103 protein-coding genes, 5 tRNA genes and 2 pseudogenes (2 of these 110 cut by a window edge) are annotated in these 112,135 nt (G+C 72.9%); 59 read left to right on the top strand and 51 right to left on the bottom strand.

What is annotated here, in order from left to right; translation table 11 throughout:
- The 4 genes from ACZ3UD_RS18205 to ACZ3UD_RS18190 form a co-directional block, all read left to right on the top strand.
- Positions 1-1,614, top strand: the 3' portion of a protein-coding gene (locus ACZ3UD_RS18205; protein WP_465588036.1) for a carboxyl transferase domain-containing protein. Its footprint begins 99 nt before the window's first position; 1,614 of the gene's 1,713 nt are visible here — the last part of the coding sequence; its start codon lies off the left edge, out of view; it ends in the stop codon at positions 1,612-1,614.
- Between the two features lie 183 nt (positions 1,615-1,797).
- A complete protein-coding gene (locus ACZ3UD_RS18200) occupies positions 1,798-4,065 on the top strand; it encodes an ATP-binding protein (protein ID WP_465588032.1) in 2,268 nt (755 codons plus the stop codon).
- On the top strand, positions 4,062-5,057 hold the full coding sequence (locus tag ACZ3UD_RS18195; RefSeq protein ID WP_465588029.1) for a hydroxymethylglutaryl-CoA lyase: 996 nt from the start codon (positions 4,062-4,064) through the stop codon (positions 5,055-5,057). The genes ACZ3UD_RS18200 and ACZ3UD_RS18195 overlap by 4 nt, the downstream gene beginning before the upstream one ends.
- Positions 5,058-5,226: 169 nt before the next feature.
- On the top strand, positions 5,227-6,417 hold the full coding sequence (locus ACZ3UD_RS18190; RefSeq protein ID WP_387627108.1) for an acyl-CoA dehydrogenase family protein: 1,191 nt from the start codon (positions 5,227-5,229) through the stop codon (positions 6,415-6,417).
- Between the two features lie 199 nt (positions 6,418-6,616).
- On the opposite strand, the gene ACZ3UD_RS18185 is transcribed toward ACZ3UD_RS18190, so the two are convergent.
- Entirely contained in the window at positions 6,617-7,147 is a 531-nt protein-coding gene (locus tag ACZ3UD_RS18185) for a universal stress protein (RefSeq protein ID WP_465588024.1), read from the bottom strand.
- Positions 7,148-7,390: 243 nt separating this feature from the next.
- Between ACZ3UD_RS18185 and ACZ3UD_RS18180 the strand changes: the two genes are divergently transcribed.
- Positions 7,391-7,687, top strand: coding sequence for a hypothetical protein (locus tag ACZ3UD_RS18180; RefSeq protein ID WP_465588021.1), 297 nt, complete (start codon positions 7,391-7,393; stop codon positions 7,685-7,687).
- A 434-nt stretch (positions 7,688-8,121) separates the two neighbouring features.
- The gene (locus ACZ3UD_RS18175) at positions 8,122-9,300 is read left to right on the top strand and encodes an HAD family hydrolase (protein WP_465588018.1); all 1,179 of its coding nucleotides are present in this window, start codon (positions 8,122-8,124) and stop codon (positions 9,298-9,300) included.
- Positions 9,301-9,388: 88 nt separating this feature from the next.
- Here ACZ3UD_RS18175 and ACZ3UD_RS18170 read toward each other — a convergent pair whose 3' ends face one another.
- On the bottom strand, positions 9,389-10,189 hold the full coding sequence (locus ACZ3UD_RS18170) for a GNAT family N-acetyltransferase (RefSeq protein ID WP_465588015.1): 801 nt from the start codon (positions 10,187-10,189) through the stop codon (positions 9,389-9,391).
- Positions 10,190-11,232: 1,043 nt separating this feature from the next.
- Between ACZ3UD_RS18170 and ACZ3UD_RS18165 the strand changes: the two are divergent.
- The 5 genes and pseudogenes from ACZ3UD_RS18165 to ACZ3UD_RS18145 form a co-directional block, all read left to right on the top strand.
- Positions 11,233-12,250, top strand: a pseudogene (locus ACZ3UD_RS18165) (helix-turn-helix domain-containing protein); the annotation flags it as partial.
- An 868-nt stretch (positions 12,251-13,118) separates the two neighbouring features.
- The gene (orn, locus tag ACZ3UD_RS18160) at positions 13,119-13,721 is read left to right on the top strand and encodes an oligoribonuclease (protein WP_465588013.1); all 603 of its coding nucleotides are present in this window, start codon (positions 13,119-13,121) and stop codon (positions 13,719-13,721) included.
- Between the two features lie 176 nt (positions 13,722-13,897).
- Positions 13,898-13,973, top strand: a tRNA-His gene (locus tag ACZ3UD_RS18155).
- Positions 13,974-14,118: 145 nt separating this feature from the next.
- Positions 14,119-14,565 carry a DUF4442 domain-containing protein gene (locus ACZ3UD_RS18150; RefSeq protein ID WP_465588010.1) on the top strand — a complete coding sequence of 149 codons (447 nt, stop codon included), beginning with the start codon at positions 14,119-14,121 and terminating at the stop codon, positions 14,563-14,565.
- A gap of 107 nt (positions 14,566-14,672) precedes the next feature.
- A complete protein-coding gene (locus ACZ3UD_RS18145) occupies positions 14,673-15,533 on the top strand; it encodes a hypothetical protein (RefSeq protein ID WP_465588007.1) in 861 nt (286 codons plus the stop codon).
- A gap of 101 nt (positions 15,534-15,634) precedes the next feature.
- Here the strand turns inward: ACZ3UD_RS18145 and ACZ3UD_RS18140 are convergent, their stop codons facing one another.
- From ACZ3UD_RS18140 to ACZ3UD_RS18130, 3 genes are all read right to left on the bottom strand, one after another.
- Positions 15,635-16,102, bottom strand: a complete 468-nt coding sequence (locus ACZ3UD_RS18140) for a GNAT family N-acetyltransferase (protein ID WP_465588004.1) — start codon at positions 16,100-16,102, stop codon at positions 15,635-15,637.
- Positions 16,103-16,226: 124 nt separating this feature from the next.
- A complete protein-coding gene (locus ACZ3UD_RS18135; RefSeq protein ID WP_465588001.1) occupies positions 16,227-17,141 on the bottom strand; it encodes a spermidine synthase in 915 nt (304 codons plus the stop codon).
- Between the two features lie 96 nt (positions 17,142-17,237).
- The gene (locus tag ACZ3UD_RS18130) at positions 17,238-17,753 is read right to left on the bottom strand and encodes a hypothetical protein (protein WP_465587998.1); all 516 of its coding nucleotides are present in this window, start codon (positions 17,751-17,753) and stop codon (positions 17,238-17,240) included.
- 261 nt (positions 17,754-18,014) lie between these two features.
- On the opposite strand from ACZ3UD_RS18130, the gene ACZ3UD_RS18125 reads away from it, so the two are divergent.
- On the top strand, positions 18,015-19,625 hold the full coding sequence (locus ACZ3UD_RS18125) for a tetratricopeptide repeat protein (protein ID WP_465587995.1): 1,611 nt from the start codon (positions 18,015-18,017) through the stop codon (positions 19,623-19,625).
- Between the two features lie 30 nt (positions 19,626-19,655).
- On the opposite strand, the gene ACZ3UD_RS18120 is transcribed toward ACZ3UD_RS18125, so the two are convergent.
- A complete protein-coding gene (locus ACZ3UD_RS18120; RefSeq protein ID WP_380612745.1) occupies positions 19,656-20,312 on the bottom strand; it encodes a histidine phosphatase family protein in 657 nt (218 codons plus the stop codon).
- 175 nt (positions 20,313-20,487) lie between these two features.
- Here ACZ3UD_RS18120 and ACZ3UD_RS18115 point away from each other — a divergent pair, with 175 nt between their 5' ends.
- From ACZ3UD_RS18115 to ACZ3UD_RS18105, 3 genes are all read left to right on the top strand, one after another.
- Positions 20,488-21,717, top strand: a complete 1,230-nt coding sequence (locus tag ACZ3UD_RS18115; protein ID WP_465587991.1) for a hypothetical protein — start codon at positions 20,488-20,490, stop codon at positions 21,715-21,717.
- A gap of 73 nt (positions 21,718-21,790) precedes the next feature.
- The gene (locus tag ACZ3UD_RS18110) at positions 21,791-23,389 is read left to right on the top strand and encodes a hypothetical protein (RefSeq protein WP_465587988.1); all 1,599 of its coding nucleotides are present in this window, start codon (positions 21,791-21,793) and stop codon (positions 23,387-23,389) included.
- The gene (locus tag ACZ3UD_RS18105) at positions 23,389-24,798 is read left to right on the top strand and encodes an AAA family ATPase (RefSeq protein ID WP_465587985.1); all 1,410 of its coding nucleotides are present in this window, start codon (positions 23,389-23,391) and stop codon (positions 24,796-24,798) included. The genes ACZ3UD_RS18110 and ACZ3UD_RS18105 overlap by 1 nt, the downstream gene beginning before the upstream one ends.
- A gap of 4 nt (positions 24,799-24,802) precedes the next feature.
- Here the strand turns inward: ACZ3UD_RS18105 and ACZ3UD_RS18100 are convergent, their stop codons facing one another.
- Entirely contained in the window at positions 24,803-25,120 is a 318-nt protein-coding gene (locus ACZ3UD_RS18100) for a hypothetical protein (RefSeq protein ID WP_465587982.1), read from the bottom strand.
- A 245-nt stretch (positions 25,121-25,365) separates the two neighbouring features.
- Between ACZ3UD_RS18100 and ACZ3UD_RS18095 the strand changes: the two genes are divergently transcribed.
- From ACZ3UD_RS18095 to ACZ3UD_RS18085, 3 genes are all read left to right on the top strand, one after another.
- Positions 25,366-25,722, top strand: a complete 357-nt coding sequence (locus ACZ3UD_RS18095) for a hypothetical protein (RefSeq protein ID WP_465587979.1) — start codon at positions 25,366-25,368, stop codon at positions 25,720-25,722.
- A gap of 115 nt (positions 25,723-25,837) precedes the next feature.
- Entirely contained in the window at positions 25,838-26,395 is a 558-nt protein-coding gene (locus tag ACZ3UD_RS18090) for a bifunctional DNA primase/polymerase (protein ID WP_465587976.1), read from the top strand.
- A 68-nt stretch (positions 26,396-26,463) separates the two neighbouring features.
- A tRNA-Lys gene (locus ACZ3UD_RS18085) sits at positions 26,464-26,537 on the top strand.
- Between the two features lie 139 nt (positions 26,538-26,676).
- Here the strand turns inward: ACZ3UD_RS18085 and pgi are convergent.
- Entirely contained in the window at positions 26,677-28,338 is a 1,662-nt protein-coding gene (pgi, locus tag ACZ3UD_RS18080) for a glucose-6-phosphate isomerase (protein ID WP_465587973.1), read from the bottom strand.
- 236 nt (positions 28,339-28,574) lie between these two features.
- Positions 28,575-30,158 (bottom strand): Na+/H+ antiporter, encoded by a 1,584-nt coding sequence (locus ACZ3UD_RS18075; RefSeq protein WP_465587971.1) that lies wholly within the window; start codon positions 30,156-30,158, stop codon positions 28,575-28,577.
- A gap of 162 nt (positions 30,159-30,320) precedes the next feature.
- Between ACZ3UD_RS18075 and ACZ3UD_RS18070 the strand changes: the two genes are divergently transcribed.
- The 5 genes from ACZ3UD_RS18070 to ACZ3UD_RS18050 all read left to right on the top strand — a co-directional run bounded on the left by ACZ3UD_RS18070 (position 30,321) and on the right by ACZ3UD_RS18050 (position 36,480).
- Positions 30,321-31,229 carry an NADP-dependent oxidoreductase gene (locus tag ACZ3UD_RS18070; protein WP_465587969.1) on the top strand — a complete coding sequence of 303 codons (909 nt, stop codon included), beginning with the start codon at positions 30,321-30,323 and terminating at the stop codon, positions 31,227-31,229.
- A 70-nt stretch (positions 31,230-31,299) separates the two neighbouring features.
- Positions 31,300-31,373, top strand: a tRNA-Lys gene (locus ACZ3UD_RS18065).
- Between the two features lie 147 nt (positions 31,374-31,520).
- Entirely contained in the window at positions 31,521-32,507 is a 987-nt protein-coding gene (locus ACZ3UD_RS18060) for a GlxA family transcriptional regulator (RefSeq protein ID WP_465587967.1), read from the top strand.
- Positions 32,507-33,142, top strand: coding sequence for a DJ-1/PfpI family protein (locus ACZ3UD_RS18055; protein ID WP_465587964.1), 636 nt, complete (start codon positions 32,507-32,509; stop codon positions 33,140-33,142). Before ACZ3UD_RS18060 ends, ACZ3UD_RS18055 begins: the two co-directional genes overlap by 1 nt.
- A 98-nt stretch (positions 33,143-33,240) precedes the next feature.
- The gene (locus tag ACZ3UD_RS18050) at positions 33,241-36,480 is read left to right on the top strand and encodes a S41 family peptidase (RefSeq protein ID WP_465587961.1); all 3,240 of its coding nucleotides are present in this window, start codon (positions 33,241-33,243) and stop codon (positions 36,478-36,480) included.
- A 44-nt stretch (positions 36,481-36,524) separates the two neighbouring features.
- Here the strand turns inward: ACZ3UD_RS18050 and ACZ3UD_RS18045 are convergent, their stop codons facing one another.
- Positions 36,525-36,734: a hypothetical protein gene (locus ACZ3UD_RS18045; protein ID WP_465587958.1), complete on the bottom strand. Its 210-nt coding sequence runs from the start codon at positions 36,732-36,734 to the stop codon at positions 36,525-36,527.
- Between the two features lie 146 nt (positions 36,735-36,880).
- On the opposite strand from ACZ3UD_RS18045, the gene ACZ3UD_RS18040 reads away from it, so the two are divergent.
- On the top strand, positions 36,881-37,180 hold the full coding sequence (locus ACZ3UD_RS18040; protein WP_465587955.1) for a hypothetical protein: 300 nt from the start codon (positions 36,881-36,883) through the stop codon (positions 37,178-37,180).
- Complete coding sequence (locus tag ACZ3UD_RS18035) at positions 37,120-37,338, top strand: phosphoribosyl-dephospho-CoA transferase MdcG domain-containing protein (protein WP_465587952.1); 219 nt, start codon at positions 37,120-37,122, stop codon at positions 37,336-37,338. Before ACZ3UD_RS18040 ends, ACZ3UD_RS18035 begins: the two co-directional genes overlap by 61 nt.
- 9 nt (positions 37,339-37,347) lie before the next feature.
- Here ACZ3UD_RS18035 and ACZ3UD_RS18030 read toward each other — a convergent pair whose 3' ends face one another.
- The 4 genes from ACZ3UD_RS18030 to ACZ3UD_RS18015 form a co-directional block, all read right to left on the bottom strand.
- A complete protein-coding gene (locus ACZ3UD_RS18030) occupies positions 37,348-39,417 on the bottom strand; it encodes a phosphocholine-specific phospholipase C (RefSeq protein WP_465588093.1) in 2,070 nt (689 codons plus the stop codon).
- A 193-nt stretch (positions 39,418-39,610) separates the two neighbouring features.
- On the bottom strand, positions 39,611-40,270 hold the full coding sequence (locus ACZ3UD_RS18025) for a pentapeptide repeat-containing protein (protein ID WP_465587950.1): 660 nt from the start codon (positions 40,268-40,270) through the stop codon (positions 39,611-39,613).
- 119 nt (positions 40,271-40,389) lie between these two features.
- The gene (gene snpA / locus ACZ3UD_RS18020) at positions 40,390-41,013 is read right to left on the bottom strand and encodes a snapalysin (protein WP_465587947.1); all 624 of its coding nucleotides are present in this window, start codon (positions 41,011-41,013) and stop codon (positions 40,390-40,392) included.
- A gap of 313 nt (positions 41,014-41,326) precedes the next feature.
- On the bottom strand, positions 41,327-41,953 hold the full coding sequence (locus ACZ3UD_RS18015) for a snapalysin family zinc-dependent metalloprotease (protein ID WP_465587945.1): 627 nt from the start codon (positions 41,951-41,953) through the stop codon (positions 41,327-41,329).
- 225 nt (positions 41,954-42,178) lie between these two features.
- Between ACZ3UD_RS18015 and ACZ3UD_RS18010 the strand changes: the two genes are divergently transcribed.
- Entirely contained in the window at positions 42,179-43,195 is a 1,017-nt protein-coding gene (locus ACZ3UD_RS18010) for a LysR family transcriptional regulator (protein ID WP_465587943.1), read from the top strand.
- Here the strand turns inward: ACZ3UD_RS18010 and ACZ3UD_RS18005 are convergent.
- Together ACZ3UD_RS18005 and ACZ3UD_RS18000 are read right to left on the bottom strand one after the other, a co-directional pair.
- On the bottom strand, positions 43,192-44,406 hold the full coding sequence (locus tag ACZ3UD_RS18005) for a low temperature requirement protein A (RefSeq protein WP_465587940.1): 1,215 nt from the start codon (positions 44,404-44,406) through the stop codon (positions 43,192-43,194). The genes ACZ3UD_RS18010 and ACZ3UD_RS18005 overlap by 4 nt on opposite strands.
- A gap of 533 nt (positions 44,407-44,939) precedes the next feature.
- A complete protein-coding gene (locus ACZ3UD_RS18000; RefSeq protein WP_465587937.1) occupies positions 44,940-46,643 on the bottom strand; it encodes an ABC transporter family substrate-binding protein in 1,704 nt (567 codons plus the stop codon).
- A 346-nt stretch (positions 46,644-46,989) separates the two neighbouring features.
- Here ACZ3UD_RS18000 and ACZ3UD_RS17995 point away from each other — a divergent pair, with 346 nt between their 5' ends.
- From ACZ3UD_RS17995 to ACZ3UD_RS17975, 5 genes are all read left to right on the top strand, one after another.
- Positions 46,990-47,970: an ABC transporter permease gene (locus tag ACZ3UD_RS17995; RefSeq protein ID WP_465587934.1), complete on the top strand. Its 981-nt coding sequence runs from the start codon at positions 46,990-46,992 to the stop codon at positions 47,968-47,970.
- Between the two features lie 18 nt (positions 47,971-47,988).
- Positions 47,989-49,047 (top strand): ABC transporter permease, encoded by a 1,059-nt coding sequence (locus ACZ3UD_RS17990; protein ID WP_465587932.1) that lies wholly within the window; start codon positions 47,989-47,991, stop codon positions 49,045-49,047.
- Positions 49,044-51,110: an ABC transporter ATP-binding protein gene (locus tag ACZ3UD_RS17985; RefSeq protein WP_465587929.1), complete on the top strand. Its 2,067-nt coding sequence runs from the start codon at positions 49,044-49,046 to the stop codon at positions 51,108-51,110. Before ACZ3UD_RS17990 ends, ACZ3UD_RS17985 begins: the two co-directional genes overlap by 4 nt.
- A gap of 98 nt (positions 51,111-51,208) precedes the next feature.
- A tRNA-Lys gene (locus ACZ3UD_RS17980) sits at positions 51,209-51,282 on the top strand.
- A 73-nt stretch (positions 51,283-51,355) separates the two neighbouring features.
- On the top strand, positions 51,356-52,006 hold the full coding sequence (locus ACZ3UD_RS17975; protein ID WP_465587926.1) for a GOLPH3/VPS74 family protein: 651 nt from the start codon (positions 51,356-51,358) through the stop codon (positions 52,004-52,006).
- 24 nt (positions 52,007-52,030) lie between these two features.
- On the opposite strand, the gene ACZ3UD_RS17970 is transcribed toward ACZ3UD_RS17975, so the two are convergent.
- Complete coding sequence (locus ACZ3UD_RS17970; protein ID WP_465587923.1) at positions 52,031-52,915, bottom strand: alpha/beta fold hydrolase; 885 nt, start codon at positions 52,913-52,915, stop codon at positions 52,031-52,033.
- 125 nt (positions 52,916-53,040) lie between these two features.
- Here ACZ3UD_RS17970 and ACZ3UD_RS17965 point away from each other — a divergent pair.
- From ACZ3UD_RS17965 to ACZ3UD_RS17955, 3 genes are all read left to right on the top strand, one after another.
- Positions 53,041-53,114, top strand: a tRNA-Lys gene (locus tag ACZ3UD_RS17965).
- Between the two features lie 222 nt (positions 53,115-53,336).
- Complete coding sequence (locus ACZ3UD_RS17960) at positions 53,337-55,694, top strand: transglycosylase domain-containing protein (RefSeq protein ID WP_465587920.1); 2,358 nt, start codon at positions 53,337-53,339, stop codon at positions 55,692-55,694.
- A 126-nt stretch (positions 55,695-55,820) separates the two neighbouring features.
- Positions 55,821-56,960 carry an EamA family transporter gene (locus ACZ3UD_RS17955; protein WP_465587917.1) on the top strand — a complete coding sequence of 380 codons (1,140 nt, stop codon included), beginning with the start codon at positions 55,821-55,823 and terminating at the stop codon, positions 56,958-56,960.
- Here the strand turns inward: ACZ3UD_RS17955 and lepB are convergent.
- Entirely contained in the window at positions 56,923-57,774 is an 852-nt protein-coding gene (gene lepB, locus ACZ3UD_RS17950) for a signal peptidase I (RefSeq protein WP_465587914.1), read from the bottom strand. The genes ACZ3UD_RS17955 and lepB overlap by 38 nt on opposite strands.
- Positions 57,775-57,922: 148 nt before the next feature.
- Positions 57,923-58,258, bottom strand: a complete 336-nt coding sequence (locus tag ACZ3UD_RS17945; protein ID WP_402820015.1) for a chorismate mutase — start codon at positions 58,256-58,258, stop codon at positions 57,923-57,925.
- Positions 58,259-58,562: 304 nt separating this feature from the next.
- Here ACZ3UD_RS17945 and ACZ3UD_RS17940 point away from each other — a divergent pair, with 304 nt between their 5' ends.
- Positions 58,563-58,988 carry an OsmC family protein gene (locus tag ACZ3UD_RS17940; RefSeq protein ID WP_380612787.1) on the top strand — a complete coding sequence of 142 codons (426 nt, stop codon included), beginning with the start codon at positions 58,563-58,565 and terminating at the stop codon, positions 58,986-58,988.
- Positions 58,989-59,518: 530 nt separating this feature from the next.
- Positions 59,519-61,417 (top strand): putative bifunctional diguanylate cyclase/phosphodiesterase, encoded by a 1,899-nt coding sequence (locus ACZ3UD_RS17935; RefSeq protein ID WP_465588090.1) that lies wholly within the window; start codon positions 59,519-59,521, stop codon positions 61,415-61,417.
- Between the two features lie 57 nt (positions 61,418-61,474).
- Here the strand turns inward: ACZ3UD_RS17935 and ACZ3UD_RS17930 are convergent, their stop codons facing one another.
- Complete coding sequence (locus ACZ3UD_RS17930) at positions 61,475-62,566, bottom strand: LLM class flavin-dependent oxidoreductase (protein ID WP_465587909.1); 1,092 nt, start codon at positions 62,564-62,566, stop codon at positions 61,475-61,477.
- A gap of 584 nt (positions 62,567-63,150) precedes the next feature.
- Here ACZ3UD_RS17930 and ACZ3UD_RS17925 point away from each other — a divergent pair.
- The 4 genes from ACZ3UD_RS17925 to glxA all read left to right on the top strand — a co-directional run bounded on the left by ACZ3UD_RS17925 (position 63,151) and on the right by glxA (position 70,169).
- On the top strand, positions 63,151-63,738 hold the full coding sequence (locus ACZ3UD_RS17925; RefSeq protein WP_465588088.1) for a DedA family protein: 588 nt from the start codon (positions 63,151-63,153) through the stop codon (positions 63,736-63,738).
- Positions 63,739-64,096: 358 nt separating this feature from the next.
- Positions 64,097-65,377, top strand: a complete 1,281-nt coding sequence (locus ACZ3UD_RS17920) for a polysaccharide deacetylase family protein (protein WP_465587906.1) — start codon at positions 64,097-64,099, stop codon at positions 65,375-65,377.
- 603 nt (positions 65,378-65,980) lie between these two features.
- Complete coding sequence (locus ACZ3UD_RS17915) at positions 65,981-68,203, top strand: glycosyltransferase family 2 protein (RefSeq protein WP_465587903.1); 2,223 nt, start codon at positions 65,981-65,983, stop codon at positions 68,201-68,203.
- A 34-nt stretch (positions 68,204-68,237) separates the two neighbouring features.
- A complete protein-coding gene (gene glxA / locus ACZ3UD_RS17910) occupies positions 68,238-70,169 on the top strand; it encodes a radical copper oxidase GlxA (protein ID WP_465587900.1) in 1,932 nt (643 codons plus the stop codon).
- Between the two features lie 44 nt (positions 70,170-70,213).
- On the opposite strand, the gene ACZ3UD_RS17905 is transcribed toward glxA, so the two are convergent.
- The 4 genes from ACZ3UD_RS17905 to ACZ3UD_RS17890 form a co-directional block, all read right to left on the bottom strand.
- Positions 70,214-71,275, bottom strand: a complete 1,062-nt coding sequence (locus tag ACZ3UD_RS17905; RefSeq protein WP_465587897.1) for a glycoside hydrolase family 6 protein — start codon at positions 71,273-71,275, stop codon at positions 70,214-70,216.
- 192 nt (positions 71,276-71,467) lie between these two features.
- A complete protein-coding gene (locus tag ACZ3UD_RS17900; RefSeq protein ID WP_465588085.1) occupies positions 71,468-72,145 on the bottom strand; it encodes a uracil-DNA glycosylase in 678 nt (225 codons plus the stop codon).
- A 129-nt stretch (positions 72,146-72,274) separates the two neighbouring features.
- Complete coding sequence (locus tag ACZ3UD_RS17895; protein ID WP_465587894.1) at positions 72,275-73,435, bottom strand: low temperature requirement protein A; 1,161 nt, start codon at positions 73,433-73,435, stop codon at positions 72,275-72,277.
- 158 nt (positions 73,436-73,593) lie between these two features.
- Positions 73,594-74,373, bottom strand: a complete 780-nt coding sequence (locus ACZ3UD_RS17890; RefSeq protein WP_396533123.1) for an HAD-IIA family hydrolase — start codon at positions 74,371-74,373, stop codon at positions 73,594-73,596.
- Positions 74,374-74,535: 162 nt separating this feature from the next.
- On the opposite strand from ACZ3UD_RS17890, the gene ACZ3UD_RS17885 reads away from it, so the two are divergent.
- Positions 74,536-75,627, top strand: coding sequence for a Gfo/Idh/MocA family oxidoreductase (locus ACZ3UD_RS17885; protein WP_465587890.1), 1,092 nt, complete (start codon positions 74,536-74,538; stop codon positions 75,625-75,627).
- A gap of 73 nt (positions 75,628-75,700) precedes the next feature.
- On the opposite strand, the gene ACZ3UD_RS17880 is transcribed toward ACZ3UD_RS17885, so the two are convergent.
- Together ACZ3UD_RS17880 and ACZ3UD_RS17875 are read right to left on the bottom strand one after the other, a co-directional pair.
- Positions 75,701-76,123 (bottom strand): type II toxin-antitoxin system VapC family toxin, encoded by a 423-nt coding sequence (locus ACZ3UD_RS17880; protein ID WP_387614014.1) that lies wholly within the window; start codon positions 76,121-76,123, stop codon positions 75,701-75,703.
- On the bottom strand, positions 76,116-76,400 hold the full coding sequence (locus ACZ3UD_RS17875) for a type II toxin-antitoxin system Phd/YefM family antitoxin (RefSeq protein WP_380611409.1): 285 nt from the start codon (positions 76,398-76,400) through the stop codon (positions 76,116-76,118). Before ACZ3UD_RS17875 ends, ACZ3UD_RS17880 begins: the two co-directional genes overlap by 8 nt.
- A gap of 125 nt (positions 76,401-76,525) precedes the next feature.
- Here ACZ3UD_RS17875 and ACZ3UD_RS17870 point away from each other — a divergent pair, with 125 nt between their 5' ends.
- A complete protein-coding gene (locus tag ACZ3UD_RS17870) occupies positions 76,526-76,819 on the top strand; it encodes a DUF6412 domain-containing protein (protein WP_465587887.1) in 294 nt (97 codons plus the stop codon).
- Between the two features lie 94 nt (positions 76,820-76,913).
- Positions 76,914-77,606, top strand: coding sequence for a YidC/Oxa1 family membrane protein insertase (locus tag ACZ3UD_RS17865; protein ID WP_465587884.1), 693 nt, complete (start codon positions 76,914-76,916; stop codon positions 77,604-77,606).
- 37 nt (positions 77,607-77,643) lie between these two features.
- Here the strand turns inward: ACZ3UD_RS17865 and ACZ3UD_RS17860 are convergent, their stop codons facing one another.
- Together ACZ3UD_RS17860 and ACZ3UD_RS17855 are read right to left on the bottom strand one after the other, a co-directional pair.
- A complete protein-coding gene (locus tag ACZ3UD_RS17860) occupies positions 77,644-78,333 on the bottom strand; it encodes an HAD family hydrolase (protein WP_465587881.1) in 690 nt (229 codons plus the stop codon).
- 94 nt (positions 78,334-78,427) lie between these two features.
- Positions 78,428-78,994 carry an NUDIX hydrolase gene (locus tag ACZ3UD_RS17855; protein WP_465587879.1) on the bottom strand — a complete coding sequence of 189 codons (567 nt, stop codon included), beginning with the start codon at positions 78,992-78,994 and terminating at the stop codon, positions 78,428-78,430.
- 328 nt (positions 78,995-79,322) lie between these two features.
- Here ACZ3UD_RS17855 and ACZ3UD_RS17850 point away from each other — a divergent pair, with 328 nt between their 5' ends.
- The 6 genes and pseudogenes from ACZ3UD_RS17850 to ACZ3UD_RS17825 form a co-directional block, all read left to right on the top strand.
- Positions 79,323-80,090: a CDP-alcohol phosphatidyltransferase family protein gene (locus tag ACZ3UD_RS17850; RefSeq protein WP_465587876.1), complete on the top strand. Its 768-nt coding sequence runs from the start codon at positions 79,323-79,325 to the stop codon at positions 80,088-80,090.
- A gap of 62 nt (positions 80,091-80,152) precedes the next feature.
- Complete coding sequence (locus ACZ3UD_RS17845; RefSeq protein WP_465587873.1) at positions 80,153-80,500, top strand: hypothetical protein; 348 nt, start codon at positions 80,153-80,155, stop codon at positions 80,498-80,500.
- A 220-nt stretch (positions 80,501-80,720) separates the two neighbouring features.
- Positions 80,721-81,719, top strand: coding sequence for an ArsR/SmtB family transcription factor (locus ACZ3UD_RS17840; RefSeq protein WP_465587870.1), 999 nt, complete (start codon positions 80,721-80,723; stop codon positions 81,717-81,719).
- A 124-nt stretch (positions 81,720-81,843) separates the two neighbouring features.
- A complete protein-coding gene (locus ACZ3UD_RS17835) occupies positions 81,844-82,047 on the top strand; it encodes a hypothetical protein (protein WP_465587867.1) in 204 nt (67 codons plus the stop codon).
- Between the two features lie 37 nt (positions 82,048-82,084).
- Positions 82,085-83,152 (top strand): radical SAM protein, encoded by a 1,068-nt coding sequence (locus ACZ3UD_RS17830; protein ID WP_465587864.1) that lies wholly within the window; start codon positions 82,085-82,087, stop codon positions 83,150-83,152.
- A 45-nt stretch (positions 83,153-83,197) separates the two neighbouring features.
- A pseudogene (locus tag ACZ3UD_RS17825) lies at positions 83,198-83,605 on the top strand (IS701 family transposase); the annotation flags it as partial.
- Positions 83,606-83,778: 173 nt separating this feature from the next.
- Here the strand turns inward: ACZ3UD_RS17825 and ACZ3UD_RS17820 are convergent.
- On the bottom strand, positions 83,779-84,129 hold the full coding sequence (locus ACZ3UD_RS17820) for an ArsR/SmtB family transcription factor (RefSeq protein WP_465587861.1): 351 nt from the start codon (positions 84,127-84,129) through the stop codon (positions 83,779-83,781).
- A 109-nt stretch (positions 84,130-84,238) separates the two neighbouring features.
- Between ACZ3UD_RS17820 and ACZ3UD_RS17815 the strand changes: the two genes are divergently transcribed.
- Both ACZ3UD_RS17815 and ACZ3UD_RS17810 read left to right on the top strand, forming a co-directional pair.
- Positions 84,239-85,228, top strand: coding sequence for a quinone oxidoreductase family protein (locus ACZ3UD_RS17815; protein WP_465587857.1), 990 nt, complete (start codon positions 84,239-84,241; stop codon positions 85,226-85,228).
- Between the two features lie 91 nt (positions 85,229-85,319).
- A complete protein-coding gene (locus ACZ3UD_RS17810) occupies positions 85,320-86,156 on the top strand; it encodes an NmrA family NAD(P)-binding protein (protein WP_465587854.1) in 837 nt (278 codons plus the stop codon).
- 122 nt (positions 86,157-86,278) lie between these two features.
- On the opposite strand, the gene ACZ3UD_RS17805 is transcribed toward ACZ3UD_RS17810, so the two are convergent.
- Complete coding sequence (locus ACZ3UD_RS17805) at positions 86,279-87,454, bottom strand: alpha/beta hydrolase family protein (protein WP_465587851.1); 1,176 nt, start codon at positions 87,452-87,454, stop codon at positions 86,279-86,281.
- Between the two features lie 95 nt (positions 87,455-87,549).
- Between ACZ3UD_RS17805 and ACZ3UD_RS17800 the strand changes: the two genes are divergently transcribed.
- On the top strand, positions 87,550-88,515 hold the full coding sequence (locus tag ACZ3UD_RS17800) for a helix-turn-helix domain-containing protein (RefSeq protein ID WP_465587848.1): 966 nt from the start codon (positions 87,550-87,552) through the stop codon (positions 88,513-88,515).
- 14 nt (positions 88,516-88,529) lie between these two features.
- Here ACZ3UD_RS17800 and ACZ3UD_RS17795 read toward each other — a convergent pair whose 3' ends face one another.
- From ACZ3UD_RS17795 to ACZ3UD_RS17775, 5 genes are all read right to left on the bottom strand, one after another.
- Positions 88,530-88,799 (bottom strand): hypothetical protein, encoded by a 270-nt coding sequence (locus ACZ3UD_RS17795; protein WP_465587845.1) that lies wholly within the window; start codon positions 88,797-88,799, stop codon positions 88,530-88,532.
- Between the two features lie 65 nt (positions 88,800-88,864).
- Positions 88,865-89,419, bottom strand: coding sequence for a GNAT family N-acetyltransferase (locus ACZ3UD_RS17790; protein ID WP_465587842.1), 555 nt, complete (start codon positions 89,417-89,419; stop codon positions 88,865-88,867).
- Between the two features lie 288 nt (positions 89,420-89,707).
- On the bottom strand, positions 89,708-89,959 hold the full coding sequence (locus ACZ3UD_RS17785; RefSeq protein ID WP_465587839.1) for a hypothetical protein: 252 nt from the start codon (positions 89,957-89,959) through the stop codon (positions 89,708-89,710).
- Between the two features lie 375 nt (positions 89,960-90,334).
- On the bottom strand, positions 90,335-90,595 hold the full coding sequence (locus ACZ3UD_RS17780) for a hypothetical protein (RefSeq protein WP_465587836.1): 261 nt from the start codon (positions 90,593-90,595) through the stop codon (positions 90,335-90,337).
- Positions 90,592-90,960, bottom strand: coding sequence for an ATP-binding protein (locus ACZ3UD_RS17775; RefSeq protein WP_465587833.1), 369 nt, complete (start codon positions 90,958-90,960; stop codon positions 90,592-90,594). The genes ACZ3UD_RS17780 and ACZ3UD_RS17775 overlap by 4 nt, the downstream gene beginning before the upstream one ends.
- A 216-nt stretch (positions 90,961-91,176) precedes the next feature.
- Between ACZ3UD_RS17775 and ACZ3UD_RS17770 the strand changes: the two genes are divergently transcribed.
- Both ACZ3UD_RS17770 and ACZ3UD_RS17765 read left to right on the top strand, forming a co-directional pair.
- On the top strand, positions 91,177-92,043 hold the full coding sequence (locus ACZ3UD_RS17770; RefSeq protein ID WP_465588082.1) for a helix-turn-helix domain-containing protein: 867 nt from the start codon (positions 91,177-91,179) through the stop codon (positions 92,041-92,043).
- Positions 92,012-92,233, top strand: coding sequence for a DUF397 domain-containing protein (locus ACZ3UD_RS17765; protein WP_465587830.1), 222 nt, complete (start codon positions 92,012-92,014; stop codon positions 92,231-92,233). Before ACZ3UD_RS17770 ends, ACZ3UD_RS17765 begins: the two co-directional genes overlap by 32 nt.
- 47 nt (positions 92,234-92,280) lie before the next feature.
- Here ACZ3UD_RS17765 and ACZ3UD_RS17760 read toward each other — a convergent pair whose 3' ends face one another.
- Positions 92,281-93,783 carry a serine hydrolase domain-containing protein gene (locus tag ACZ3UD_RS17760; RefSeq protein ID WP_465587827.1) on the bottom strand — a complete coding sequence of 501 codons (1,503 nt, stop codon included), beginning with the start codon at positions 93,781-93,783 and terminating at the stop codon, positions 92,281-92,283.
- Positions 93,784-94,870: 1,087 nt separating this feature from the next.
- Between ACZ3UD_RS17760 and ACZ3UD_RS17755 the strand changes: the two genes are divergently transcribed.
- Positions 94,871-95,056: a hypothetical protein gene (locus ACZ3UD_RS17755; RefSeq protein ID WP_465587824.1), complete on the top strand. Its 186-nt coding sequence runs from the start codon at positions 94,871-94,873 to the stop codon at positions 95,054-95,056.
- Between the two features lie 64 nt (positions 95,057-95,120).
- On the opposite strand, the gene ACZ3UD_RS17750 is transcribed toward ACZ3UD_RS17755, so the two are convergent.
- Positions 95,121-95,615 (bottom strand): GNAT family N-acetyltransferase, encoded by a 495-nt coding sequence (locus tag ACZ3UD_RS17750; protein WP_465587821.1) that lies wholly within the window; start codon positions 95,613-95,615, stop codon positions 95,121-95,123.
- A gap of 245 nt (positions 95,616-95,860) precedes the next feature.
- On the opposite strand from ACZ3UD_RS17750, the gene ACZ3UD_RS17745 reads away from it, so the two are divergent.
- A complete protein-coding gene (locus tag ACZ3UD_RS17745) occupies positions 95,861-96,271 on the top strand; it encodes a VOC family protein (protein WP_465587818.1) in 411 nt (136 codons plus the stop codon).
- Between the two features lie 4 nt (positions 96,272-96,275).
- On the opposite strand, the gene ACZ3UD_RS17740 is transcribed toward ACZ3UD_RS17745, so the two are convergent.
- Positions 96,276-96,548: a hypothetical protein gene (locus ACZ3UD_RS17740; protein WP_465587815.1), complete on the bottom strand. Its 273-nt coding sequence runs from the start codon at positions 96,546-96,548 to the stop codon at positions 96,276-96,278.
- A gap of 183 nt (positions 96,549-96,731) precedes the next feature.
- Here ACZ3UD_RS17740 and ACZ3UD_RS17735 point away from each other — a divergent pair, with 183 nt between their 5' ends.
- Together ACZ3UD_RS17735 and ACZ3UD_RS17730 are read left to right on the top strand one after the other, a co-directional pair.
- A complete protein-coding gene (locus ACZ3UD_RS17735; RefSeq protein ID WP_465587812.1) occupies positions 96,732-97,130 on the top strand; it encodes a hypothetical protein in 399 nt (132 codons plus the stop codon).
- A gap of 127 nt (positions 97,131-97,257) precedes the next feature.
- Positions 97,258-98,457, top strand: coding sequence for a serine hydrolase domain-containing protein (locus tag ACZ3UD_RS17730; protein WP_465587809.1), 1,200 nt, complete (start codon positions 97,258-97,260; stop codon positions 98,455-98,457).
- Positions 98,458-98,487: 30 nt separating this feature from the next.
- Here the strand turns inward: ACZ3UD_RS17730 and ACZ3UD_RS17725 are convergent, their stop codons facing one another.
- The 12 genes from ACZ3UD_RS17725 to ACZ3UD_RS17670 all read right to left on the bottom strand — a co-directional run bounded on the left by ACZ3UD_RS17725 (position 98,488) and on the right by ACZ3UD_RS17670 (position 109,496).
- Positions 98,488-98,973, bottom strand: coding sequence for a hypothetical protein (locus ACZ3UD_RS17725; RefSeq protein ID WP_465587806.1), 486 nt, complete (start codon positions 98,971-98,973; stop codon positions 98,488-98,490).
- 48 nt (positions 98,974-99,021) lie between these two features.
- A complete protein-coding gene (locus ACZ3UD_RS17720) occupies positions 99,022-99,564 on the bottom strand; it encodes a hypothetical protein (RefSeq protein WP_465587803.1) in 543 nt (180 codons plus the stop codon).
- Between the two features lie 171 nt (positions 99,565-99,735).
- Positions 99,736-100,503: an ABC transporter permease gene (locus tag ACZ3UD_RS17715; protein WP_465587800.1), complete on the bottom strand. Its 768-nt coding sequence runs from the start codon at positions 100,501-100,503 to the stop codon at positions 99,736-99,738.
- Positions 100,500-101,426 (bottom strand): ATP-binding cassette domain-containing protein, encoded by a 927-nt coding sequence (locus ACZ3UD_RS17710; RefSeq protein WP_465587797.1) that lies wholly within the window; start codon positions 101,424-101,426, stop codon positions 100,500-100,502. The genes ACZ3UD_RS17715 and ACZ3UD_RS17710 overlap by 4 nt, the downstream gene beginning before the upstream one ends.
- Entirely contained in the window at positions 101,426-102,265 is an 840-nt protein-coding gene (locus tag ACZ3UD_RS17705; RefSeq protein WP_465587795.1) for a DUF4097 family beta strand repeat-containing protein, read from the bottom strand. Before ACZ3UD_RS17705 ends, ACZ3UD_RS17710 begins: the two co-directional genes overlap by 1 nt.
- A gap of 103 nt (positions 102,266-102,368) precedes the next feature.
- Positions 102,369-102,938, bottom strand: coding sequence for a toxin-antitoxin system HicB family antitoxin (locus ACZ3UD_RS17700; protein WP_465587792.1), 570 nt, complete (start codon positions 102,936-102,938; stop codon positions 102,369-102,371).
- A 170-nt stretch (positions 102,939-103,108) separates the two neighbouring features.
- The gene (locus tag ACZ3UD_RS17695; RefSeq protein WP_465587789.1) at positions 103,109-104,185 is read right to left on the bottom strand and encodes an adenosine deaminase; all 1,077 of its coding nucleotides are present in this window, start codon (positions 104,183-104,185) and stop codon (positions 103,109-103,111) included.
- Positions 104,186-104,286: 101 nt separating this feature from the next.
- Positions 104,287-105,582: a DUF445 domain-containing protein gene (locus tag ACZ3UD_RS17690; protein ID WP_465587786.1), complete on the bottom strand. Its 1,296-nt coding sequence runs from the start codon at positions 105,580-105,582 to the stop codon at positions 104,287-104,289.
- A 402-nt stretch (positions 105,583-105,984) separates the two neighbouring features.
- Complete coding sequence (locus ACZ3UD_RS17685) at positions 105,985-106,683, bottom strand: hypothetical protein (RefSeq protein WP_465587783.1); 699 nt, start codon at positions 106,681-106,683, stop codon at positions 105,985-105,987.
- A 101-nt stretch (positions 106,684-106,784) separates the two neighbouring features.
- Positions 106,785-107,744 carry an ABC transporter ATP-binding protein gene (locus ACZ3UD_RS17680; RefSeq protein ID WP_465587780.1) on the bottom strand — a complete coding sequence of 320 codons (960 nt, stop codon included), beginning with the start codon at positions 107,742-107,744 and terminating at the stop codon, positions 106,785-106,787.
- A gap of 74 nt (positions 107,745-107,818) precedes the next feature.
- Positions 107,819-108,646, bottom strand: coding sequence for an ABC transporter permease (locus ACZ3UD_RS17675; protein WP_465587777.1), 828 nt, complete (start codon positions 108,644-108,646; stop codon positions 107,819-107,821).
- On the bottom strand, positions 108,639-109,496 hold the full coding sequence (locus ACZ3UD_RS17670; RefSeq protein ID WP_465587774.1) for an ABC transporter permease: 858 nt from the start codon (positions 109,494-109,496) through the stop codon (positions 108,639-108,641). The genes ACZ3UD_RS17675 and ACZ3UD_RS17670 overlap by 8 nt, the downstream gene beginning before the upstream one ends.
- Positions 109,497-109,779: 283 nt before the next feature.
- Here ACZ3UD_RS17670 and ACZ3UD_RS17665 point away from each other — a divergent pair, with 283 nt between their 5' ends.
- Positions 109,780-112,113, top strand: a complete 2,334-nt coding sequence (locus ACZ3UD_RS17665; protein ID WP_465587771.1) for a transglycosylase domain-containing protein — start codon at positions 109,780-109,782, stop codon at positions 112,111-112,113.
- 1 nt (position 112,114) lies between these two features.
- Here ACZ3UD_RS17665 and ACZ3UD_RS17660 read toward each other — a convergent pair whose 3' ends face one another.
- A protein-coding gene (locus ACZ3UD_RS17660) for a winged helix DNA-binding domain-containing protein (RefSeq protein ID WP_465587769.1) crosses the window boundary here: on the bottom strand, positions 112,115-112,135 show its 3' end. 1,161 nt of this gene lie beyond the right edge of the window; 21 of the gene's 1,182 nt are visible here — the last part of the coding sequence; its start codon lies off the right edge, out of view — the gene reads right to left on this strand; its stop codon occupies positions 112,115-112,117.

Genomic DNA, 112,135 nt, shown 5'->3' with positions numbered 1-112,135 from the left:
CCGGCTCCCCGGCTCGGCACCTCCGTCGACCCGGGCTCCGCGGCCTACCGGGCCAACACCGAGGCGCACCAGGCACTGGTCACCGAACTGCGCGCCAAGCTCGACGCGGCGGCCCTGGGCGGCGGCGCCAAGGCCCGCGCCCGGCACACGGCACGCGGCAAGCTCCTCCCGCGCGACCGGGTGGACACCCTGCTCGACCCGGCCTCGCCCTTCCTGGAGCTGGCCCCGCTGGCCGCCGACGGGATGTACGACGGGGCCGCGCCCGCGGCCGGGGTGATCGCCGGCATCGGCCGGGTCGCCGGACGCGAGGTGGTGGTGGTCGCCAACGACGCCACCGTCAAGGGCGGCACCTACTACCCGATGACGGTGAAGAAGCACCTGCGCGCCCAGGAGGTCGCGCTGGAGAACCGGCTCCCCTGCGTCTACCTGGTGGACTCCGGCGGCGCCTTCCTCCCGATGCAGGACGAGGTCTTCCCGGACCGCGACCACTTCGGCCGGATCTTCTACAACCAGGCCCGGCTCTCCGCCGCGGGCATCCCGCAGATCGCCGCCGTGCTCGGCTCCTGCACGGCCGGCGGCGCGTACGTCCCAGCGATGAGCGACCAGGCCGTGATCGTCCGCAACCAGGGCACGATCTTCCTGGGCGGGCCGCCGCTGGTGAAGGCCGCCACCGGCGAGGTGGTCACCGCCGAGGAACTGGGCGGCGGCGACCTCCACTCCCGCACCTCGGGCGTGACGGACCACCTGGCCGAGGACGACGCCCACGCCCTCTCCATCGTCCGCACCATCGTGTCCGGGCTCGGCCCACGCGCGGCCAAGCCGTGGCCGCTCACTCCGGTCGAGCCGCCGGCCGTCGACCCGGCGGGCCTGTACGGGGCTGTCCCGGTCGACCCGCGCACGCCCTACGACGTGCGCGAGGTGATCGCCCGGCTGGTCGACGGCAGTCGCTTCGCCGAGTTCAAGGCCGAGTACGGCGCGACCCTGGTCACCGGCTTCGCCCGGATTCACGGCCACCCCGTCGGCATCGTCGCCAACAACGGCGTGCTGTTCTCCGAGTCGGCACTCAAGGGCGCCCACTTCATCGAGTTGTGCGACCAGCGCGGCATCCCCCTCCTCTTCCTGCAGAACATCACCGGCTTCATGGTCGGCCGGCAGTACGAGGCGGGCGGCATCGCCAAGCACGGCGCCAAGATGGTCAACGCCGTCGCCTGCACCCGCGTCCCGAAGCTGACCGTGGTGATCGGCGGCTCGTACGGAGCCGGCAACTACTCGATGTGCGGCCGGGCCTACTCACCTCGCTTCCTGTGGATGTGGCCGGGCGCCAAGATCTCCGTGATGGGCGGCGAGCAGGCAGCCTCCGTCCTCGCCACCGTCCGCCGCGACCAGCTGGAGGCGCACGGCGAGGAGTGGCCGGTCGAGGCGGAGGAGGAGTTCAAGCGCCCCGTCCGCGAGCAGTACGAGCGTCAGGGCAACGCCTACTACGCCACCGCCCGGCTCTGGGACGACGGTGTGATCGACCCGATGGACACCCGCACCGCCGTCGGCCTCGCCCTCACCGCCTGCGCCAACGCCCCGCTGGCACCGCCCGCGCCGTACGGCGTCTTCCGCATGTGACACCTCATGTGACACCTCGCACCGCGCCCCTTCGTGGTGTGACCCTCGTGATGCACCTCCTGATGTGACCCCGCTCTTCCGGGTGTGACGCCCACGGCGCCGGCCCACCCTCCGGGCCGGCGCCCCAACCGCCCACCGCCACCTCCTTCGTACGGCTCCCCTCGACCCGGAGGATCGCCTCCCATGTTCGACACAGTTCTGGTCGCCAACCGCGGCGAGATCGCCCTGCGGGTGATCCGCACCCTGCGACGGCTCGGTGTCCGCTCGGTCGCCGTGTTCAGCGACGCGGACGCCGACGCCCCGCACGTCCGCGAGGCCGACGTCGCGGTCCGCCTCGGCCCGGTCGACCGCAGCGACAGCTCGGCCGCCGAGACCTACCTGCGGACCGACCAGATCCTCGCCGCCGCCCGCCGCACCGGCGCCCAGGCCGTCCACCCCGGTTACGGCTTCCTCGCCGAGAACCCCGGCTTCGCCCGCGCCTGCGCCGACGCGGGCCTCGTCTTCATCGGACCGCCTCCCGGCGCGGTCGAGCTGATGGGTGACAAGATCAACGCCAAGGAGGCCGTGCGGGCCGCCGGCGTCCCCGTGGTCCCCGGCAGCCAGGCCACCGCGCCCACCGACGATGAACTCGTCGCCGCCGCCGACGAGATCGGCTACCCCGTGCTGCTCAAGCCCTCCGCCGGTGGCGGCGGCAAGGGCATGCGCCTGGTGCGGGACCGCGCCGACCTGCCCACCGAGATCGCCGCTGCCCGCCGCGTCGCCCGCACCGCCTTCGGCGACGACACCCTGCTGCTGGAGCGCTGGATCGACCGGCCGCGCCACATCGAGGTGCAGGTGCTGGCCGACGCCCGCGGCACCACCGTCCACCTCGGCGAGCGCGAGTGCAGCCTGCAGCGCCGCCACCAGAAGCTGATCGAAGAGGCTCCCTCCGTTCTCCTCAATGCCGAGACCCGCGCCGCGATGGGCGCCGCGGCCGTCCGTGCCGCAGAGTCCTGCGGCTACACCGGGGCCGGCACCGTGGAGTTCATCGTCCCCGGCATCGACCCTGACGCCCCCGCCGCCGCCGAGGGGGTGCGGGACTTCTTCTTCATGGAGATGAACACCCGTCTCCAGGTGGAACACCCCGTCACCGAACTCGCCGTCGCCGTCGGCCCGGACTCAGCCCGACTGGACCTGGTCGAGTGGCAGCTGCGCGTCGCCGCCGGCGAACCGCTCACTTTCACCCAGTCCGACATCTCCTTCCTGGGCCACGCCATCGAGGCCCGGATCTGCGCCGAGGATCCGGAGCGCGACTTCCTGCCCACCGGCGGCCGCATCCTCACCCTGGACGAGCCCCGGGGCGAGGGCATTCGCGTCGACTCCGGGGTCACCCCCGGAACCGTCGTCACCAGCGCCTACGACCCCATGCTCGCCAAGGTCATCGCGTACGGGCCCGACCGCCCGACCGCGCTGCGCCGGCTCCGCGCCGCGCTGGCCGACACCCGCATCCTGGGTGTCACCACCAACACCGGCTTCCTGCGCCGACTGCTCGCCCACCCCGACGTCGTCGCCGGCCGACTGGACACCGGTCTGGTGGAACAGACGGCCCAGCAGCAGCCGGCCCTGCTAGCCGCGCCGTACTCCCCGTCCAACGCGGCCCTGTCGAACGCGACCGCCACGGCCGGGGGCACGGACGCCGCCCGCCCCGCGGACGGAACCGACACGCCGGCGACCGAACCGCCGTCACCGGCCCACCTCCTCTACTACGCGGCCGCGCTGGCACGGCACCTGGAACTCACCCCGGCCGCCGACCCCGGCGGCTGGACCGACCCGTTCTCCCTTCCCTCCGGCTGGCGCCTGGGCGGCGCCCCCGCCTGGACCACCCACCGACTCCGTGCCTCCGGCCAGGATCCGGTGTCGGTGCGCATCCGTTCGATCACTGCGGGCAACGTAGCCGACGCCACTGACAATTCCGCCGGGCTCACCCGCGAGGTGGAGCTCCGGCTCGACGCCGGGCCGGTCCACCGCGCCCGCGCCACCCTGGCCGGCGACCGGCTGCACCTGACCGTCGACGGCCTCCAGACCGCCTTCGCGCTGGCCACCGACACCACCCCCGGCCTGGCGGCCGGACCGGTGACCTGGCTCGGCATCGAGGGCGACGCCTGGCCGCTGCACGCCTACGACCCGGCCGTCGAGAGCGCCGCCGGGGCCGGCGCGCACCACGGCGCCCTGACCGCCCCGATGCCCGGCACCGTCACCGTCGTGAAGACCACGGCGGGCGAGACCGTCCGCAAGGGCCAGCCCCTGCTCGTGCTGGAGGCCATGAAGATGGAACACGTGATCGCCGCCCCGCACGACGGCGTGGTGGCCGAGCTGCGGGCCGCCGCCGGAGCCACCGTCGCGATGGAGGACCTGCTGGTCGTCGTCACCCCGGCCGAGGAGGCCGCCGAGCCCGCGGAGGTGCGGTCGTGACCACCCAGGAGCCCATCGCCCACGACCCCGACGCCCTCGACCTGGGTCTGCCCGACCCGGTCCGAGCCCCCGGCCTGCCCGAGGAGGTCCGGATCCACGAGGTCGGCCCGCGCGACGGCCTGCAGAACGAGAGCTCGCTGGTGCCCGTCGAGGTCAAGGCGGAGTTCATCGCCCGGCTCGCGGCCGCGGGGCTGCAGACCGTCGAGGCCACCAGCTTCGTTCACCCGAAATGGGTACCCCAGCTCGCCGACGCCGAGGAGCTGATGCCCCGGCTCGCCGACCTGCCGGAGCGTCACCCCGGCCTGCGGCTGCCGGTGCTGGTGCCCAACGAGCGCGGCCTCGACCGAGCGCTCGCCCACCACGCCACCGACATCGCGGTCTTCGCCAGCGCCACCGAGACCTTCGCCCGGCGCAACCTCAACCGCTCGGCGGACGAGGCCATGGCGATGTTCCGCCCGGTCGTGACCGGGGCCGCCGAGGCCGGGGTCGCGGTCCGCGGCTACCTCTCGATGTGCTTCGGGGACCCCTGGGAGGGGCCCGTCCCGGTCGCACAGGTGGTCCGGTACGGCGTGCAGCTGCTGGAGATCGGCTGCGCGGAGCTGAGCCTCGGCGACACCATCGGCGTGGCCACTCCCGGCCAGGTCAGCGCCCTGCTGACCGGCTTCGCGAAGGCCGGCGTGACGGCCGACCGGCTCGCCGTGCACTTCCACGACACCTACGGCCAGGCGCTCAGCAACACCCTGGCGGCGCTGCGCGAGGGCGTCACCACGGTGGACGCCTCGGCCGGCGGCCTGGGCGGCTGCCCGTACGCGAAGAGCGCCACCGGCAACCTGGCCACCGAGGACCTGGTGTGGATGCTGCACGGGCTCGGCATCCGAACCGGCGTCGACCTGCGCGCGCTGGTCGCGACCAGCGGCTGGATGGCCGAGCGCCTCGGCCGCCCGAGCCCCTCCCGCACCGTCCAGGCGCTGCTCGGCGCCACCCGGGGCTGACCCCGCCTCGGCCCGATCGACGGGCGCCGGCCGACCGTTCGGCCCGGTCGGCGCCCCCACGCACCACGTTCATCCTTCAACCACACCGTGCGACCGTCACACCATCAGACGGGCGGCGGCCATCCCGTTCACGCCCGCGGCCACCCCGGCCGGGCACCAGGAGGATCAGATGCTCGACCACCGGCTCAGCAGCGAGTACGAGGAACTGCGGCGCACCGTCGCCGAGTTCGCCCAGGACGTGGTGGCGCCGAAGATCGGCGAGTTCTACGAGCGAGAGGAGTTCCCCTACGAGATCGTCCGGGAGATGGGGCGAATGGGCCTGTTCGGCCTGCCCTTCCCGGAGGAGTACGGCGGCATGGGCGGCGACTACTTCGCGCTCGGCCTCGCGCTGGAGGAACTCGCCCGCGTCGACTCCTCAGTCGCGATCACCCTGGAGGCCGCCGTCTCGCTCGGCGCGATGCCGATCTACCGGTTCGGCACCGAGGAGCAGAAGCGCGAGTGGCTGCCCCGGCTGACCTCCGGCGAACTCCTCGGTGCCTTCGGCCTCACCGAGCCGGAGGGCGGGTCGGACGCCGGCGCCACCCGCACGACCGCGCGGTACGACGAGACCACCGACGAGTGGGTCATCAACGGGACCAAGTGCTTCATCACCAACTCCGGCACCGACATCACCGGACTGGTCACCGTCACCGCACTCACCGAACCGATCGCTCGTTCGAGTGAAGAGGGCGAATTCCGCTCGCCTGTGCGGGAGATCTCCTCCATCATCGTGCCCACCGGGACCCCGGGGTTCCAGGTCTCGAAGAAGTACTCGAAGGTCGGGTGGAACGCATCCGACACCCGCGAATTGTCCTTTACCGACTGCCGCGTCCCCGCGGCCAACCTGCTGGGCGAGCGTGGCCGAGGCTACGCCCAGTTCCTGCGGATCCTCGACGAGGGCCGCATCGCGATCGCGGCCCTGGCCACCGGCCTGGCCCAGGGGTGCGTGGACGAGTCCGTCAAGTACGCCGGCGAGCGCCGGGCCTTCGGCCGGCCGATCGGCGCCAACCAGGCCATCCAGTTCAAGCTTGCCGACATGGAGCTGCGCGCCCACACGTCCCGCCTGGCCTGGCGGGACGCCGCCTCCCGGCTACTGCACGGCGAACCGTTCAAGAAGGAGGCCGCGATCGCAAAGCTGTACTCGTCCGAGGCCGCCGTCGACAACGCCCGCGAGGCGACCCAGATCCACGGCGGGTACGGCTTCATGAACGAATTCCCGGTCGCCCGCTTCTGGCGCGACTGCAAGATTCTGGAAATCGGGGAGGGCACGTCTGAGGTTCAGCGCATGCTCATCGCCCGGGAGCTCGGCGTCACGTCGTGACGATCACTTCCTGATGGTCACCTCCTGAGCCGAGTCCACCGGGCCAACGCACCGCTCCACAACTGGTGTTGAGGAGCGGCCGACGGCGGAGGAGGCATCAGGGGTATCAGGCGACGACCCGCAAAGGCGATCAGGGGAGGACGTCCGCGAGAGTCCGCGCGGGGGTCCGTAGGGGCTCCGCAGGCCCCTCGGGAAGTCCTCAAGGGATCACGATCACCGGGCGGTTGGCCCGCCGCGCCAGCCGTCCGGAGACCGAGCCGAAGAGCTTGCCGAGCAGGCCGTGCGTCGTGCCGACGACGATCGCGTCGGCGGCGTACTCGCGGCCGACCTCCTCGATCTCGTGGCAGATGTCGCCGCCCCGCTCGATCAGGATCCACGGCACCCCGGTGAGGAAGTCCGCGCAGGCGAGCTCCAGGCCGAGGACCTCGGTCCGGTGGTCGGGGAGGTCGACGAAGACGGGCGGCTCGCAGCCCGCCCAGACCGTGGCCGGCAGGCGGTTGGCGACATGCACGATCACCAGGCCGCACTGCGATCGGCGGGCCATGCCGACCGCGTAGGCAAGGGCCCGCTCGCTCGACAGCGAGCCGTCGAAACCGACCACGACACCGTGCTGGAACACCGGATCCAGGGAGCGTCCGGGCGCTTCCTGCGCCGACGGCTCGGTGTGCCCGCCGGTGGCGCCGGGAACCGTCTCCGGACGCTCGGCGCCCGGGCCGGGGCGGCCCGTCACCGGGGGCTCCGCAGGACCGGGCCGGGGCTCGCCACGGCGCTGGCGGGGCCCTGGGCGGTCGCGCCGGGCGAGGCTGCCACGGCGGGTGAGGCTGCGCAGAGCGCGCGCGAGGCCTCGGGGTTCACCCCGCTCAGGGCTCGTGGCTGCGAGCCTGACTTCGTCGCCGGGCGCATCGGCCGGAACGCGGTCCGGGGCGACCAGGGCGACCGGGGCGTCGCTCGGCGGGTGGCCAGCGGGCTCGGCATGCTCAGCGCGCTCGGCCTGCTCGGCGCGCTCGGCGTAAGGGTCGCCAGGCCCCTCGGCACGGTCGCCGGCGCCGTCATCGCCATGGACTTCGGCGCGCTCGTCTCGGTGCCCGTCGGCCGGGTCGAGGTTCGTGCGGGCGCCGTCTCCCCCGGGCCCTGCGCCCGCACTGCGGGGCGCGTCGGGTTCGACCGGTCGGGAAGGCTCAGAAACAGCCATGGCTCACGGCTCTTCAAGGGAGAGGGGCCGACAGGAGAGGACAACGCTGCCCGGGCGGCAGGCCCGCCAACGGGATGACGTCGGTCTACGCCGAGCAGCACCGTATGTGACCTGTTCCTTTCAGAGTACGACGGGCATGGGGCCCAGCCCAGCGGCGAAGCCCTGGAACGATGTTGTTCCCGCGAAAGGGGGATGCGCACGCCGAAACAGTGCGCCCTGCCCGCAGGCGATCGCGCCCCTCCGGAAAGGAGGTTCCCTGGAGCTTGACTGAGCGGACCGGAAGGCGCAACAGGCCCGCCGGACACCGTGACCGGACTGTCATGGATTGGCGACGATCCGTTGCGGGACGTCGCGAACCGTTACACCCCGGGAGGCCGAACCGGCCCCGTCGGCCCGTCCGGACGCCCACCGTCCATCACGTGCCAGGCCCGTTTCGGCCACTTCGTGCGGCTTCACGACGCGGTCTGGCATTTGCCAGGTGCATAGGCGCGGGCGCTGGCACCATGCTCGACATGGCCCTGCTCCTGTTCGACCTCGACAACACGCTGCTACCCCGGGACGCCGCCTTCCGGGCCTGGGCGCAGGACTTCCTGTCCGAACACCACCTGCCGCCCGGCGACCTCGACTGGTTCGTCACCCTCGACGGGAGCGGCTACGTGCCGCGCAGCACCGTACTGTCCGCCGTCCGGCGCCGCTACGGCTTGGACGCCTCCGTCGAGTTCCTGCTCGCGCACTTCCGACGCGGCATCAACTCGCACATCCACTGTCCGCCCCGGCACATCGAGGCGCTGCGGGCGGCACGGGCGGCGGGGTGGAGGCTCGGGATCGTCTCCAACGGCGGCACCCGGCCACAGTTGGAGAAGATCCGGCGGACCGGGCTGGGGCTGCTGGTCGACGGCTGGGTGATCTCGGAGGAGGCCGACTGCGTCAAGCCGGATCCGCTGATCTTCGAGATAGCCGCCCAGCGGTGCGGCGTCCGGCCGACCGGGGACTGGACGGCGCACACCTGGATGGTCGGGGACCACGCGCCCGCCGACATCGCCGGCGCCGAACTGGCCGGGCTGCGCAGCGTCTGGCTGCACCACGACCGGCCGTGGGCGGAGAGCGGCTACCGGCCGACGCTGAAGGCGGCCGGCCTGCCGGAGGCCGTCGGCCTCGTGCTGGCGGCGCGCAACGCGCCCTCGGCCCGAGCGGACGCCCGGCCGAACGTCCGCTCGGAGGCTCGGTCGGGCGTCCAGGTCGGCGGGCCGGTGCGTAGGCAGGCCGTCGGGGCCGCTGCGCGGGGCCCGGAGCGCGCGACGGCGCTGCTCGGCGCGCGGTCCGGCGCACGCCCGACGGGGACCGCCCCGGAGGGTCCGAGTGCGCCCGTTGCCGTGGACGCCGGGACCGTCGACGCCTCGGGCTCCGGGGCAGGGTCCGGTGTCCGAAACCGATCAGGTGAGTTTGCCGTGATCGCCGACGGCCGCCCGGGCACGGGAGTGCAGGCGGAGTCGAGGATCGGGGTGGGCGCAGGACCGGGCGCCGGGGTGGAACCGGGCACGGAGGGCGGTCGGGCCGTTCCGATGGTGCGCCCAAAGCCCTTTCGCACGGCGGTCGATGGCACTCGCGCGGCGGTCGACGGCGTCGCACCCGTCCAAGCCGTCTTCGCCTCGGCGCCGGTCACGGCCACGGCCGCGGCGGCCGCCCAGTAGCGCCGAGACCGGGTTCCGGTCGCGCGAAGGGCCCCGCTCGAAACCGGACACCGCACCGCACCGCCGCCCCCCGCGTCGAAGGCCCTGGTCAGCCGCCCGGCGAGGTGCGGGTCCACCAGCAGGTCCGAGCCAGTTCGGTGAACCCGAGGGTGCGATAGAGCGGTTCGCCGACCGAGGTGGCCACCAGGGTGGCCGGACGGTCCGGGTACGCGTGGGCCAGGACGGTCCGCAGCAGGGCGCGGGCCACCCCCTGGCCGCGCTGGTCAGGCAGGGTGGCGACCCAGTACACCCCGGTGGCCCGGCCGTCGTCGTAGCTGAGGCAGGCACCCGCCGGGGCGCCGTCAACCCGGCCCAGCCAGGCCCGGCAGCCGGGTTGGCGCAGCAACTGCTCCGGGAGCGCTTCGCTGCGGGTCCAGGGCTGACGGGCGGGCAGCGGGAAGCCGTCCACGATGACCCGCTCGACCTGCGCGAAGGTGTCACCGTCCAGCGCCTCATCCACCGTCAGGGAGCCGCCGCCGTGCGCCGGGGAGACGGCGGGCAGCTCGGTCGGCGCGCCCTCCACCGGGCCTGGCTCACGCGCCATCACCGGCATGATCGGCATCCGGGTGGCCCCGAAGCGGGACAGGTCGAGCCCGCCGTACGGGTCCTCCAGGGTGAAGCGGATGCTCTCCCACTCGTCCAGGATCTCCGCCAACTCCTTTTCCACGACGCTTGGTTCGGCGTACGGACGGGTGACCACGAAACGCTGTGAGTCATCCGGGGTGCGCGCACAGCGGACCGCTGTCAGCCCCGGCTGGACTCGGGACTGCCAGCCGTGCGCGCGGGCTTGGGCAAGCCAGAAGGCGGCTGCGTTGTCGTTGGCCTGTTCGAGCCGGCTGTTGGTGTTCACGGCAGGACCGTAGCCCGGCCGCCCCGGCCCCGGTTCAGCCGCCCCGACACTGGCCGGATGAAGCCTCGGAGGCACACGACCTGCGCACGTGCGCCCTCACGTGCACCGCCGATTTTCGGTCAATTTCGCGCCACTCCCTCCCGCTTGGGCAAATCCGCAGCCCAGACCCGCCGGCCGGGTGCCCGGAAGCCGGACGCCCCAGGAACCGTCCCGCGACAACCAGCCACCGTTGCACCGGCCCTCTTCCCAGAAGGGTCGACGGGTGCCACGCTTCGTGATCGAATGCATCACGCCAAATTGCCATGTCGACATAGCGTCGGATGGTGAACTTGTCACAACGGCAATGGTCCACCCGATAGATTTCGATCTTGGCCAGCAGTGCCGCACCACCCACACCACACCACCGAGGGGGCTTGAGCGCCTTGAGCAGGGTGAGCAGGAGCGACGCGGGTCCTGACAGCGGCCAGGCGCCGACCGGTACCGCGGGTCGGCCCGCGAGAAGCACCGGCACCTCCGCGACCGCCGCCACCACCCGTACCTCCGGCATCCCGAGCACCTCGGGCCCCGCCTCGCACACCCCCTGTCCCCCGGTACCGTCCGCCGCCACCGGCCCCGCCGCGGCCGAGCACGGCGGACCGGCGTACGGCGGGCCGGCGTACGGCGGACCGGCGTACAGCGGCCAAGTCCACGGCAGCCAAGTCCACGGCGGCCACACCAACGGCAGCCAGTCCCACGGCGGACCGGCCCCCTACGGGGCCCAGTCTCCCCAGGGCGGGAACCCGAGCCACGGCGGACAGCCCGTCAGCCGAGGCCCCGTCAACCCACCCCAGTCCTACGGCAGCCCCGCCCAGCCCTACGGAAGCCCCGCCCAGCCCTTCGCCGGCGAGTACTCCGGCTACAACGGCCACCCGGCCTACCCCGCCGGCGGCTCGGCCCCGGGAGTGAACGGCGCCGGCGGCCCGCTCGGCGGCCTGGCCCTGGGCACCGCCCCCGGCCACGGCCCGCTGGGCCACGGTGGCGGACCGGGCGCCAACGGCTCCCCGGTGGGCCCGCTGACGGCCGGCGCCCCGCGCAAGCTGTCCGGCCGGCGCCGCCGGGAGACCGTCGCGGTGCTGATCTTCGGCGGCGCCCCGATCTTCGAGAGCTCCATCCCGCTCTCCGTCTTCGGCGTGGACCGCCAGGACGCCGGGGTCCCCCGCTACCGGCTGCTGGTCTGCGCCGGGGAGGAGGGCCCGCTGGCGACCACCGGCGGCCTGACCCTCTCCGCGCCGTACGGTCTGGAGGCCCTCGCCCGGGCCGGCACGATCGTCGTACCGGCCTGGCGCTCGATCTCCCAGCCCCCGCCGGTCGAGGCGATCACCGCCCTGCGCAAGGCCCACCACGAGGGCGCGCGGATCATCGGCCTGTGCACCGGCGCCTTCGTGCTCGCCGCCGCCGGCCTGCTGGACGGCCGCCCGGCGACCACCCACTGGATGTACGCGCCGACCCTGGCCAAGCGCTACCCCCGGGTGCACGTCGACCCGCGCGAGCTCTTCGTGGATGACGGCGACGTGCTCACCTCGGCCGGCACCGCCGCCGGGATCGACCTGTGCCTGCACGTGGTGCGCAGCGACCACGGCGCCGAGGCGGCCAACGCGCTGGCCCGCCGACTGGTGGTGCCCAGCCGCCGCAGCGGCGGAGGACAGGCCCAGTACATCGATCAGTCTTTACCGGAAGAGATCGGCAACGACCCGCTGGCCGAGGTGGTCACCTGGGCGCTGGAGAACCTCAACCAGCAGTTCGACGTCGAGGTGCTGGCAGCCCGCGCATACATGAGCCGCCGCACCTTCGACCGCCGTTTCCGCACGCTCACCGGCAGTGCGCCGCTGCAGTGGCTGATCACCCAGCGGGTACTCCAGGCCCAGCGGCTGCTGGAGACCTCGGAGCTGTCGGTGGACGACGTCGCGCGCCGGTGCGGGTTCCGTTCGCCGGTGGCGCTGCGCGGGCACTTCCGCCGTCAGCTCGGGGTCTCGCCGGCCGCGTACCGGACCAGCTACCGGGCCCGGCGGCCCGGGCAGCAGTCGCCCGCCCCGGCCGGGGCGCTCGGCGGCGACCTGCGGCTGCCCGGCGCACTGGCGCACCCGGCGGCCACCGCGGCCGCCTCGGCGGGCGGGGCGCTGTTCGGCGGGGCGGCGCACGGCGCGCAGCCGGCCCATCCGTTCCCGGCGGGGCCCGGGGCGCAGGTGCCGGTCGGCCAGGCGGGGGCGCACGGCCAGCCGGTCGGCCCCGGTCAGCCGGTGCCGCACGGCCACGCCGGTCCGTACGGTCCGGGGCAGGCCGGGACGTCGGCCGCCCAGGGCTTCCACGCCCGCGCGGGCCAGCCGTACCCGCACCAGCAGGCCGCGCAGCAGCCGCACCCCGGGCAGCAGGGTGTGGCGCGCGGTCCGGTGCGGCCGCCGCTGGTGCCGCCGCAGGCCGGGCCGGGTGCGGGGCGTCCGTCGCGCACCGCCGAGCACGCGGCGGCCGAGGACGGCCACCCCCAGCCGGGGGCGCGCGGCCAGGGCCAGGGTCACCGAAGCGCGGTGGAGCGACCCGGCGACGAGCCGGGGGCGGGCGGTCGCGCGCACGGTGCGCCGGGAGGCCGGGTGCCGACCACCGCCGCCGGGCAGCCGGCGGCCGGGGCGGGCGAGCTCCGGGGCCGGCAGGCCCGGGCGCCACAGGTCCGCACCCAGGCGGGCCGGGCCGCGACGGCGGACGGCGGACGGGCGGCGCGCGAGGCCCGTCCCGGACGGGACGGGCATGCGGTCCGCACCGGCCGGGAGGGCGAGCACCCGGAGGGCCGCGGGCCGCACAGCGGGGCGGAGGACCACCAGGCCGAGGGCAGCGCTCCGGCACCCCTCTCGGCTCCACCGGTGCCCGCGGCGCGTGATCGCGCCGTAGGGTGAGTTGTGTGAATGACCGTTTGGTATGGATCGACTGTGAAATGACCGGCCTCGACCTCGACCGGGACGCCCTGGTCGAGGTCGCGGTGTTGGTGACGGACTCCGAGCTGAACATCCTCGGCGAGGGCGTGGACGTCATCATCCGCCCGCCGGCGGAGGCGCTGGCGAACATGCCCGAGGTGGTGCGCGAGATGCACACCTCCTCCGGCCTGTTGGAGGAGCTGGAGCAGGGAGTGACCCTGGCCGAGGCCGAGGAGCTCGTCCTCGCGTACGTGCGCCAGCACGTGCCGGAGGCCGGGAGGACGCCGCTGTGCGGCAACTCGGTGGCCACCGACCGCGGCTTCCTGGCCCGGGACATGCCGACTCTGGAGAAGCACCTGCACTACCGGATCGTGGACGTCTCCTCGATCAAGGAGCTGGCCCGCCGCTGGTACCCGAAGGCGTACTACAACAGCCCGCAGAAGGGCGGGAACCACCGGGCGCTCGCCGACATCCACGAGAGCATCGACGAACTGCGGTACTACCGCGAGGCGGTGTTCGTGCCGCAGCCCGGTCCGGACGCCGAGACCGCGCGCGCCATCGCCGAGAAGTACCAGGCCCCGGCCGGCTGACCCGGCGAGCCCCCGGCGCGACCGGCGCGGCGGGGGCGCCCGGACGGCCCCCGGAGGGGCGGAGGGGGGTGCCCGCGTCCGCCGGAACGAAACCCTGGCGCGAGCACCCTCTCGGATCCTGTAGAGTTCTTCCTGTCGGAACGGGAACGCGAGAGCGGGAACGGACCGGACAGATGGTGGGTGTAGCTCAGTTGGTAGAGCACCTGGTTGTGGTCCAGGTGGTCGCGGGTTCGAGTCCCGTCACTCACCCCAGAGCCCGAGGGGCCGATCTCTTCAAGAGGTCGGCCCCTCGGGCGTTTTCGCGTTGCCTCAGTTGTGCACGGCGGTCCCGCTTTTCCGGTCGGCTTTTCCGATCGGCCCCTGCCACAAGAAGCTACCGACTAGTAACATCGTCGTCATGACCACTCCTTCGATCGGCCAGATGCTCGACGCCACCGTGCCGATGGCGCACACCCTGAAGCTCGAGTACCTGGAGACCACCCCGGAGCGCGCTGTGCTCCGGCTGCCCGACCAGCCCGCGTACCACAACCACGTCGGCGGCCCGCACGCCGGCGCGATGTTCACGCTCGCCGAGTCCGCCAGCGGCTGCATCGTGCTCGCCGCCTTCGGGGACCAGCTGTCCCGGGCCGTGCCGCTCGCCGTGAACGCCGAGATCGCGTACAAGAAGCTCGCCATGGGCGAGGTCACCGCCACCGCCGCGCTCGGCCGCCCGGCCGCCGAGGTCGTCGCCGAGCTGGATGCCGGCGGCCGCCCCGAGTTCCCGGTCACCGTCGAGATCACCCGCGCCGACGGCGCTGTCACCGGTGTGATGACGGTCACCTGGACCCTGCGTCCCAACTCCTGACCGCCGCGCGGTCGGTGGCCCCGGGCGGAACCCCGGGGCCACGTGCGCGATGACTGTCCGTGACGGCGGGCGTGACCTCACCGCCCGTCCGCTCGTTCTCAACTCACGTGCGAGCCAATCACGCGACCGAGCCCCAGGAACCCGCCCCGCGCGGGGTGGCCGGAGCGCGGCGTGCGCTCGCCCGATGGCTGCCCCACCCGCGCGCCGTCGCCGCCGGAGGGGCCCTGCTCGCACAGCTCTGGGGCGTCGGCGCACCCGGCGCGTACACGGCCTCCGCCGAGCCGCTGCCCGGGCAGGCCCGGCCCGCCGTCCACCGAGCCGTACACGGCGTCCCCGCACTCGACGGGCAGTCAGCCGCCCGCCCCGCGGAACCGGAGCAGCCCGCGGCCTGGGAACCCGCCCACTCCCCCGGGCTCGTCGGGGAACTGACCGGCGACGCGCCGCTGTACGCGACCACCAGCGGGGTCGGCGGCGTTCTCCAGGAGCGCATCCGGGCCGGCGGGCTCCCCCTGCCCGGGCAGCGCGCCGCCGTCCCCGACGCCTTCGCGCTCGCCTCCGGACTGCTCGACGCCGCCCCCGCCCGGGCCCGCCCGGCCGAGACCCGCGCCTCCCGCGAGGACGAGCCCGCCGAACCGCACACCGTTCCCCGGCCGCGCACTCCCCGGCAGGCGACCCGGCCCCGGCCCGAGACGGCGGAGACTCCCGCGGTGCGGGAGGCGACGGTCCGCGAGGGGCGGAGCGAGGTGGAACCCGTCGGTGCGGCAGGCGTCGCGGCCCCCTCCGCGCCGCCCGCCGCACCGACGGACAGCGGGACGCCCGAGGCGCTCGCCCTCGCCGACACGGCGGCCGTCACGGCCGTGGCCGACGGCTCCGCGACGGCCACCGCGGTGCTCGCCCCCATCGCCGCCGGACTGCTGCTCACCGGCGCGGCCATGTGCAAGCACCGCGGACTACCGCGCGGGCACTGAACGGCTCAAGACGCGGCCCCCGACACGATCCACGACACGATCCAGGGCGCGGCTCGGGACGCGACCCAGGACACAGCTCAAGACACAGCCCACGACGCGGCCTAAACCCCGGGGGCCAGCTCCAGTTCCATCAGCGGGAGTTCACGCCCCGGGATCGAGAGGGACGGCGTGCTGCCGATGCGGGTGGCGCCCATCGCCAGGTAGAACGGCTCGGCGTGCGGGTCGGAGTCGATGGTGAGGCGGCGCAGGCCGAGCGCCCGGGCAACGCCTCGGACGTGCCGGAACAGCGCCCGGCCGATGCCGCGGCCGATCCGGTCGGGCTCGACGAAGAGCATGGCCAGCTCCCCGGACGGCGGGGCGGCGACCAGTACGGCGAACCCCCGCACCCGGTCGCCGTCCTCGGCCACCACCGTGAACGTCGACGCCCGCTCGATCACGGCGGCGTCCACGGTCAGCTCCTCCCGGCAGGCGGCCATGAACGCCTCGTCGTAGCCCCAGTACGCCTTGGCCCGCAGGGCGATGCCGGTGAGCAGCTCGGCCTCGTCCGGGCGGGCGGGTCGGATGGGCATGGCACCCCCCTCGGGTCGGCGGCAGGGCAACAGGGCGGTCGGGCGGCAGGGCCATTGTTCGGCGCAACTCGGTCGTCATCAAACGGATTTACCGCGCCGAGGGGGGGCCGCGGCGAGCGCGGCGTCAGCTGAAGACGCCCGGCGGCGGGGCCGGGGACGGCGCGGCGGTGGCGTCGGTGGCGGGAACGGCCCCTGCGGTGAAGTCGCTGAGGGCGCGGCCGTGTTCGACGCGGCCGTGGGAGGAGTCGGAGGCGACGCGGCGGGTGAGGTCGGGGACGGGAAGGGGGGTGTGGGCGGCGGCGAGGATGAGGTTGCCGAAGCGCTTGCCGCGCAGGACGGCGGGGTCGGCGACCAGGCAGAGTTCGGGGAAGACCGCGGCGAGGGTGGCGACCTGGGAGCGGGCGAAGGACAGGGCGGCGCCGTCGGCGATGTTGGCGGTGTACCAGCCGCCGGGGGCGAGGGCGCGGGCGGCGAGCGTGGTGAACTCGACGGTGGTGCAATGGGCCGGGGTGCGGGCGCCGGAGAAGACGTCGGCGATGACCAGGTCGACGCTGGCCTCGGGGGTACGCTCCAGCACGCTGCGGGCGTCCGCTCCGCGCACCTTGATCTGCCAGCCGCGCTCCAACGGGAGCTCGGCGCGGACGAGTTCGGTGAGCTCGGTGTCGATCTCGGCGACCTGCTGGCGGGAGCGCGGCCGGGTGGCTGCCACGTAGCGGGCCAGGGTGAGGGCGCCGCCGCCCAGGTGCAGGACGGTCAGCGGGCGGCCGGGCGGGGCGGCCAGGTCGATCAGGTGGCCGAGCCGGCGCTGATACTCGAAGCCGAGGTGGGTCGGGTCGGCGAGGTCGACCAGGGACTGCGGGGCGCCGTCGATCAGCAGGGTCCAGGCAGCGGGGCGGTCGCGGTCGGGGCGCAGTTCCGCCAGGCCGGAGCCGACGGGACGGCTGAGCGGGCCCTGGGCGCGGGTGCGCCCGCCCGGCCCGGTGGCGGCTTCCGGCTCCGGGTTGCGCGCGGCTCTGCTGCTTCGTCCCATGGCGGCCATTATCGCCGCCGAGGGGGGACACCCACAGGTCAGGGGCGTGCCGTGGGGATCCGGCCGGAGGGTTTCGGGCCCGGCGGAATCCTCGCGGCACGCCCGCTAGAACGGGCCGAGGCCGCCCGCGGTGAGCGTGCAGGCGGCCTCGCAGAGGGCGGAGCGGAGCACCCAGGCGTCGGTGGGGCGGGCGGCGCGACTGGCGCCGGAGGGCGGGATCACCCAGCGCGGGTCGGTGGCGCCGGGCACCAGGGCACCGGCCGTACAGGAGCTGCCGGGCAGGTGCCAGGTCTCCCAGGTGCCGGCCGGGACGAGGAAGGAGACGGTGCTGCCGTTGCGGCTCTGGAGGACGGCTCCGCAGGCGCGGCGCAGCCGCAGGATGTCGACGGCCTCCAGGCCGTGCCGCAGGGCGACCGTCACGGTGTCGCAACCGGTGACCAGGGTGCCCTCCTCGGGGACGGCGGCGTCCCGGCGCAGGCCGCCGCAGGAGCCGCGGCCGCCGTCGACCGGGCCCCGGCCGGGGAAACGGTCGTCGGCGGGGTCGGGGAGCAGGGCGGGGGCGGCGCCGGCGAGCACACCCCCGGCGACGGGTCGGTACTGCGGCAGTCCGGTGGCCATCATGGGCCCTCCTGTACCTCGTCGGGTCGGAAGCACAGTCGCCCGGGGTGGGACGCCGGGGCGGGGACGGGCCGGGGGGACGGCCTGGGCTTCCACGTAACAGGACAACGCCGCGGTGGCACCCGAGGCCACGGGGCGCATTACAGCAAGGCATGGCATTTCATGGCGGATATCCCGCAAGAACGCCCGCTTTGCACCGCATTGATGGCATATGTTCTGCAAACCGACTGTGGCCGGTCGGTGACTCCGAGTACTCTCGGCGCCATGGCAGCCACCCCACCGGCCGAGCCGAACCGACCGTCCCCCAACACCACGATGCGCGCACTGCGCGGCGACCTCTCACCCGGCGAGTTCGCCATGGCAGTCCGCCGGGCCGCCCGCGAGATCGGCGAGCACGTCTCCTGCGACGCCCGCTACGTCGGACGGGTCGAGTCCGGTGAGATCCGCTGCCCCAACTACGCCTACGAGCGGGTCTTCCGGCACATGTGGCCGGACCGCACGCTCACCGACCTCGGCTTCGCCCCCCGCACCGCCGTCCGCCGCCGCCCGGCGGGGAGCGGCGGAACGGCCGGGGCGCCCCCGCTCCACCCACCGTTCCCACCCCTGCCCGCCCCGCGCTCACCACTCTCCACCCAACTCCCGTACGCTGCCTCGCCGTACGCGGATCCAGTCGCTCCGGACGGGCCCCCGTGGCCGAGGGCCGGCGCGGTGCCCGGGGGGCCCGATGGATCGCCCTATCTCGACGAGGAGAACGACGACGTGCGTCGCCGTACGTTCCTGGCCGGCGGCTCGACCGCGCTGGCCACCGTGATCGGCATCGACCGGCCGGCCGCGGCCGGTCCCGCCGCTGGTGCCGGCTTCGGCCCGGCTGCCGGCCAAGGTGCCCTCCCCGGTGCGGAGTTCACCGCACCGTCACTGCTCGGCCTGGACCCGGTGGTGCCCGGCCGCCCCGGGCCGGTACCGCCGCCGCGCAAGGTCGGCGCCGCCGAGGTGCTCAGCGTCGAACAGGCCGTCCGGGAGTTCAGACTGGCCGACGACGCGCACGGCGCCGACGCCCTGTACGACCTCGCCGGACAGTCGCTGCGCACCGCCTACGTGCTGCTCAACGAGGGTGAGTACACCGCCGAGACGGAACGCAGGCTCCAGGCCGGGGCGGGCGAACTCGCCATCTCCGTGGGCTGGTTGGCACACGACTCGAACCGGCTCGCGGACGCCCGCTCGTTCTACGCCGAGGCGCTCGCCACCGCCCGGATGGCCGGGGACCCCGCCCTGGAGGCGCACGTCTTCTGCAACAGCGCTTTCCTCGCCCGGGACGCCGGACGCCCCCGCGAGGCACTGCGCGCCGCGCAGGCCGGGCAGTCCGCCGCCCGGCAGTTGGAATCCGACCGGCTGCTCGCCCTGCTGGTCATGCGCGAGGCCGGCGCCTGGGCCGTGCTGCGGGACCGCTCCTCCTGCGAACGCGCGATCAGCCGGGCGTACACGCTGTTCGACCGGGGGCCGTCCGAGGGCGACCCGGAGTGGATGTCCTTCTTCGGCGAGGCGGAGTTCGTCGGCCTGCAGTCGCAGTGCTGGTCCGCGCTCGGCGACTGGGACCGCGCCAGCGAGCAGGCCGCGCTGGCCATAGCGCTGCAGGAGCCGCAGTTCGTCCGCAACCGGGTGCTGTACACCGCCGAGCTGGCCCACGACCGGCTCGGCCGGGGGGACTTGGCGGGGGCGGCGCACCACGGCTCGGCCGCCGTCGCGCTGTTCGGCGAGGTCCGCTCGGCCCGGATCCGCAGCATGCTGGCGGACACCGCCGGCCGGCTGCGCCGACACGCCTCGGTGCCCGAGGTCCGCCGCTTCCTCGCCGGGTACGACCAGGCTGCGGCGGCCTGAGCAGCCGTGGACGGGCCGCCGACCGGAGGATCAGTGGCCGGAGTTCAGCCCCTCCAGGTGGGACAGGTCGTTCCAGACCTCCACCGCCGGGGCGCCGTACTCCCAGGACAGCACGCACAGCGCCGCCGTACCGAGCTTGAACCGCTGGGCGAACTCGGGCGGCAGGCCCAGCCAGCGGGCGGTCAGGATGCGCAGCACGTGGCCGTGCGCGAACAGGATGACGTCCTGATCGGCGCAGTGCATGACGGTGGTGTCCGAATCCGGGACGCCGTGCTCCTCGTGGAGGCCGGCGAGGAAGGCGTCCACCCTGGCGGCCACCTCGGAGAGCTTCTCGCCGCCGGGCACCCCGTCGCGCCAGATCAGCCAGCCGGGGTGGTCGGTGGCCCGGATGTCCGCGCCGGTGCGGCCCTCGTACTGGCCGTAGTCCCACTCCATGAGCTCCGGGCGCTCCACCGCGCGGTCGCCGAAGCCGGCCAGTTCGCAGGTCTCCTTGGCGCGGCCGAGCGGGCTGGTGTAGACGAGCGCGTCCGGCAGTCCGTTCCAGGGGGCCTTGGCGAGCCGGGCGCCGAGCGCCCGGGCCATCGCGCGGCCCTCCTCGGTCAGCGGGATGTCGGTGCGGCCGGTGTGTTGGCCGGTGGCCGACCACTCGGTCTCACCGTGGCGGACCAGCACGATTCGGGCGGGCATGGGAGGCTCCTCGCAGCGGGGCGGTCAACGGTCGGTCTCACCCTTGAGCACCGGGCTCCATGATCCCCCACCCGGACGGCGACCACGATCGCGGGCCGCGGTTCCCGCCGGTTCCGGCCGGAACAGGCCGGTCCGCACCGCGTTGTCGGACCCGGATGCGACACTGGGCCGCACAATGAACGTCTCGACGAACGTCCCGCTCAGCGGGCCCGCTGAGCCGCTCGCCCTGCGGCTCGCCGAGCTGCGCGGACCGGCCCCGCAGCGCAGTCTGAACGCCCGCGCCCTCGCCGCGCTCGCCGCCAATCCGGGCTGTCACCGCCGCGCCGTGCTGGACGCGGCCGGGGTGGACAAGTCCGCGCTGGCCGCCCGGCTCGGCCGCCCCGCCCCCTTCGGCCAGTCCCCGTTCGCGATCGCCCGCGGCGTGATCTTCGAGTCCCGGCTGAAGGCGGACGACTACTCCGCGCTGCTCGAGCCGCTGCGCGCCCACCTCGGCGTCCCGGCCGACGACCGCGCCCCGCTGCTGGTGCCCGACCTGCTGCACCGCTCCGGCCCGGCCGTCCGCGCCGACCGGACGGCCGAGGCACTGGCCCAGGCCGCCGCCGAGCCGGAGGCCTGGACACTGCTGGACCACCCGATGCTGCGCCTGGAGGTGGCGGGCAGCACCGCCTACCTGGAGCCGGACGCGCTGGTGGTGCACGGCGGGCGGTGCACGGTGGTCGAGATCAAGTCCTTCCCGGTGCTGGACGGCAGCGCGGACCCGGCCAAGGTCGGCGCCGCCGCGCGCCAGGCCGCCGTGTACGTGCTGGCGCTCCAGCGGACCGCCGCCGCGGCCGCCGGGCAGGCGCCGACCGACGACCCGTACACCGAGCAGCGGCTGCCGGGCAGCCCCCGCACCAGCGTGCTGCTGGTCTGCCCGAAGGACTTCGGCAACCGGCCGACCGCGGTCGCCGTCGACGTCCGCCGCGAGCTGGCCGTCACCCGCCGCCAGCTGAGCCGGATGACCGGCATCGACCGGTTGCTGGACACCCTGCCGCCGGGCACCGACTTCGACCTGGCCGCCGACCGGGACGGCGCCCCGGCCCGCACCTCCGAGCAGCTGACCGCCGCGGTCGAGTCGGTGCCCGCCGCGTACAGCCCGGACTGCCTCTCCTCCTGCGAACTCGGCTTCCACTGCCGCGCCCGGGCCCGCTGCGGCGACCGGGTCGAGCAGCTCGGCCGGGGCGTGCGCGGCGAGCTGGGCAGCATCCGTACGGTCACCGAGGCACTGGCCGCCGCCTCCGGCTCGAACGGCGGCGGCACGGACCTCGGCGGCACGGACGACGGCGACGACACCGCGGACGACGCGGCCGAGCGCCTGGCCTACGCGGCCGCCCTGCGCGCGGAAGCGCTGGGTGTGGGCGCATGAGCGAGCGCAGCGAGCTCATCGTCAAGAGGTGCGCGTGGGCGAATGCCCCTGCCGAGCGAAGCGAGGCGGGTGCATGAGCTTGTTGACCACCCTCGCCCGGCTGGAGGCCGTCCGCAGCGGGCGGGCCGAACGGCTGGCCACCGTCCGGCACCGGCACCTGTCCGAGCGTCCGATGGTGCTGATCCCGCTGACCGCCGCCGGTGAGGCCGGCGCGCCGCTGGCCGTGATGCTGGGCACCGACCGGGACGCGCCCCGGCTGCACCTGGTGCCGCAGCCACTCAACCGCACCCTGCGCTTCGACTTCCTGGCCGAGCTGGCCGCCGACCTGCTGCCGTACCTGGAGTCCTTCGCCGACGACGTCGAGCAGATCGAGGGCTCCGAGAAGGATCCGGAGACCGGCGAGAAGACCCAGGTTTTCCGCGAGCTGTGCTCCGACGCGCCGCAGCTGATCGTGCCCAACGGAGCGGGCGTGCACCACCTCGCCCTGATCGGCCGCTCCACCCGGTTCCGCCGAACCGTCGAGGACGCCGAGCCCGGCCCCTACCCGGCGCCGCTGCGGGTGCCGCTGCTCGGCCGCTGGCTGACCCATCTCACCGACCGCGCCCAGGTGCCCGGCTCCAGCCTGCTGCTGCCGATGACCGGCCTGCTCGCCCGGCACTGGGCCACCGGACAGAGCCACCTGGAGGACCAGCACCTGGCCGCCCGGCTGGCCTGGCACGACCCGCCGCCGGGCCTGAGCGGCGCGCGGGCTGCCGAGCTGGCCGAGAGCGGCCGGGACGAGCACGGCCAGCTGCTGCACCCGCCGGCCGGTCCGGCCACCGACCCGCGCTTCGACGAGTTCGTGCTCGCCCCGGCGATCGCCCGCTACGACACAGCCGCCACTGCCCTACGACACAGCGCCGAGCAGCGGGACGAGGCCGCCGCTGAGCGCGCCCGGGCGGCCGTCCGCTCGGCGGTCGACCAGCTGACGGAGGTGCTGACCGCCGTCCTGCTGCCCACCTGGCGGGACGTCTGGCGGGGCCTGGACCTGCTGCGCGCCCTGCCGCCGGCCGGCCACCTGGAGGAGCGCTGGACCGGCGACCGCTGGTCCTACACCGGCCACCGGGACCGCCTCGCGGCCGGCGAGCCCCCGCAGCCCCGGCAGGACGACGCCGTCACCGCCGCCCGCAAGCTCGCCCAGCGCGAGCGCGAGCAGGCCCGCCTCGACGTCCAGGAAGCGCTGGACGACCCGCTGGCGATGGCCGAACACCGGCTGTCCGGCGAGGCGTTCAGCGGGGTGGTGACCGAGGTGGTGCCGGACTGGGACACCACCGGCCGCTCCCCCAAGCCCCGCCCGCTGCTCACCCTGCGCACCGCCGACCGCCCGCACGCGGACCTCGGCCGGGAGGTGCACCGGGTGCACGGCCCGTCGGCGCAGAAGGCAGAGATCGTCGCGGTCGAGCCCGCCGAGGGCACCATCACCCTGCGGGTGCTGTCCGGCATGGGCCGCAAGAAGGAACCGGAGCCGGGCAGCCTGCCCGAGCCCGGCGAACCGGTCACCTTCACCCTGTTCGAGTTGACGGTCCGCCAATCCGCGCCGCTGCCCGAGCCGGACGACACCCCGTGGACCCACGGCGGCCCGCCCGGCGCCGCGCCCGTAGCCGCCCCGTCCGCCTCCGAGGAGTGGGAGTGATGGCCGAACCGGCCCCCGAGTCGACCCCCGGAGCCGAGTCGAGCCCCGGAGCCGAGTCGAGCCCCGAGCAGTCCCCGGGCGCGGCCGCCGACGCCGCCGTGGCCCGCATCCTGACGGCCACCGTCCGCCCGTCGGCCGGCGCCCCGCGCGGTGTGGTGGTGGACTCCCCGCCCGGCGCCGGGAAGTCCACCCTGGTGGTGCGGGCCGCCCGGGAGCTGGTGGCGGCCGGCGAGCGGTTGATGATCGTCGCCCAGACCAACGGGCAGGTGGACGACCTGGTCGGCCGACTGGCCGAGAAAGCCCCGGAGTTGACGATCGGCCGGTTGCACGCGGCGGACTCCAGGCCCGGCCCGGAGGTGCTCAAGCACGCCAACGTCACGCCCTCCGACAAGGTCGCCGACCTGGTCGAGCAGGACGTGGTGATCTCCACGTCCGCCAAGTGGCAGTGGGTCCGGGCCGAGGCGCCGTGGCGCCACGCGATCGTCGACGAGGCGTACCAGATGCGCTCGGACGCCCTGCTCGCGGTGGCCCGGCTGTTCGAGCGGGCGCTGTTCGTCGGCGATCCGGGCCAGCTGGACCCGTTCACGGTGGTCGGCACCGAGCAGTGGGCGGGCCTGTCCTACGACCCGTCCAGCAGCGCCGTGGTCACCATGCTGGCGCACAACCCGCAGATCGAGCCGCACCGGCTGCCGGTCTCCTGGCGGCTGCCCGCAAGCGCGGCGCCGCTGATCTCGCGGGCGTTCTACCCGTACACGCCGTTCCGCTCCGGCACCGGCCCGGACGACCGCCGGCTGACCGCCGCGGTCCGCCCCGACGGCTCGGCGCTGGACGCCGCGATCGACCGGGCGGCCGAGCACGGCTGGGCACTGCTGGAACTGCCCGCCCGGCACACCGTACGGACCGACCCGCAGGCGGTGGCGGCCGTGGCGGCCACCGTCCGGCGGCTGCTGGAGCGCGGACTGACCGCCCACTCCGAGCAGGGCGAGGCCCCGCTCACCGCGGACCGGATCGCCGTCGGCACCGCCCACCGGGACCAGGCGGCGGCGGTGCGGGCGGCCCTGCTCAGGGCGGGCGTGCCGGTGGACGACGCGGCCGGTCCGGCCGTCACCGTGGACACCGCCAACCGGCTCCAGGGCCGGGAGTACGACGTCACGGTGGTGCTGCACCCGCTCTCCGGACGCCCGGACGCGACCGCCTTCCACCTGGAGACCGGCCGGCTCTGCGTGCTCGCCTCCCGGCACCGGCACGCCTGCATCGTGGTGGCCCGGGCCGGGATCGCCGAGCTGTTGGACGAACACCCGTCCACCGAGCCGGTCCAGTTGGGCGTCCCGGCGGCCTTCCCGGACGGCTGGGAGGCCAACCACCAGGTCCTCCAGCACCTCAGCGGCCACCGGGTCCACCTGCGCTAGCTCGTCAGTCCTCGGTCTCGCACACCGCGAAGGCCACCACCGAGCCGCGCTCCGCCTGGGCGCTCCAGCCGGTCGCGTCGGTGGTCGGCCCGTTGGCGCGCACCGGGCCGTCGGCATCGGGCTGGAGCCGGTAGCCGCCGCCGGTCAGGTGGGTGCCGGTCGGGCACGTCGCGGTCGAGACGCCGCCGGGGGCACTGGGCGGACCGGTGACCACTTTCGCCGTCTCGGCGGCGAAGGCGGACGCCACCGGGACCCCCGGTAGGGCCGGGGCGAGGACGGCCGCGAACAGGACGGCGGCGGACAAGGCCTTCGGCACGAGCATGGGGTACTCCCGATTCAGTGGGCGACTCTGTGCCGGGAACAACCGGTTCGCGCGCGATCCGGATACCCGGCGGATGCGCGGCACCCGAGGCGCGCCCCCGGCGCGCGCCGGGGAATAGCGCCCGCACGCGCACCGTTCCGTTACCGGCCGCCGCCGCGAGACAATGGACGACGGCCACAACCGGGCGGTGCGGCCCGGAGCAGACCGCCCGCCCCCTCCCACCGAGACCCCGGAGGTGTCCGTCCATGCCCGACTCCCCCGCCGAGGCGCCCGAGCCCACCCGGCGCAAGCGCCCTGCGCAGCTGCTGTTCGAGCCGCAGTCCGCCGAGCCGGAGCCGGAACGATTCTTCGACCTGGAGTCCATCGACGACCCCGCGGAGCTGCTGCGCCGCTCCACCGAACTGGCCCTGGCCTTCCGGGCGGCTGCCGAGCGGGCCACCGACTTCCAGGCGGTCGCCGCCGCACAGCTGGCCGACCCGCGCCGGTTCGACGCGCTGTCGAACACCGAGATCGCCGAGCGGGCGGACTGGACCCCCGACTACGCCGACAAGATGATCGAGTACGGCCGCGGTCTGCTCCAGCCGCGACGCCACGAGGACTGACCGGCCGGCCCCTGGCATATGCCAGAAGCGGAAGGGTACGCGGCGCCCCCCGCCCCTGTCCGGCGAACGGCTCTTTCCGCCACACCCGGGCCGCGCACGGCGCAGGCTGCTGGGCGTGGACATCTGGACGTATGAGTCGGTGGAGTACGTCACCGTGGCCGGGGAAGCCTGGCTCGCCTCCGCCAGCGAGTACCCGCGCAGCATGCGCGCCCTCTGGGAGTCCCGTCCGTGGGCGCCCTCGGTGCTGCCCTGCGGACGGGCCTTCGACGTGATCAGCATGCCGTCGCTGTTCGGCCGCCGGGTGCTGGACGAGCTGCGGGCCTCCGGCCCGGGCTGCGGACCGGTCGCGAGCTACCGGGGGCGCACCCTGCTGTTCGTCCAGCCCGGCGCGGCGCCCCGGCTGCGCCGGCTGCTGGCCTGGGAGGAGTGGGCCCGGGACGTGCCGCCGCTGCTGTGCCACGGCAGGGGCGACGCGGTGACCGTGCCGCCGCTCCAGCGGATGCTGCACGGCCCGGAGTCCCCCGGCCGGGGCTCCGGCCGCTGGATCGTCGCCCCGGAGGAGCGGGAGCCCTGGCTGCCCGGCGCCTCGGTGGCGCTCTGGGCCTGTGTACGGGCGGCGCGCGAGCCCGGCGCGTCCGCCCCGGCGGAGCCCGCCGTCGTGACCGGAGGGTGAACGGAGGGCGACCGGTATTCGATTTTGGCTCGGACGCCGGCCGCTGCTAGAGTCTTCTCTGTCAGCAGGCGCCGCTAGCTCAGTTGGTTAGAGCAGCTGACTCTTAATCAGCGGGTCCGGGGTTCGAGTCCCTGGCGGCGCACAGACAGCCGGAAGGCCCCTTGCGTAGGCAAGGGGCCTTCCGGCGTTTCCCGTCGCAAGACGTTTCCGGTGCGTCCGGTGCGAGAACCGACGAGCCAACGAGCCGGGCCGCCCGCCGGAGCGGACGGCCCGGCCGGGGCTCAGCGGCCGCGCAGCGCGCGGTAGCGGGCGACCAGCGCCGCGGTGGAGCTGTCCAGCTGCTCGCCGCCCTCGCCGGTGAGCAGCACCGGCTCGATCCGCTTGGCGAGCACCTTGCCCAGCTCGACGCCCCACTGGTCGAAGGAGTCGATGTTCCAGATCGCGCCCTGGACGAACACCTTGTGCTCGTACAGCGCGACCAGCTGGCCGAGCACGGACGGGGTCAGCTCGCCGGCCAGGATCGTGGTGGTCGGGTGGTTGCCCCGGAAGGTCTTGTGCGGGACCAGCTCGGCCGGCACGCCCTCGGCGGCGACCTCCTCCGGGGTCTTGCCGAAGGCCAGCGCCTGGGTCTGGGCGAAGAAGTTGGCCAGCAGCAGGTCGTGCTGGGCGACCAGGCCCGGCAGCAGGTCGGCGACCGGCCGGGCGACGCCGATGAAGTCGGCCGGGATCACCTTGGTGCCCTGGTGGAGCAGCTGGTAGTAGGCGTGCTGGCCGTTGGTGCCGGGGGTGCCCCAGACCACCGGGCCGGTCTGCCAGTTGACCGGGGTGCCGTCGCGGGTCACCGACTTGCCGTTGGACTCCATGTCCAGTTGCTGCAGGTAGGCGGTGAACTTGGACAGGTAGTGCGAGTACGGCAGCACCGCGTGCGCCTGGGCGTCGAAGAACGCGCCGTACCAGACCCCGAGCAGGCCGAGCAGCAGCGGGACGTTCTGCTCCGCCGGGGCGGTGCGGAAGTGCTCGTCGACCAGGTGGAAGCCGTCCAGCATCTCGCGGAAGGCGTCCGGGCCGATGGCGATCATCAGCGAGAGGCCGATCGCCGAGTCGTAGGAGTAGCGGCCGCCGACCCAGTCCCAGAACTCGAACATGTTGGCGGTGTCGATGCCGAAGTCCTGCACGCCCTGGGCGTTGGTGGACAGCGCCACGAAGTGCTTGGCCACCGCCTCGGTGCCGGCGCCCAGGCCGGTGAGCAGCCAGTCGCGGGCGGAGATCGCGTTGGTGATGGTCTCGATGGTGGTGAAGGTCTTCGAGGCCACGATGAACAGCGTCTCGGCCGGGTCGAGGTCGCGGACCGCCTCGTGCAGGTCGGCGCCGTCCACGTTGGAGACGAAGCGGACGTCCAGGTCGCGCTTGGCGTACGAGCGGAGCACCTCGTAGGCCATCGCGGGGCCGAGGTCGGAGCCGCCGATGCCGATGTTGACGACGGTGCGGATCGGCTTGCCGGTGTGGCCCTTCCACTCGCCGCTGCGGACCCGGTCGGCGAAGGCGGCCATCTTGTCCAGGACGGCGTGCACGCCGGGGACGACGTTGACGCCGTCGACCTCGACGACGGCGTCCCGCGGGGCGCGCAGCGCGGTGTGCAGGACGGCGCGCTGCTCGGTGTTGTTGATCTTCTCGCCGCGGAACATGGCGTCCCGCAGCTCGGCGACGCCGGTGGCGGCGGCGAGCTCGCGCAGCAGCTCCAGCGTCTCGTCGGTGACCAGCTGCTTGGCGTAGTCCACGTGCAGGTCGCCGACCTGCAGGGTGTAGCGGCTGCCGCGCTCCGGGTCGGCGGCGAACAGCTCGCGCAGGTGGGTCTCGCCGAACTCGTCCCGGTGCTTGGCCAGGGCGGCCCACTGCGGGGTGCGGTCGAGCGGGGTGCGGGCGTCGGCGCGGGTCTCCGACATCGGTGGGTCCTCGATTCATCTGGGTGCAGAAACCGGCAGGGCCAGGCGTGAAGGTTCTTCGCGAGGTCGTGCGGGTACTGGTGGTGCGCCGACTCCGTTGACGGCCTGCCCGGGATCAGCCTATGCAACCCCGGAGGCGGTCGCGCACATTCCGCCCGGCGCGCGCTGTTGACTCGTCACTCGCCTCCGGGCCGCTCCTGACCCGGTGCCCTTCGGCTCGCGACGCGGACTGCCCGTCACTTCCGTTCCGTCCTCAGGTCCAGCCCGCGCAGCACCTGGTCGACCAGCTCCGGGTCGGCGCCGGGTTCGCTGCGGGCGACGAGCATCTCGCGCCGGGAGGCGGCGATCATCTCCTGTTCGACGTCCCGGGCGGCCCGCCACTGGGCGAGGCGCAGCTTGGCCTCGGCGGCGTCCTCCTCGGCGTACTTCTCCGGGCAGAGCCGGGCCAGCCGGTCGTGCTGACGGTCCCGCAGCCGGTCGGCGACCTCGGCGGGCAGCTTGTCCTGCTCCTCCAGTTCGCCGAGCCGGCTGAGTCCGGCCTTGGCGGCCCGCCACCAGAGCTGACGCACGGCCTGTTCGTGCTTGTCCTGGTCGATGTCCAGCTCCAGCCGCTTGGCCAGCCAGGGCAGGCTCAGGCCCTGGACCAGCAGGGTGAACAGCACCACGCTGAAGGCGATGAAGACCAGTCGGCCGCGCTCGGGGAAGTCCGCGCCGGAGTGCAGGGTGAGCGGGATGGCGAGGGCCAGGGCGACGGTGGCCACGCCGCGCATGCCGGACCACCAGAGGATCACGCTCTCCTTCCAGCTGAACGGGGTGTCCTCGTCGTCGCCGCGGCGCAGCTTCCGGGACACCCAGCCGGCCGGCAGCAGCCAGAGCAGCCGGACCACCACGACCACCGCGATGACCACGGCGGCGTCGCCGGTGAAGCCGGTCCAGCCGCTGCCGGCCTCCTTGAGCACGGTGGCCAGCTCCAGGCCGATCAGGCCGAAGGCGACGCCGGTGATCAGGATCTCGACGACCTCCCAGAAGGCGTTGCCGACCAGCCGGTAGGAGACGGCGTCGGCGTCGGCGGCCCGTTCGGCGAGGTAGAGCGCGCAGACCACGACGGCGAGCACGCCGGAGCCGTGGATCTCCTCGGCGAGGGTGTAGGCGGCGAAGGGCACCAGCAGGTTGAGCGCGACCTGCTGGGTCGGGTCGTCCAGGCGTTCGGCGAGCCTGGCGTTCATCCAGCCGAGGGCGGCGCCGACGACCACGGCGAGCACGGCGGACAGGACGAAGCGCAGCACCGCGTTGCCGACCGAGAAGTCGCCGCTGACCATGGCCTCGATGGCCAGCGAGTAGATGACGATCGCGGTGACGTCGTTGAACAGGCCCTCGCTCTCCAGGATCGCCACCAGCCGCCGGGGCAGGCCGACGCTGCCGGCCACCGCGACGGCGGCGACCGGGTCGGGCGGGGAGACCAGCGCACCGACCGCGATGGCGGCGGCCAGCGGCAGCGCGGGCAGCAGCCAGTGCACCGTGCCGGCGACCGCGATCGTGGTGACCACGACAAGGGCGACGGCCAGCAGCAGGATCGAGCGGATGTTGGCCTTGAAGTAGCGGACCGAGGAGCGCCGGGCGACGGCGAAGATCAGCGGCGGCAGGACCAGCGGGAGGATCAGCTCGGGTTCGAGCGAGACGTCCGGGATCTGCGGGACGAGCGCCATCGCGATGCCGAGCAGGGTCATCAGGACCGGTTGCGGCACCCCTGTCTTGCGGGCGAGTGGCATGGTCACCACGGAGGCGAGCAGCACCAGGAAGAACAGGGGCAGCTGGCCCACGGGGCGGTTCCTCTCGACGGCGGACGGCTGAGCGCCGCTCAGGATAAATCTGACAATGCACCCATACGTGAAGAAACGCCGAACGGTGGCTTGACCTCAAGCGGACTTCACGTTCGAAGATCGGGGACGTTCGAACAGCGAGCCGGCGAGAGGAGTGTCCCCATGAAGGCGGTCACCGTGGTGCGGTCCGGCGGTCCCGAGGTCCTGCGGGTCACCCGGGTGCCCGACCCGGAGCCCGGACCGGGCGAGGTCCGGGTGCGGGTCTACGCCGCCGGGGTACAGCCGGTGGACCTCGCGATCCGGGAGGGGTGGCGGCCGCCGGGGCTGGCGGTCGAGCCGCCGTTCACGCTCGGCAACGAGTTCGCCGGAGTGGTGGACCGGCTGGGCCCGGGCACCGAGGGGCGGCGGGTCGGCGACGAGGTGCTGGGCTTCCGGGTGCTGGACTGCCAGGCCGAGCTGGTCACGGTGGACGCCGCCCAGCTGGTGGCCAAGCCCGCCGCGATGCCCTGGGAGCAGGCCGGCTCGCTCTCCGCCTCCGGCCAGACCGCGCACATGGCGCTGGCCCAGCTCCGGGTCGGCCCCGGCGACACCCTGCTGGTGCACGGCGCCTCCGGCGGGGTCGGCACCGTCGCCGTCCAGCTCGCCCGGGCCTGGGGCGCCACCGTCATCGGCACCGCGAGCGAGCGCAACCACGAGTACCTGCGCGAGCTGGGCGCGATCCCGGTCGCGTACGGCGAGGGGCTGGCCGAGCGGGTCCGGGCGGCGGCGCCGCAGGGGGTGACCGCGGCCTTCGACGCGGCCGGGCGGGGCGCCCTGGCGGTCTCGGTCGAGCTGGTCGCCGACAAGGACCGGATCGGCACCGTGGTCGACTACCCGGAGGCCGAGCGGCTGGGCGTGCGGGGGCTGCGGGCACCGCGGACGGCCGAGCGGCTGGCCGAGCTGGTGCGGCTGTGGGAGGCGGGCGGGCTGCGGCTGGAGGTCGCCGAGGCGCTGCCGCTGGAGAAGGCCGCGGAGGCCCACCGGCTGGTCGCCACCGGGCACGTCCGGGGCAAGGTGGTGCTGACCGCCTGAGCGGGCGGGGGCCGTCCGGGCCGATTGTGTGTTTCGGCCGCTGACCAGGTAATGTTCTCCACGTCAGCAAGCGCCGCTAGCTCAGTTGGTTAGAGCAGCTGACTCTTAATCAGCGGGTCCGGGGTTCGAGTCCCTGGCGGCGCACAGACAGCCGGAAGGCCCTTCGCGAGAGCGGAGGGCCTTCCGGCGTTTCCGGTTACTCGCCCGCTCGCCTCCGGGGCGGCGCACGGTGGCAGGAAAGGTGGGAAGCAGGTCATTGCTGCCCTCTCGGCCCACTGACAGGCTGGCCCCATGAGAGCGCGCAGCGTGCTCGTCGTCCTCTACGACGGCGTGCAGAGCCTGGACGTCACCGGCCCCGTGGAGGTGTTCGCGGGGGCGGGCGCGGCCGCCGGGCAGCCGGGCGCGTACCGGGTGACCACCGCCTCCCTCGGCGGCGGACCGGTGCGCAGCTGCAGCGGGCTGCGGCTGCTGCCGGACGCCGACCTGGCCGCCGTCGGACCGGTGCACACCCTCGTGGTTCCGGGCGGGGTGGTTCCGGGCGGGGTGGGTCCGGAGGGGCCGGACGGCGCGCTGGTGGCGCGGATCCGGGAGCTGGCCGGTCAGGCCGAGCGGGTGGTGTCGGTGTGCACCGGCGCCTTCCTGCTCGCCGAGGCCGGACTGCTGGCCGGCCGCCGGGCGACCACGCACTGGGCGTACTGCGAGGCACTGGCCCGGCGGTTCCCGGACGTCGAGGTGGATCCGGACCCGATCCACGTCCGGGACGGGCACATCGCCACCTCGGCCGGGGTCACCGCCGGGATCGACCTGGCACTGGCCCTGGTCGAGGAGGACCTCGGCCGGGACGCCGCGCTGCTGATCGCCCGTCACCTGGTGGTCTTCCTGCGCCGGCCGGGCAACCAGGCCCAGTTCAGCACCCAGCTGGCCGCCCAGGTGGCGGCCCGGCAGCCGCTGCGCGAGGTGCAGCGGTGGATCGTCGAACACCCGGAGGCCGACCTCTCGGTCGAGGCGCTGGCCGGCCGTTCGGCGCTGTCGCCACGGCACTTCGCCCGGGCGTTCGCCGCCGAGGTGGGGGTGACCCCGGGCCGGTACGTGGAGGGCGTCCGGCTGGAGGCTGCCCGGCGGCTGCTGGAGGACACCGACGACGGCATCGAGGAGATCGCCCGCTCCTGCGGTTACGGCACCCCGGAGGCGATGCGGCGCGCCTTCGTCCGGACCCTGGCCGCCCCGCCCACGGAATACCGACGCCGCTTCCGACCCAGTCCCGCTGGAGGACACTGATGCGCATCGCCTTCCTGCTCTACGACGACTTCACCGCCCTGGACGCCGTCGGCCCGTACGAGGTGCTGTCCCGCATCCCCGGCGCCGAGGTGGTGTTCACCGCCGCCCGGCCCGGCCCGGTCCGCACCGACATGAGGAGCCTGGCGCTCACCGCGGACGCCGCCCTGGACGAGGTGGACTCCGCCGACGTGCTGCTGGTGCCCGGCGGGCCCGGAACGGAGGCCCAGCTGACCGACCCGGCCGTGGTGGAGTGGGTGCGCGCGATCGACGCCACCACCACCTGGACCACCTCGGTCTGCTCCGGCTCACTGCTGCTGGGCGCCGCCGGACTGCTCCAGGGCCGCCGGGCCACCTCGCACTGGGTCTGCCTGGACCAGCTGCCGCGGTTCGGGGCCGAGCCGACCGGGACCGACCGGATCGTGGTCGACGGCAAGTACGCCACCGCGGCCGGCGTCTCGGCCGGGATCGACCTCGCGCTCACGCTGACCGGACTGATCGCCGGGGACCGGACCGCGGAGGCGATCCAGCTGCTCATCGAGTACGACCCGCAGCCCCCGTACTCGGCGGGCCACGTCGCGACCGCCCCGGCCGGGCTGGCCGACGAGCTGCGGGCGAACCGGCTGCTGCTGCGCTAGCCGCCGCGTCGCGGTGTCGATGCTCCGGCGCGATTCGGGACGCCCCCGGCGGGACCGCCCCGGTTGCCGGGGGTGACACCCGGTCGAAGGATGGAGGGGTGACCCCGCCCGGCTACCTCCGCCACCCCCACCTGTACGGCGACCTGCTCACCTTCACCGCCGAGGACGACGTCTGGATCGCCCCGCTGGACGCCGACGGCGGCGAACCCGGACGGGCCTGGCGGGTCGGCTGCGACCGCACCCGGGTCAGCAACCCCCGCTTCTCCCCCGACGGCACCACCCTCGCCTGGACCAGCTGGCTCAGCCTGACCCCCGAGGTGTGGACCGCCCCGGTCGAGGGCGGCGAGACCCGGCGGCTCAGCTTCTGGGGCAGCCAGGACACCCGGGTGCGCGGCTGGCTGCCGGACGGCGAGGTGCTGGCCGTCACCTCCTTCCACGAGCCCTTCAGCCACTACACCTGGGCGCACGCCCTCCCGCCGGACGGCTCCCCCGGCCACCGGATGCCCTGGGGCCCGGTCGGCGACGCCCAGATGGGCCGCCGACGGACCGTGCTGCTCACCGGCTCCGCCCCGCACGAACCCGCCTCCTGGAAGCGCTACCGGGGCGGCGCGACCGGCCGGCTCTGGGTGGACGGCGAGCTGATCCTGCCCGGGCACACCGGCCACCTCGCCTCCCCGATGACGGTCGGCGAGCCCCCCGACGACCGGATCGCCTTCCTCTCCGACCACGAGGGCATCGGCAACCTCTACTCCTGCCGCCCCGACGGCAGCGACCTGCGCCGGCACACCGACCACGCCTCCTACTACGCCCGCGAGGCCGCCACCGACGGCACCCGGATCGTCTACCAGCACGCCGGCGACCTCTGGCTGCTCGACGGCCTGGACTCCCCCGCCCCGCGCCGGCTGCACGTCCCGCTCGGCGGCGCCCGGGCCGGCCGCCGCCCGTACCAGGTCAGCGCCGCCTCCCAGGTCAAGGACCTCGCCTGCGACCAGACCGGGCGGGCCGGGGTGATCACCGTGCGCGGCAGCCAGTACTGGCTCACCCACAAGGACGGCCCGGCCCGCGCGCTCGCCGACACCCCGGGGGTGCGGACCCGGCTGCCGGTGGTGCTCGGGCACACCGGCGAGGCGGCCTGGATCACCGACGCGCAGGGCGCCGACGCGATCGAGGTGATGCCGCTGCCCGGCCATGAGGGCCCCTCCGGATTCACCAGCGGGGAGAGGCACCGACACCGGGTGCTGGCGGCGGGCCGACTCGGCCGGGTCCTGGAGCTCACCGCCTCCCCCGACGGCGCCCACCTCGCCGCCGCCGCCTCGGACGGGCGGCTGCTGCTGGTCTCGGCCGCCGACGGCGAAGTGCGCGAGCTGGCCGCCTCCGACTACGGGCCGGTCTCCAGCGCCCGGTTCTCCCCCGACTCGCACTGGATCGCCTGGTCCCAGCCGGCTGCCGGGCGCTCGCTGCGCCGGATCCGGCTCACCCGCACCGACGCGCCCGCGCCGGTCGTCGACGTCACCGACGGGCGGTTCGAGGACGAGCATCCGGTGTTCACCCGGGACGGCCGCTACCTGGCCTTCCTCTCCTGGCGCGGCTTCGACCCCGTCCACGACGTGCACACCGGCGACCTCTCCTTCCCGGTCGGCTGCCGCCCGTACCTCGTCCCGCTCGCCGCCGACACGCCCTCCCCGTTCGCCGCGCCCGCCGAGGACGGCGCCCCGCGCGGGGACGGCGGCGGGGACGGCACCGTCCGGGTGGACCCCCAGGACATCGGCGAGCGGCTGCTGCAGTTCCCGGTGATCGCCTCCAAGTACTCGGCCACCGACGCGGTGCGCGGCGGCCTGGTCTGGCTGCGCTGGCCGATCTCCGGCACCCTCGGGCAGACCTTCGCCAGCCCCGAGGACACCTCCGGCCGCCCCTCGCTGGAGCACTACGACCTGGCCCGGGGCAGCCGCAGCACGCTGGTCGACAAGCTGGACGGCTACGCGGTCTCCGGCGACGGCGGGTCGATCGCGGTCTACTCGGCCGGGACGCTGCGGGTGATCCCGGTCGGCGCCCCCTCCGCCGGGACCACCGTCGACCTGCGCCGGATCACCCACACCGTGCACCCGGCCGCCGAGTGGCGCCAGGCGTACCACGAGGCGGCCCGGATCGTCCGGGACCAGTTCTGGGACGAACGGATGTCCGGCCTGGACTGGCCCGCGCTGGTCGCCCAGTACGAACCGCTGCTGGAACGGGTCTGCTCACCCGACGACTTCGCCGACCTGCTGCGCGAACTCCTCGGCGAACTCGGCACCTCCCACGCCTACGTCACCCCCTCCCGGCGCGCCGAAGGCCCCTCGCTCGCCCAGCAGCCGCTCGGCCTGCTCGGCGCCAACGCCCACCGCTCCCCCGACGGCCGCTGGCTGGTCGACCGGGTGCTGCCCGGCGAGTCCTCCGACCCGCGCGCCCGCGCCCCGCTGGCCGCCCAGGGCGTCCGGGACGGCGACGAGCTGCTGGAGGTCGGCGGCCGCCCGGTGGACCCGCTGCGCGGCCCGCTGCCGCAGCTGGCCGGCACCGGCGGCACCACCGTGGAACTCACCCTGCGCAGCGGCCCGGACGGCCCGGTGCGGCGGATCGCAGTCACCCCGCTGACCGACGAACGGGCCATCCGCTACCAGAACTGGGTGGTCAAACGCCGCTCCCTGGTGCGGGAGTTCAGTGACGGACGGTGCGGCTACCTGCACATCCCGGACCTGGGCGGCTCCGGCTGGGCGCAGTTCAACCGGGACCTGCGGCGGGAGCTGGACAAGCCCGCGCTGGTGCTGGACGTCCGCGGCAACGCCGGCGGCAACGTCTCCGAACTGGTGCTGGAGAAGCTCACCCGGCAGGTCCTCGCCTGGGACTTCACCCGGGACCGCCAACCGGTCCGCTGGCCCCGCCACGCCCTGCGCGGCCCGCTGGTGGCACTCGCCGACGAGGCGACCAGCTCGGACGGAGACGTGATCATCGCGGCGATCAAGCTGCTCGGCCTCGGCCCGGTGATCGGCAACCGCACCTGGGGCGGGGTGGTCGGGATGACCGGACGGCACACCCTGGGCGACGGCACCCAGATCTCGGTGCCGAAGAACGCCTCCTGGTTCAACGGCGGGCTCGGCTGGTCGGTGGAGAACCGGGGCGTCGAGCCGGACGTGCACGTGCTGCGCACCCCGCAGGACTGGGCGCGCGGGCGCCACCCGGAGCTGATGACGGCCGTCCAGCTGGCCCTGGAGCTGCTGGAGGACGCCCCGGCCGCGGCGCCCCCACCGGAGTCCACGCCCCGGCCGGACCTGCGGCGGCCGCCGCTGCCGCCGCGGACGGCGTGAGGGGCGGCGTCACCCGGGGCTCATCCCCAGGCGTCACCCGGGGCTCATCCCCAGGGGTCGCCCTCGGCGGTCATGTCGGCGGCAGCGCGCCGGTCGGCCTCCTCCTGGGCGAGCTTCTCCTGCGTCTCCCGGGTGCGCTCGACGTCGTTGCTGAACGCGTCGGCGGCCTCGTCGTGCGCGAGCGCGGCCCGCTGGGCGGCAGCCTGCCCGGTGGCCTCGTGCGCCTTGTGTCGGAACATGTCGAAAATGCCCATGGCTCCTCCTCCGGAGGGAATATCGGAATACCGGGCTGCCCCCACTCTCACACCGGGTCCGCGCGGACGCACCTTGAGCCTTCGGTCCCGGCGGAACGCGCCGAACGGCCGTAGCCGGGGACGTTCAGCGGGCGGAGGGTGGCGGTGTGAGGAACTCGACCGAGGAACTGCACAACGGACCGCGCCGACGGGTCGGTCCGCTGGCCGCGCTGGACGGGCGGCTGCCCGACACCCACGACCTGCTGCTGATGCAGTGCCCCGGCTCGCTGCGCCCGCTGGCGGGCGGCGAGCTGCCGCAGTGGGCGCGGGCGGTGCTGCGCGCGCACCCGTGGGTGACGGTCGGCCGGGCGCCCTCGGTGGTCGGCGCCTCAGCCCGCTGCGGCTGGTGCTGCGCACCCCGCACCCGATCAGCCGGAGGGACGCGCTGCAGCTGCGCCGGGCGCTGAGCAAGCTGCCGGTGCCGGTGCAGGCCGAGCTGGAGACCCGCTACGGCGCGGTGCAGCTGACCGAGTACGCGGCGGGGGTGCGCACCTTCACCCTGCTGACGCCGTACGGACCCCGGGAGGTCCACGACCCGTGGTTCCCCCGGGGACCGTACGTCTGAGCTGTCAGATCAGCCGCTGACGCTGGGCGTGCCCGTCTCCAGGTGGCCGGTGAACCGCTGCGACCAGCTGGTGTCGGCGTCCACCGTGACGGTGAAGTCGTACCAACCGTTGTTGTACGCCACCGCGTTGAAGAAGTCGCTGACGTTGCCGCCGGCCGGCACCTGGTACGTCCAGGGGCCGTCCGTCCGGTAGTTGTTGGACGTGATGGTGAAGGTCATCGGCGCGCTGCCGGAGTTGGCCAGCTTGAAGTAGACCGCCAGCTTGCCGGTGCCCGGCTCGACCGCGTACGAGGCGGTGACGGCGGCGTTCTTGCCCGGCTGGGTGAGGTCGCCGGTGAAGCGGCGCAGGAACCGGTTCGGACCGACCACGGTCAGGTCGTACTTGCCGTTGCCGAAGCCGTTGGTGCCGCAGTTGAAGAAGTCGGTGACCGGGCTGCCGGAACCGACGGTGTACTGCCAGGGACCGCCGCTGCGGTAGGCGTTGGCGTAGGCGGCGAAATGCGCGGCGCGGGCGGCTCCGTCGTTGGACATCTTCAGCCAGACGTGCATGACGCCGCTGGTGTTGGTGTCCCAGTGGTCCAGGTTGGCGTTGGGCTGGTACGGCAGGGCGCGGGCCGGGCGGGTGCCGGGCTCCTGCGCGGGCAGCGCGTTGTCGGCGGGCGAGGGGTTGGGCAGCGGGCCGCAGGTGGACAGGCCGATGGTCTGCGAGGTGTCGGGCAGCGTGGGCATGCCGTACACCGGGTTGGCGAAGTCGAAGATCGAGGTGAGGTCGCCGCAGACCTGGCGGCGCCAGGCGCTGATGTTGGGGCTGGTGGCGGGCTTGCCGATGGCGGCGGTCCACACCTCCAGGAAGCGCAGCACCGAGGTGTGGTCGAAGGTCTCGGAGTTGACCCAGCCGCCGCGGCTCCACGGAGAGACGGCGATCAGCGGGACGCGGAAGCCGAGGCCGATGTTGGTGGAGTTGTAGAACTCCCCTGCGGTGCCCGCGGGCGCCGCCGGCGGCGGGACGTGGTCGAAGAAACCGTCGTTCTCGTCGTAGTTGATCAGCAGAACGGTGGAGTTGAACACGTTGGCGTCCGCGTTCAGGGCGTCCATCACCATGTGGACGAAGTGCGCGCCGTCCTCGGGGGTGGCGTAGGGGTGCTCGGAGGACTGCTGGTCGGCGACGATCCAGGAGACCTGCGGCAGGGTGCCGTTCAGCACGTCGGCCCTGATCGCGGCGGCGATGTCGTCCGGGGTCCGGCCGGTGACCTTGGGCACCGAGCCCATGCCCTTGACGGCGAGCGGGCTGCCTGCCGGGGCGCCGGTGAACTGGCTGAAGTAGGCGAGGGCGTTGTCGCCGAAGTTGTCGCTGGCGTTCTGGTAGACCTTCCAGCTGACGCCGGCGTTCTCCAGCGCCTCGGCGTAGGTCTGCCAGCGCAGGTTGGACTCGGAGCCGCCGTCGTAGGCGGGGCCGCCCGCGGTGCCGGCGGGGTCGATCATCCCGCTCCAGTGGTAGGTGCGGTTGGGGCCGGTCGCGCTCAGCACCGAGCAGTGGTAGGCGTCGCAGATGGTCCAGTTGTCGGCCAGCGCGTAGTGGAACGGGATGTCGGCGCGCTGCAGGTAGCCGAGGGTTCGGACGGTGCCCTTGGCGGACACCCAGGAGTCCATCTTGCCGCCGTTCCAGGCCTTGTGCTGGTCGGACCAGGCGTGCGAGAGGTCACCGTTGCACTGCGCCGTGGTCTCCGGGGAGCCGCTGTTGCCCGAGGGGTTGAAGGCCCACGGGTACTGGCGGGCGAACAGGCCGTTCGGCTGGTTGAAGACGCTGTAGCCGCCGGAGAGCTGGATGGTGGCCTTGTCGGCGAAGCCGCGGACGCCCTTGAGGGTGCCGAAGTAGTGGTCGAAGCTCCGGTTCTCCTGCATCAGGATCACCACGTGCTGCACGTCGGCGATGGTGCCTGTCGTGGTGAGCGCGGTGGTGGAGGCGGTCGCGGCGGCGGCGCTCGGGGCGGCCCCCGCGGCGCCGGTGCCGACCGCCGTGAACCCGGCCGCGGCCGCTCCGGACAGCGTCACGAACTTCCTACGACTCAACTCGGCCATCAGCCCGGTCCGTCCCTTCACTGGCGATGTTGTGTGCACAACTCGCGGCCCATCGATCGCGGAGCAGTCTCCACCGCGGCCGGAGCGGCCCACCAGATGCGTGCGCCAGGTTTGTCGGACTGTTCGTCCGGGTGTCACCGAGCGACGCCGGGCTGAACGCCCGGCTGATCCGTCGAGGAGGAACTGGGCTCGGTCAGCGATCCTTGACCTCGATGCCCAGTGCGTGGGCGAACTGCGGTGCCAGCTCCAGCAGTTGGGCCGAGCTGATGACCGCCCCGCGCAGTCCTTGGTGGCCGTCCGCCAGCCCGAGTCGGGCGGCCCCGCGCAGGTCGGTCTTGCTCAGCGCGGCCCCGCGCAGCCGGACCTCCTCCAGCGTCGAGCCGGGGAAGGACACCCCGGTCAGCTTGGACTCGCCGAAGTCCACGTCGCGCAGCAGACAGTCCTCGAACACCACGTCCCGCAGCACGGCGGCCCGCAGGTTGACCGCCTCCAGCTTGCATCCGCGGAACACCACCCGGCGCAGCGCCGCACCGTACCCGGCGATCCCGGCCAGCACGCCGCCGACGAAGGCGCTGTCCTGCCACTCGGTGTCGCTCAGGTCGCAGGCCACCCAGCGACCGGCCTGCACCCAGACCTCGTTGAACCGGGCCTGGCGCAGCTTGACCCCGCTGAGCGAGACCCCGGTGAAGGCGCACTCCAGGAAGGCCGCCCCGGCGCCCGACTCGTCGGTGCGCTCACCGCCGTCGAAGTGCGTGGTGTCGTACCGAGCGTCGCTGCGCAGCGGCCCGGTGTGCGGGCGCAGCAGCTCAGCGTACGGGAGGTCGGCGAGGCGGTCGGGGACGGAACGGGGCATGGCGGCGGCACCTTGCGATCGGGGGCGAACGGGTCTCGTCCGCATGCTCGCACGCGGCGCCGACAAGGCCCCGGACCGACCGCAGCGGCGTGCGGCCGGTCCGAGGGGTGCTCAGCGGATCAGCCACGCGCCCAGAGCGAGTTGACCCGGCTGCGCTCGGTGCCGTTCGGGTACGGGTTGGTGCAGGACGGACCAGGGCCGCCGCCCGACATCAGCTCGCTGCACGGGCCGGAGTAGTGGTCCGGCAGGCCGAGCACGTGCCCGGTCTCGTGAGCCGTCACCCGGACCGGGTTGTACTGCCGGTTCTGCGCGTAGTCCAGGAAGATGTAGCCGCGCCCGTGCCCGTCGGTGCTGGCGTAGGAGCCCCGGCTGTCGTTGCCTTCGTAGTAACGGAAGTCGGCGGCCGATCCTGACCGCAACTGCACGTTGCTGACTGAACTGTTCCAGATCTGCGCGGCGTTGGCGATCTGGGTGCGGAAGGACGGGGCCGAGCTGGCGTCGTAGGTGACCACGACGGTGGCCAGGCCCGGGTTGGCCGCCTGCTTGGCCTTGGCGGAGGCCATCACGGCCTGGAAGAACGCCTGGTTGTCCGCGGCCTCGGCGGTCGAACCGGCGTACGTCGAGGCGGTGTAGCCCTGTACCGCCGGGGCGGCCGGGGCGGCGGCGGCCGCGGTCGCGGGCAGCACGGCGAGGCCTGCCGCGAGGGCCAGGCCGAGGGTGGCGGACAGCAGTGATCGCTTCACGTGGGGGCTCCGATTCCTGCGGTGCCGTGGCCGGTTGGGGGCCGGCCCTGGGGGACACCTGGTGAACGGGTGATGTCCCCAGAGCTTCGGGCAGCCCGGCAGGCGGGCGGATGATGTCAACCCGCGATAGCCCGGCCCAATACCCCGGCCGCCCCATGGATTTGAGTCGACTTTTCCTCTTCTTGACTTACCCATGCCCCTGGCATTCCGTTCCTCCGACGGCTAGGCTCCGAGGCGGGGAAGTACCCACTGCGGCGGGCCGCCCGTTTCCGGCCGGGCGGCCCGCCGCGCCATGATTCGCTTGGCAGTACGGTCAGTTCGCGGGCGCCACGCCGTTCGCCCAGAGCGCGTCGACCTGGGCGCTCTCGTTGGCGTCGGGGTGCGCGTTGGTGCAGGACGGGCCGGGGCCATGGCCCGACATCAGCTCACTGCACGGGCCGGAGTAGTCGTCGGGCAGGCCGAGCACGTGCCCGGTCTCGTGGGCGACGATCCGGAGCGAGTAGTACTCCTGGGCCTGCTGGTGGTCAATGAAGATGTAGCCGTGCCCGTGCCCGTCGGTGCTGGCGTACGAGCCACTGCCGTCGCCCTCGGTGTACGAGAAGTCGCCGGTGCCGCTGGTCTCCTGGAGCTGGACGTTGTGCACCGAGCTGTTCCAGATCTGCGCGGCGTTGGCGATGTCGCCGGTGAAGGAGGGCGCATCGGTGGTGTCGTAGGTGATGGTGACGGTCTGCAGCCACGGGTCGGCGGCCCGCCTGGCCTCGGCGGAGGCCATCACGGCCTGGAAGAACGCCTGGTTGTTCGCGGTTTCCTCGGCCGAACCGGCGTACGTCGAGGCGGTGTTGCCATGACCCGCCGGCGCGGCGACGGCAGTGGCAGGCAGGGTCGCGAGGCCGGCGGCGAGGGCCAGGCCGAGGGTTGCGGACAGCGCGGATCGCTTCATGCGGGGGCTCCGAGTTCGCGGTACGCCGGCTCGCCGGACCGGTGGGGGCCGGGCCCGACGGCGGCGGCGCACGGTGGGGGCCGCCCCGGCCGGACCGGGGCGGTGCGGTGCCCCGAGCTTCGACCCGCCCGGGCCGGTCGCGGATGATGTCAACCGGCGATAGCCCGGCCGCATGCCGGCGGGGGTCCGCCGTGCGGTCCGTCGACCTGCCCTTGATTTCCTGTCATGTCCTTGGCGAGGCGGCGCGACGACGTCTATGCTCCCGTCGTGGAGCTCGACGTGAGACACCTCCGGGTGCTGTGCGCGATCGCCGACACCGGCAGCCTCCGCAAGGCCGCGCTCCAACTCGGCATGACCCAGCCCTCCCTCACCACCCAGCTGCACCGCATCGAACGGGCCATCGGCGGAACCCTGTTCACCCGCGAGCAGACCGGCAGCCGGCCCACCGCGCTCGGCCACTCGGTGCTGTCCCGGGCCCGGCCGGTGATCAGCGAGATGGCCGCGCTGGTGGCCACCGCCCGGCAGGAGGCCCGGGACGCCGCCGGGCCCGGCCGACAGCGGCGACTGCGCATCGGCAGCGTCGGCAGCCGGGCGGTCGCGGCCTGGCTGCGCCGGGTGCACGAGCGGCTGCCGGAGACCGACACCACCATCCACGTCGACATCTCCGCCAGCGCGCTGCTGCGGATGGTCGCCGCCGACCAGCTGGACGTGGCCTTCGTCCACGAGAGCGAGGGCTTCCCGCTGCGGGTTCCACCGGACGCCGAGCACCGGGTGCTAATGGCCCGGGAGCCGCAGTTCGTCGCCCTCGCCGCCGGCCACCCGGCCGCCGCCCGTCCGGTCGTCCACCTGGCCGACCTCGCCGAGGACACCTGGATGGTGGACCCGACCGCCGACCACGAGTACGCGGCGATGCGCCGGGTGTTCAGCGAGGCCGGGCTCAACCCGCGGGTGGTGCAGGTGCGGGACAACGCCACCGCCGCCGAGCTGGTCGCCTCCGGCGAGGGGGTCCGCCCCTGCCAGCCGACCTCGCTGCCCGGGCCCGGCACCGTGGTCCGCCCGGTGCACGGGGACCCGCTGGCCGTCCGGCTGCTGTTCACCTGGCGCCCGCGCGCGCTCAGCCCGCCCGCCCTGGACGCGCTGTACGGCGAACTGCGCGCCGCCTACCTGGATCTGGCCAAGGTCAACCCGGCCTACCTGTCCTGGTTGGCGCGACACGAACCGGTGCTGTTGGGGCGCCTCTAGAGCCCCGCCGAGGCCCGGCTCTCCCGGCTGTGGATCAGCACGCCCACCGCGACCATCAGCACGCAGACCAGGCCCGCCGCCAGCACCCCGGAGTCGCCGAACGCGGTGCAGGCCAGCACCAGCACCGCCCCGGCCGGCGCCACCGTCTGCGCGACCAGACCGCGCTTGGTGTGCCGGGAGTGCAGGTACCAGACCGTGACCAGGTAGACCGCGGTGGGCACGGTGACCGTCGCGGTGGCGGCCGTGTCGGAGATCTCCGCCTTGTGCACGGCCGATTCCACCGCCACCTCCAGCCCGGTGCCGATCGCCGCCGCCGAGCCGAACACCAGGTAGTGCCCGTATCCCCAGGCGAAGGCCTGCCGGTTGGAGCGCAGGTGCTCGTGGACGGGCCGGGCGAAGTAGATCCACCAGGCGGCGAAGCAGATCAGCAGGCCGCCGACCGCCACCGGCACCAGCCGGCTCAGCTCCTCGTGCTCGTCCACCGCCGACTGCACCGCCACCGTCGCCGCGGCCACCGTCTCGCCGAGCACGATCAGGGTGAACAGCCCGTACCGCTCGGCGATGTGGTGCGGGTGCCAGGCCGTCTGCATCCGCAGCTCGGCGACCACCGGCACGGCCAGCTCGCACAGCACGCCGAGCGGGATGACCACCGGTCGGACGGCGTCCGGCAGCAACAGCACCACCACCCAGCCGACCTGGCAGAGCGCGATCCCCAGCGCGTACCGCTGCGCGACCCGCCGCGCCAGGCCCTGCTCGCTGCCGGCCGCCCGCAGCCACTGGGTGACCATCGCCAGCCGCATCACCACGTACCCGGCGATCGCCAGCGTCAGGTCCTGGGTGGCGAACAGCCGCGGCACCCCGGCGGCCAGGATCAGCACCCCGGCGATCTGCACCAGCGTGGTGATCCGGTACGGCACGTCGTCGCAGTCGTACGCGGAGGCGAACCAGGTGAAGTTCATCCAGGCCCACCAGATGGCGAAGAAAGCGATCGCGTAGCCGCGAAGGCCCTCGCCGTAGTGCCCGGCCGCCAGGCAGTGGGCGAGCTCGCGCCCGGCCTGGCCGACCGCGACCACGAAGCAGAGGTCGAAGAAGAGTTCCAACGGGGTGGCGACCCGGTGCGGCTCGTCGCGGTCGCGCGGGACCATCCGGCGCACCGGCGGCGGGTCGACGTGGTGCGGGCGGGGTGCCGCGGCGGCGGGATCACTGGCCATCGGTGCTGCTCCGGGGATCGGTACAGGGACGGGAGCGGACCGGGAGGGCCCGTCGTCCCCGCGCATCCTGGCAGCGGCCCGGGTCCGGCGCACGCACCGGCGCGGTGCGCACGCCGGTATGCGCGCCGGTATGCGCGCCGGGTCGTACATCGGTACGTGCGCCGTACGGCAACCCCGTTCGAACCCGGGCGCGATGCCCTCATATGCCCCTTTTCTCCTTGCCGTCAGCCGTAGTTGACGCTTCGGTGCGCGAACCGGGTGACAGCGCGACGGGTTTCCGGGCGCGCCCCGCGCGCTGTACCGCGACCGGCCCCGGCGCCCGGCTAGATTCGTCCCCGGTTGGAAGCGAGCGCGGGCCTTGCGGGGCCCCACGACACGGGCGGCCTGCGGGCAACGCGGAAGGTCAAGGCCGGTGGCAGGACAGCGGGGGCGGCAGCGCCGACCTACCCGTGTCCGCACCACCGGCCTCGTGATCACCGCGCTGCTCGCCAGCGCCTGCCGTGCGGTCGCCCTCGCCGCCTCGGCGGCCCCGGCTACTTCTCCCAGCCGACCTTGCTGTAGTCCTCACTGCCGAGGCCGAAGGCGCCGTAGTTGGCGAGTCCCTTGCGCACCGCCGCCACGACCGGCCGCTGGTAGAGCTCGACGGTGTGGCCGAGCTCCCAGATCTTCGCGTCCGCCTGGTTGTAGAGCTTCGCGGCCTCCACCGGGTCGACCGTTCCGGCCGCCTTCTTCAGCAGGTCGTCGATCTCCTGGCTGCCCAGGCGCGACGGGTTCTGGAAGGAGTTGTCGCCCACCGGCAGGCGGAAGTTGGCCAGGCTCTTGGAGTTCGGGAAGGAGTCGGTGTTGCGCCAGCTCGCGAGGTCGAACTTGCCCGGGGTCACGTACTTGGCGAAGAAGTCGTTGGCGGGCACCTTGTCCAGGTCGACCTTGACCCCGGCCGCCTGCCACATCGCCGCCGCCGCGGTGGCGAGGTCGAGCTGCGCCTGCGGGGTGCCGTCGCTGAGCACCCAGTGGAGCTCCAGCGACTGGCCGTCCTTGGTACGCGGCCCGCTGCCGGACTCCCGCCAACCCGCCTCGTCCAGCAGCTTCTTGGCGGCGGCGAGGTCGAACTTGGCCCAGTCCCCCGAGTTGTCCTGGTAGCCGGCCTGGTTGGGCATGATGATGTGGTTGCCGAGCGGCTTGAACTCCACCGGCACCCCGTTGTTGGCGATCTTGATCAGCGCCGAGCGGTCGAGCGCCTTGCCGAGCGCCTGGCGGACCTTCTGATCCGCCAGCGCGCCGTTGCCGCCGAAGGAGATGTGCACCTCGTCCCACGGGCTGGCGGCCCGGATCACGGTGTCCTTGGCGTTCTTGAGCTGCCCGTACGCGGTGGCGGTGCCGGCCGAGGCGAGGTCGATCTCGTTGTTGAGGTAGGCCTGGATGCTCGCCGACTTGTCCATCACCCGGAAGGTGATCTTGTCGAGTTTGGCCTTGGTCCCCCACCAGGCGGGGTCCGGCACCAGGCTGAGGGTCTGGGCGGTCTTGTCCGCCACGCCGACCTTGAACGGGCCGGCGGTGATCGGGATCTTCTCCAGCCAGCCCTTGTTGAAGTCGTCCGGCGTGGATATGCCCGCCGCCGGGATCAGCGGGCGGAACAGGTTCTGCCAGTCCGCGTACGGCTGCGCGAAGGTGACCTTCACCTCGGTCGGGTCGGCGCCCTGCTCGACCGCGGAGATCAGCTCGTAGCCGGAGGGGTCGTTGATGTTGTACGCCGGGTCCTTGCCGTTGCTGGTCTGCCAGTCCGCCTTGAAGTCCAGGTAGCTGAGCGGCTTGCCGTCCGACCACTTGGCCTTGGGGTTCAGCTTGTACGTGATCACCTGCGGAGAGGTCGAGGTGACCTTGGCCTCCACCAGGTAGTCCGGGTTCGGCTGGAAGGTGCCGGAGGCGTCGGTGCCGAACAGCGACGGCTCCACGGCTCGGATCAGGTCCACCGTGTCGGTGTAGGTGCCGCCGTCCACCTGGAGCGGATTCCACTGGGTGATCCACTGGTCCAGCGCGAAGCGCACCTCGCCGCCGTCCTTGACCTGGTCCAGCGGCTTGGCGTTGATGTCCTGGGAGTCCTGTCTCGGCGGCTCGCTCTTGGCCACGTTGTCGGCCGAGCCGCTCCCGCCCGAGGTGCACGCGGTGACGGCGAGCGCGACGGCGACGGCGAGAACGGCCGCCCGGCCGAGGCGGCGGGTCGGGGTGGAAGCGTCCATGAGGGTCCCCCTGGGATTCGTGGCAGGAGTCGGTTCGTGGCAGGAGTAGGGCCGCACGAGGCATGACCGGGCTTGAGCGTGGGCACTCAATCCGGCATCGAGCCAGAGGAACGTAACAGCGGATCAGATCCGCCACCAGGGGGAGGAGCGCACACCTGATCCAAAAGTCACGGGGGGCAATCCCGCCGCAACACCCCCGCCGTCCCCGGGTGCTTCACTCTGACCTGCGCTTTCTCCAACTTCCCTGCCGAACCCGCCACCTGACGCCCTGACCGGGCCCGACCGAAGGCCACCACCCGATGCCCACCAGACGCGTCGGCCCCGCCCCCACCCCGGGCGGCCGTTGATGCTCCGCTACCTGGCGAAGCGGCTGAGCTACTACGCCGCGCTGCTGCTCGCCGCCGTCTTCCTGGCGTACGCGATCTCCGCGAGCGCCCTGCAGCCGCGCACCTACTTCGACGCCAAAGTCCCCCGCCCGTCCGCCGAGTCGGTCGAGCGCCAGCTCACCGCGCTCAACCTGAACGACCACACCCCGGTGGTCGAGCGCTTCGGGCATTGGGCCGACGGCCTGCTCCACGGCGACCTCGGCCGCACCATCCACGACACCCCGGTCAACGACGACTTCGGCCGCCGGGTCTGGGTCTCGCTGCGGCTGCTGCTGCTCGGCAGTCTGCTCGGCGCCGTCCTCGGCGTCGCCGCCGGGGCCTGGAGCGCCGTGCGCCAGTACCGGATCTCCGACCGGCTGCTCACCGTGCTGTCCTTCGTGCTGCTCTCCACCCCGGTCTTCCTGGTCGCGCTGTTCCTCAAGAACGGCGCGATCGCCGCCAAGGACGCGGCCGGCCACGAGGTCATCCCGTTCACCGGCTACGAGACCCCCGGGCTGGCCGGCGGCCTCGGCGCCCACCTCGCCGACTGGGCGCTGCACCTGCTGCTGCCCACCGTCTCGCTCGCCCTCGGCGGCCTGGCCACCTACAGCCGCTACCAGCGCGGCACCATGCTCGACGTGCTCGGCTCCGACTACCTGCGCACCGCCGAGGCCAAGGGCCTCACCCGTCGCCGGGCCCTGCTCAAGCACGGGCTGCGCACCGCCGTGATCCCGATGTCGACCATGTTCGCCTACAGCTTCCTGGGCATCTTCACCGGCGCGATCTTCACCGAGACCATCTTCGGCTGGCACGGCATGGGCGAATGGCTGATCCAGTCGATCAACGAACAGGACGTCAACTCGGTGGTGGCGATCAACCTGTTCACCGCCGTCGTCGTGCTCGCCTCCGGCTTCCTGGCCGACACCCTGCACGCCGCCCTCGACCCGCGCGTGCGGTCCTGACCGGAGGTGATCCTCAAGATGACCGTCGTCACTGCCGAGTCGGCCGACCCCGGTTCCCCGGCCGGGCCTTCCGGCTCCTCGGGCGATGCCGGGCGCCCCCCGGCCACCGGGCGGGGTCGGCTCGTCCTCACCCGGCTGCTCGCCGCCCGCGGCGCCGTGGTCGGAGCCGTCCTGATCCTGCTGCTGTTCGTGCTCGCCTTCGGCGGACCGTTCCTGACGCCCTGGGACTACGCCACCCCCGACTTCACCGCACTGCACCAACCCCCCTCCGGCCAACACTGGTTCGGCACCAACGGGGTGGGCCAGGACGTGTTCGCGCAGACCGTCCGCGGACTGCAGAAGTCGCTGATCATCGGGCTGCTGGTGGCCCTCTTCTCCACCGTGCTGGCCTCGCTGGTCGGCGCCTGCGCCGGCTACTTCGGCGGCTGGACCGACCGGGTGCTGATGTTCCTGGTGGACCTGCTGCTGGTCTTCCCCAGCTTCCTGATCATCACCATCGTCTCGCCCCGGCTGCGCGGCAGCGGCTGGATCGCCTTCGTGCTGCTGCTCGCCCTGTTCAACTGGATGATCACCGCCCGGGTGGTCCGCTCGATGACCCTCTCCCTGCGCGAGCGCGAATTCGTGCGCGCCGCGCGGTTCATGGGCGTCCGGCCGCTGCGGATCATCAGCCGGCACATCCTGCCGAACGTCGCCTCCTTCCTCATCATCGACGCCACCATCGCGGTCGGCGGCGCGGTGATGAGCGAGACCGCGCTCTCCTACTTCGGCTTCGGCGTCCGCCCGCCGGACGTCTCGCTCGGCACCCTGCTCGCCGCCGGGACCACCGAGGCCCCGGTGTTCCCCTGGATGTTCTACTTCGCGGCCGGACTGCTGGTGCTGTTCGTGCTCGCCGTCAACCTGGTCGGGGACGGGCTGCGCGACGCCCTCGACCCCACCGCCGGGACGGCCGGCCAGAGGTCCGGTCGGTCAGGTCGTTTCGGCCGTTCCGGCCGCTCGGGCCGTTCGGGCCGTTCGGGCCGTTCACGTCGTTTCGGAAGTTCCAGCCGTTCGGGTCGTTCACAGAGGAAGAGCTCGTGACCACTGTTGTCGAGACCCCGCTGCTCGCCGTCCGGGACCTGCGGGTGGACTTCACCGGGCCGCGCGGCCCGGTGCCCGCCGTCCGCGGGGTAGACCTCACCCTGCGTCGCGGCGAGACGCTCGGCATCGTCGGCGAGTCCGGTTCCGGAAAGTCCGTCACCGCGCTGTCCGTGCTGGGTCTGCTGCCGGGCACGGCCCGGGTCGGCGGCTCGGTGCGGCTGGACGGCCGGGAACTGGTCGGGCTGCCCGGGCGGGAGCTCGCCGCGATCCGCGGCCGGCGGGTCGCCATGGTGTTCCAGGACCCGCTGTCCGCCTTCACCCCGGTCTACCGGATCGGCGACCAGATCGCCGAGGCGGTCCGCGTCCACCAGAAGGTCGACAAGGCCACCGCCCGCCGCCGGGCCGCCGAACTCCTCGACCTGGTCGGCATCCCGGCGCCCGACCGGGCCCTGGACAGCTTCCCGCACGAGTTCTCCGGCGGCATGCGCCAGCGCGCGATGATCGCCATGGCCGTCGCCAACCAGCCCGACATCCTGCTCGCCGACGAGCCCACCACCGCGCTGGACGTCACCATCCAGGCCCAGGTGCTGGACGTGCTGCGCACCGCGCAGCGGGAGACCGGCGCGGCGCTGGTCCTGGTCAGCCACGACCTCGGGGTGATCGCCGGGACGGCCGACCGGGTCGCGGTGATGTACGCGGGCCGGGTGGTCGAAACCGCGACGGTGGACGAGCTGTTCGCGGCGCCGCGCCACCCGTACACGCTCGGCCTGATCGGCGCGCTGCCCCGACTGGACGGGCCCGGCGGCCCGCTGGTGCCGATCCCGGGCGCCCCCGCACCGATGGCCGAACTTCCGCCGGGCTGCCCGTTCGCCGCGCGCTGCCCGCTGGCGGAGGAGCGCTGCTCGGCGGCGGAGCCCGTCCTGGAGGGCGCCGAGGGGCACCTGGCCGCGTGCGTGCGGTCGGCGGAGCTGGCCGAGCGGCGGCCCGCGCCGAGCGAGGTGTACCCGGTGCCGGAGCTGCCGGCCGCGACCACGGCCGGGGACCGCTCCTCGCGGGCGCCGGTGCTGTCGGTGAGCGGGCTCGGCAAAACGTTTCCGCTCCTCAAGGGCACGGTGTTCAAGCGCAAGGTCGGCGAGGTCTACGCGGTGGACGGGGTCGACCTGGACCTGCGGGAGGGCGAGACCCTCGGCCTGGTCGGGGAGTCCGGCTCCGGCAAGTCCACCACCCTGTTCGAACTGCTGAAGCTGGGCGCCCCGGACACCGGCCGGATCGAACTGCTCGGCCGCGACACCGCCCGGCTCACCCGGGCCGAGGCCCACCGGCTCCGGGCCGAGCTGCAGATCGTCTTCCAGGACCCGATGGCCAGCCTCGACCCCCGGATGCCGATCGGCGACATCGTCGCCGAACCGCTGCGCGCCCAGCATGCCCCGCGCGCGGAGATCGCCCGCCGGGTGCCCGAACTGCTGCGCCAGGTCGGCCTCGCCCCGGACCACGCCGTGCGCTACCCGCACGAGTTCTCCGGCGGGCAGCGCCAGCGTGTCTCGATCGCCCGGGCGCTCGCCGTCCGGCCGAAGCTGCTGGTGCTCGACGAACCGGTCTCCGCCCTGGACGTCTCCATCCAGGCCGGGGTGCTCAACCTGCTGCAGGCGCTCAAGGCCGAGCTCGGGCTCTCCTACCTGTTCGTGTCGCACGACCTCTCGGTGATCCGGCACCTCGCCGACCGGGTCAGCGTGATGTACCTCGGACGGACGGTCGAGCAGGGCGAGGTCTCCGCCGTCTTCGACCGCCCCCGCCACCCGTACACCCGGGCGCTGCTCTCCGCCGTCCCGCTGCCCGACCCCGCCGCCGAGCGCGCCCGCGACCGCATCCTGCTCGCCGGGGACCCGCCCTCCCCCACCGAGCGCCGCACCGGCTGCCCCTTCCGCACCCGCTGCCCGCTCCACGCCCGGCTCCCGGAGACGGCCCGGGCCCGGTGCGAACGGGAACGGCCCTCGCTCGACGCCGACCGGGCGGAGGCGGACCACCAGGCGGCCTGCCACTATCCGGAGGAACCCATGAGCTGATCACCGAATCCGACCACCAAGCCGATCACCCTCCGTCACCGCTCGAACGCGATTCGGCGGATCGGGTCGGCGGCGTGTACTGTCTTCCACGTCAGCAAGCGCCGCTAGCTCAGTTGGTTAGAGCAGCTGACTCTTAATCAGCGGGTCCGGGGTTCGAGTCCCTGGCGGCGCACATGGCAAGGTCTCGGGCCGTCCACTCCGGTGGGCGGCCTGAGGCGTTTCCGGGCTGGGTAGAGCTGGACTCCGTGACCCCTTTCGAAGCCCGCCCCCTCCCCGAGGAACTCCTGCTGCTCTGCGCCGACCCGGCGCGCGGCCGGTTCCGCAACCCATCCGCCTACCTCAACCAGGTGATCGCCGGCGCCGTCCTCGCCGAACTGCTGGTGACCGGCGCCATCACGGTCGAGAAGCAGCACATCACCGGCTACCAGCCCTTCGGCGCGCGGGACGAGGTCGCGGCCGGGATCCTGGCCCGCTTGGAGGCGAAGGGCAAGAGCCGGTTCCGGCCCTGGATCTCCCACGCGGTCCGCTGGGTGCCGGAGCGGCCCGGCTACCGGTTCTACCTCGACCGGCTGGTGACGCAGGGCTTCTACGCCGTCGAGGAGACGCGGTTCCTAGGCCTGCCGAGGCGGCGCTACCTCACGACCCGACCCGACGTCGCCCAGCAGATCCGCGCACGCGTGGCGGCCACCCTGCTGGCGCCCGACGGCGGGGTGGGTCGGCCGACGGCGGAGCGGGACCGGCAGCTGGCCGGCCTGATCGACGTGGCCGGGCTGGAACGCCGCCTCTACCCCGGCCGGGACGGCGCGCCGATCAGACGCGTCGCCGGGCGGCTGGCCTGGGACCTGCCCATCCCCCGGGCGGTGCGGGGGGTCATCCGGGAGATGACCAGCGACTGAACGCGCCGGCCGCCGACGGCGGCCTCAGTGGGTGTCCAGCACGGCGAAGGCCACCGCGTCCGGGCGGTCGAACATCACCAGGTGCCCGGCCGGGGCGGTCGTGCGGTAGTCGGCGCCGAGCAGGGCCGCGAGTTCCCGCTGCTCGGCGAGCCAGTTCGCGGTGCGGCGGTTGCGGCAGCCGTCGTCCGAGGCCAGCACGGTGATCGGAAGGTCCTCCGGCAGCGGCCGGGTGCGCCGCAGTTCGTCCAGCTCGGCGGCCATGTCGAGGTAGCGCCCGTGCTCCCGGAGCAGGGCGCGCAGGGCCCGGCCGGTGCGGTAGCAGTGCCGGGCCAGCGGCGCCGGGGCGAGGTCCTCGTGGCGGACGGTGGACCGCCGGGCCATCACCCGGCGGGCGGTCGGGCCGAACAGGTACGGCACCGCCAGCGTCCTTGCGGCGCCCGCCACCGCCCGGGCCGCCAGGTCGCGCGCGACGGGTGCCGGGTAGGGGCGGGCCGCCGGTTCGACGCTGCCGTCGACCAGCACCAGCCCGGCGGCCCGCTCGGGGTGCAGCCGGGCGAAGGCCTCCACGTGGAAGCCCGCGAGCGAGTGGCCGACCAGGGTGCAGGGGCCGCCCAGCCCGAGGCCGTCCAGCACCGCCAGGATCCGCCCGGCCTCGCCGGCCGCCGTCGGGGCGGGCCGCCCGGTGGCGGGCTCGGCGGCGCTCAGCCCGTAGCCGGGCCGGTCGAAGCGGACCACGGTGCGGTAAGGGGTGAGGAACGGGACGACGAGGTCCCAGTCGAACCAGCTGCTGCCGAGGCCGCCGGTGAGCAGGCAGACCGGGCCGTCACCCTCGGTGCGGACGTGTAGCGCAACGCCGTCGACGCGCAGGAAGCGAGCCTGCGGGTCGGAGGCGGTCGGGCCGGTGCGCACGGTTCCACCCTAACCAGCGGCGAACTCCGTCCCAACCAGGAGGAAACGGACGCCCGGAGCACCGGGCGGAGCGGGGGTGGTTCGGGGCACCCCTCGGGACCGTGTATTGTTTTCCGGGTCAGCAAGCGCCGCTAGCTCAGTTGGTTAGAGCAGCTGACTCTTAATCAGCGGGTCCGGGGTTCGAGTCCCTGGCGGCGCACAGACATTGGGGAGCCTCTCGCAGCAGCGAGGGGCTCCCCGATTTTTTGGCCCTCGACGTCCGTTTTGCGTGTGATGTCGGTCTCGATTGCCGTTCCGGCGGAGCCATTCGGCCCGCGCGGCTCGTCCTGGGCAGTAAACCGGAATCGGGACAAAGGTCCCCAACCTCCGATGTCCCCGTCTGTGCAGGCTGGCCTGGTCCGCCCGCAGGAAAGGCCGCGCTTTGTCCTCGAACGCCCAGGGCGGCGGCCGCACGCCGTCGATCAGTCTCCGGCCGGTCAAGCGGTTCAAGCGCTCCACCGGTCCGACCGGCGGAGCGGCAGGCGGCAGGAAGCCGCGTAGGCCCAAGCGCACCGGCTGGCGCCGACTCCTACCCACCTGGCGGCTGACCCTGCTCGGTCTCGCCGCCGCCCTGCTGCTCGGCGTCGGCCTGTTCGCGCTGGGCGTCGCGCTGGTGAAGGTCCCGGACGCGCACGCCGCCGCGACCGCGCAGAGCAACACCTGGCTCTACTCGGACGGCTCGGTGATCACCCGCACCGGCCAGACCAACCGGCAGAACGTCGGCCTGGACAAGGTCTCCCCCGCCGCCCAGCACGCCGCGCTGGCCGCCGAGGACCGCAACTTCTACAACGAGGGCGCGGTCAACGTGCAGGGCCTGGTCCGGGCCGCCCTCAACACCGCCAGCGGCGAGGGCACCCAGGGCGGCTCCACCATCACCCAGCAGTACGTGAAGAACACGTACCTGAGCCAGCAGCAGTCGATCACCCGCAAGGTGAAGGAACTCTTCATAGCGATCAAGGTGGACGCCACCGAGAGCAAGGACGAGATCCTCTCCGGTTACCTGAACACCTCCTACTACGGCCGCGGCGCGTACGGCATCCAGGCCGCCGCCCAGGCGTACTTCGGCATCGACGCCTCCGCGCTCAACCCGGCCCAGGGCGCCTACCTGGCCACCCTGCTGAACGCCCCGAGCGCCTACGACGTGGCCACCGCGACCCCGGCGGGCAAGCAGAACGCCGTCAACCGCTGGAACTACGTGATGGACGGCATGGTCAAGGAGGGCTGGCTCTCCGCCGACGAGCGGGCCAAGACCACCTTCCCCGACGTCAAGGACCCGCAGCCCAACCCGGGCCTGTCCGGCCAGTCCGGCTACCTGGTGGACGCGGCCACCCAGTACCTCACCTCGAACGGGGTCATCAGCGAGACCGAGCTGGCCAAGGGCGGCTACACGATCAAGCTGAGCATCGACCCGGCCCGCCAGCAGGCCCTGCAGGACTCCGTCCAGGCACAGCTGCACGACACCCTGAACCCGGACAAGCGGAAGAAGGACGCGGCCGCCCAGGCCGGTGCCGTCTCCGTGGACCCGAAGACCGGCGCGGTCGTCGCCCTGTACGGCGGCGTCGACTACGTGAAGCACTACGTGGACAACGCGACCCGGCGCGACTACCAGGCCGGTTCGACCTTCAAGGCGATCGCCCTGGCCGCCGCCTTCGAGAACAACGCCAAGACCCAGGACGGCCGGACCATCACCCCGTACACCGTCTACGACGGCACCAGCGGCCGCAAGGTCCGCGGCGGCAAGGGCACCCCGTACGCGCCGCCGAACGAGGGCGACAAGAGCTACGGCCAGATCAGCCTGCAGCAGGCCACCGACTGGTCGGTCAACTCGGCCTTCGCCCAGCTCGCGCAGGACACCGGACTGCAGAAGGTCAAGGACACCGGCGTCGCGCTGGGCCTGCCCGGCAACACCCCGGGGCTGGACCCGGTCCCGTCCATCCCGCTGGGCGCGGCCACCCCGAGCGTGCTCGACATGGCCGGCGTGTACGCCACGCTGGACAACGGCGGCAAGCAGATCACCCCGTGGCTGGTGCAGTCGGTGGACCGCGGCGGCGAGGCCGTGGCGCTGCCCGCGCACAAGACCACCCAGGCGATCAGCGCGGACACCGCCGACAAGGTCACCTCGATGCTCCAGGGCGTGGTGAGCGACCCGGGCGGCACCGGCTGGCGAGCGAAGGCGCTGGGCCGTCCGGCGGCGGGCAAGACCGGTACCACCGATGACCAGAAGTCCGTCTGGTTCGTCGGCTACACCCCCGAGCTGGTCACCTCGGTGGCGCTGTTCGGCCAGGACCCGGGCACCGGCGCCCAGGTCAGCCTGAGCGGCGTCGGCGGGATCGACGGCGCGGCGGGCGGGCAGTACCCGGCGCAGATCTGGACCAGCTACATGAAGGCCGCGCTCAAGGGCCAGCCGGTGAGCGACTTCGCGACCCCGGCGAACGGCGACGACTCCGCGGGCGCGACCGATCTGCCGACCGCCCCGAGCACGCCGACCACCACCCCGTCAACCGGCGCCGCCACCCCGGGCACCGGCACGGGCACGGGCACGGGCTCCGCCGGGGCGACCACCGGGCCGACCGCTCCCCCGACCAGCCAGCCGACCACCCAGCCCACCTCGCGGCCCACCGGTCGGCCGACCCCCCAGCCGACGCCGACCACCGGTCCGACCACGGGGCCGACCACCGGTCCGACCCCCCAGCCGACCGGCGGGACGGGCGCGCTCTCGGGAGCGGGAGCGGGCGGCTGACGTTCGGGGTCCTCGGACTCCGGGGACCCCGGGTGGGTGAGTGCGCCGTTGCGGACAGTGGGCAGCAGGACCGAATGACGAAATGGCGCCTTACCGAAGCGCCGGTCCGACTGTCACAATGCGTCGGTGCAAAGCTCAACGGCCTCGCCCACCCACCCTTCGGGCAGAACCCTCGGCCTCAGCCTCGCGCTGGTCTCCGCGTTCGCCTTCGGCGGCTCCGGCACCGCCGCCAAGCCGCTGATCGAGGCCGGGCTCTCACCACTGCACGTGGTGTGGCTCCGGGTCACCGGCGCCGCCGTGGCCCTGCTGCCGATCGCCTACCGGCACCGGGACGCCGTCCTGCGCCGCCCCGGCCTGCTGCTCGGCTTCGGCCTGCTCGCCGTGGCCGGCGTCCAGGCCTGCTACTTCGCGGCGATCTCCCGCATCCCGGTCGGCGTCGCGCTGCTCATCGAGTACCTCGGGCCGCCGCTGCTCATCGGCTACGTCAAGTTCGTGCAGCGCAAGCCGATCACCCGGGGCGCGGCCATCGGCGCCGGCGTCGCCGTGGCCGGACTGGCCTGCGTGGTCGAGGTCTGGAACGGCCTGAGCTTCGACGCCCTGGGCGTGCTGTTCGCCCTCGGCGCGGCCTGCTGCCAGGTCGGCTACTTCGTGCTCGCCGACGCCGGCCGCCGGGGCGAGCGCCCGGTCGACCCGATGGCCGTCAGCGCGTACGGACTGCTCATCGGCGCCGTCCTGCTCACCGTCCTCACCCGGCCCTGGCAGGCCGACTGGAGCCCGCTCGGCCGATCCGTGGTGATGAACGGGCACACCCTGCCCGCGCTGATCCCGGCCGCCTGGATGGTGCTGGTCGCGACCGTGCTCGCCTACCTGACCGGCGTGATCTCCGTCGGGTACCTCTCGCCGCCGATCGCCGGGGTGGTGGCCAACCTGGAGGCCGTGGTCGCCACCGTGCTGGCCTGGGTCCTGCTCGGCGAGCACCTGGGGCTGCCGCAGGTCGCGGGCGGTCTGCTGGTCCTGGCGGGCGCCTTCGCCGCGCAGATCAGCAAGCCGGCGGGGGCGGCGGGCCGGAGTGACGGTGCGAGCGAGGTGGTCGCCGGTGCCACCGCCTCGGGTCCGGCTGCTTCCGGCGCTGCTCCGTCGGGTGCCGCTGCGTCCGGTTCCACTGCCTCCCGGGCCCTCGGAACCGCTCAGGAGGGCCGGGAGCGGGTGGCCGCCGCCGATCGCGGGGTCAGCGGCCGGTCCAACCGAACCAGTCGAAGTGATTGAGCGGCCACACGACGGCCGACACCGGACCGACCACGTTGTCCACCGGCACGGCGCCGCCGCCCGGGCCCTGCCGGTGGTAGCGGGAGTCCGCCGAGTCGCTGCGGTGGTCGCCCTCGACCCAGATGTAGCCCGCGGGCACCTTCACCGGGCCGAAGTCCAGGCCCGCACAGGAGTCGTCACCCGGGTGCAGGTACGGCTCGTCGACCTTCTTCCCGTCGACGGTCAGCGTGGTGCCCGTGCACTGCACGGTCTCGCCGCCGGTCGCTATGACCCGCTTGACCAGGTAGTTGTCGTCCTTCGGAGGCACCAGTCCGACGAAACTGAGCACCGAGCTCACGGCGTCGGTGAACGGGTTCGAGTCGACGGGCTGCGGCGGCAGCCAGTTCCCCGGGTCCTTGAACACCACCGGCTGCCCCGGCTCCGGCTTCCAGCCGGTGAGCGGCGCGAGCTTGTTCACGCCGACCCGGTCGTCGACCCGCAGGGTGTTCTCCATCGAGCCGGACGGGATGGTGAAGACCTGGAACAGACAGGTCTTGATCAGCAGCGCGACCACCAGCCCGACGACCACCATCGCCGGCAGCTCGATCCACCACGGCCGGGGGCGACGCGCCGAGCGGCGGGCCGAGCCACGCGCTTTGCGACCGCGCGAACCGCCGGCCCGGCGACGGGCCTCGGCGCGGCCGCCGGGGGCGTCGGGTACGCCCGGGGCATCGGAGGCGCCGGCTGCGCCGCTGGTGTGCCGGGTGTCCTCGACGTCCCGCACGCCGGGATCGCTGGGGGCTCCGCTGGGCGTTTCGGGCAGGTTCACCGCCATCGTCGCTGCTCCACCTCTCCGGCTGGGGAAACCTGCACGCTACGCCAACCGGGGAGCCTCACGAAATCCGGCATTTAGCCGCCCCCGACATCACCGGACGGGGAGCGCCCGCTCGGGCGGCGTCCAGGGGGGCGCCTTCAGGGCGCCTTCAGGCGCGGGCGATGGCCTCGTGGTGGCGGATGACCTCGGCGATGATGAAGTTGAGGAACTTCTCCGCGAAGACCGGGTCGAGCTTGGCCCCGGCGGCCAGCTCCCGCAGCCGCTTGATCTGGTCCCGCTCCCTGGCCGGGTCGGCCGGCGGCAGCTTGTGCTCGGCCTTGAGGCGGCCGACCCGCTGGGTCGCCTTGAAGCGCTCGGCCAGCATGTGGACCACCGCGGCGTCGATGTTGTCGATGCTCTCGCGCAGGCTGGTCAGCTCCGCCCGCACCGCGTCGTCGATCCCCTCCGGCACGCCGGCGTCGGGGGTCGTGGGCTGGTCCGTCATCGGGTCGGCTCCCGGTGTCTGGGGTGGGCGCCCGGCCGTACGGCGGCCGGGCTCGGGCCCCGGCAAATCTAACAGGGCGCCCGCTCCGGACCCGCACCGTTCGGCGGAACCGTCCGGCATCCGGACAGCCCGGTGGGAGCGTCCCATCGGGCCACCGGTCTGTCCGTCAGCCGACGGGCCGTCCGACGCCCGGCCCCGACGCCCGGCCCCGGCGCCCGCTCCCGGGGCGGGGCTGCCCGTAGGCTGGTGCGTGCATGACCGGAAGTGACGACTCAGCAGTCCCTCAGTAGTGGAGGAACCGATCGTGGCAACCACCCGCACCGCCCGTACCGCCTGGGAGGGCAACCTCCTCAACGGCAAGGGTCAGGTGACCTTCGCCTCCTCCGGGATCGGCGAGTACCCCGTCTCCTGGGCGGCCCGCGCCGAGGAACCCAACGGCAAGACCAGCCCCGAGGAACTCATCGCGGCCGCCCACTCGGCCTGCTTCTCGATGGCCCTCTCGAACGGCCTGACCAAGGCCGGCAACCCGCCCGCCAAGCTCGACACCCAGGCCGACGTCACCTTCCAGCCCGGCACCGGCATCACCGGCATCCACCTGACCGTCACCGGCGACGTACCCGGCCTGGACGAGGCCGGCTTCGTGAAGGCCGCCGAGGATGCCAAGGTCAACTGCCCGGTCAGCCAGGCCCTGACCGGCACCACCATCACCCTCACGGCCAAGCTGGCCTGACCCCCTCCCCCGGCTCGTCCGGGGCGCACCCGGCCACGCCCTCGGCGCGCAACCCGCGCCCGGGGCGTGGCCTCGGCGCACGCGCTCCCGGCGCACCTCACGTGCTGCGCACCAAGGGCGTCTGAACGTTCCGCCATACATGATCACAAAAGGGGACGAATCACCCTGGCGGCGGTCACCGCGCGTTGTCGCCGCGACCTATGATCGGCCGAAGCGCCCTGTTCTTCGCGTGGATCCCCGCGCGACAGCGCCCCACGGCGGTCGCCCGCAGCGGACCGGCTCCGAGGACCGTGACAGAGCGCGGAGCCGGCCGCCGGAGTCCCGACCGGCCCGGCGGACCATCGTCAAGCGTCAGCAGCGGACGGGAGCATGCCGTGCCGGGCCAGAACGAGGGGGCCGACGCACACCACCCAGGCGTGCGACACGAGGAATCGTCACACCACCGCCACCTCACCGCGCCGGTCCTCGATCCGGCTTCTGCTCCCTCGGCTGCGTCGGCTACCGCCTGCCGCACCCTGGAGGGCCCCGAGGTGCTGCTCTGCCCCACCTGCTCGGCCCCGTTGACCGGCGGCCCCCATCTGGGCGCCGCCGACGCCTCCGGCCGGGAGAGCGGCGGCAGCGACCGGCTGCTGGCGGCCCTGCGGGCCAGCGAGTCCCGGTTCCGGGCCGCCTTCTGCGACGCCGTCATCGGCATGGCCCTGATCGACCCCGAGGACCGGATCATCGAGGTCAACCCGGCCTTCGCAACGCTGATCGGACGGGGCGTCGGCGAACTGGTCCGCACCCACCTGCACGAGATCATCGACCCGGAGGGCATGCCGCCTCGGCTCTTCACCGAACTCGTCCACGGTGAGCGGGAACGGTTCCGCGTCGAGAAACAGCTCAAGCACCGCGAGGGCCATACGGTCTGGAGCAAGGTGACCGTCTCCCTGATCCGGGACGGCGCCGGGCAGCCGCTCTACACCCTCGCGCTGGTGGAGGACATCACCGAACAACGCAGGCTCGGTGACCGCCTGGAGTACCAAGCCCTGCACGACCCGCTGACCCGGCTGCCCAACCGGACCTTCTTCTTCGAACGGCTCGACGCGGCCTGCCTCACCGGCACCGAGGTCCCCGGATGCGGCGGGGGCCCCGACCGTCCCGTGGCGGCGGCGGACGGACGCCGGGTGGGCGTCTGCTACCTGGACCTCGACGGCTTCGCGGCGATCAACGAGACCCTCGGCCACCACATCGGCGACCAGCTGCTGATCGCCGTCGCTGGCCGGCTGCGGGGCGGACTCGCCGAACGCGACGCCCACCTGGTGGCCCGGATGGGAGGCGACGAGTTCGCCGTCCTGGTCACCGACAGCATCGGCAGCGAGCAGCTGACCGCGCTCGCCGGGCGGATCCTGGAGGTGCTGGAACGTCCCTTCGACGTCGCCGGGCACCGGCTGGTGATCACCGCCAGCGTGGGCGTCGTCGAACGCTCGGTGCACGAGACCACCCCGACCGACCTGGTCAAGGACGCCGACGCCACCCTCTACTGGTCCAAGGCCGACGGCCGCGCCCGCTGGACCCTCTACGACCCGGACCGCGGCGCCCACCAGCTCACCCGCCAACTGCTCGCCACCGCGCTGCGGCCGGCCCTGGAGCGCGGCGAGTTCAGCGTCGAGTACCAGCCCCTGGTCGGCCTGGCCGACGGCGCGGTGCACGGCGCCGAGGCCCTGGTCCGCTGGCGCCACCCCCGCTACGGGACGATCTCCCCGGACCGCTTCATCCCGCTCGCCGAGGAGTCCGGCGCGATCGTGCCGCTCGGCACCTGGGTGCTGGAGGAGTCCTGCCGCCAGGCCAAGCAGTGGCTCACCGAATTCCCCGACACCGAGACCTTCGTGAGCGTCAACCTGGCGGCCCGGCAGATCTGGGACTCCGACGTGGTGGCCGACGTCGCCCGGGTCCTCGAACGCACCGGCCTGCCGGCCCGGCTGCTCCAGCTGGAGATCACCGAGAGCGCCCTGCTCGGCCCCGGTGGGCGCCCGCTGCAGGCCCTGCAGGCGCTGGCCGACATGGGGGTGCGGATCGCGATCGACGACTTCGGCACCGGCTACTCCAACCTGGCCTACCTCTCCCGGCTGCCGGTGCACGTCCTGAAGCTCGACGGCACCTTCATCGAGGGCTTCCGCGACCCGGCCCCGACGGACCGCCCGCCCAGGCCGGAGCTCCGCTCCCGCCGCAGCGACGCCGACGAGCAGATCGTCGGCGCGATGGTGCAGCTGGCCCACACCCTCGGCCTGACCGTCACCGCCGAGGGCATCGAGAGCGCCGCCCAGGCCGAGCGGCTGCGACTGACCGGCTGCGACACCGCCCAGGGCTGGTACTTCGCCCGGCCCGGCGAGGCCGAGCTGGTCGCGGCGATACTCCGGGAGGGCCGCCCCACCCCGCACGGCCGTTAGGGCACGGGCGGGGCGGGGCGGTTTCCGCCGGGGCGGGGTGCGGCAAGGCGGTTGCCGTCAGGCGGTTGCCGTCAGACCGTACGCCTCGGCGATCAGGCCGTAGGAGCGGAGCCGGGCCTCGTGGCCGTGGATGTGCGAGGTGACCATCAACTCGTTCACCCCGGTCCGCTTGCGCAGGGCCTCCAGGCCGTCCGCGACCTGACCCGGGTCGCCCAGCACCACGTTGTCGAGCCAGCTGTCGATGAAGTCCTCCTCGACCGGGCTGTACGGGTACTCCTCGGCCTCCTCCGGGGTCGGGATCGGGCCGGGGTTGCCGCGCCGGAGCCGGAGCATGCCGAGCGCAGCGGAGCGGGCGAGACGGCGGGCGGTGGGCTCGTCGTCGGCGGCGACGGCACTCACGCCGATCAGCGCGTACGGCTCGGTGAGCACGTCGGAGGGGCGGAAGGACGTCTGGTACAGGTCCAGGGCCGGGATGGTGTTGGCGCTGCTGAAGTGGTGGGCGAAGGCGAACGGGAGGCCGAGCCGGCCCGCCAGCTGGGCACTGAAGCCGGAGGAGCCGAGCAGCCAGACCGGCGGGCGACCCTCGCCCTTGGGGACGGCGGTCAGCCGCGCGTACGGGTGGCCGGCCGGGAAGTCACCGTCGAGGAAGTGGGTCAGCTCGGCGAGCTGCTGCGGGAAGTCGTCCGCGCCCTCGGCGAGGCCGCGGCGCAGCGCCCGGGCGGTGGCCGGGTCGGTGCCGGGGGCGCGGCCGAGCCCGAGGTCGATCCGGCCGGGGTGCAGGGCCTCCAGCAGGCCGAACTGCTCGGCGACGGTCAGCGGGGCGTGGTTGGGGAGCATGACCCCGCCCGAGCCGAGCCGCAGCGTGGTGGTGTTGGCACCGAGGTGGGCGAGCAGGACGGCCGGGGTCGAGCTGGCCACCCCGGGCATGCCGTGGTGCTCGGCCACCCAGAAGCGGTGGTACCCCCACTGCTCGGCCCGGCGGGCCAACTCGGTGGTGGCGGCCAGGGCTTCGGCGGGCGTGTAGCCGACGCCGACGGTGGCCAGGTCGAGGATCGAGAGCGGGGCGGGTGCCGTGCCGCGGGCGCTGCCGCGGATCGCCGCGCCGATCGGCGGCTCGGTTCCGTGCTCCTGCTGGTCCTCGGTGGTCATGCCGTCCGCCCTCCTGGCTGTTCTTGATCCGGCTGTACTCCGAGCCGGCCGTCCTGGGCGGCCGCACGGGTCGCGGACGGCCCGGCGGTCGCTACTGCCGACCGGGGTCAACCACGCTTCCGGGCTCGCTGTTCCCAGCGGGCCCGCCCGATCCGGGTACGGTTCGACCGTTCCGCCCGGTACCACCCGCACGGCCGACCGGCCGCTCGATCGACAGAGAGCCAGCGGCCGGACACGGATGGCGACTTCACGCCAGGAACGGAAGTCGCCAGCTCCGGGGCTCGCGATCCGCGACCGGCATCCGGCAGGCTGGTGATCAGGAGCGGGTCACCCAACGGGATCCGCGTTCCGCCAGCAAGATCGCCGGGCTGGACCAGCGCCGAACGATCCCTGCGAGCCCTCGGCGCGGCACCCCGCCCCGGGGGCTCGTGCCATTTCCGGCCCTTCCGCCCGACCGCCTCCCCCGGCGTGATCCTCCGCATACCGGGGCGCTTCATGACATGAAAAGTCGAGGCGCTAGCGTTGGTCGGAAGCAGCCACCTGCTCCCCCGGGCGGCGTGGAGGGAGTATGGGCCTTGAACTTCGTGGCGGCGATCGGATCCTCGTGGATCTGCGCCCTGGCGCTGTTCGCCGTGCTCGGCGACGCCCTCCTCCCCTTCATTCCGAGCGGGACGCTGGTCATCCTGGCCGTGCTCAAGACGGAGCAGATCAGCGGCGCCCCGGTGCTGCTCGCCCTCGGCGTGGCGTTGGCCTCGTTCCTGGGCGACCTCCTGCTGCTCCACCTCGCCCGACGCGGCGCCCCGGTGCTTCAGCGCCGGCTCGCCCGGCGCCCGAAGCTGGCGGCCAGCGTGGCCCGGGTCCAGCAGTCCCTGATCGAGCGCCCGCGCGGCGGGGCGGCCACGATGGTGGTGGTCGCCCGCTTCGTTCCGGCCGGGCGGACCGTCCTGGACCTGGCCATCGGCCACTCCCCCGCCCATCCGCACCGTTTCCTGCACTGGTCGGCGCTGGCCGCACTGGTCTGGGCCGCCTACATCGTGACGCTGGGTTGGCTGAACAGCCACTGGTTCAACACGGCCTGGCTGAGTCTGGCGGTCTCCTGCGCGGCGGCCACCGCCATCAGCACCGCGATCGCGCGAATAATTCGCCGCAACCGACGGCTGGCCGCGCTCTGACCGGCCCCGCACCGACCGGCGTCTTCCGGCCGCCGGGTCCCACCAGGAGCACAATTTTCCCTTGCGGGCGAAGCACCGCACCGACCGCTGACGAACTCTGACCGGGCCGGGCGGAGCGGCGGTACCGTACTCCCCTGACACCGCGCAGTGCGAAGCGTCACAGGACCGCAACAGACGACCGATCCCTGCAGCCCAGCCGGGTGCGCCCGGCGTGTTGACTGTCGTCGGGAGCTCGGCGACCCTTGGTGGCCGCTGCGGCGACATGACATGCCAACGGCGGAACATTCATCAACTGCCCGATTTGACCGGTGCGGCACACGGCCGCCCTCACCACCGGCATCGGCACCCAGGGGAGACCATGACCAGCATCTCGCGCAGGACAGTGCTCAGTGCTACCGCCGCGACCGCAGCCCTCGGCGCGGTCGCGGCCTGTTCCAGCGGCGGATCCGGGTCAGGGCAGAACTCCTCCTCCCCCTCCTCCGGCGGCAACAACGGCGACGCCAAGACCGGCACCTCCGACCCGACCCAGGCAGTGGTCCCCAAGGGCACCCCGATCGGTGACGGGTCCAACGCGGACACCGGCCCGCAGCCGAACCAGCCCAAGCCCGAGAAGCTCAAGCCGGGCGAGCGGCCGCCGCAGTTCGTGGTGTTCTCCTGGGACGGCGCGGGCGGCACCGACGACGGCCAGTTCCCCCGCTTCCTGAAGCTGGCGGAGCAGTACAAGGCCACGATGACCTTCTTCCTCTCCGGGATATACGCCCTGCCCAAGGGCAAGTCCCAGCTGTACCACCCGCCGAAGCACTCGGTCGGCGCCTCCGACATCCCGTACCTGTCGGACGGCGCGGTGAAGAGCACCCTCAAGCTCGTCAGCCAGGCCTGGCTGGCCGGGCACGAGATCGGCACCCACTTCAACGGGCACTTCTGCTCCAGCCGTCCGGACAAGAACGGGGTCAACATGTGGACCCCGGACGACTGGCAGAGCGAGATCGACCAGGCGATCGCCTTCGTCACCCAGTGGCGGACCAACACCGGCTTCACCGACGTCGACCCGCTCCCCTTCGACTACAAGAAGGAGCTCATCGGAGGCCGCACCCCCTGCCTGGAGGGTCAGAAGGCGCTGCTGCCGACCATCGCCAAGCTGGGCTGGAAGTACGACGCCAGCTCCGCGGGCGGTCTGCAGATATGGCCGCAGAAGGTGCAGGACGGAAAGGTCTGGGACTTCCCCCTGCAGTCCATCCCCTTCCCCGGGCACACCTTCCAGGTCCTGTCGATGGACTACAACATCCTGGCCAACCAGTCCGCCGGCAGCACCAAGGGCGACCCCGGCAAGTACGACGAGTGGCGCACCCAGGCCGCCAACTCCTACCTGGCCGGCTTCGAGCGCGCGTACAACAGCAACCGCGCGCCGTTCTTCATCGGCAACCACTTCGAGCAGTGGAACGGCGGCATCTACATGGACGCCGTCGAAGAGACCCTCAAGACCATCGCGGGCAAGCCCGAGGTCCGGCTGGTCTCCTTCAAGCAGCTGGTCGAGTGGCTGGAGGCGCAGGACCAGTCCACTCTGCGCAAGTTGCGCACCCTCAACGTCGGCCAGGCTCCGGCCGGCGGCTGGGACGGTTTCCTGGGCGCGGCGGGCTGACGCGCCGGGGCGCGGGGCAGTCGGTGCCGGGCTGGGGCCGGTACGGCCGGCGGGGTGTTCGCACCCCGCCGGCCGTCGTCGTTGGTGTCCAGCCAGGCCGCCGGGGAGCAGGGGGACCACGGCGACGAACAAGGCGCCCGGCCGGATCGCCTTCAGGGAACAACTCCCGGGGCGGTACGGCCGTTCACGTAATACCTCCGATGGCATCGCCGGGGCCGCCCCGGTGCCGGATTCGCTGCACTAGCACCATCGCAAGCCGCAGTGGCCGGGAACCGTAGTATCTTCACGCTTGCGCGGTGATCATTCCTCCGATCGGTTGCGATCACCGTTGCCCTCCGGGAGAGTTGAGCATGCCAAGGATCCCGCATACCCGGAGGGGAAGCCGGGTAGTGCACCGGGGTCCGGCATTCGAAGCCGCCACGCCGACCCACAACTCAACCGGTCGCACACACTCCAGGTACTGGAGGCCACGTGCTGGACGGCCCGGAAACCGCCGGATCGACGGCGGTTCGCCGGGCCGTGTTCTGCCCGGGCGACTTCGGGGCGAGGCGCAGCAACGCCAAGCAAAGCGAAGCAAGGCGCAACACTCCGGGGGGAGCAGCTATGACCACGCCGTTCTCACGACGAAAGGGCGACGGAACAGCCCGCCACGGGCGCAGTCGGGACGCAAGCAGTCGGGGCGCCGGCGATCGAGGCGCCGACGATCGAAGCGCCGGCGGTCCGAACGGTTACGACCGGGCCGCCGAGCAGCTGGACGAGGTGGTCCTGCGCGCCGTACCGGTGCCCGAAGCCCCGTACGACTACGGCCACTTCAGCCGCCTCGCCGGCCCGGCGGTCGATCCGGGCGAGGACCGGGAGCTCGGCGGCGGTGTCTACCGGCCGGAACCGGGCAGCACCGGGCGACCCGCGGGAACGGCCACCCCCTACCGCGTCCAGTACCGCAGCCTGTTGCGCCACGAGCCGCACCGGATCCGGGCCGCCCTGCTGCTGGTGGCCGCCCCACTGTTGGAGGCGATCCTGCTGGTCTGGCTGCTGCTGCCGGAGCACTGGCCGGAGCGCCCGGACGAGACCAACACCCTGGTGCTGCTCGGCGACAAGGTGATGATCGGGATCATCGCCGTGGTCGAGGTGTTCCGGCTGGTCAACGTCGTCTCCAACACCCACGCGACCCTGGTCGCCCGTGACCCGATACCCGTGACGCCGGAGTCCGGCACCCGGGTCGCCTTCCTCACCACCTGCGTGCCGGGCAAGGAGCCGCCGGAGATGGTCCGGGCCACGCTGGCCGCGGCCCGCGCCGTGCGGCACGAAGGCCCGTACGACGTCTGGCTGCTGGACGAGGGAAACGATCCTGCAATGCGCGCCCTCTGCACGGAGCTGGGCGTGCGCCACTTCAGCCGCGCCGGCCGGCCGCACTGGAACCGGCCGAAGGGCCGCTTCCGCGCCAAGACCAAGCACGGCAACTACAACGCCTGGCTCCAGGCGCACGGCGACGACTACGACTTCTGGGTGTCCGTCGACACCGACCACGTTCCGCTGCCCGACTTCTGCGAGCGCATGCTCGGCTACTTCCGCGATCCCGACGTGGCATTCGTGGTCGGTCCCCAGGTGTACGGGAACTACCGGAGCTCGGGTTCGGCCGTCACCAGACTCAGCGAGAGCCAGCAGTACTTCTTCCACGCCCTCATCCAGCGCGCCGGAAACCGTTACGGCGCACCGATGTTCGTCGGCACCAACAACGCCGTCAGAATCCGCGCGCTCCAGTCGATCGGCGGGTTGTACGACTCCATCACCGAGGACATGGCGACCGGTCTGGAGTTCCACCGGAGCCGGAACCCGGAGACCGGGGACCGCTGGAAGTCCGTGTACACCCCGGACGTGCTCGCGGTGGGCGAAGGCCCGTCCTCCTGGACCGACTTCTTCTCCCAGCAACTGCGCTGGAGCCGCGGCACCTACGAGACCCTGCTCACCCAGTACTGGCGGGTCATGTGGCGGCTGTCGCCCGGCCGGCTGCTCAACTACTCGCTGATGGTGGGCTTCTACCCGATGGCGGCGCTCACCTGGCTGCTCGGCGGGGTGTCCAGCGTGCTCTACCTGGGCTTCGGCGCCTCCGGCGTCCACGTCTCCTCGGAGATCTGGATGATGCTCTACAGCGACGCAGCCGCGCTCCAACTCCTGCTCTACACCTGGAACCGCAAGCACAACGTGAGCCCGCACGAGCCGGCCGGCTCCTCCGGGGTCGCGGGCATGCTGATGTCGGCGCTCTGCGGCCCGATCTACGCGGCCTCGCTGCTGCAGGCGCTGGTGCGCCGCCGCAGCCGCTTCGTGGTGACGCCCAAGGGCCGTGAGGCCAGCGCCGACCGACTCGGCACCTTCCGCTTCCACCTGTTCTGGACGCTGGTCTTCGGAGGCGCCGTCGCCGCCTCCTACCACACCGGCTACGACCACGTCGCGATGCGGACCTGGGCCTGCATCGCCCTGGCCCTGACCCTGCTGCCGCTCCTGATCCTGGTCGGCGACGCCGTCCGCCGACGCCGGACCCGGCCCACCGCCACCCTCACCGTGACCGGGGACCCGGCGGCGACCCCCGAGGTCGTCCTGGAGAAACGCCGCCCGCGCCACGCCCACGGCCCCCACCCGGCCCCGCTCGCGACACCCGCGCAGACCGCACCCGCTCAGGCAGTACCCGCTCAGGCGACGACGGCGCTCGACAGCCCGACGCTCACGCTCCGCCTGGCCGCGCCCGACTCCCCGACGCTCACGCTCCGCCTCGTCCCGCCGGACGACCTGGCGCCCGACCACGCCGAGAGCGGCACCCCCGCCCACTGAGCCACCCCGCCCGCCTCCCGAGGGGAGCACCACCTTGAGGATCCACAAGACCGGCCGCGCCAAGCGCTTCGCCCTCGGCAGCACCGTCGCGCTGACCGTCGCCGGGATGAACGCCCCGGCCGTCCTCGGCTTCGTCGGCGACCAGTACCACAGCTACGTGATCAACCGCCCCGAGTACAAGGCGCAGTACGGCCACTGGCAGACCCTGACGCTGCCCGCCGAGTTCCGGGTCAACGCCGTCCACGCCACCCTGCTGCGCACCGGCAAGGTGCTGATCGTGGCCGGTTCCGGCAACGACGAGAAGCAGTTCAACGCGGGCAGCTTCAAGAGCCTGCTCTGGGACCCGGCCAAGAACACCTACAAGCTGATACCCACCCCGGCCGACATGTTCTGCGGCGGCCACACCTCCCTCCCGGACGGCCGGGTGCTGGTGGCCGGCGGCACCCAGCGGTACGAGAAGCTGGACGGCGCGGTGAGGAAGGCGGCCGGGGTGATGCGGGTGCGCAACGAGAGCCCGGAGCGCGACCGCACCTTCCCCAAGGGCACCGTCTTCGTCGCCCCGAACGGCCGCGAGTACGCCAGCACCGTCCCGGTGACCGTCCCCGCCGCGACCAAGACCGGCTCCGGCAAGCAGACCGTGGTCACCGCGGGCGAGCAGCACGTGTTCGTCGAGGCGGTCGGAGAGGGTCCGGACTACGTGGCCGACTCGCCGGCCCAGTACCGGATCAAGGGCCTGACCGGCACCGACGCGCACAACCTGTACGGGCAGAACGAGAAGATGACCCTGGACAAGCAGGAGTACCAGGGCATCCGCTCCGCCTTCGAGTTCAACCCGGACACCGAGCTCTACGAGCAGGTCACGGACATGGCGCACGCCCGCTGGTACCCGACGCTGACCGGGCTGGGCGACGGCCGGGTGGTCACCGTCTCCGGGCTGGACGACACCGGGGAGATCCTCAACGGCAACGACAACGAGGTCTACGACCCGAAGACCAAGACCTGGGCCAAGGCCCCCGACCGCTACTTCCCGACCTACCCGTCGCTCTTCCTGACGGCCTCCGGCAAGCTCTTCTACTCGGGCTCCAACGCCGGTTACGGCCCCGCCGAGAAGGGTCGCGAGCCCGGTGTGTGGGACCTGTCGAACAACAGCTTCCAGCCCGTCCCCGGCCTGCGCGACCCGGGTCTGACCGAGACCTCCTCCTCGGTGCTGCTGCCGCCCGCGCAGGCGCAGAAGGTCATGGTGCTGGGCGGCGGCGGGGTGGGCGAGTCCCCGCTGTCCACGGCCCGCACCGACATCGCCGACCTCTCGGCCGCCAAGCCCTCCTTCACCCCGGGCCCGGACCTGCCGGCCGGCGGCACCCGCTACCTCAACAGCGTGATCCTCCCCGACGACACCGTGTTCACCACCGGCGGCTCCAGCGGCTACCGCGGCCGGGGCGAGAGCGACCTGCTCAAGGCACAGGTGTACCACCCGGATTCCAACAGCTTCACGACCGCCGCCGAGCCCACCGTCGGCCGCGACTACCACTCCGAGGCGCTGCTGCTGCCGGACGGCCGGATCGCGGTGCTGGGCTCCAACCCGCTCTTCGCGGACAAGGCCGAGACCCAGCCGGGCGGCTTCGAGCAGCGGATCGAGGTCTACACCCCGCCGTACCTGTACCACGGCGACCGCCCGGAGGTGACGGCCGCGCCGGGGGCGGCGAAGCTCGGCGGCACCCTCAAGGTCGGCGCCTCCCGGCCGGACGCGGTGACCACCGCCAAGCTGATCCGGCCGAGTTCGGTGACCCACGTGACCGACGTCGAACAGCGCTCGGTGGCCCTGGACATCACCGGGCGCACCGCCGATGGGGTCTCGCTCACCCTCCCGGGCAACCCCGGCCTGCTGCCGCCCGGCTGGTACATGCTGTTCCTGACGGACGCCGCCGGCACCCCGTCGGTCGCCCGCTGGGTCCAGGTCACCGGATAGCGGCTCACCGCGCACGAAGCCACCCGGGCGGTCGGCGCAGCGGCTCAGCGCGCCGCCCGGGCCAGCCCCAGCGCGTACGGCAGCCAGAACTCGCCCGCCCGGGGCTCGCCGCGGCCGCACTCGCCGTCGGACTCCCCCGGGTTCTTGATCCACAGGTAGGCGTCGACGTTCGGCCGCCCGGTCCCGGTGGTCGGCGGCTCGCCGAGCGCCCGGCCGGGCGGGTTGCACCAGGCGTCGGAGCCCAGCGAGCCGTTGCCGCTGCGGCTGGTGTCGATGACGAAGTGCTTCCCGCCCAGGGCGGCGGAGAGCCGGTTGCCGTACGCCTCGTTCCGGTCGGTGGGGTAGAAGTTGGCGACGTTCACCGCGAAGCCGTCCGCCGCGGCGATGCCCGACTTGCGCAGGGCGGCGACCAGGTCGTCCGGGTCCTGCGCCCAGCCCGGGTTGCCCGCGTCCAGGTAGACCCGGACGTTCGGACGCTTCTTCAACTCCTGGACGGCGAAGGCCAGCAGGCCGTACCGCTCGGCGGCCAGGTCGCCCTTGATCCCGCAGGTGTCCAGGGTGTGCGCGACGGCGTCCGGCTCCAGTACGACCCAGGCCTTGCGGTCGCCGAGGGCCTGGGCGACGCCGGTGATCCAGGAGCGGTAGGTGGCCGCGTCGGCGGCACCGCCGGCCGAGTACTGACCGCAGTCGCGGTGCGGGATGTCGTACGCGACGAAGACGGCCGTCCGGCCCGCCTTGGCGGCCCGGCGGCTGACCTGCTCGGCGATCCGCTGGGCGCCCTGTTCGCCCAGCCATTGCGAGGAGGGCTGGCCGGCGATCCGCAGCAGGGTGTCGGCCTCCGCCGTGCGGCCCTGGCTGCGCAGCGTGGCGACCTGCCGGGCGGCGTTGGTCTGGTCGGAGACGTAGAAGACCTGTCCGGGGAGCTGGTCCGGGCCGCCGGGTTCAGCCGTCGTGCTGGGGACCGCGGCGCTCGGGGCCACGACACCGGGGGCGGCCTTCGCGCCGCCGCCGTCCGGGCCACCACCGCAGCCGGAGACCATGAGCGCCGTCAGGCCCGCGACCAGCGCGGCCCACCGGATCGTTCCCGCCCGTCCCACCCCGTGCACGTACCGCCCCTTTGAGCCGGCCCCGCCCCCTGGACCGGTCCGGCGACCGGTCGGCACCAGCTAAGCACACCCGGCCCGGGCCGACGGCCGACAGCGGTGAACGGCAAGTAGCCGTGGGTGAACGGGAATCCGATCCCGTCCACCCACGGCCACCAGGCCTGGGCCCTGCGTCGATCCAGCCCCGGCCGGACGTCAGCCCTGCTTCAGGTCCGGCACCCGCCAGTCGATCGGCTCGCTGCCGAAGCCGTCCAGCGCCGCGTCGATCTGCGAGAACGGACGGCTGCCGAAGAACAGCTTGGCGGACAGCGGCGACGGGTGCGCGCCCTGCACCACCACGTGCTTCTCGGTGTCGATCAGCGGCAGCTTCTTCTTGGCGTAGTTGCCCCACAGCACGAAGACCACCGGCTCCTCGCGCGCGCTCACCGCCTTGATCACCGCGTCGGTGAACTTCTCCCAGCCCTTCGCCTTGTGCGAGTTGGCCTCGTGGGCGCGGACCGTGAGCACCGCGTTGAGCAGCAGCACGCCCTGCTCGGCCCAGTGCATCAGGTAGCCGTTGTCGGGGGCGGGGACGCCCAGGTCGGCGTCCAGCTCCTTGAAGATGTTGCGCAGCGAGGGCGGCGTCTTCGTCCCGGGCAGCACCGAGAAGCTCATGCCGTGGGCCTGGCCGTCGTCGTGGTACGGGTCCTGGCCGAGGACGAGCACCCGGACCTTGTCGTACGGAGTGGCCTCCAGCGCGGCGAACTCCTGGCCGCTCGGCGGGAACACCTGGTGCTGCGCGCGCTCGGCCGCCACGAAGGCCGCCAGCTCCGCGAAGTACGGCTTCTCCGTCTCGGCGCCGAGCACCTCGCGCCAGGACTCGGGCAGTTCCAGCCCGCCGCCCTCGCCGGCCTCGACCACGCCCGCCTCGACCGTGTCCGTCACGACATCTACCTCCCACACCGCGGCTGCCGCGCCGCCTGCCCTCTTACACCCCGAACGCTACACAGCCCCACCGACAGCTCACTCCACAGGAGCCGCCCCGGCGGCCGAGGCAGCAGCCGAGGCGGCGGCCGTCGCCCGCACCACGCGCAGGTGCTCCAGCGCGTTGAGCACCACCAGCAGCCCGGCCAGGGCCACCAGCACCACCAGCGCCGGCAGCCGCACCATCACGGGCAGCAGGCCCAGCACCACCACCGCGGCGGCGATCCGGGTGGTCGAGACCTGACGGAACATCATCCAGCGGGTGTAGCCGAAGGTCAGCAGGTACAGCCCGCATCCGCCGTACAGCAGCGCCACCGACCCGGCGCCGAGCGCCTGCCGGGGGTCCGCGACGGTCTCCTCGAAGCCGACCGCGACTCCGATCACCCCCGCGGCCAGCGCCAGGTGCCCGTACTGGAAGATCCGCCGGACCACGTCCCGCCGCGAGTCGGCGACCTCCACGGCGTGCCGCATCGCGTCCGCCGCGAACACGAAGTACTGCCACCACAGGCCCGCCGAGATGGTGAACGCGGCGGCCACGGCGGTGAGCTCGGCCGCGTCCAGCCGGGCCCCGGCCGCCGAGGCGCCGATCCCGACGATCGACTCACCGAGCGCCACCAGCAGGAACAGCCCGAACCGCTCCGGCATGTGCGCCGGGTGGTACGCCACCGCCGCGAGCCGCCGCCGGAACACCAGCGGCGCGGCCAGGTCGCAGAGCGCGGCCGCCGCCCACAACGCGAGCCGCGGCCCGTCCGACAGCAGCCCGCCGGCCAGCAGCAGCGGCCCGCTGACCAGCACGCCGGCGCCGTACGGGCCGCGCCAGACGCCCGGGATGCGGACCAGCAGGAGCAGCAGCACCACCCGGGCCAGCCAGTACGCGGCGCCGAGCAGCAGGCCCCGCCGGCCGTACGCACCGGGGATGGCGAGCGCCATGAACAACCCGGCCAGGCCGACCAGCAGGATGCCCAGGCGGTCCCGCAGGTTGTCCACGTCCCGGATGTTGGCCTGCACGGTGGTGCCGACCCAGCACCAGTACACCGGCACGAACACCACCAGCGCCCGGATCAGGCCGGTGGCGTCGTGCTGGTGGTGCAGCAGCCCGGAGACCTGGGTGATCGCGAAGACGAAGACCAGGTCGAAGTAGAGCTCCGCCCAGGTGACCCGCTTCTCGCCCGGCTCCTCCGGATCCCCCGTCGTACTCATGCGCCCACCTCTCCCCCAGCCTCCGGCCGGGGGTACCCCCATCGCTCGCTCATCCGCGCCCTGCCTCCCCAACCCCACGAACCCGACCGCCCCCGCAGAACGAGGCGGCCCCGCCCCGGCGCTCGGCCGGAACGGGGCTCGCGACAGCACCGCAGAGGCTAGACCAGCTCGACCAGGTCCGCGATCGACTTGACCACCCGGGTCGGCCGGTACGGGAAGCGCTCCACGTCGGAGGCGGAGGTCAGCCCGGTGAGCACCAGGATGGTCTCCATGCCCGCCTCCATGCCCGCGACGATGTCGGTGTCCATCCGGTCGCCGATCATCACCGCCGTCTCCGAGTGGGCCCCGGCGGTGTTCAGCGCCTCGCGCATCATCAGCGGGTTGGGCTTGCCGACGAAGTACGGCTCGACGCCGGTCGCCTTGGTGATCAGGGCCGCGACCGAGCCGGTGGCCGGCAGCACGCCCTCGGGGGAGGGGCCGGTCTCGTCCGGATTGGTGCAGATGAACCGGGCGCCCTGGTTGATCAGGCGGATCGCCTTGGTGAGTGCCTCGAAGGAGTAGGTCCGGGTCTCGCCGAGGACCACGTAGTCGGGGTTGTTGTCGGTCAGGACGTAACCGGCCTGGTAGAGCGCGGTGGTGAGCCCCGCCTCGCCGATCACGTACGCGGTGCCGTTCGGGCGCTGGCTCTTGAGGAACTTCGCGGTGGCCAGGGCGGAGGTCCAGATGCACTCCTCCGGCACCTCCAGGCCCATCCCGGCCAGCCGGGCGCTGAGGTCGCGCGGGGTGTAGATCGAGTTGTTGGTGAGCACCAGGAAGGGCTTGCCGGACTCCCGCAGCCTGCGCAGGAACTCCTCCGCCCCGGGGATCGGCGTGCCCTCGTGGATGAGGACACCGTCCATGTCGGTCAGCCAGGACTCGATGGGCTTGCGGTCTGCCACGTGCGTGTCTCCCGAAGTGTTGCAGCGTCTTGCGTGGGGCCCTGACGCGGCACAGCCTAATCCGCGCAGGTGGCCGGGGACAGGACGTCCCGCTGGACGGGATGCGACGATCGTCCGGCGGAAACCGGGAGCAACCGGGCGGCTCGTGATTGAGTAGGCCGCATGAACCCGCAGACGACCTCCCACCGAGTGCCCGATCGAACGCTGCGGGTCGGCCTGATCGGCTACGGCCTGGCCGGCTCCGCCTTCCACGCCCCGCTCATCGCCACCACGCCGGGGCTGCGGCTGGACGCCGTGGTCACCGCCAACCCCGAGCGCCGCGAGCAGCTGCGCCGCGAGCACCCCGACGCCCGGGCCGTGGACACCCCCGAGCAGCTGCTCGCCGACCCGGACGCGCTGGACCTGGTCGTCATCGCCTCCCCCAACCGCACCCACGCCCCGCTCGCCCGCGCCGCCCTGCGGGCGGGCCTGGCCACCGTGGTGGACAAGCCGCTGGCCGCCACCGCCGCCCAGGCGCTGGAGCTGTGCCGGCTCGCCGAGGCCCGGGGCGCCCTGCTCTCGGTCTTCCAGAACCGGCGCTGGGACGGCGACTTCCTCACCGCGAGCCGGCTGGTGCGCGGTGGCGCGCTCGGCCGGGTGCACCGCTTCGAGTCCCGCTTCGAGCGCTTCCGTCCCAAGCCCAAGCCGGGCTGGCGCGAGCTGGCCGATCCGGCCGAGGTCGGCGGCACCCTGTACGACCTGGGCAGCCACCTGGTCGACCAGGCGCTGACGCTGTTCGGGCCGGTCGAGACGGTGTACGCGGAGATCGACGTGCGCCGCGACGGCGCGGTGGTGGACGACGACGCCTTCCTCGCCCTCACCCACGCCTCCGGCACCCGCTCGCACCTGTGGACCAGCGCCATCACCCCGCTGATCGGCCCCCGGCTGCGGGTACTCGGCGACACCGCCGGGTACGTCAAGCACGGCATGGACCCCCAGGAGGCCGACCTCCGGGCGGGCCGCCGCCCCGACGGCAGCCACCCGTGGGGAGCCGACCGGCCCGAGCAGTACGGCACCCTGGGCAGCGACGAGTCCCCGATCTCGCTGCCCACCGATCCGGGCGACTACCCCGCCTTCTACGCCGGCATCGTCGCCGCCCTGACCGTCCCCGGCACCCCACCCCCGGTCGACCCGCGCGACGCGGTGGCCACGCTCACCGTCCTGGAGGCCGCCCGCACCTCCGCGGCGACGGGGACGGCGGTCCGGCTGGACTGACAGGCAGCCACGCGACATCCCTGGCGGCGGCTCGGCCGCGGGGGGAGCCCGGAGCGCGACGGACCGGCCGCGCTCACACCCCGATGACCTCCACCGCCGAGCCCAGCCCCCGGAAGTCCGCCACGTTGCGGGTGTACAGCGGCAGCCCGTGGGCGGAGGCGACGGCGGCGATCATCAGGTCTATCCGACGCGGGCGCGGCTGCCGTCCGGCCGCGATGGTGAGAGTGACCAGCGTCCCGTAGCGGGCGGCGGCGGCCGCGTCGAAGGGCAGCGGGTCGAAGTCGGCCATCGCCGCACCCAGGACCTCCAGCCGGGCCGCCCGGCTGACCGGGTCCCGCGCCATCGAGACGCCCTGCTGCAGCTCGGCGAAGGTGATCGCGGTCAGCTCCGGCACGGCCGGCAGGTCGGCGGGGTTCAGCAGCGCCAGGTCGATGTACACACAGGTGTCCAGCACCCCGGCCGGCCGCCGCCGGGGCGCCCTGCGGCGCTCAGCCACGCCGCCGCTCGAACGGGTCGTCGCCCTCGTCCCCCACCAGCTCCTCGGGCCCGAAGTACTCCTCGGCCTCCTTGCGCAGCTGCTGGTAGTCCACCCGAGGCAGCTTCACGTGCCGCGCCACCAGCTCCTCCGCCGTGAGCCGTCGCCGCCCGGACACCGGCCGCAGCTCCGCGACCTCGACCCCGTTCCTGGTGATGTGGAAGGTCTCCCCCGCCTCCACCGCGTCCATCACCGCGGCGGAGTTGTTCCGGAACTCCCGCTGGGTAATCGTCTTCATCCATCCAAGGTAGCCCCGCGTAGCACCGCCGGCTACACCTCGCTCGGCACTGTGGGAACCCGGCAGGCCGTACGATCGTCCTGCTGAACGTCAGAAGCCGGGAACACACCGAAGGGGGGCGCGCCGTGGGCGTCGTAGCGATGCTGCTGGGGCTGCTCCGGGTGCTGACCGGACAACTGGTGACCGACGGCGGCGCACTCGCGTCCGTCGCCGCCGTGGCGGCCATGGTCCTGGTGGCCGGAGCGGTCGCGGGGGCGTTGGCCGGGACGCGGCTGTTGGGGGCGCGGGCGCCGACGGCGGTGCGCAGCGGGGTGCTGCGACGCCGGGCGTTCCGTACGGCGTTCCTTCCGCAGCGTGATCCGGACGCCCGGGGCAGGCGACGCCCCAGGGCGCCGGGGGCGGCCCCGGCGGCCGCGTAGATCCGCAGTTCCTCCGTACGGCTCCCCGTACGTCTTCCGCGGCCGTCCTCCGCCGATCACTCATGTCCTGAGACCTCGGAGGGCTCGCTTCACCATGTCCGTTCTGTCTGTTCTCGACCCGGCCGTCACCGTCGCCCACGCCGTGGTCTCCGCCATCGCCCACGTCCTGCCGACCGCGCTGGCGATCGTCCTGTTCGTCCTCGCCGTACGGCTCTGCCTGCACCCGCTGGCGCGGGCGGCGGCGCGCGGGGAGAAGGCCCGTTCGAAGCTCGCGCCGAAGGTCGCCGAGCTGAACAAGAAGCACAGGAACAACCCGGAGAAGGCGCGCGAGGCGCTCGCGGAGCTGTACCGGAAGGAGCAGGTCTCGCCGTTCGCGGGCTGCCTGCCGATGCTGATCCAGATCCCGTTCTTCTCGGTGATGTACCGCCTCTTCACCACCCCGAACGACCTGCTGGACCACACCCTGTTCGGCGTGCCGCTGGGCCTGCACGTCGGGAGCGCGCACGGCGCCGGGCAGTTCGCGGTGTTCGGGCTGCTGTACGCCGGGCTGGCGGCGGTCGGGTACGTCAACTACCGCCGGGCCCGGCGTGCGGCGGCCGCGCAGACCACTCCGCAGCCGGGGGCGTCGTTGCTGCCCTACCTGTCCTTCATCTCGGTGCTGTTCGCGATGCTGGTGCCGGTGGCGGCCGCGCTCTACCTGCTGACCACGAGCGTGTGGTCGGCCTCCGAGCGGGCCTGGCTGTACCGGGGCGGGGCGCCGGTCCCGGCGACCGCGCTCGCGGTCTAGCCGGCCCGCAAGCTCAGGAGCCCGGAAGCCCAGCGGCTCAGAAGTGGCGCAGCAGCTCCGGGAAGGCCGTGAGCCGCAGCGTCGCCTCCTCCGGGCCGAGCTCCTCGTGCTCCAGCACCCAGGTGTGCTCGTGCGGGATGAACACGGTGCGCAGCCCGGCCCGGTGGGCGGGGGCGATGTCGGACTTGGGCGAGTTGCCGATCATCCAGGTCCGCTCGGGGTCGAGGCCGAGCTCGGCGGTGAGCTTCCGGTAGGTGTCGACCGACTTCTCGGCCACGATGTGGATGCCGCGGAAGTGGTGGTCGATGGCGGAGGCCGCCACCTTGGCCCCTTGCTCCTCCTGGTCGCCCTTGGTGAGCAGCAGCAGGTGGTGCCGCCCGGCGAGGGCAGTCAGGGTGTCGGCGACGCCCGGGATCAGCTCGATCCCGCCGCGGTCGGTCAGCGGGGTGAGCAACTCGTCGATCCGGGCCAGCTCGGTGGCGGTGGGGGTGCGGTCGGCGTTGAGGTGCTGCAGGCAGTCGGCGAGGCTCTGACGGAAGACGGCGGCGCCGTAGCCGAGGGTGGCGGCGTTGGCGGCCTCGATCCGGTCGAGCACGGCCCGGGTGGCCTCGCGCTCGGCCGGGGCGGCGACCCAGTCCAGGAAGCCGTCGATGACCCGCTCGAAGAGGACGTTGTTCTCCCAGAGGGTGTCGTCGGCGTCGAAGACGAGAGTCTGGTCGGTGTGCATCGGAATCCTTCTGGCAGGCGGGAAGGGGTTCGGGCGGGAAGAGGTTTGGGCGGGACGGGGCTCCGACGAAACGGGGGCTCCGGCGGGACGGGTTTCAGCCGAGCAGGCGGGCGGCCCGGTCGAGGGTCTCGCGGAAGTTCTCCTCGGTGGTCCGCTGCTTGGCCTCCTCGATGCCCAACCACTCCAGCGGGGAGGCCGGGTTCTCCGGTCGGGCCTCGTCCGGGGTGTCGGTGGCCAGCAGGAAGCGCAGGTCGGCGTGCTCGTGGGCGGGCTCGACCGGCGAGGCCGGGACGGGCACCACGGCGAGGTGGACGAGCGCGGCGTCGGGCCAGGGGGTGAGGTCGGCGAGGCCGGTCTCCTCCAGGCCCTCGCGCAGCACGATGTCCAGCGGCAGGCTCTCCCCCGGGTCGCCGTGGCCGCCGACCTGCAGCCAGGCCTGCTGGCGGACGTGCCAGCGCAGCAGGACCCGGCGGGTCGGCGGGTGGACGATCAGCGCGGAGGCGGTGAAGTGCAGCGGGGTGCCGCGGTCCCACGCGTCGGGAGCGCCCACCCGGGCGCGGACCCGGGCGAGGTCGGCGATCTCCAACAGGCCCTGTGGCCGGTGGTCGTCCAGGAGTCGGGCCAGGTCGGGGCTGTGCGGCGCGGCGCCCGTGGTCACCATGATTCTGCTCTCCTCGTTCCGCCCCGGCGCCGCGTCGATCCGCGTCAACCGGCTTGCGGGAGCGGGCGATCGGGCCCGGGGGCTCCGGTTCCGGTGAACCCGCGAAGCCTAGCCCGGGGGTCTTCGGCCGGCCCACCGCTTTTCCGGCGCTCACCGGTTCCTCACCGCTCCCCTCGCCGCCCTGTTCACCACCGTGGTCACCGCCCTGTTCACCGTCCGCTCGACCGCCGTTCCACCGCCCCCGCCACCGCCGAACGAGTGGTCACAGCAGCGCTCCGGAGGCCGTAGCCTGTGGTGATCGTTTCGGGACAGGTGGAGGGATGTCGTCATGGTGGCTGCTCCGGCGCTCGCCGAGTTGCGCGAGGTGTGCCAGCCGCAGGCCAAGCTGCAGAGCCGCAACGGTGAGCACTGGGCGGGCCGGCTGTACATGCGGGCCGTCTCGCTGCGCACCACCCGGCAGCTGGTGCGGACCTCGGTGTCGCCGAACACCCTGACCTGGGTGATGGTGGCGTGCGGGGTCGGCGGCGGCGCGGCCCTGCTGATCCCGGGCCTGACGGGCGCGGTGCTGGCGGCGGTGCTGTTCCAGCTGTTCCTGCTGTTCGACTGCGTGGACGGCGAAGTGGCGCGCTGGAAGCGCCAGTTCAGCATGGCCGGGGTGTATGTGGACCGGCTCGGCGCCTACCTGGCCGACGCCGCGCTGATGATCGGCGCCGGCGTCCGGGCGGCGCGCGGCGGCTCGGAGCTGTGGGTGTCGGCGGGCCTGGCGGCCGCACTGGGCGTGGTGCTGCTGAAGGCCTCGACGGACCTGGTGGACGTGGCCCGCGCCCGCAGCGGTCAGCCGCCGGCGGACGAGGAGTCCACCCAGCCGCGTTCCCAGGGCATCGCGACGGCCCGTCGGTTCGCCTCGATCTTCAAGATCCACCGGGTGACGAACGGCATCGAGGCCTCCCTGGTGCTGCTGGCAGCGGCCGCGGTGGACGCCGGGCTCGGCAACCTGGACGCGACCCGGGCGACGCTCGCCGGGATCACGGTGATCACCTGGGGGATGGTGGTGGCGCACCTGGCGTCGATCCTGTCCTCCTCGCGGCTGCGCTGATCCCCGCACAACCACCGGTCCCCGTACGGCCTCTGGCTCCCGTACGGCCTCTGGCTTCCCGTATGGGCTCTGCCCCCCGCAGGACCGCCGCCCCCGCCCCGCCCCGTTGGGCCGTCCGCGCCGCGCACATCGCCGCGGTCTCCGCCCTGCCGGCCGGGCTGTGGCGGCTGGGGCTGGTCGCGGGCCGGCACGGCGGCTACACCGACGCGGGCCACCACGCGGTGGGCTTCACCGGCTGGGACGCGGTGTGGCCGGTCACCCTGAGCGTGCTCACCGAGGCGCTGGCCCTGCTCACCCCCGGCCTGGTCCGGCCGTGGGGCACGGTGCCGCCGGGCTGGTGCTGCTCTGGACGCCGTTCCTCAGAACACAACCACAGCCACCAGCTGAGCTCACAACTGTCCCGCCCATAACTGTGATTGCAACACTAGGGCGTGTCCGAAGCGGAGAAGACCGTTCGCTGTGCGGAACGGGTCCGCCCGGGTCCCCCACTCCCCTCGTGGCGGGGGCCCCGGGCGTCGACTTCGAGAAGCATGCCAAGCGCGGCGGCCGGACGGCCATGCATTAGCCTCTGGGCCTAATAGTCGACAACGCGTCAGGTCAGGGCGGCTGCGGGGATCCGGAGGAAGGTTCGTGATAGCACTGAAGTTCGGGGTGTCGGACCTTGCAAGGACCCGGTTCGTCGTCTCGCCGCTCGACCACCTGATGGCCGCCTCGGCTCGGCAGGGCGTGCACCAGGGCATCGGATCGCGCAGCGAGCGCTGGTGGCGGGACGTCCGCCGCCACGTGCCCCAAAGGGCCGGGCGCTTCCTCGACGTGGTCAACGCGAGCGCGATCGGCGTCCCGGACTTCATGGTGGCGGACCTCGACGCCGTCCGCCGGCAGCTGAGCGACGAGCTCGACGCACTCCTCGCCGTCCCGCAGCAGGCCGTCGAGGAGGACGTCGCGATGTTCGGCAGCGGGACCGAACTCCCGACCGCCCTCGCCCGGTTGCGCGACGACGGCAGCCGGGGCCTGCGCGAGGTCAGCGACGGTGCCTGGGCACTGTTCCGGTCCTGCCTCGCCCCGGACTGGCCCGAGATCCGGCGCGCCCTGGAGGCCGACATCGCCGTCCGGGCCCGCACCGCCGCCCGCTCCGGGATCGGCGCGATGCTCGACTCGCTCCACCCGAAGGCGGTCTGGCGGGACGAGGGAGTCCTGGAGTGCACCCTCGGCGAGCTGGAGGGCTCCTTCGAACTGGGCGGCCGGGGCTTGGAGCTGCGACCCAACTACTTCGTCCAGCAGAGCATCAGCCTCCTGGCCGGACCGGACCGCCAGAGCCTGCTGCTGCACCCCATCGTCGCCCCGGCCGCCGAGCCCCCGACCCGGCCGCCGACCGCCGACGGCCTCGCCGCCGTCCTCGGCCCCGCCAGGGCCCGGGTCCTGCGCACCATCGCCGGCGGCTCCTGCTCCACCACCGAACTCGCCCAGCGGCTCGGCGTCACCCCGCCGTCCGCCTCCGCGCACGCCGCCGCCCTGCGCGCCGCCGGGCTGATCACCACCCGGCGCCAGGGCAAGCAGGTCCAGCACACCGTGAGCGAGGTCGGGCACGACCTGCTGCTCGACAACCCGGACGCCGCGCGGGCGGGGTAGGGCCCGGGTCGTCCGGGCGGCCGCGAGAAGTGGCAGGGGCCGATGGTGTGCGGAAGAGTCGTCGGCGCGGCGAGGGCCCGAACCCTCGCGCATCCTCTGCACCTTCTCTGTAGGAAGAGTCGCCATGAGTACTCCGCAGGCCGGCAAGCCCGGCGTCGACGTCAAACTGGACGAGCAGGGCCGCATCGTCGTCACCTCACCTGAGCTGTCGGCCCAGGCGTTCGTCGGGCACGGGGGCAACATCCCCTTCGACCCCGAGATGCGTCGAGGCGTCACCAACGTCTGCCCCAACCTGGTCGCGGGCTGCGGCAGCCCCGCCCGGGTCTGACCCGACGGTCCGGTCAGGTCCGAGGAGACCCACGCCCATGACGCAGACCCTCACCGGACCCGGCACGCGGGGGAGCACCTCCCTCGCCTTCCGGAAGCAGCTCGCGGCGTCCCTGACGAACGAGATCCTGCACCTCATCGTCCTGCCCACGGAGCAGTGCAACTTCCGCTGCACCTACTGCTACGAGGACTTCGCCGTCGGCCGGATGGGCGAGGACACGGTCGGCGCGCTCAAACGACTGATCGACCGGCGCGCAGAGGGTCTGCGACGCCTGGACATCTCCTGGTTCGGCGGGGAACCGATGCTCGCGCGCGGCATCGTGCAGGAAGTGTCGGCGCACGCGGCGCGGTTGGCCGCAGGCCGGGCGGACTTCGCGTTCGGCGCCGACATGACCACCAACGGCTACCTGCTCGACGCCGAGGCCGTCCGCGAGCTCGCGGCGCTCGGCGTCGAGCGGTACCAGGTCTCGCTGGACGGCCCCGCCGCCGCGCACGACACGACCCGGCTCCGCGCCGACGGCCGCGGTTCGTTCGACCGGATCTGGCGCAACCTGCTGGAGATCAGGGACAGCGCCCTGCCGGTCGGCATGCTGTTGCGGGTCCACCTCACCCCCGCCAACCTGCCGCTGATGCCCGAGTTCGTCGCGCGGCTGCGCGACACCTTCCTGCGGGACGAGCGGTTCACGCTCCACCTCAAGCCGGTGGAGCGGATGGGCGGTCCGAACGACGCGGCGATGGAGATCCTCTCCCTGGACGCCCGCCACCACACCGTGGACGAGCTCACGGCGATCGCGTACGAAGGCCTCCCGGCGCCCGCCTCCGACGGCCTGCCCGTCTGCTACGCCGCACGCCCCAACTCCCTGGTGATCCGCGCCGACGGCACCGTCGCCAAGTGCACGGTGGCGTTCTCCGACCCTGCCAACGCCATCGGCCGGCTGCTGCCGGACGGCACCCTGCGGATCGACGACCAACGGCTGGCCCCCTGGGTGCGCGGCTGGGCGGCCGGCGACGAGGACGCGGTGCACTGCCCGTACCGGGGCATGCCGCGCCGCCGGGAGCCGGCCGTGCTGCAGATCGGCACCCGGCGGGAGCTCCGGAGGACGTGACGGGGACGCGACGGGGACATGACGGGGACGTCAGTGGCGTTCCAACTGCCCCGGCAGGCCTGGAAGCGACTGTCCGGCGGCAAGGGCTCGCACGGAGAGCGGATCTACGACTGGGCCCGCGTGGCGGTCCGCCCCGTGGGGGCGGACCGCGTCGGCCACTGGGTCCTGGCCCGCCGCTCCGTCAAGGACCCCACCGAGATCGCCCACCACGTCTGCTACGGCCCCGTTGCCACCCGGCTGAAGGACCTGGTCAAGGTCGCCTCAGCCAGGTGGGCGATCGAAGAATCGCTCCAGGTCGCGAAGAACGAGTGCGGCCTGGAGCACTACCAGGTCCGCCGCTACGACGCCTGGTACCGGCACATCACCCTGGCCATGGCCGCCCTCGCCGCACTTACCGCCATCCGCGCCGACGAGTTGGAAGAGGGGGATGCCGATTGGGACGAACCGACCTGATACCCCTGTCCGTCGCGGAGGTCCGCCGCCTCATCGGCCTGGTCCCTCCGGCCACACTGGCTCACCCCACAGCACCATCTGCACTGCTCATGGTGGAGACGCCTCAGTCAGATCCGAGCCCGCCGCAGCCACTACAAACACAGAGGCCACACCCCATAACCGTGATTGCAGCACTAGGCCGCCTCGACCGCGACGTCGTTGCGGGCGAGCGCGGCGAGAACCGTGTCGAGCAGGCCGGGGAAGCGCCGCTCCAGGTCGACCGTGCGCAGGGCGGAGAACCGGCGGTTGGCCTCCTCTCGCTGGGTGATCACGCCGGACTCCCGCAGCACCTTGAAGTGGTGGCTGAGGGTGGACGGCGCGACGTCCACCGGGAAGGTGCCGCAGGCCCGTTCGGGTTCGTCCCGCAGCACGCGGACGATGGTCATCCGGGTCGGGTCGGAGAGCGCGTGCAGAACGTCGTACAGGTCGATCTCCTCGGTCGTGGGGTGCGCGAGCGCCGGTCGGCGGCGGGTGCTGCGGGGCATGGACAACCTCCCTGATCTGCGATGTTCGACAACCATCAAAACAGCGTGGTACCAATGACTCACGGCAATTTCGCCGTTCGTCGAACATCGTAGTCGAGGGGGCACGAGCATGCGCGCACTGGTGATGACCGCACCCGGTGGAGCCGAGAACTCCGAGGTCCGGCAGATGGAGGCACCGCACCCCGGCCCCGGCCAGGTGGCGATCGACGTCGCCTGGGCCGGACTGAACTTCGTGGACGTGATGGCCCGCCGCGGCGACGGCGGCTACGCCGCCGAGTGGCCGTACCTGCCGGGCAAGGAGGTGGCCGGCACGGTCCGGGAGCTCGGCGAGGGTGTCACCGGACTGGCCGTGGGCGACCGGGTGGTGGCCGCGCCGGTCCGTGGCGGGCTGGCCGAGGTCGTCGTCGCGGAGGCCGTCCTGACCGTCCCGGTCCCGGACGGGCTGGCGCTCAACGCCGCCGCGGCCGCCCCGCTGGGCCTCGCCACCGCCGTCCTGCTGCTGACCGACGCGGGCCGGCTGACCGCCGGGGACAACGTCCTGGTCCACTCGGCCGGCGGCGGCATCGGCAGCGCGATAGCCCAGCTGATCCCGCTGCTCGGCGGCGGGGGCACGCTGATCGGCACGGTCGGCCGCCCGGAGAAGGCCGCGGCCGCGGTAGAGCTGGGCTACGACCACGCGTTCGCCCGCGACGAGAAGCTCGCCGACGCCGTCCGCGCCGCGACCGACGGCCGGGGCGTCGACCTGGTGCTCGACCCGCTGGGCACCGCCGCGCTGGAGCTCGACCTGGACGTCACCGCACCCGGCGGCCGGATCGTCCTGTTCGGCAACGCGGGCGGCGGCACCGTCAGCGACCTGCCCCCGCTCGGGCGCCTGATGGGCGGCAACCTCTCCATCACCGGCTTCAGCCACCGCGCCTTCGCCGCCACCGCCCCCGAGCGCCTCGCCCGCGCCATCCGCACCACCCTCGACCTCCAGGCGAACAGCGGCCTGAGCGTCCCGCTCACCGAACTGCCCGGCCTGGAGGCCGTCCCGGCCGCGCACGACGCGATGCAGGAGGGACGGGCCACCGGCAAGTACGTGGTGCGCGTGGCCGGTTGACCGTCAGACGATGAAGACCGCCGCCGGGTCGGCGTGCAGGTGCGAGATCCAGATCGGCATAGTCCGGGCCCGCCCGGTGTTCGGAGCCGGCATGACCAAGATTCTGGTGATCGGCGCAAACGGCAGTGTGGGCAGGCACGTTGTGGCCTCGCTGGCCGAAGGCGGGGACGAGGTACGGGCATTGGTGCGGGACGCCGCCAAGGCCGCGCTGCCCGCGGGGGTGGAGGCCGTGCGGGGGGATCTGGCGGCGCCGGAGAGCCTGGTGGGCGCGCTGCGGGGCGGGGTGGAGAGCGTCTACCTGATGTGGCCCGGGATCCCGGTGCAGCCGCGGGTGGTGGAGCTGATCGCCGAGCACGCCGAGCGGGTCGTCTATCTGTCGGCGGATGTGGCCGACCTCGCGGACGACGAGCCGGCGGTGATCTTCCACCAGGAGATCGAGCGGTTGATCCGCAAGTCCGGCCTGGGCTGGACCTTCGTCCGGGCGATCGACTTCGCGGGCAACATGCTCGGCTGGGCGGACCAGGTGCGCCAAGGCGTCGTCTGCTGGCCGTACGGCGAGGCGCGCCGCTCGCTGATCCACGAGCGGGACATCGCGGACGTGGCGGTGGCGGCGCTCACCGAGGACGGGCACGACGGCGGCAAGTACGTGGTCACCGGGCCCGAGTCGATCTCCCACGCCGAGCTGGCGCGGATCATCGGCGAGGAGACCGGCGCCGAGGTGCGCTGGGAGGAACTCGCGCCCGAGACGGCCCGCGAGCAGCTGACGGCGGCCTGGGGGAACGCGGCGTTCGTGGACGCCCGACTGCGGGCGTGGGAGGCGTTCACGCGCGAGCCGGAGCGGGTGACGGACACCGTGCAGCAGGTGCTCGGGCGCCCGGCGCGCAGCTTCCGCTCGTGGGTGCGCGACCACGCGGAGGACTTCCGGTAGCGGCCCGCCCGGGTCGGGGCCCGTTGCACGCCACGGGCCCCGACCCGGGCGAGGCGGCGAACGGAGGCGTCCCCCTTTCGCTGCCGGCCACCGCCCGTCCGGCGGCCGGCACTCCGCGCGCCCTAAATGGTCAGGTGGCGGGCGAAGAAGCGGCGGATCGTGCGGCGCACCTCCGGGACGGAGACGGCGGGCGGGACGCTGCCGATCACCGCATTCCGGCGCTCCGCCGTGATCAGCCCGGCCGCCTGGAGCTGGGGCAGCACGGCCGCGAAGTCGGTGAACACCCAGTGGTCGGCGTCGGCGACGAGCGTGCGGCGGACCGTACGGCCGGAGCGGGCGAGCAGGGCCGACCAGGAGCGGTCCAGCTCCCGCCGGCGGGCGAACTCCGTGCTGCCGAGCAGCAGCAGCGGGCGGTCGACGCCCTGGGCGGCGACCGGGAGCAACTCGCCGGACGGGGAGTCGAGGTAGCCCTCCAGGTTGATCCCGGCGCGGATCCGCCGGTCCTCGTGCAGTACCTCCGACACTGCGGTGGCGCCCGCCGAGTGCCCGTAGACGCCGAGGCGGCGCAGGTCGAGGGTGGCGGCGAGTCCGGGCGGCAGCGGAAGGTCGGCGGCGTGGCGCAGGCGGTCGAGGACGAAGTGGAGGTCGGCGATCCGGGCGTCGATCATGGTGCGGAAGACGTCCGGCTGGTCGCGCGGGTCGCCGCGCAGGACGGTCGTCCGCACCTGCTCGCGCCGGAAGGGCGTGGTGCCGGGGAACTCGACCGCGAGGGCGTCGCCGGGGTGGTCGACCGAGACGACGACGGCGCCGTGGCTCACCAACTCCTCGGCCAGGGTGGTCCCGAGGCCGCGCGGGTCGCCGCCGCCGGGGCTGTGCACCAGCACCGGACGGCGGCCCGGCAGCGGCGGGGCGTCCTCGCAGGAATGGGAGAGGGCGCCGGCCCAGTCCACGCCGGGGCCGGGGAGTTGGAGCGGGGTCTGCGGGAGGATCTGCCCGAAGGCGTCCGCGGCCCGTGGGGGCAGCTGCGGGGCCGGAGTGCGGCCGGCGACGGAGCGCGCCGGGTAGTAGACGGTCAACATCAGCTCGCGGCAGTGGATTTCGGACGCCCAGGGGTCGGGACGGGAAGTGTCGACGAGGTAGAGCGAGTGACGTCCTACGGGGTACCCGCCGGTCGGGGCGGGAAGGACGGGGATCAGGTCGCCCGAGGCCGCCCGGGCTGGACCGGCGTCGAGCAGCAGGGCGGCGGAGGTAAGCAGGGCGGACTTTGCGACGGTGCGCCGGCTCAGGTGGCGGTTCATACCGCGCATGCTGTCCGGCCGGGGCTACTGCGGGCGATCGTTTAGCTTGGAGGCTCAAGGATGGCGCGCGCGTTGAGCGCCGGGCAGGGGGCGTAGTGATCCGGATCCACCTCGCGCCGGACGACTTCGGCCGGGTCCGCCTCGCGCCCCGGCCCGCCCCGCTCCAGGAACTGCACGCGGCGCTGGCGACGATGGGCGTCCCGGACGGCAACCTGCTGCACATGCCCTGGCGGCGCCGGGCGCTGCGGGCGCTGCCGGACGCGGCCCGCCCGCTCGCGGACCTCGTGCCGGCCGGGCGTGCGCCGGGCTTCCTGGACACGACGGCGGACACGCTGCCGGATGCGATGGACCAAGTCGCCTCGTGGCCGGTCGAGTTCGTGGGTGCCGAGCTGGAGCGCGGCTACGCGCCCGTACGAGCGCCCGCCCCGGCGTGGCTCCGGGGCCTGCACCGGGGCGAGCCCGAGGCGTGGCGACTGGTCCGGCAGGCGCAGCAGGCGACGTTCGGGGCGCTGCTCGGCCCGGTCTGGGCGCAGGTGCAGGACCTGCACCACGCGGAGTTCGTGCGCCGGGCCGTGCAGCTGGCCGAGGGCGGGGTGGGTGCGCTGCTCGCGGGGCTGCTGCCGGGCGGCCGACTGGCGGACGGCGGGGCGTGGGAACTGCCGGGCCGCGCACGGGAGATCCGGGTCGGCGGCCGCGGGCTGCTGCTCCTGCCCAGCTTCCACTGGTTCGGCGAACCACTGCTGTCCGACCTGCCGGGCCGCCCGGTCACGGTCACCTACCCGGCCGGGTCCGGCTTCCCGCCGCTGCCCGACGGCACGGCCGGCCCTGCGGCCCTGGCGAAGGTGATCGGCGGCACCCGCGCGGAGTTGCTGCACCTGCTGGCCGACGAGCACACCACCACCGAGCTGGCCCGGCGGCTGCGCGTCAGCGCCGCGACAGCGTCGGCGCACACGGCGGCCCTGCGCGGCGCCGGGCTGATCACCACCTCCCGCGCCGGGAAGGCGGTGCTGCACCGACGCACGGCGCTGGGCAGCCTGCTGCTGGGCACGGACGGCAGCTGAGCACGCGGCCGGCGCTACCCGGCGGCCTCCAGCAGGATGCGCAGGAGGTCGTCGGGCGCTTCGGCCACGATGTCGTGGCCGTGCGGGAGGGTGCGCACCCGCCAGGACGGGTCCAGGCCGAGCCGCTCGTGGAACGGGGCGAACGGGGTGCCCTCGAACCCGGACGTGTAGACGTGATGGCAGCGCTTGACGCCGTCCTCGCCGGTCGGCCTGATCCGCTGCAGCATCGCGGCGAGCGGTTGTGACGTGGTGCCGGGCGAGGTCCGGATCGGCGGCGGGACCATGGAGTCGCCGTCCTCCCCAGGTGTGCCGGGCTCCCGATTCCCCGGAGGCCCGGCGCCGCCGGTGGTCAGCCCCGCAGGACCGCCAGTTCGATCTCCCGGTGCGTCGAGTCGCCCGGCAGCGGCACCGAGACGCCGGAGCGCTTGAAGCCGGCCCGGACGTACATCGCCTCGGCACGGGCGTTGTCCTCGTGGACGAACAGCCGCACCCGCTCGATGCGGGGCTCGGTGAGCGACCACGACCAGTCCTGGGCGGCCCGGATGAGCTCGTGCGCCAGGCCGGTACCGCGCGCCTCGGGGCGGACGTAGACGCCGACCAGGTGGGTCTGCGGAACCTCGATGACGTCGCCGCCGAGAACCCCTTCCCCGCCGGGCCGCTCGACCAGCACGGTCATGGTGCCGAGCCAGCGGCCGTCCTCGGCCTCCGCGACGATCTGCCGCACGGTGTCGCCCTCGGCCGCGCCGGTGGTGCGGGCCTGCCAGAACTCGTCGGGCTGGGCGGCGGCATTCTCGTACGTGTCGAGGAAGGCGATGCCGGCGACCGGGTCCCGCAGGGCGTCCAGTCGGATCGCCTTGACCCGCTCCCATTCCTCGGTCCGTACGCGTCTGATGATGGTGCTCATCACACGATGATCACCAGTGCCAGCGGCCCTGACAACCCCTTTTTACGGCCGCCGACATGTGCGTTTCCTCTCCCTGACGTGACATCGGCCTCCGGAGGACCTCGGAGGCCGGTGCCACGACAGCGGGCGGAGACGTTCGGGAGTCCGCAGCACGCCGAGGAGGAGTTGGACCGGTGCGCCGATTCCGGCGTCCGGGCGTTCCTCGCCGCCAATCGGTGAGGTGCTTCACGCGCAGGAGGTCGGCCGGGCCGACTTCCTGCGCAGCGGGTCACGGGAGAGGGCGGGCGGTCACCCGACCAGCGGTTCGAGATGGTCCATCGCGCTGGAGAAGTCCTCGACCATCTGGTCGTACGCGCCGGGATCGCCGGATGTCACCGCGTCACAGCGCGTAGCGGCCTTCTGCAGGCCGCTGAGGACCTGCACCCATTCGTCCGGTGCGCCCGCCTCCGGCTGCAGCCCGTTGACCTTCGCCGCCATCGCGGTGCACGCCTTGCCAACGGTCTTGGCATCGCCGTGCGCGCTCGTGATCGTCGAGACCATGGGGATCACCGCGGAGCTCACGGTGCTGAACTGCGAGGACGTCAGGGCCCAGGCCTGCGCGGCACTGCCACTACCGCTTGGGCTGGGGCGCGCGCCGGAGTTCGCCGGGGAGGAAGTGGGGGACACGGCAGCTTCCGTGGTGCTGGAAGCGGCTGCGGACGTGGCCGCCACCTTGTTGCTTGCAGGAGCAGCACTCGCACAGCCCGCCAGTACAGCTGTGGCGGTTACGAGCAGACATGCTGCGGTGGTGCGGCGCATCCGTTTCCTTCGACTCGTTGATACAGCGGCTCGCGACTGTATCCATTGGCCAGCCCGTGGCCAACCGAGTTCGGGCTTCGCAGATGGCGCCGACCAGGGCGGCCAGGAGGTTGAGGGTCAGGAGCCCGAGCACCGGTCCCGCTCGCGCTTGTACTCGCGGATGAGGGCGAGGAGGTTGATCAGGGTACTGGCCGGGATGTTGCCGAGGTTGACGAGCGGGCGGCCCTGGAGGTTGATCTCACCCGGGTCCGCGGAGGGCCAGAGCAGGCCGAACTCGCGCCCTTCGGTGCGGAGTTCGACGATGAGTTCGGTGACCTGGCGGGCAGTGAGGTGGAGCAGGGCCGGGTCGGCGGGGTGGATCGGGTGGTGGGCGCTCACGCGACACCGTCCAGCTCCAGCTCGAACCAGATGGTTTTGCCGAGCTTCTGGGGGTCGACGCCCCAGCGGTGGGTGAGGGCGGCGACGAGCTGGAGGCCCCGGCCGGACTCGGAGAGGAGGGAGGGCGAGAACTGCTCGGGGAGGACGGGCGAGCGGTCGGAGACGTTGACCCGGAGGGTGTTGTCGCGAAAGAGGATGACGAGGGTGGGAGAGGTCGTCCCGCCGTGGCGCCAGGCGTTGACGATGAGTTCGACCATCGCGAGCTCGGCGTCGGCGATGAGGGAGGGGGGCCAGCCGGCGGAGGCCATCACGGAGTTGAGGGTGTCGCGGGAGATGGTGAGGGAGGGGGAGTTGAGGTTGCGCACAGGGGTCTCCCAGAAGGAAGGAAGGGATGAGCCGAGCGGGCTGTCGCCGTGAGCAAGTCCGGGCATGGGTGCTCTGCGGTGCGAGGCAGCGTTACTGACGCCCGCATCGGTGATCGGTGCATCACCGACTGTAAGGCATCGGTGGTACATGTTGGGGTACTTCTACCCCAGCTCTTCACTCGATCGATGGATTGCTGGACCCTTCAAGGGATAGCGATGGATGCTTGGGGCATGCCACCACGAACTACCCCGTCAGCCAGGCAGGAACGAGTAGGCATCGAGCTGCGGAAGATGCGCGACAGCGCCGGCCGCACGACTGCCGAAGCCGCCGCGCTGTTCGGGTTCGCCCGAACGAAGATCACTCAGATCGAGAAGGGGCAGTACCCGATCAGCGCCGAGCGGGTACGCATGCTCGCTTGCGACTACGAGGAGAGCGATCACGCCTTCGTAGAGGCACTCGCGGCCATGGCCGAGGAGCGCTACAGGGGTTGGTGGGAGGAGTACCGAGGCTCCGTACCGGTCGGCTTCCTCGACATTGCCGAGGTCGAGTACTTCTCCAGGGGAATGCACACCTATCAGATCTCGCATGTCCCAGGTGCCATGCAGACCGAGGAGTACGGACGATCCATCTTCGGGGATCTCTACCCACCGCTCTCGCCACGTCTCCTGGAAGCCCGCGTAGAGCATCGAGTGCAGCGTTCGGCCTTCCTGATGCGGGAAGACGGTGAACCGTACTCGGCGTTGGTCCATGAGGCTGCCCTGCGAATGCTGTTCGGGGGCCGTGATGCCGCAAAACGACAGATGGACAAGCTGCTTGAGTACTCGGAGTTGCCCCACGTGAATCTTCGAGTGATCCCCTTCAGCACCAATGGTTTCATGGGCGCAGGGCAAGGCATCGTCTATGCGAACGGCCCAGTGCCCCGCCTGGACACCGTCCAGCTCGATGCGGTGGGCGGTCCCGCGTTCCTTCACGAGCAACGGCAGATGGAGAACTACCGTCACATCATCGACAAGATGACTGAGCGAGCCCTCACCAAGAGCCAGTCTCGCGATGCCATCAGGCTCATCAAGAAAGAGATCTAGCGTCATGGAAACACTTCACTGGAAGCGGCCGGAAGCGTGCCCCGATGGCTCAAGCTGCCCGGAGGTGGCCATAGGCCCCGACTCCGTCTACGTCCGCAGCAGCCTCCTCCCCGACGCCATCGCCCAACTCACCCCCACCGAATGGCGCGACCTCGTCTCCGCCATCCGCGCCGGGGAATTCGACGTCTGATCTGAATCGAAGAGGGCGGGCCGTTCTTCGAACGGCCCGCCCTCCTTTCACGCCGCCTTCGCCGTCGCCCGCACGCCGAAGTGCACGTACCGACTACCGTCGGCCAGCGCGTAGAACACCACCGGTATCCACGCGTCCTTCTCGTTCCTCCGCCCAGCGAACACCGTCTTCGCCGGCTCGTGCGACACCGCCGTCAGCTGCCACACCAGCGGTTCGAACGTCCCCGCGAGCCCGTCCGCCCCTTCATAGGTGAGGCGCAGCGAGCCATCCCCCTCGGCAATCGTCATCAGGAAGCCCTCGCGCTTGTACCTCCCGAGGAACTCCCCGACCTCCACCACCGGCGGCGCCGCAGGCGGCTCGAACCCCGGCATCGCCACCCCCGCGAACTCCGCCGACAGCTCACGGCACAGCGCCTCGAACACCTTGGGCGCCGCTCCCCCGCCGTTCGTCAGCAGCACCACCGCGACGCCCTTCTCCGGCATCGCCCGCAGGTACGCCAGCTGCCCGAACGTACTCCCGTCGTGGCCGAACCCGCGTACGCCGTCCCATTCGAACAGCCCCCAGCCGAGCCCCCAGTGCGCACCGAGGAACCACTGGTCCGGCATCTCGACCTCGCGGTTCAGCATCGCCTCGACCACGGCCACCGGCAGCACCCGCGTCCCGTCCGGCGCGATGCCGCCGTCCACGAACAGCCGCGCGAACCGGGCGACATCGGCCGCTGTCGCGCAGATCCCGCCGTACGGACCGGCCGAGCGCGGCAGCATGTTCCACAGCGGCGTGGGCACCGGCTCCTCGCCCGGGTCGCCCATGTGCCCCATGGCGGCCCGGAAGCGCAGCACCTCCTCCGGCAGGGTCATGGTGTGCTCCAGCCCGAGCGGGCCAACCAGCAGCTCCTTGAGCGCCTCGTCCCAGGTCCCACCCGTCACCACCTCGACTATTCGGCCGAGGACGTTGTACGCGGTGCTGGAGTACGACACGGTGGCGCCGGGCGGGTTGGTGAGGCCGACCGTGCGGGCGCCCTCGATGTAGCGGGCCAGGCAGTCGTCGCCTCGACCGGTGTCGTTGACGTAGTCGCCCTCGATGCCGCTGGTGTGGTTGAGCAGTTGACGTGGCGTGATGGTGCGGCTGGCCTCGGCGTCGGCTACCGCGAACTCGGGCAGGACGTCCACGACCGGCGCGTCGAGGTCCAGCTTTCCGGCCTCCGCGAGCAGCACCACCATAGCGGCCGTGTAGCCCTTGCTGACCGAGCCGATCTGGAACACGGAGTCCGTGGTGACGGCGACGCCGGTGCCGGTGTGCAGGATGCCGGAGGCCAGTTCGTGGATCTCGCCGTCGGCGAGTACGGCCAGGGCCGCGCCGGGGATCCGGTGGGCGGCGAGCAGCTCGTCGAGCCGGGCCTGCCAGTGGGCGGCGTCGAAGGCCGGCGCCTCCTCGACCACGCCCAGCGCGCGGTTGACGGTGCGGGCGACGTCCCGTTCCGTCCGCTCCAGGAGTTCGGCCACCTCCCGGTCGACGACCTTGGACACTTCGCGGCGCAGGCTTTCCGACATGTGCTCTCCCTCGTGATCACGACGGTTCGGTGCGGCAGCGGTGAGCCGGGCGCGCTTCCGACACCGCAGGACCGACCGTCAACTCCCCTGTAGATCACGACACTAAGCGCGATCACGCCCTTTTTCAAACAACGTTCGAAACTCTGCGGCCTCCACGGGCCCCCACCGGTCTCCACCGGCCTCACCCGACACGCCGTCCGACCCCGCGCAGAGGCTGGCGATCAAGCGAGGAAGCAAGGAGCAGAACTGCGCGGATCGAGCGTCACCAGGTCAACGAAGCAACCGTCTCGGCGGCCCGCGAAGGCTTCGCCGACCGGATCGGAGGCCAGGTCCACTCCTACTCGCGGGCCGGCCTGATAACCGCCACCGAATGGCGGCTGATCTCCGACGAGTTCCTCGACTACCTCGGCGCTCTCTCCCTCGACACCCCCGACCTCCACACCTCCGAGGCCAGGGCCGCCCTCAAGGACGCCACCGAGGCCGCCGCCGGAGCCATCGCGTTCGCCGCGCGCTACCCGCGCTGCCCCTTCCGCGTCTTCCTCGACTACCCGAACTTCGGGATGAGCTACGACCGCAAGGACCCCGAGACCCCGGTGCTCCCCCTCCACCCCGGCAGCGAGGCCCAGTTCGAGACGACACCCCGGCCGCTGGCACTCGGCCCCCGCCTTCGCCCTGATCACCGGCGTCCGCGAGGACCTCGCCCCGCTCGTCGTCGCCGGGCCGACCGGCTCCGCCGCCGACCGCTCCACCGATCCCGACGCCGCGATCAACCTGGACGTCCTCGCCCTCTCCTGCCACGCCCGCCGCCGCGACTGGGCGATCACGTCGAGTCCCCCGGGCGGCCGAACGCGGCTGAGGCGGGCCCCGCACCCGCGGTTCGTCACATGGGTCTTGAGCTGCTAATATTCTTCTTGTCGCGAGGGAGAATGATTCCTCGTCAGGCGTCAGCGGTGCTACCAGAGCACGCCCTACTTTCAGTAGGGAGAGTCCGTGCAACCCGGGCCTGGCGCTCCACTGTCGGATGGGGTCCGGCGCCTTCACCGGCGCCGGACCCCGTTCGCGTTGCGACCGGGGGAGGAACAACGGCGTGCCGCACGACGCGGATCTTCGGATCGGTGATGAAGTGCGGCTCACCGGCGGGCCGTTCACGGACTCCACCAGGCCCGTGGTCGCGGTCGATCCCGACCGGGGCCGCGTGCAGCTGACCGTGGACATCCTCGGCGATCAGACCAGGATCGACGTCCCCCGGTCGGATGTCGAGCGGGTCGGCTGAACCCACACCCTGCGCAGACGCCTGAGAACGCCCCGCGATGCTCTCAGGCGTCGGTGCCGGAGGCTCAGGCGGCCGGCAGTGCCTTCCAGTCCTGCCAGGAGATGTCGCGCCCCAGGTAGCGCGGCCGCTCGAACGGCCAGTCGGCGGCGATCCACTGCGGCACCAAGGCGTCCAGCGCCTGCTCCACCTCACCGCCGACCAGCTCGTCCACCACCCACCACGAGAGCTCGCCGTCCGCGCCGGTCCGCTCCGGCGGGTCGATGTACACGCAGCCGAGGATCGCGGTCTCGGCGCGGTCGAGCAGGACGTAGTTGAAGGACTGGTGGACGGCGATCTCCCGCTCGTGGCGCGCCAGGTCGATCCGGTTCGCCTCGAAGGTCATCGTCTCCGCGGGCCAGCCCCAGGCCGGGCCGAAGATGCCCCACAGGCGCTCACGGGAGCCCATCACGGCCGGATAGTCGAGGGCGGCGTCGGCCTCCGTGATCGGACGCAGGTGGTAGTCGCCGCTGAGCAGGGGGACGTGGACGGGGTGGACGAAGTCATCAGGCAGCCAGGTCATGGCGTCGAGGCTAACCAAGGGCAGGCGGCGGATCATGGCATTTTCGCAGGCCCCTGTTCGTGCTCCTTAAGTTCATCCGCCGAATAACTGATGCACGGTCATCAGGCCTGGGCGAGGGACGCCTGCTCGGCACCGAGGACTAGGACCAGCGCCCGATGGCACCCGGCTCCGTGATCTCTAGGCTCGCAGCCATCGCCGATCACCGGCCCACGCCCCATCGCCCCATCTCCCCAGGAAGTAGCACCATGCCGGCTGACGCCACCGCTCACATCCGCATCGCCCGCCCCTCGCGCAACCTCCGCGCGGCGGAGGACTTCTGGATCTCGGGGCTCGGGCTCGACGTCCTCTACCGGCACGAGACGGACGGCACCCCCGGCGAGCACTCGCTGCTCATGGCCGGCTGGCCCGATGCCGCCTGGCACCTGGAGCTGGTCCACGATCCCTCCGCCCCGGTCGAGCCGCGACCGACCGCCGAGGACCTCCTGGTCGTCTACCTCGGCGAGCCGGTGCCGGACTCGCTGGTCGAGCGGCTCGAACAACACGGCGGGAAGCGGGTCCCGGCCCACAACCCGTACTGGGACACCTGGGGCGTGACCGTCCAGGACCCGGACGGCTACCTGCTGGTGCTCTCCACCCGCTCCTGGTCCAACGCCTAGACCCTCACCGGGCGCGACGGCGGCGCAGTTCACCCAGCCACTCCCGCACCTGCTCGTCGTCGTGCAGGTACGGGCCCTCGGGGCCGGCGGGGAGGTCGATGCCGTGGAGCAGCCCGAGTGCCCAGAGGGAGAGGTCGTCCCACTCCAACTCGTCGTCCAGCAGCCAGCGGCCGGCCCAGCGGTCGGCCTCGTCCCGGCTCACCCGGCCCTCGGCCACGGCGGCGAACCGGCGCTCGATCTCATCCAGGTCGAGGTAGAGGTCAGGCTTCACCGCCACAGTCTGACGTTACGACTTCCGTAAATCCAGAAAACGGCCTGATCCCATCGCTTCCAAATGAACCCGGCGGAGGCCGGTTTTCCGCCGCCGAGGACAGGGGTAGTGCCGAGACGTTCGCACTCCGACCATTCCCAGGTCGGATGCGGAGGCGAACCTTTGAGATTCTTACGGAAAGGACTTCGCATGAACAGGATCGTCCGTAACTCCCTCGCGACCGTCGTGATGGCTGGCGCCCTCACCGCCGCCGTCGCCCCCGTGGCCATGGCCGTCGAGCAGACCGGCTCGGTGGCCGGGGTCCAGGCCCAGGTCCGCAACCCGAAGACGGTCAAGGCCGACGCGTACAACCAGGCCCGCAGCATCCTGGCCAACGCCGGCAGCCAGACCGCCGCCAAGTCCCACCCGATCCACGGCAAGAACGATGTCCCGGTCTCCTACGGCACCAGCCTGCTCGCCTCCGCGCGCGACGAGTTCCGGGCCGCGGACAAGAAACTGCCGCCGAAGGACAAGAAGTCCGACATGTCGATCGCGCACTACAACGCCATCCACAGCGCGGCCAAGACCATGGGCATCGACACCTGGTGACGGACCCGGCCTGACGACAACCCCGGTCTCCACCGAACGGGGGCCCGGCTCTCCTTCAGAAGACGGAGAGCCGGGCCCTTCGTCGGGATGAGGACCGTCGGCGGCCGCCAATGCGAGCGTGACGGGCATGACCACAACTCATCCGTCCCGCCACCGAATCAGCGCGCGGATCGGCGCACGGGTCGCCGCTGCCGCACTTGCCACCGCCACCGTCGCCACGCTCGCGCCCAGCGCCGCGGCCGCCACCCCGGTTGTCCCGCCGCAGGGCTCGGCCGACTTACGGCCCGAGCTGAACGCCATGGTCGAGCAGGGCGTCAGCACGGCCGCGTTCGCGCAGATCCGCGACCACGGCCGGGTCACCGGGCGCGGCGCGGCCGGCACCGCCGACCTGGACACCGGCCGACCGGCGCGCGCCGACGGGCGGTTCAGGATCGCCAGCGTCACCAAGACCTTCGTCTCCACCGTCACCCTCCAGCTGGTCGGCGAAGGGCGGATCGAGCTGGACGACCCGATCGAGCACTACCTGCCCGGCACCGTACCCAACGGCGACCACATCACCGTCCGACAACTCCTCAACCACACCAGCGGGCTGCACAACTACCTCGACGACCCGCATGTCCGCTCCAACACCGAGGCGGGCAACCGGGAGTTCCTCGCCACCGGACGCTGGATCGAGTACACGCCGGAACAGCTGCTGGCCATCGGCGCCGCCATGCCGCCCTACTTCGCGCCCGGGCAGGGGTGGCACTACTCCAACACCAACTACGTCGTCGTCGGCATGCTCATCGAGCAGGTCACCGGCCGCAGTTGGCGGGAGGAGGTGGCCGACCGGATCATCCGGCCGCTCGGACTGCGCCACACGTCCATGCCCGACTCCTCCACGGCGATCCCCGGACCGCACGCGCACGGCTACTTCAAGTTCCCCGAGGGCCCGGGGGACGTCACCCGGCTCTCCCCGACCATCGCGGACGCGGCCGGCGCCGGGATCTCCACCACCGACGACCTCAACCGCTTCCACGAGGCGCTGTTCGGCGGCCGCCTGCTCGCCCCGGCGCAGCTCGCCGAGATGACCACCACGGTGCCGGTCCCCGGCGGCAACGGGGGCGAGTACGGGCTCGGCGTGACCCGCTACAACCTCTCCTGCGGCCAGGTCTGGGGCCACACCGGCGACGTCCCCGGCTACTCGACCGCCGTGCTCGGAACCCGGGACGGCGGCCGGCAGGTCACGCTGTCCTACAACGAGTACGACAAGAGCGACTCCGCCAAGTCCGACCGGCTCTACCAGGCCGTCCTGGAGAAGGCGCTCTGCAAGAAGGCCTCCGGCTGACGGTCGACGGGCTCCGCACGCCCGGGCGGCTCACCGGGCGCGCGGGGCCCGCCCGGCTTCCCGGCTCGCCTGACCGAACCGACCGAACCGGCCCAACTGACCGAACCGGCCGGACTGGCCGGACTGGCCGAACGAGCGGTGGAGCGGGGCCGCCGTGGCGAAGACGAAGAGCCCGAAGAGGGTCATCGCCGGCAGACCGACGAACCGGAGGTAGTCCAGCGGGTGGTGGACGAGGCCGTCCCAGTTCCCCCACCAGTTCGCGAGCAGGTCGGCGACCATGATGCCCGCGCCGAGGAGCGGACCCGCCGGACGCGCCCGGGCGACCCAGACGGCGGCAAGCGGGTCGAGGACCAGCAGGGCGTGGAAGAGCAGTTGGCTCGGCAGGGGCCAGAAGTGGTAGGCGTGCAGGCCGCCCGTGAACACGTCGTAGGCGTGCGCGCCGGTCCCTTCGAGGAACCCGATCACGTACACCACTGCCACCCACCGCGCCCAGCGCGGCTGCGTCCCCCATCGCATGGCGCCCACTCTATGCCGTGGCCGCCGACGGGCCGGGGCGGCCGAGCTCTACCGCGTCGTCACCCGGGGCTCGCTCAGACCGCCGTCCGCGCGCACGTCGAAGACCCGGAGCTCCGTCCGCCCGGTCACCGTGATCTGGTCCGGACCGGACCACTCGACCCTGGTGAAGTCACCGCTGTCGGCGTCCCAGGTGCCCAGGTTCCAGTGGCGGGCGGACCAACCGCTGCCGGTCACCAACTCCACCTGGTAGATCGGGTCGATCGAGAAGGCGATGTCGGTCACGGTCAGCACCCGGTCCGGGTGGTCCGGGTGGATCTTCCTCTCGACCCAGCGTCCCTCGCCGCCGAACACGTACGACAGGACCACGATCGGCACCCCGCCGAAGACGAGCGCCACTAGACCGGCCGCACAGCCGACCTGCGGCAACCTGGTACGGAAGTCCAGCTCGACGATCAGCGAGACCACGATCAGCACGGTGGCTGCGCCGACCAGCAGGATCGGGCGGTTGAACCAGCGTTCGACCTCCACCAGCCCGCCCGAGCGGGAGGCGTGCCAGCCCGCCACGTACGTCAGGGCCGGCGCCAGCGCCACCCCTCTGAGCCCCCACGCGATCCGCCTGCGACGCACCCCCGTCATCCGTCCCCCGAACGAGCTTTGCCGATCTTTGGTCCGGACTTTACTACGGGAGGGTCGCGCCGCGACGGCCCGGACAGCGGGTGTTCCCCGCCGTCCGGGCCTGGTGGGCTACCGGCCGTACCCCCGTCACCGCCGGTAGAAGACGCTCCGCGACCAGAGGTAGCCGACCAGCGTGAGGCCGGTGCACCAGGCGAGGGTGCTCCACGCGCTGGTGCCGATCTCGGTGCCCATCAGCAGGCCGCGCAGAGTCTCGATGATGGGGGTGAAGGGCTGGTACTCGGCGAACCACCGCAGCACGGTCGGCATCGAGTCCGGCGGGACGATCGCGCTGCCGATGAACGGCAGGAACGTCAGGGGCAGCGGCGTGTTGCTCGCGCTCTCCGGCGTCTTCGACACCAGTCCGATCCCCGCCGATATCCAGGTCAGCGCCAGGGTCACGAAGAGCAGCAGCCCCGCGGCCGCGAGCCATTCCAGCGGGCCGGCGCTCGACCGGAACCCCATCGCGAAGGCCGCGGCGATCACGAACACCAGCGCGATCACCGTCTGGATCACGCTGCCGACCACGTGCCCGGCCAGGAACGCCGACCGTGAGATCGACATGGTCCGGAAGCGGTTGACGATGCCCTCCGTCATGTCGACGCACACGCCCACCGCTGTGGCGACCGAGCCCGCCGTCGCCGTCATCAGCACGATCCCGGGCGTCACGTAGTCGATGTAGCTCCCGCCGCCGATCCCCGCCCCCAACGCTCCCCCGAAGGCGTAGTTGAAGAGCAGCAGCATCATCACCGGCATCACCACGACCGAGAAGGTCATCGCCGGATACCGCTGCGCCCGCTTGAGGTTGCGCCGCAGCATGGTCAGCGAGTCGCTGACCACATAGGTCGTCGCGCTCATCGCGCACCCTCCCCGGTCAGTGTGAGGAACACGTCGTCCAGATCGGCCGTCTCCACGACCAGCGACTCCGCCCGTACGGACGCGTTGTCGAGCGCGTCCAGCACGGCCTTCACGGTGAGGACGGAGTTGTCCCCTGGGATGTCCAGCACCAGGGCGTCGGCGTCGGCCGTGGCGTAGTCGAACAGCGTGGCGGCGGTGCCCAGTTGGGCGGCGTCGGCGAACTGGAGGCGGATCCGCCCGCCGGGGACGATCCGCTTCAGCTCCTCGGCCGTACCCTCGGCGACAATCCGGCCGCCGTCCAGGACGGCTATCCGATCGGCGAGTTGGTCGGCCTCCTCCAGGTACTGGGTGGTGAGGAAGATCGTCACCCCGTGGCCGGCGACCAGCCCCCGGATGATCTCCCACATGGTGCGCCGGCTGCGCGGGTCCAGCCCGGTGGTCGGCTCGTCCAGGAAGATCACCTTTGGGTCGCCGACCAGCGTCATCGCCAGGTCGAGCTTGCGCCGCATGCCGCCGGAGAAGGTGGCGACGGGCTTGCGCGCGGCCTCGGTGAGTTCGAAGCGGCTCAGCAGTTCCTCGGCCCGCCTCCGCCCCTCCCGACGGCGGAGGTGGTTGAGGTCTGCCATCAGCATCAGGTTCTCCTCGGCGGTGAGGAGGTTGTCGACCGCCGAGAACTGGCCGGTCACCCCGATCGCCTTCCGGACCCCGTCGGCCTGCTGGGCCACATCGTGCCCGGCCACCTGGGCCGAGCCTCCGTCGGCGGGGATCAGGGTGGAGAGGATCTGCACGGTGGTGGTCTTGCCGGCGCCGTTCGGCCCGAGCAGGGCGAAGACGCTACCGGCCCGGATGGACAGGTCGATGCCCTTGAGCACCGCCTTGTCCCCGTAGGACTTGGTCAGCCCTACCGCGGAGATCGCCGCCATCAGGCCCTCCGGATGATGACGTTGCCGACCTGGGTGTTGGCGCGAACCTCGGCGGTCTCCCGGGCGTCGCCGGGGCCCTCGGCCGAGCCGAGGGTGTTGCGGACGCCGCCGAACTTGCTGTGCACGTCGAGCCAGGCCGCCGTGCCCTCCGCGATGCCGATCTCCACGTCCCCCACAGCGGTCTGCAGGGTGACCTTGCCGCGGACCACCTGGCCGAGCCGGATGTGGCCGTTCGCCGACTTGGCGTCCACGCCCGCCTCGGCGAGGCCGACGTGGATCCGGCCGTTGGAGGAGTTGGCCGTCAACTCGCCGTGCACCTCGTCGATCTCGGTGTCGCCGTTGTTGTTCTTGACCGTCAGCGCGCCGCCGACGGAGCCGACCTCGATCCGGCCGCCGCCGGTCACCTCGGCGTCGCCGGCGACCGTGCCGACCCGGACGTCCCCCATGTCGGTCTTGAGCCGCACGCTGTCGGCCCGGTCGACCTGGATCCGGCCCATGGAGGTCTTCAGCCGGCAGTCGCCGAGCGGGCCCTCGGTGACGAAGTCCGCCATCGGCGAGTCGGCGTGCACCTCGGAGCCGGACGGCAGCTCGACCAGGACCTCGATCGAGCCCTTCTTGCTGGAGAACACGGTGCGCTGCTTGGGGCCCTTAAGGGTGAGCCTGCCGCCGGAGAAGTCGACCTGCGTCAACTCGGCGGCCTTGACGTCCGCGTCCCTGGCCGCATTGGCGGGCCGGACCTCGATCACGGCGTCGGTGCGCTTGCTCGCGCGGATCCACACCGAGCCGATCTCGAACTCAAGGGCGGCGGAGATCGGTCCGTCGGTCTCGTACGTAGGCATGGCTGTCCCGTCCTCTTGACTCGTGTAGCTGTTCCCGCTGGTCGGAGCGGGGTGACGTTGAAGGTTCGGAAGGTGGTGCGGTGGTTCGGATAGCGCGGAAGTGTCAGTGGACCCAGCCGGTGAAGCCCTGGCCGCCGACGCTGCGCGAGGCGCGGGTGCCGAGGTCGGCGGCAGGACGGGCGGCGGGCCGGCCACCGTCCAGCGCGCCGGCCACGGCCCGGACCAGCCAGGCGTTGAGGGAGAGGCCCTCCTGTCCGGCGGCCTCCTCCGCCCGGGCCTTGAGGTTCGCGGGAAGGCGCAGGTTGATCCGGGCGGTGCCCGACTCGTCCGGCTCCGGCACCACCGGCGGCGCGGTCGGCGCCGCGGATGGCGCCACCGGTGCCACCGGTGGCACCACGGGCGGCACATCGCCGTGGAAGGCCTCGGAGCCGGGCGGCACCGTCACCACGAACTCCGGGTCGAGCCCGCGCAGCCGCACGTCCACCGAGCCCGGGGCGAGGTCCCGGGTGACTTCGCCCATCGCGGCCGAGAGTGCGTTGAGCAGGGTGAGCCGCACGGCCGACTCCAGCGGGAGCGTCAGCCGGTCGGCCAGCTCACGGGCTTCTTCCCCGCCGGTGGCGGCGGCCACCGCGAGCTCGTTCCGGAGGTTTTCGACGTACGGCGTGAGGTCCATGGCTCAAGCATGGCACGGACGTGATGCCATGTCGAGCCATTTGTGGCGCCACTTTGGCGCCACGAAGGAAACCGCAGGTGGCGCCACCCGGAAGCACCCCCCTGCAGAAAGGGAGCCGGAAACGGAACCGCCCCGTCGGCCGAAGCCGACGGGGCGGTCACAGGAGCGGGTCAGCGCTGCCAGCCCGCCAGGTAGGCGTCGATCTCGCCGGCCAGCCGCGCCTTGCCGGCCTGGTCCAGGAAGGAGGCCTCGACCGCGTTGCGGGCCAGCGCCGCCACCCCGGTCTCGTCCAGCCCCAGCAGCCGCGCCGCCACCGCGTACTCGGTGTTGAGGTCGGTGCCGAACATCGGCGGGTCGTCGCTGTTGACGGTCACCAGCAGCCCGGAGTCCACCATCCGCTTGATCGGGTGGTCCTCGATCCTCTCCACCGCCCGGGTGGCGATGTTGGAGGTCGGGCAGACCTCCAGCGCGATGCGGTGCTCGCCCAGGTAGTCGAGCAGCGCCGGGTCCTCGACCGCCTGGGTGCCGTGCCCGATGCGCTCGGCGCCGAGCTCGCGGATCGCGTCCCAGACGGTCTGCGGCCCGGTGGTCTCGCCGGCGTGCGGGACGGAGTGCAGGCCGGCCGCGCGCGCCCGGTCGAAGTACGGCTTGAACTGCGGCCGCGGCACGCCGATCTCCGGACCGCCCAGGCCGAAGCTGACCAGGCCCTCGGGGGCCAGCTCGGTGGCCAGGCGGGCGGTCACCTCGGCCGACTCCAGACCGGCCTCACCCGGAATGTCGAAGCACCAGCGCAGCACCACGCCGAGTTCCTTCTCGGCGCGCAGCCGGGCGTCCTCGATGGCCTCCATGAAGGCGACGTCGGGGATCCCGCGCTTGACCGAGGAGTACGGGGTGATGGTCAGCTCGGCGTACCGGATGTTCTGGCGGGCCATGTCCTCGGCCACGCCGTAGGTGAGCGCGCGGACGTCCTCGGCGTCGCGGACCAGGTCCACGACGCTCAGGTAGACCTCGATGAAGTGGGCGAAGTCGGTGAAGGTGAAGTACTCGGCGAGCGCGGCCGGGTCGGTCGGCACCTTGGACTGGCCCCGGTGGCGGGCGGCCAGTTCGGCGACGACGCGCGGCGACGCCGAGCCGACGTGGTGGACGTGCAGTTCCGCCTTGGGCATCCCGGCGATGAACGCCTCGATGCTCCGGTCTGCGGTGTTACCGGTGGGGTTTCCGATCCGACTTCCGTCCGGCTGGACCACGGGGGTTCCCTTCTTCCTTCTCCGCGCCTTCTACGCGCGTATCGCGATGACGGGGCCCAGGATAGGCCCAAGCCGGAGCAGCCGACCGGGGACGCCGGGGTTCACCCCCCGAGCGCGATCGCCACGGTGTGGATCAGCAGCCCGGCCAGGGCGCCGACCACCGTGCCGTTGATCCGGATGAACTGCAGGTCTCGCCCGACGTTGGCCTCGATCTTGCGCGAGGCGTCGTCGGCGTCCCAGCTCGCCACCGTCTCGGAGATCAGCGAGGTGATCTCGGTCCGGTAGGTGTCGACCAGGTACTGGGCGGCGTCCTGGAGCCAGCCGTCCACCTTGGCCTGCAGCTTGGCATCGGTGGCCAGGCGCTCGCCGAAGCCACGCACGCCGTCGCGGATGCGCCGGCGCAGTTCGCTGTCCTCATCCTCGGCCGCGCCCATCACCAGCGTGCGCACGGCCGCCCAGGTGGAGTTGATCAGGTCCTGCACCTCGGGGCGGGCCAGCAGCTCGCCCTTGGCCCGTTCGACCCGGGCGATGGTCTCCGGGTCGGTCTGCAGCTCGGTGGCGAAGTCGGCGAGGAAGTTGTCGATCGCCCCGCGGGCCGGGTGGTTCGGGTCGTCCCGGATGTCGGTGACGAAGCGCAGCAGTTCCTTGTAGACCCGCTCGCCGACCTGGTGGTCGATGAACTTCGGCGTCCAGCCGGGGGTCTTCTGGGAGACCTTCCGAACCACGTCCTCGTGGTTGGTGGTGAGCCAGCCGTGCGCCCGGACGGCCACCAGGTCCACCACGCCGTGGTGCCCGCCGTCCGCGACCACCTTGCCCAGCATCCGGCCCATCGGCTCGGCCACCGAGGTGGCCGCGGCCCGCCGGGTGACCGCCTCGGCGACCACCGCCCGCACGTCGTCGTCGCGCAGCACCGCGAGCACCCCGCGCAGCGCCGCCGAGGCCTCCTTGGTGACGCGTTCGGCGCTGCCCGGCGCGGCCAGCCACTCCCCCAGCCGGCGGCCGATGCCGAGCGCCGCGAGCCGGCCGCGCACCACGTGGCCGGCGAGGAAGTTCTCACCGACGAACTCGCCGAGCGAGCGCCCGAAGGCGTCCTTCTTGGTCGGGATGATCGCGGTGTGCGGGATCGGCAGGCCGAACGGGCGGCGGAACAGGGCCGTCACCGCGAACCAGTCGGCCAGCGCGCCGACCATGCCCGCCTCGGCGGCAGCCGCCACGTACCCCGCCCAGGCGCCGGCGCCGGCCGCCTCGGCCCAGGTGGAGAGGGCGAAGACCAGGGTCGCGAAGGCCAGCAGGCCGGTCGCGATGGTCTTCATCCGGCGGACGCCGCGTCTCTTCTGCTCGTCGGACGCGGTGAACCGGACCCCGGGGCCGGTCCCGCTGAAGGCTTCGTCACTCACTCCGCCAGTCTGCCCGTTGCCCGGCGCGGACGGGGGCGTGCCCCACGATCACACGCCCCGCGATCGCACACCCTCACGCCGAGCGCGCCACCGGGACCACACGCCCCCAGACCGAGCACGCCCCCACACCAAGCACGGCCCCGCGCCCGGCGGAGGAGCCCGGAACCGGCCGTCGGCCCGGGCGCCCGGCGCTCCCGGGTGGCGCCGACCGGCAGGGTGGTCTCGCAGCCCACCAGCGTCCCCCGGCGCGGCCCGGCCGCGACGGCCGTGGCGTCGGTGGCGGCCCGCGACCGACCACCCCGGGCGCGATGTGCGCGCCGGTGACCCGGTGGCCCTTCAGCGCGAACCGGACGGCCGGCGGCAGGCCCGGCTCGCCCAGCCCGACGACTCGGCTCTCCCGGCTCATCCCCGCCCTCCGTTCACCGAGTTGGCGAGCCGGCGCCACACCGGCGAGCGCCGCAACCCGCGCCGCAGCCGCTCCGGGACGACGCCGCGCCACAGCTGCTGGGCCGGGTTGAGCGGCAGGACGGCTTCGACCAGCGGCTCCTCGCCCAGCAGGAACAGCCCGTCCGGCAGACCGAGCCGGGCGTCCCGGAACGCCGGACAGCCCGCGTAGCGCCGCCGCCCGTCCGCCGCCACCGGCGGCTCGCCGTGCGCGGCCTCGTAGCGGATCTGGTCACGCAGCGCCTCCGGCCTTACGGCGGCGGCGAGTTCGAGCCGCACACGGGCGGCGACCGGCAGTCGGTGGTACACCGCCCGGGCGCCGAAGCGCTCGATCATCCGGCCGACCTCCTCGCGCACCCGCCGGGCCGCCGGATTCGGGCTGGCGCACCACCCGGGACAGCCCGGGGTGCCGGGCGGCGTACTCGTCCGGCAGCGCTTCACCGCCGCCGCGGAGCCGTCGTCGACGGCCGCCACCTCCAGCCGCCCCGGCGCCGGCGTCCGCCCGACCAGCGAGTCCAGGCAGGCGGTGAGGTGCGGCATGGTGTTGCGGTCCCCGACCACCACGGTCACGTCGGGTACGGACATCGGGCGGCGGGCCTCCGGTGCGCGGTTCGGCCAGGGCTGCACCGTCGACTCGGCCGCCCGCCGGGGAGTCACGCGCCCTCCCCGGACGGGTACCGAGCCTCGGACGGGTACCGAGCCCCGGACGGGTGACGAGCCCCGAATGTGCGCCCGAACAGTCGGAGATCAGCCGGCGATCAGCCGATCGCGACCTCGGCGTACATCCGCGCGATCACGTCCTCGATGGCCGGCTCCCGCACCGACAGGTCCACCAGCGGGTACCGCGCCGCCACCTCCGCCACGATCGGTGCCGCGCTCTCCCGGGCCGGAAAGGCCAGCCACTGCCGCGGCCCCTCGACCTTCACCACCCGCGCCCCGGCCACCTCGATCGGCGGCCGGGCCTCGGCGAGGTCGACCACCAGCGTGCGCTCACTGCGCCCGGTGGTGTGCAGCCCGTCCAGCCCGCCGTCGTGGACCACCCGGCCGTGGTCGATCACCATCACCCGGCCGCAGAGCTGCTCGATGTCGGTCAGGTCGTGGGTGGTGAGCAGCACCGTGGTGCCCCGGTCGCGGTTGACCTCGCGCAGGAACTCGCGCACCCGGCCCTTGCTCACCACGTCCAGGCCGATGGTGGGTTCGTCCAGGTAGAGCACCTGGGGGTCGTGCAGCAGCGCCGCCGCGAGGTCGCCGCGCATCCGCTGGCCGAGTGAGAGCTGTCGGACCGGCGTGTCCAACAAGCCGGCCAGGTCGAGCAGTTCGATGCAGCGGCCGAGGTTCTCGCGGTAACGCCGGTCGGGGATGCGGTAGATCCGGCGGGCGAGCTCGAAGGAATCGCGCAGCGGGAGGTCCCACCACAGGGTGGTGCGCTGGCCGAAGACGACGCCGATCCGGCGGGCCAGCGCGACGCGTTCGCGGGCCGGGTCGACCCCGGCGACGCGCAGCCTTCCGGCGCTGGGGACGAGGATGCCGGTGAGCATCTTGATGGTGGTCGACTTGCCGGCGCCGTTGGGCCCGATGTAGCCGACGCACTCGCCGGCCTCGACGGTGAAGCTCAGCCCGTCGACCGCGCGCACCTCGCGCTTGGTCCGGCTGAACCGGCCGGTGCGGGCCCGCACGGTGAAGGTGCGGTGGACGTCCTGGAGTTCGATCAGTGACACGGTGATTCCTCACGGGAGGTACGGCGCGAGGCAGGGCCTTACGGAAGGCCCTGCCTCGCGCGAGGTACGAGGGGTCAGCTGCCGGTGCCGCGGTAGGCGCGCAGTCCGGCCCGCCAGGCGAGCCCGGCGGCGGCGACGCACAGCGCGGCGGCGACCGGGGAGGCGTACTGGAAGGCGGTGGGCAGGCCGAGCGGGTCGGGCCGGCCGAGGATGTGCAGGGCGGGCAGCCAGTTGACGAAGGCGAGCGGGACGCCGAAGACCGCCCCGGCGACCAGTTCCTTGGCGAAGACGGTCGGCGGGTAGTGCAGCAGGGTCGCGCCGCCGTAGGTGAAGGAGTTCTGGATCTCCTTGGACTCGCCCCACCAGAACTGGATGGTGGCGCCGCCGATGTAGATCGCGCCGAAGATGACGCTGCCGCACACCAGCAGGACGGGCACCAGCAGCACCCGGTCCCAGGTCCAGTGCACGTCCAGGGCGGCCAGCGACCAGGCCAGCACCGCCGTGGCCTGGAGCGGGCGGCCGAGCCTGCGCAGGGTGAAGCGTTCGGCGCACAGCTGGGAGAGCGCGGGCGCGGGGCGGATCAGCATGGTGTCCAGCGTGCCGCTCATGATCCGCACGCCGAGGCCGTCGGCCGAGCCGACCAGCAGGTTGGCCATGCCGAGGGAGAAGGTCGCGGTGGCGTAGAGGAAGGCGATCTCCGGCAGGTTCCAGCCACCGAGTTCGTCGGTGTGCCGGAACATGATCACCAACACGACGAAGTCGAGGGATTGGATGACCAGACTGGCCAGCAGGTTCAGCAGGAAGGAGGCCCGGTAGGCCATCATCGAGCGCATCCACATCCGGGCGCAGAGCCACCAGGAGCGGACCGCCCAGGACGTGCGCGCGGCGAGGGGCTCAGCCACCCTGCACCACCACCTTGCGGGTCGCCAGCCACTGCGCGCCCCGCCCGGCGGCGAGCAGCGCGGCCGCCCAGCCGAGCTGGAAGCCGAGCTCCGGGAGCAGTCCGGTGCCGGTGGCGCGCTCCAGGAAGACGTCGGTCGGCACCTTGATCAGCGCCGCCCAGGGCAGTACCCGGCCGAGGTCGCCGAGCCAGCCGGGGAAGAGCGCGATCGGCAGCAGCATCCCGGAGAAGAACATCGAGACCACCAGCATCACCGCGCGCACCCCCTCCGAGTCGTGCAGCCAGAAGCCGGTGATCGAGACCAGGAACCGCAGCCCGAAGCTGACCAGCAGCGCCAGCAGCCCGGATAGCAGGAAGAACACCCAGGTCAGCGGGTGTTCTGGCATCCGGGTGCGGAACACCAGGGCGCCGACCAGCATCGGCACGGTGCCGCGGATCAGCGCCTGGAAGGCGGCCCGGCCGAGGTCGGCGGCCAGCCACCAGCCCTGGAAGTCGACCGGACGGTAGAGGTCGACGGCGATGTCTCCGGAGCGGAAGCGGTCCTGGACGTCGTCCTGGAAGCCGCCGCCCCAGACCGCGATCGTGACCAGCAGGCCCTGACTGACCCAGATGTAGGTGACGGCCTGGCTCTGGTCGTAGCCGCCGAGGCCGGGGCGGGCCTGCCAAAGGGCGAGGAAGGAGGAGCCGAGGATGATGCCGAAGACGGTGTTGGTGAAGGTGCCGGCCAGGGTGGCGGCCCGGTAGGTGGAGTAGCGGCGGAAGGCACCGCGGGCGACGGCGGCGTAGAGCCCGAGGGGGGAGCCGACGGCGGTATCAGGGGGCTTCGCCCCCACCGTGACACCATTCTGCATATTGTCTCCTTGTCGACAAATACGGGCAGACGAGTGCCCGCACGCGCGTCAGCGCACGACCCAGTAGCTCCGACCGGCCCTACCCGGGGGTACCGGGCCGGGCGGGCGGAGCTGCCAGAAGTGGGTGCGCTATGTGGTTCGCACCTTTCACCGTACCGTCGGCCCTCCCGGCCCGCACCCGGATTTCCGACGCACCCCGGGGCGCACGACCCGCCGCACGCAACCGCGCAGTTCACGCACCCTGCCAGCGCTGATCGGACGTCATATAGCAGATAATCTCGGCATGACCTTGAGCACCCGACGCCAGGCCAAACGGGCCGCCCGCCGCGAGGCCCGCCGCGCCCTCCCCCTCTGGCGTCGGCTCCTGCCCACCTGGCGGGTCACCCTCGGCACCCTCACCGCGCTGCTGCTGCTCGCCGTCGGCGCCTTCGCCGTGCTCTACGTCATCGTCCCGGTGCCCGACCCCAACGCCCGTGCCGTCGCCCAGAACAACATCTACCTCTACTCCGACGGCACCACCGAGATCGCGCGCACCGGAGCCGTCAACCGCACCGACGTCACCATCGACCAGATCCCGCTGCAGACCCAGCAGGCCGTCGTCTCCGCCGAGGACCGCACCTTCTACCAGAACCGCGGCATCGACCTGAAGGGCATGCTCCGGGCCGGCTGGAACACCCTGCTCGGCAAGGGCATGCAGGGCGGCTCCACCATCACCCAGCAGTACGTCAAGAACTACTACCTGACCCAGGACCAGACCTTCGAACGCAAGGGCCGCGAACTCTTCATCGCCCTCAAGGTCGACCAGCAGCGCGACAAGAATGAGATCCTGGCCGGGTACCTCAACAGCAGCTACTTCGGCCGCGGCGCCTACGGCATCCAGAGCGCCGCCAAGGCCTACTACGGCGTCGACGTCTCCGGACTCACCCTCGGCCAGGGCGCCTACCTCGCCTCTCTGCTCCAGGCCCCCAGCCTCTACGACGTCAAGACCGCCACCCCCGCCAACCGCGAGAAGGCCATCGCCCGCTGGAACTACGCCCTCGACGGCATGGTCCAACTCGGCTTCCTCACCACCGCCGACCGCGCCGCCACCACCTTCCCAGAGCCGATCGACCCCCAGCCCGCCACCGGCCTCTCCGGCCAGGCCGGCTACCTCGTCGGCGTCGCCGACGACTACCTGATCTCCTCCGGCACCATCGACGCCGCCACCCTCAAGGCCGGCGGCTGGCGCATCACCACCACCTTCGAGAAGCCCCGCCAGGACGCCTTCGTCAAGGCCGTCCAGGACGAACTCACCGACGAACTCGACCCCAAGGCCCGCCCCACCACCGACACCGACGTCCGAGTCGCCGGCGCCTCCGTCGACCCCGCCACCGGCCGCGTCGTCGCCGTCTACGGTGGCCCCGACTACGCCAAGCAGCCCTACAACGACGCGCTGCGCCAGGACAACCAGATCGGCTCCACCTTCAAACCGATCGACCTCGCCGCCGGCCTGATCGCCCAGCACACCCTGGACGGCCGCCCGATCACCACCGAGACCCGCTACGACGGCAGCAGCGAACGCCCCGTCACCGGCGGCCCCACCCCCTACGCGCCACCCAACGAGGACGACGTCGACTACGGCAACATCACCCTGCGCTACGCCATGGTCAAGTCCGTCAACTCCGTGTACGCCCAGGAGGGCGTGGACGCCGGACTCGCCCGCGTCCGCGAGACCGCCGTCAAACTCGGCATCCCCGACAGCGTCCGCGGCATGGATCCGGCCAACACCTCGATGACCCTCGGCACCGCCACCCCCAGCGCCCTCGATCTGGCCGGCGCCTACGCCACCTTCGCCAACCACGGCGAGGCGCACACCCCGTGGTCCGTCCTCAAGCTCGAACGCGTCAACCCCGGCGGCGCCGTCGACGTCCCCAAGATGCCCGAACACAAGGCCACCACCGCCCTGGACCGCAGCATCGCCGACTCCGTCACCGACGTGCTGCGCGACGTCGTCAGCCCGCGCGGCACCGGCGCCGCCGCCCTCGACCTCGGCCGCCCCGCCGCCGGCAAGACCGGCACCACCGACTCCAACCTCTCCGCGTGGTTCGCCGGCTTCACCCCCGAACTCACCACCACCGTCGGCCTGTTCCGAGAGAACCCGAAGAGCCACGCCAAGGAACCGCTGGCCGGCACCGCCGGCCTCACCCGGATCAACGGCGGCACCTTCCCCACCAAGATCTGGACCGACTACATGACCGCCGCCCTGAACGGCACCACCACCCAGCAGTTCGACCTGCAGACCGGCCGCAGCAACCCGGACCCCGGCAACTGGACCCCCACCGGCACCCCCAGCAGCACTCCCCCGAGCGCCAGCGCCACCCCCGGCACCGCCGCCACCCCCACCGGCGCCCCCGCGCCGGCCCCCCACACCCACGCCCCCAGCGCGCCCTCCACCACCGACGCACCCGCGCCCGGCCCGGCCGCCCCCAGCCCGCAGAACCCGGAGCCCACCCCCAGCCAGGAGGAGCAGCCCAGCCCCACCGCCCGGCCCACCCAGACGACCCGGCCGACCAAGCCCACCAGCCAGCCCACCGCCACCGCCGGACCCACCAACTCGGCGACGGCGCCCGCACAGTGAGCTACTTCCCGGCGGCCAGCTC

Source organism: Kitasatospora sp. NPDC023118 (genome assembly GCF_055560875.1).
The sequence above is the reverse complement of the archived record's forward strand: the minus strand, read 5'-3'. Positions and strand labels throughout refer to the sequence as shown.

Bases quoted from the DNA above. Each gene is read 5' to 3' on its own strand.
- ACZ3UD_RS18180 (WP_465588021.1), top strand. From the start codon at position 7,391: ATGCTCAGCGCGCTCGGCCTGCTCGGCGCGCTCGGCGTAAGGGTCGCC.
- ACZ3UD_RS18100 (WP_465587982.1), bottom strand. From the start codon at position 25,120: ATGCTCGTGCCGAAGGCCTTGTCCGCCGCCGTCCTGTTCGCGGCCGTC.
- ACZ3UD_RS17765 (WP_465587830.1), top strand. From the start codon at position 92,012: ATGCCATCAGGCTCATCAAGAAAGAGATCTAGCGTCATGGAAACACTT.
- ACZ3UD_RS17715 (WP_465587800.1), bottom strand. From the start codon at position 100,503: ATGAGCGCGACGACCTATGTGGTCAGCGACTCGCTGACCATGCTGCGG.
- ACZ3UD_RS17845 (WP_465587873.1), top strand. From the start codon at position 80,153: ATGGGCTCTGCCCCCCGCAGGACCGCCGCCCCCGCCCCGCCCCGTTGG.
- ACZ3UD_RS18045 (WP_465587958.1), bottom strand. From the start codon at position 36,734: ATGGGCATTTTCGACATGTTCCGACACAAGGCGCACGAGGCCACCGGG.
- ACZ3UD_RS18200 (WP_465588032.1), top strand. From the start codon at position 1,798: ATGTTCGACACAGTTCTGGTCGCCAACCGCGGCGAGATCGCCCTGCGG.
- ACZ3UD_RS18175 (WP_465588018.1), top strand. From the start codon at position 8,122: ATGGCCCTGCTCCTGTTCGACCTCGACAACACGCTGCTACCCCGGGAC.
- ACZ3UD_RS17735 (WP_465587812.1), top strand. From the start codon at position 96,732: ATGAACAGGATCGTCCGTAACTCCCTCGCGACCGTCGTGATGGCTGGC.
- ACZ3UD_RS17865 (WP_465587884.1), top strand. From the start codon at position 76,914: ATGTCCGTTCTGTCTGTTCTCGACCCGGCCGTCACCGTCGCCCACGCC.
- ACZ3UD_RS17750 (WP_465587821.1), bottom strand. From the start codon at position 95,615: ATGACCTGGCTGCCTGATGACTTCGTCCACCCCGTCCACGTCCCCCTG.
- ACZ3UD_RS18060 (WP_465587967.1), top strand. From the start codon at position 31,521: ATGAGAGCGCGCAGCGTGCTCGTCGTCCTCTACGACGGCGTGCAGAGC.
- ACZ3UD_RS18150 (WP_465588010.1), top strand. From the start codon at position 14,119: ATGACCACTCCTTCGATCGGCCAGATGCTCGACGCCACCGTGCCGATG.
- ACZ3UD_RS17895 (WP_465587894.1), bottom strand. From the start codon at position 73,435: ATGAGTACGACGGGGGATCCGGAGGAGCCGGGCGAGAAGCGGGTCACC.
- ACZ3UD_RS18030 (WP_465588093.1), bottom strand. From the start codon at position 39,417: ATGGCCGAGTTGAGTCGTAGGAAGTTCGTGACGCTGTCCGGAGCGGCC.
- ACZ3UD_RS17670 (WP_465587774.1), bottom strand. From the start codon at position 109,496: ATGCAGAATGGTGTCACGGTGGGGGCGAAGCCCCCTGATACCGCCGTC.
- ACZ3UD_RS18025 (WP_465587950.1), bottom strand. From the start codon at position 40,270: ATGCCCCGTTCCGTCCCCGACCGCCTCGCCGACCTCCCGTACGCTGAG.
- ACZ3UD_RS18010 (WP_465587943.1), top strand. From the start codon at position 42,179: ATGTCCTTGGCGAGGCGGCGCGACGACGTCTATGCTCCCGTCGTGGAG.
- ACZ3UD_RS17835 (WP_465587867.1), top strand. From the start codon at position 81,844: ATGAGTACTCCGCAGGCCGGCAAGCCCGGCGTCGACGTCAAACTGGAC.
- ACZ3UD_RS18000 (WP_465587937.1), bottom strand. From the start codon at position 46,643: ATGGACGCTTCCACCCCGACCCGCCGCCTCGGCCGGGCGGCCGTTCTC.
- ACZ3UD_RS18070 (WP_465587969.1), top strand. From the start codon at position 30,321: ATGAAGGCGGTCACCGTGGTGCGGTCCGGCGGTCCCGAGGTCCTGCGG.
- ACZ3UD_RS17860 (WP_465587881.1), bottom strand. From the start codon at position 78,333: ATGCACACCGACCAGACTCTCGTCTTCGACGCCGACGACACCCTCTGG.
- ACZ3UD_RS17885 (WP_465587890.1), top strand. From the start codon at position 74,536: ATGAACCCGCAGACGACCTCCCACCGAGTGCCCGATCGAACGCTGCGG.
- ACZ3UD_RS17855 (WP_465587879.1), bottom strand. From the start codon at position 78,994: ATGGTGACCACGGGCGCCGCGCCGCACAGCCCCGACCTGGCCCGACTC.
- ACZ3UD_RS17990 (WP_465587932.1), top strand. From the start codon at position 47,989: ATGACCGTCGTCACTGCCGAGTCGGCCGACCCCGGTTCCCCGGCCGGG.
- ACZ3UD_RS17705 (WP_465587795.1), bottom strand. From the start codon at position 102,265: ATGCCTACGTACGAGACCGACGGACCGATCTCCGCCGCCCTTGAGTTC.
- ACZ3UD_RS17790 (WP_465587842.1), bottom strand. From the start codon at position 89,419: ATGAGCACCATCATCAGACGCGTACGGACCGAGGAATGGGAGCGGGTC.
- ACZ3UD_RS18130 (WP_465587998.1), bottom strand. From the start codon at position 17,753: ATGATGGCCACCGGACTGCCGCAGTACCGACCCGTCGCCGGGGGTGTG.
- ACZ3UD_RS17830 (WP_465587864.1), top strand. From the start codon at position 82,085: ATGACGCAGACCCTCACCGGACCCGGCACGCGGGGGAGCACCTCCCTC.
- ACZ3UD_RS18110 (WP_465587988.1), top strand. From the start codon at position 21,791: ATGAGCTTGTTGACCACCCTCGCCCGGCTGGAGGCCGTCCGCAGCGGG.
- ACZ3UD_RS17760 (WP_465587827.1), bottom strand. From the start codon at position 93,783: ATGTCGGAAAGCCTGCGCCGCGAAGTGTCCAAGGTCGTCGACCGGGAG.
- ACZ3UD_RS17725 (WP_465587806.1), bottom strand. From the start codon at position 98,973: ATGCGATGGGGGACGCAGCCGCGCTGGGCGCGGTGGGTGGCAGTGGTG.
- ACZ3UD_RS18055 (WP_465587964.1), top strand. From the start codon at position 32,507: ATGCGCATCGCCTTCCTGCTCTACGACGACTTCACCGCCCTGGACGCC.
- ACZ3UD_RS18140 (WP_465588004.1), bottom strand. From the start codon at position 16,102: ATGCCCATCCGACCCGCCCGCCCGGACGAGGCCGAGCTGCTCACCGGC.
- ACZ3UD_RS17915 (WP_465587903.1), top strand. From the start codon at position 65,981: ATGACCACGCCGTTCTCACGACGAAAGGGCGACGGAACAGCCCGCCAC.
- ACZ3UD_RS17665 (WP_465587771.1), top strand. From the start codon at position 109,780: ATGACCTTGAGCACCCGACGCCAGGCCAAACGGGCCGCCCGCCGCGAG.
- ACZ3UD_RS18115 (WP_465587991.1), top strand. From the start codon at position 20,488: ATGAACGTCTCGACGAACGTCCCGCTCAGCGGGCCCGCTGAGCCGCTC.
- ACZ3UD_RS18125 (WP_465587995.1), top strand. From the start codon at position 18,015: ATGGCAGCCACCCCACCGGCCGAGCCGAACCGACCGTCCCCCAACACC.
- ACZ3UD_RS17710 (WP_465587797.1), bottom strand. From the start codon at position 101,426: ATGGCGGCGATCTCCGCGGTAGGGCTGACCAAGTCCTACGGGGACAAG.
- ACZ3UD_RS17945 (WP_402820015.1), bottom strand. From the start codon at position 58,258: ATGACGGACCAGCCCACGACCCCCGACGCCGGCGTGCCGGAGGGGATC.
- ACZ3UD_RS17745 (WP_465587818.1), top strand. From the start codon at position 95,861: ATGCCGGCTGACGCCACCGCTCACATCCGCATCGCCCGCCCCTCGCGC.
- ACZ3UD_RS17820 (WP_465587861.1), bottom strand. From the start codon at position 84,129: ATGCCCCGCAGCACCCGCCGCCGACCGGCGCTCGCGCACCCCACGACC.
- ACZ3UD_RS17875 (WP_380611409.1), bottom strand. From the start codon at position 76,400: ATGAAGACGATTACCCAGCGGGAGTTCCGGAACAACTCCGCCGCGGTG.
- ACZ3UD_RS17815 (WP_465587857.1), top strand. From the start codon at position 84,239: ATGCGCGCACTGGTGATGACCGCACCCGGTGGAGCCGAGAACTCCGAG.
- ACZ3UD_RS17850 (WP_465587876.1), top strand. From the start codon at position 79,323: ATGGTGGCTGCTCCGGCGCTCGCCGAGTTGCGCGAGGTGTGCCAGCCG.
- ACZ3UD_RS17805 (WP_465587851.1), bottom strand. From the start codon at position 87,454: ATGAACCGCCACCTGAGCCGGCGCACCGTCGCAAAGTCCGCCCTGCTT.
- ACZ3UD_RS17785 (WP_465587839.1), bottom strand. From the start codon at position 89,959: ATGGTCTCGACGATCACGAGCGCGCACGGCGATGCCAAGACCGTTGGC.
- ACZ3UD_RS17770 (WP_465588082.1), top strand. From the start codon at position 91,177: ATGGATGCTTGGGGCATGCCACCACGAACTACCCCGTCAGCCAGGCAG.
- ACZ3UD_RS18190 (WP_387627108.1), top strand. From the start codon at position 5,227: ATGCTCGACCACCGGCTCAGCAGCGAGTACGAGGAACTGCGGCGCACC.
- lepB (WP_465587914.1), bottom strand. From the start codon at position 57,774: ATGGCGGTGAACCTGCCCGAAACGCCCAGCGGAGCCCCCAGCGATCCC.
- ACZ3UD_RS17700 (WP_465587792.1), bottom strand. From the start codon at position 102,938: ATGGACCTCACGCCGTACGTCGAAAACCTCCGGAACGAGCTCGCGGTG.
- ACZ3UD_RS18135 (WP_465588001.1), bottom strand. From the start codon at position 17,141: ATGGCCGCCATGGGACGAAGCAGCAGAGCCGCGCGCAACCCGGAGCCG.
- ACZ3UD_RS18105 (WP_465587985.1), top strand. From the start codon at position 23,389: ATGGCCGAACCGGCCCCCGAGTCGACCCCCGGAGCCGAGTCGAGCCCC.
- ACZ3UD_RS17930 (WP_465587909.1), bottom strand. From the start codon at position 62,566: ATGACCACCGAGGACCAGCAGGAGCACGGAACCGAGCCGCCGATCGGC.
- ACZ3UD_RS17810 (WP_465587854.1), top strand. From the start codon at position 85,320: ATGACCAAGATTCTGGTGATCGGCGCAAACGGCAGTGTGGGCAGGCAC.
- ACZ3UD_RS17995 (WP_465587934.1), top strand. From the start codon at position 46,990: ATGCTCCGCTACCTGGCGAAGCGGCTGAGCTACTACGCCGCGCTGCTG.
- ACZ3UD_RS17795 (WP_465587845.1), bottom strand. From the start codon at position 88,799: ATGGTCCCGCCGCCGATCCGGACCTCGCCCGGCACCACGTCACAACCG.
- ACZ3UD_RS18095 (WP_465587979.1), top strand. From the start codon at position 25,366: ATGCCCGACTCCCCCGCCGAGGCGCCCGAGCCCACCCGGCGCAAGCGC.
- pgi (WP_465587973.1), bottom strand. From the start codon at position 28,338: ATGTCGGAGACCCGCGCCGACGCCCGCACCCCGCTCGACCGCACCCCG.
- ACZ3UD_RS18015 (WP_465587945.1), bottom strand. From the start codon at position 41,953: ATGAAGCGATCCGCGCTGTCCGCAACCCTCGGCCTGGCCCTCGCCGCC.
- ACZ3UD_RS18120 (WP_380612745.1), bottom strand. From the start codon at position 20,312: ATGCCCGCCCGAATCGTGCTGGTCCGCCACGGTGAGACCGAGTGGTCG.
- ACZ3UD_RS17920 (WP_465587906.1), top strand. From the start codon at position 64,097: ATGACCAGCATCTCGCGCAGGACAGTGCTCAGTGCTACCGCCGCGACC.
- ACZ3UD_RS17730 (WP_465587809.1), top strand. From the start codon at position 97,258: ATGACCACAACTCATCCGTCCCGCCACCGAATCAGCGCGCGGATCGGC.
- ACZ3UD_RS18005 (WP_465587940.1), bottom strand. From the start codon at position 44,406: ATGGCCAGTGATCCCGCCGCCGCGGCACCCCGCCCGCACCACGTCGAC.